Here is a 113226-nt window from a genome sequence, read left to right as displayed (position 1 = left end):
GCTCTCCTACGACGCGCCGGAGCAAGCCACGGTCCTCGCGATGATCGACGCGGTCCAAGGACGCTACGTGGGGCCGTTCCCGGTCATACCGCCGAACCCCGGCGTCGGCCTGGGGTCGGAGATGACGCTGTTGGCCGAAGTGTTCGTGTACTCCCTGCACGGCGATCTGGCCCGTGCGGAACGTTTCGCCGTGCAGGCATATCGGGAGAAGGCCGAGTGGGACACCATGCGAACCACCTGGGCCGTATCGCTGGCTGCACTGGCACGAGCAGGTGGCCGGCTGCTGGAGGCTCGGCGGTTGCTGCAAGAGGTGCGGCCCGTGCGGCCGTTCGTGCGGTTGTGCGAACTCGCGTACGTGGAGTCGATGCTGGGCAACGACGCGCGCTCGCTGCTCGCCGAAGCGGAAGAACTGAACCCACCAGGCCAACGGCCGTACCGGCACGGACTGTGGTTCGCCAGGATCTGGGCGGCTGGAGCGTCACCGTTCGAGGCGGCGGCCGACGCCCGTGCTCACGGTGAGTTCGCCGCCGAGGCGTTGTTGCTGCACGAGGCCGTGCGCCTCGGACACGCGGCTGAAGCCCTGGACCGGTTGCGGGAGCTGGCCTCGACGACGACCGGCCTGCTGGTCCCGGTGTTCGCGGCACACGCGGAAGCATCGGTGCGCAAGGACTCCGCCGCGTTGGTGCAGGTGGCCGCGCGGTTCGAGCAGGCCGGGTTCATGCTGCTGGCGGCGGAAGCGGCCGCGGAGTCCGGGAACCGCGCGCTGTTCGGGCGGTTGGCCGGGCTGTGCGAGGGAGCGCGGACACCGGCGCTGGCGGGGATGGCGGTGGCGCCGCTGACCCGGCGGGAGCGGGAGATCGCGGTCCTCGCGGCGCGGGGGCTGACGAACAAGGAGATCGCCGAGGCGCTGGTCATCTCCGTGCGGACAGTGGACAACCACCTGTCGAACGCCTACGCGAAGCTGGGGATCGCGGCCCGGGCCGAACTGGCGGAGGCGCTCGGGGGCTAACGCCGGGCGCCAGTCGATACGACAACGCGGTATGGACGCGATGAAGCAGATGGCTCGCCTCATTCGGATGCGCAACCGCGTCGACGCCGACCTGGCCGCGCTCATCGGGCGGCCCGCGACGGCTTGGCACATCGGCAGATGGATCGCGGCGCAGGTTTTCGGCGTGGAGCTGGAGAAAAGCGCGACCAAGGCCATCGGCGGCAGGCTTCCCGACGGCAGGACGGTCGGCGTCAGGTGGTACCTGAAGCAGGAAGGCGTCCTGGATCTGCGGGACGGAGGACCGGACCTCTACCTCGTGCTGGCGGGACCGAAAGCACCCGCGGCCAGTTCACGTGACACGGTGCGCCCCATGGTCATCGACGCCGTGTACCTGTTCGACGCGGCGGCCGTTGTGGCCGACCTCAAGTCACGTGGCCGCAAGGCCGTCACCGCGTCGAGTGTGCGCGCCGAGCTGTGGGACGCCGCGGAGATCTACCCGCGGCACAACCCCGCATTTCCGTTGACCGGCGAGCAGCGGGCACTGCTGGCGGAGCTCGGCAGCTAGTCGTCGACCTTGAGGCTGTGCCCGTCCCACGTGAAGCGCACCGTCGTCACCGCGTCGTCCCCGTCGGTGCCGGTCGTGAGCTGGTGGATCGCGATCCCGGTCAGCTCCTGGTAGTCGCACCACTCGTGGTCCGACGTGAGCACCAGGTCCAGGTCGAAGTCGACCAGCAGCTCCAGCAGCTGGCCGCGGTTGGTGGCGTCGACGCCCACGAAGACCTCGTCCAGCAGGATCAGGCGCGGGGCGGTCGGGGTGGCGTGGTAGTGGGCGGCGGCCGCGGCGAAGAGGGGGAGATGCAGCACGATGGCCTTCTCACCGCCGGACAACGCGCCGTGGATGCGTTTGGTCACCGGCACCCAGCCTTCTCCGCGGTCCACCTTCACCACGAACTGGTGCCACGTCGTGTAGTCGAGCACCTGGGCGAGTTGTTGTTCCCAGCCCATCGCGGTGTCGTGGGCCCGTGCCTCTTCAACGCGCTCGCGAAAGAACTGGTGCAGTAGTGAGCGTTCCGCGGCGTTGAGGTCCGAGCGAAGCAGCAGGTCGCGGGCCTCTCGGGTGCCCGGAGGTAGCTGGGGGTCCACCTGCCAGTCGAGCTGCACGCGGATGCCCGACGCGGTCCGGACGCGCTCCAGGTGCTGGTTCATGGTCTCGACGAGTTCGGAGGCGCCCTGGATGCGTTGGGCGATGTGCCTGCGGGTGTCGCCGGTGAGGGTTTGGTCGAAGAGGTCGCGTTCGCCGTCGGTGATGTGCGTGCGCATGCGGTCGCGTTCGGCCTGCAACGTGGTCAGCAGGGCGTGGGCGCCCATGCGTTCGCCGTCCAGGGTCGCGGTCAGCACCGTGACGTCGTCGTCGGGGTCCAGGGAGAGGTCGATGCGGCCGGCCAGCCGTTGCTGCGCCTCGTGCACCGCCGCGCCCAGGCGGGACTCGGCGTCGCGGATCAGCCTCGGGTCGACGAACCCCTCCGGCACGTCGCCTGCGTCGGACGGCAGGTGGCCGCCGGTGAGGTGGCGGTGGCGCGCCTCGGCCGCCTCGTGGGCGGTGGTGGCTTCCGCGGCGCGCGCGTTGTCCACCTTTCGCTTCTCCTCCAACGTGCCGAGCACGCGTGCCAGCGCGGTCTGCTTGTCCTGCAGCAGTTCGCGTTGCTCGGCCAGGGTGACCGCCTTGGCGCGCAACGAGATCAGCTGCTGGTCCAGGGCGTGGAACTCGGAGCCCGCGGACCGCTCGACGGTGTCGAGGGTGATGGCGAGGTCGGTGGCTTCCTGCTGACGGGCGGCGGCGGTCTCCTCCGCCTCGTCGGCGAGTGAGCTGCTCAGCGACGCGCGGCTCAGGGCGTCGTGCGACAGCGCTTCGGCGGCGAAGGCGTCGTGGCGGTCGTCCAGCCAACGGTGGCCCGCGGCGCGGAACGCCGCCACGGCGTCCAGATCGGGCAGGTCGGCGTCGACGGAGTGCCGGGCCACCGCGGCCTCGGCCTCCGCCACCCGGCGCGTGGCGGCCGCCACGGCGTCTTTCCTGGCCGCGCACCGGAGCTGGGCCTTCGTGCGCTGGTCCTCGGCGATCTCGACCGGGTCGGTCGACGGCTGCCGGGCCAGCTCGCCCGCCAGCGTCGCGCGGCGCACGGCGATCTGGGACAGCGCGGCGTCCACACCGGACAGGTCGGTGGCGAGCTGCTCGATCAGGCCGGTGAGCTCGGCGATGCGGCCCGCGCGGGCCCGTTTGCGCGCGCCCGCGCCGATGTAGGCGGGGAAGGACTTGGTCCAACGACCGTGGGCGTTGCCCAGGCGCCACGTGCCATCCGCGCCGATGGCGGTGGTGTGGCCGGCGGCCGTCTCGCCGAACGCGACGCCTTCCAGGAAGCGGTAGCAGCGCTCGTCGTCGGTGACCAGCACCTCCAGCAGCGTGCGGCCGGGTGCGGGGGCGGAGAGCAGCGGCTCGGCGAAGCGGTCCTGGTCGGACAGGCCGAACGAGTTGTCCGGCGTCACCCACGCGTCCAGCAGGCCCGACGCCTCCAGCGCCGCCTCGACCGAGGCGCACACGTCCGGTGGCGTGCCGGGCCGGAAGTCGACGAGACGCCACAGAGGGGCGCCCGCGGCTGAAGGGCGGTATCCCTCATCGCGCGTGTACGGCGCGGGCGGCGGGACGTCGACCTGATTGGCAAGCTTCTCGCGGATGGAGTTGTACTGCGAGAGCTGGCCGTTCAACGCCGTACGCGTCTCGTGCAGCCGCGCCTCGATGGCGCTGAACTCCTCGCGGGCGAGGGCAGCGGCTTCCGCGACCTCGGAGTGCTCGGACACGCGCAGCTCGGAGCAGCCGCGCATCCAGGTCTCGAAGTCCGCGCCGAACTTCGCAAACGCTTGCTCGAACAGGTACTGCGCCGCTATCTCGGCTTCCGTGGCGGCTTCGAGCTCGTCACGGGTTTCTTCCAGCCGTTGGCGCGCGGCGTCTCGTGCGTCGACAGCCCTCTCGTATGCCGCGACGGCACGCATGTGCGAACTGATCTCCGCGGAACGGGACTCCACTGCGTCCGTGAGCAGCTCACGGCCCGCACGCACGTCGGTGCCCGCGTCGATCTCCTCGAAGACCGACGGCATGCCCGCGAGCTCGGCGGCCGCACGGGCCTGCGCCGCCGAATTCCGCACGTCGTCGGCGCGCGCGGCCGCGTCGGCCTTGGCCTGCGCCGCCTGTTCCTCGTCCGCGACGGCACGCGCGCGCAGTTTCGCGGCGTGCGCGGCCGCCTCCGCAGCGCGGGCGTTCGCGGCGGAGAGCTGTTGCCGCAGCAGGTCGAGCTGCTTGCCCTCCTGGTAGGCGGGCAGGTCGGAGATGCCGGCGATCTCGGCGTCGACCGCGCTCGCCTCCCGCCCCAGCGCCGCGAGCTGCTCGAAAGCCTCGTCGGTCAGCGTGATCTGACGCTGGTAACGACGTTCGCTCATCCGTGCGGCCCGCGTCACGTCTTCGAGCTGCTCAGAAGAAGACGACAACGCATGAGCCGCCGCACCCAGCACGCGCTGCGCGTAAACGCGTTGCACGTCCGCGAGCCGTTCCGCGGCGGCGATCTCCTCGTCGAGCCGCCGCAGGTCCTCGCGCTGACGGTCCAGCCGCTCGAACCCCTCGGCGATCTCGGTGAGATCGGACTGGTCCAACGGCGGAAGCGCCTTGGACAGCAAGGACGACAGCACGCTCGGGTCGAGCCGTTCGGACAGCTTCGGCGTGCGCAGCTGCAGCAGAGCGGTGATCAACGAGTCGTACCGCTGCTCGCTCACGCCGGGGAACAACGTCGTCCGCACGGTGTGGCGGTAGTCGGCCGGTGTGGCGTGCACGACGCCGTGGTCACCGATCGCGGCGATGAGATCCGTCTTGGTCAACGGCCGCCCGGCCTCGTTCACCAGCGCCAGGTCACCGACCCGCAGCGACGTGGTGAAGTACGTGGCGATGACGTTGGACGTGTTCGTGGTGGCCTGCAACCGCGCACCGCACGTGAACCACTCGGAGCCGTGCTGGAACTCCAGCCAGACGTACCCGACGCGGGTGCTGCCCTGGTTGCCCTCGCCCATGAGGTTCCAGTGCATGGTGCGGTCCGCGCTGCCGAACGTCGACAGCCGGTGCGGGCGCAGGTTCGCGTCGAAGAGGTACGGCAGCAGCAGTTCGAGGGCCTTCGACTTGCCCGTGCCGTTCGGGCCCCTGAGCAGCAGTCTGCCCTGGTAGAACGAGAAGATCTCGTCGTAGTAGCGCCAGACGTTGATGATCCCGGCGCGGCTGGGTTGCCACCGCTCAGTCATGCAGCTCCTCCACCGCGTACCTGGCCGCCGCGGGCAGCCTGCGAACGGTGCCGTTCTCCGTGCGCGCGAGCCCGAACGCCTCCAGCAGCTCGAGCCCGTCCGCCGCGAGCCTGCCCGCCCCACCGTCGGATTGGTAGGCCTTGGCCCAGGTGCGGAACTTCGTGAGCAGCTCGCGTGCTTCCTCGACCAGGTCCTCGAACCGTGCGGGACCTTGTGCCAACCGGTCGAGCAACAACAACGCGGCGACCTTCGCGTTGCTGTCGTCGTCCGGGAACCTGGTGTCCGTGGCGATCGCGTCGGCGTCGACCACGAGATAGCCCTCGGCGCGTTCCTCCAGCGTGCACCCGGCGAGCCCGATGCCCGTCTGGACGATCTTGCGCCCGCTCGGGGACGTCAGGAACGCGAGCTGGCCCGCGGTCAGCTCGTCCCGGTACACCACGGGATCGTCGACCAGCCGGCGCATCACCGAGTGCCGTTGCCACAGGCTGCGGTGCGCGCTCTCGTAACGGGCCTCGCGCGTGAGGTCCTCGATGCTGTCCACAGTGGAAGGCGGGGCGGGCGCGGCGAGCAACCGCGTGATGAGCATCGGGTCGGCGCGGACGTGCGGATCGTCGTTCTCGACGGCGCCCTGTTCTTCCAGGAAGCCCAGCACGTCCGCCAACGCGGACCGGTCGCTGCGCCGGTCCAGGTCGAACGACGGGAGCCCGTCCGCCGCGGCGGCCTGCCGCACGCGCGTGGTCAGCGCTTCGGCCGTGGTCGTCGGAGTCGTCACCAGCTCCGCGCACACCAAGCACAGCAACATGTAGCGACGCCGGTCGAACAGGGGCCGCGTGCGATCAGGCCGTTGCGTCGTCTTGAACAGACGCGCGTATCCGGCGCGTGGTTCGACGAGCACACGCCAGCCGCAGTAGTAGTCGAACCACTTCACGATCGGTTCGCGGCGCCTTCTGATGAGATCGAACCCGTCATGGTCGTGCACGGCCGTGAGCAGCGGACGGGCGAGCAGCAACCGCACGCCGCGCGCCACCTCCTCGCTCTCCAGCCGGGCGAGCTGGTTCCCGGTCCTGCTCATCGGCTCTGCACGTCGATCACGTAGTCGGGCCCGCTCAACGTGCCCTTCTGGGTGGTGATCGTCGCCCAGCCGCGGGCGTTGCGCAGATTGATCTGCATCCTGCCGTCGGTCGTGCCGGCCGTGCGCGTGCCGGTGCTGTCCGGATCGCTGCCGAGCGCGCGGCCGACCAGGTCGATCAGCCGGTGGAACGTGTCGTGGTCGAGGTTCGTGAGCGTGGAGATCCGGATCGCGCCGTCGGTCTGGATCTGCGCCCAGGCGTGTTCGAGCTCCTTGCGCTCCTTCTCCGCCTGCTCGCGGCGGTTGCGGCGCACCTCTTCGACGTTGCGCACCTTGCCCGTGCTGCCGATGTGCTCCTGCTTGCCGGTCGCGCGCAGTTGCGGCGACACGGGCACCGGCGGCGTGTTGTGCCACGGCTCGCCGCTCGGGAGCAGCTCGCCGTCGGCGTGCGCGAGGTGGGCGTGCCGCGCGGACCACAGCCCGAACGCGGCGTTGAACAGCTCGTGCGCCTCGTCCTCGGTCTCGGTCCGCGCGAACCACCTGGCCAGCGCGCGGAAGTCGGCCGCGGTGTTCGTCGGCCGCCTGCGCTGCTCGCTGATGCGGTCGAGGACGCGCAGGAGCTGCACGATCGCCTTCCGCGCCACGTCCTGCAGCTCGTCGACCCGCGGAGGGGTGCCGAAGAACCAGGTCCTGAGGTCGTCCCAGGCCTCCGCCCGGTCGCCGAGCCAGTTCGCGTCCTGGTAGAGGTCGGCGCCGTTGCGCGCGCGTTCCCGCAGCCCGGCGGCGTCGATCTTGCCGATGGCGTCGCGGATCCGCTGCTTGCGCGCGTCGAGCTCGCTGACGAAGTCGCGCAGATAGGTGATCGTCGTGCGCTTGACGTCCTGGAACGTGGCCAGGTCGGCCCGCTCGTCGCGCAGCAGCCGTTGCAGGTCCGCGTTGAACCGGGTCGTGCCGGTGACGAGGGCGTCGAGGTGGCCTTCGAGCTCCATCAACGCGGTGAACGCGCGGCGGTCGTCGGCGGTGGCGAGCTCGTCGAGGCGGTCCGCGATCGCGTCGAGGACGGCGGTCTGCAGGGACCCGCTGCTCGTGAGGGTGTGCAGCGCGTGCCGGATGCCCGCGTGCGCCGCCTCGCCGAGCTTGGTGAGCCCGTACCGGTGCTGCGCCGCGTCGACCAGGCCCCATTGGCGGAGAGCGTGCACGGACTCGGTCAGCACGTCGTGGGTCACCTGCTCGGACCAGCCGACGTCCCGGAGCCGTTGCTGCACGTCATCGAGGGTGAGCGTGGTCTGGAGGCGTTCGTTGGCGACGCCGAACGCGCGCAGCACCGCGGTGTGCAGCTCCGCTTGATCGGTCGTGGTGAAGCGGAACAGGTCCGCCGGCACACGAGGGAACGTCGTCACCTGGCCCACCGTAGCGGGTCGCTGTAGAGCTTTCGGGTGACACGGCGGGCCCCTGATCTTCGCAACGGCGCCCCCGGTACTCGATGAGGTGAACCAGGAGGTGGCGTGGTTTGCGGACGAGGCAAGGCTGCTCCGTTCGGGCTAGCCTCCGCCCGTGCGGACGAGGCTGACCCCCATGCAGCAGGCGGTGGTGGATGCCGGGCGCCCGTTGCCGCAGCTCACCGATCCGCTCGAGGTCGAGCTCCAGGTCAGCGCGTTCGCCGGGCCGTTCGCCGGCAACGAGGAGCTGTGGGAGGTCGTGGTCGGGCACCTCAGGGAGGTGCCGAGCCGGCGCAGCGGGGCGTTGCTGACGGCGCTCGGGCACCTGTTGCCGGGGCGGCCGGGGCAGTGGGCCAGGGCCGCCGCCTGGGAGCAGCGCTCGCCGCGGTGGGACCTGGCCGGGCTGACGTTCGGGGAGTGCTGGATCGGGGACCGGTCGATCGACGCGGGATATTTGGCACTGCTGTGCGGTTATGCGTACGGCGATGATCGGCACGCCATGGTTTTCATGATCGACGAAATCAACGGCAGCCCCACCCGGCACGCGTTCCTGACGCGGCACGTCGACGAGGCGCTGGAGCGGCTCAAGGAGCAGGTGCGGCTCGAGTCGATCACGCCGGAGGCGGCGCACTGGCTGCTCAGCCGCAGCTACGACCGGTTCGAGCGGCGGCCGGGGCTCGGTTTCGGCACGGATGTGCACCACACCCGGTTGCTCGCCCGGCGGCGGATCAACCTCGCGATGAATTAGTGCGGTCTGTACGAATTGCACCGTGGTGATTCACCCGGCTGTGCGGGTCGTCTGTAGCTCGATCGTGAATCGACGATTACTGTCCGGGTTGTCGATCACAGGGCGAAGGGACGATCGTGACCGCTCCTCCCGGGCGTGATGATCAAGCTCTCAGCCGTGTCCCCGACCGGGCGCGGCACCGGTGGGTGTCGGTCGCGGTCCAGCGCTTCGGGCAGACGACCGCGCTGAGCCAGTTGCTGCTGGGCGCGACGCTCGGCTTCGGCATGCGGTTCTGGGACGCGTTCGCCGCGCTCACGATCGGGGCGGTGCTGCTCAACGTCATCGCGGTGGCGGTCGGCGTGATCGGGCAGCGGGAAGGGCTGCCCACCGCGATCCTCTCGCGGTGGACCGGGTTCGGGCACGCCGGGTCGGCGGTGCTCGGGCTGGTGATCGCGTTGTCCTGCACCGGGTGGTTCGGGGTGCAGACCGGCCTCGTGGGGGTGGCGCTGGCCGGTGCCACGGGTGTGCTGCCCGCGCCTGTGTGGTCGTTGGTCTTCGGGTTCGCCGTCACCGTCATCGCGGCGTGCGGCGTGCGGTGGATGGCGTGGACCGCGTATGTCACGGTGCCCGCGTTCTTCCTGCTGCTCCTGTGGCTCGTGCTGGCCGAAGTCAACGATGTCGGCGCCGCCGTCAGCGGTCCGGCGCCGGGGCCCGCGATCGGCCTGCCGACCGCGATCACGCTGGTCATCGGGAGCTTCATCGTCGGTGCGGCGATCGCGCCGGACCTGACCCGCTTCAACCGGTCAGGGTGGGACGTCGTCAAGCAGACGGTCTTCGGCGTCACGGCCGGCGAGTGGGTCGTCAGCCTCGCCGGGGTGGTCATCGCCCACGGGCTCGGCACCACCGACGTCATGGGCGTCATCGGTTCCTCCGGCGGCTGGATCGGGGCGCTGGTCGTGGTCACGGCCGTGCTGAAGATCAACGACTGGAACCTCTACTCGGCCTCGCTCGGGCTCGTGAACTTCTTCGACGCCGTGTTCGCGCTGCGGATCAGCCGGGCCCAGGTGACGGTCGTGGTCGGGCTCGCGGGCAGCTCCCTCGCCGCGGCGGGCATCGTGCACCAGTTCAGCCACTTCCTGGTGCTGCTGGGGGTGGTGTTCCCGCCCGTCGCCGGGATCATGATCGCCGAGTACCACCTCGTGCGCCGGTGGCACAACGAGATCATCTCCACCCGGCCGAACGTGCCGAGGTCGGCGCCGGCGTGGGTGCCCGTCACGGCGGTCGTCTGGCCGGCCTCGGCGGTCCTGGGCGAGTTGCTGCCGTTCGGGCAGTCCAGTGTGAACTCCCTCGTGCTGGCGTTCGCGCTGTACGCCTCGGCCGGGAGGCTGGACCTCTTCCAGAGGAGGACGCGAAAGGCGACCAGCCGCGAGATGAGCGGGGAAGCGACGGCCGCCTGAGCGCGTGGCAACGGCCGAGGACGGGGTCAGGTCCGCACGAACGCCGGCAGTACCGCGTCCACCTGGAAGCCCCCGTCGTCGGTCGGGCCCGCGGTGAGGGTGCCGCCGACCATCTCCACGCGGCCGCGCAGGCCGAGGAGACCGGAGCCGGAGGCTGGCAGCGCCGCGCCCAGGGTGGCCTGCGGCGCGGTGTTGCGGATCACCGCGCGGGCCCTGCTCGGTCCGCAGTGGATGGTGATCTCGGTGTGGGCGCCCGGCGCGTGCTTGTGCACGTTCGTCAGCGACTCCTGGACCACCCGGTACATCGTGCGCCGGACGGCGGGGGAGATGGTGTCCGCGTCGCCGTGCTCGACCAGGGTGATCTCCAGGCCGGTGGCGGCGGAGTCGGCGACCAGCCGAGAGAGGCGGTCGGGCAGCACGTCGGGGATGCGCGGGGTGCGGCCGGTGCGCAGCACGCCGACGAGGTCGCGCAGCTCGGCCAACGCCTGGCGGCCCGCCGATCGCAGCTCCTCCGCTGCCGTGCGCACCCCGTCGTCCTGGGCCGCCACCCGCAACGCGCCGGCGTGCAGCACCATGAGGTTCAGCCGGTGCGTCACGACGTCGTGCATCTCGGCGGCGAGCCTGGTGCGCTCGTCGGCGCGGGCCTGCTCGGCGAGCAGGTCGCGTTCCCGCTCGGCACGGTCGGCGAGCGCCCTGGCGAGCCCGCGCCGCGCCCCGAGGTACAGCCCGGCGAGTCCGGCGAACACGATCAGGACGGGACCGGTGAGGTTGTCGCCGAGGTCCGGCGCCGCCCACAGGCCCGCGCCGATCGACCACGTCACGGGGTGGGTGATCACGAGCCAGCGGTGCCTCGTGGCGTGCGCGGCGACGGAGCAGGCGGACACGACCGAGGCGCAGGTCGGGGTGAGCAGCGCGAGGAAAGCGATTACCAGGCTCGACGCCACGGGACGGGTGCGCCGCCACCACAGCGCCGCCGCCGAGAGCAGGAGGACCGCCAGGGAGAACGCGGCGGGCGCGGCGACGAGGCGGGGAGGGGCGGGCAGCGCGAACTCGCGCCAGACGCCCAGCGCCACCACGAGCAGTACCAGCGCCAGATCTCCGGCCCGTCTCACCTGGCTGACGATACTGCCGGGTTGTGCTCCGGATCACCTACCGGAGCAGGGGAATCACCCTACTTTCGCAGGTGGCGGCCTCCTGTCTTTCCGCCTGCCGGACGTTCCCGTCCGCTCGCCGCGTCACGGTCCTGTGTGGACCGCCTCGCCGTCGACGGCGAGCAGCGGCTCGCCGGGCGGGACGGAGACCTCCGCGGTGGGGGAGAAGAGGGGTGTCCGGTGTGGGGGACGGTGATCCGCCGACCGGTCGCGTGCCCACTGGGCTCACAGGTCGTACCCCGCCGCCGGTGCGGCACGGAGGTCCGCAGCCGGCAGGTCATAAAGTCGGCGGTGACCACGAGGTAGCCGGGCTCCGCCGGCGCAGGAGGATCCGTGCTGGCGCTGTCGGTGTTGTTGCTGGTCGCTGTGCTGGTCTGCGCGGTCGTGCGGCCGTGGGGCTGGCCGGAGGCGGTCGTGGCGGTGCCGGCCGCCGTCCTCGCCGTGCTGGCCGGCGCGCTGCCCGTCGACCACGCCGTGGACGAGGCGGTGCGGCTGGGGCCCGTGATCGGGTTCCTGGCCGCCATCCTCGCGCTCGCGCGGTTGTGCGACGACGAGGGGTTGTTCCAGGCGTGCGGCAACTGGATGGCGCGGGCGTCGGGCGGACAGCCGCGGCGGTTGCTGGGTGGCGTGTTCGTCACGGCGTCCGTGACGACGGCGGTGTTGAGCCTGGATGCGACGGTCGTGTTGCTGACACCGGTCGTGTTCGCCACGGCGGCACAACTGGGCGTACGGCCGAAGCCGCACGTCTACGCGTGCACGCATCTGTCGAACAGCGCGTCGTTGCTGCTGCCGGTGTCGAACCTGACGAACCTGCTGGCGTTCGCGTCCAGCGGGCTGAGCTTCACCCGGTTCGCGGCGCTGATGGCGCTGCCGTGGGTCGTGGCGATCGTCGCCGAGTACGTGGTGTTCCGACGGTTCTTCCGCGCGGACCTCGACGCGCCGTCCCACGCGCCCGCCGGGCGGTCCTCCGGTGCGCTGCCGGTGTTCGCGCTGACGGTGGTGGGGTTGACGCTGGCCGGGTTCGTGGTCGCGTCGGCCACCGGGATCGACCCGGCGTGGGCCGCCTTCGCGGGAGCCGCGGTCATGGCGGTCCGTGCGCTCGCACGGCGCCGGACGACCGTGCTCCAGGTCGTGCGGGCGGCCTCGCTGCCGTTCCTCGCGTTCGTGCTGGGGCTCGGGGTCGTGGTGCGGGCGGTCGTCGACAACGGCCTCGACGAGCTGCTCACCCACGTCGTGCCGAACGGCGGCACCCTGCTCGCGCTGCTGGGGGTCGCGGCCGTGGCGGCCGTGCTCGCGAACGTGATCAACAACCTGCCGGCGGTGCTCGTGCTGCTGCCGCTGGCCGCGCCGGTGGGGCCGGGCGTGGTGCTGGCGGTGCTGCTGGGCGTGAACCTCGGCCCGAACCTCACCTACGCCGGGTCGCTCGCGACGTTGCTGTGGCGGCGGATCGTGCACGACCACGACACCGAGGTGAACCTGCCGGAGTTCACCGGGCTCGGCCTGCTCGCCGTGCCCGCCACCCTGGTCGGCGCGGTCGTGGCCCTGTGGGCGTCCCTGCACGTGATCGGAGCATGACCTGACGGCAGCCCTCTGGTTCGAGCTTGCGAACACGCAAACTTGCGTGAGCGCAGTTTTAGCCCCTAGTCTCGGGTCAACCGAGAGATGGGGAGGAACCATGCGCGCCAAGGGCATCGCGTACGACACCGGCTTCGTCCGGAACGGCGAGATCTCGCTGGAGGAGTTCGACCTGGACGCGGTCCGGCGGGACCTGACCGTCATCCGCGACGACCTGCACTGCAACGCCGTCCACCTCGTGGGCGGCTCCGCGCGGCGGCTGGAGCAGGCCGCTCACCTCGCCGCCGGGCTGGGGCTCGAGGTCTGGTTCTCGCCGTACCCGCTGGAGCTGACGCCGGCGGAGGTCCTGGACCTGTTCGCCGAGTGTGCGCAAGGGGCGGAGCGGGTGCGGGAGACCGGCGCCGAGGTCGTGTTCGTGACGGGCGTCGAGCTCAGCATCATGAACTCCGGCTTCATCCCCGGCGACGACGTCATGGATCGGCTGAGCCGCGTTCTGCGCGAACCCGAACGGCTGGCCGAGGCCAGTGCCCGCCTCAACGAGTTCCTCGTGCGAGCCGTGGCCGTGGTGAAGGAGCACTTCGGGGGCAGGCTCACCTACGCCTGCATCCCGTTCGAACGGGTCGACTGGAGCCTGTTCGACATCATGTCGTTCGAGCTGATCAGGTCGGCCGAGGTGGCTGACGTGTACGCGGCGGCCATCCGCGACGTCGTGGCGCAGGGCAAGCCGGTCGCGATCACCGGCTTCGGCACGGCCGCCTGGCGCGGGTCGGGTGCCGTGGCGCCGCGCAGCATGGAGATCGTCGAGCACGACCCCGCGGGGCGGCCGGTCCGGGTGAGGGACGGCTACGTGCGCGACGAGGCCGAGCAGGCCACGTACCTGCGCGAGGTGCTGGAGGTCTTCGAGGCCGAAGGGGTGGACGGCGCGTTCGTGTACCTGTTCGCGCTCGGCAACTACCCGCACCGCCCGGACGACCCGAGCCGCGACCTCGACATGGCCGGTTTCGGCGTCGTGAAGGTCTACGACGACCTGACGTGGGAGCCCAAGGCCGCGTTCGCCGCGGTCGCCGAGGTCTACGCGAGGATCTAACTCGCTTGGCGTCCCCTGGGACCGCGGCCAGACTCGGGGAACCATGAGCAGCAGGCTGCGCGCGATAGCGCACGACACCGTCGCGATCTCCGAACGGGGCTCCTACTCCACCGCCGCGGGCGAGGTCTCCCTCGCCGACGCCGTCGCCCGCGCGGTGGCGGGAACCCGGCTGCACCTCCCGGACGAGGTGCTGGCGCTGCCGGAGGAGACCTCCGGACCGCGGATCGACGTCACCGCCGAGTCCACGCTGGAGGCGGCGCGCCGTCTCGGCGGTGACGTCGCCGCGCTGAACTTCGCGTCCGCCCGCAACCCCGGCGGCGGTTTCCTGAACGGCGCGCAGGCGCAGGAGGAGAGCATCGCCCGGGCATCGGCGCTCTACCCGTGCCTGCGCGCCGCCGGCGGCTTCTACGCCCACCACCGCGCGCACGAGGACCTCACCTACAGCGACCGCGTGATCCACTCACCCCGCGTCCCGGTGTTCCGCGACGACGGGGGAGAGCTGCTCCCGCGGCCGTACGAGGTCTCGTTCCTGACCGCCGCGGCGCCCAACCGCGCCGCCATCCTGCGCAACCAGCCCGAACGCGCCGAGGGCGTGCCCGTCGCGTTGCTGCGGCGTGCCATCCGCGTGCTGCACGTCGCCGCCGCGCACGGCCACCGCCGACTCGTGCTGGGCGCATGGGGCTGCGGGGTGTTCGGGAACGACCCGGCCGCGGTGGCGGAGGTCTTCCGGATCGCGCTGAGGGACAACCGCTACTTCGACCACGTCGTCTTCGCCGTGCTGGACCGGCAGAAGGGTGCGCCGACGCTGGCCGCGTTCTCCGGCGTCTTCCCCCGCAAGGCCTCTGACCTGCGCTGAGCCAAGATGGTGCCAAACTGAGCCAGATTGCCTTGCTGGTGGCGCCACTGTGTGCCATAGTGGTGCCATGGATCTGACCCCGTATGTGGCTTCGCTCGGTCGCGAACTGCTGACCGCCGTCGAGACCGGCGGTGAGGAAGCGAGCGCACTGGTCGAGCGGCTGACCGTGTCGATGGAGTCGGCGATCCGGCTGGCGCTGCTCGAGGCGCTGTCCGCCGCCGCCGACGAGATCACCGCGGACCTGGCGCCGGACTCGGTGCAGGTGCTGCTGCGGGGGCGTGACCCGAAGTTCGTCGTGACGCGGCGGCCGGTCGACCAGCCCGCCGCCGAGCCGGAGCCCGTCGCCACGCCGCCCGCCGAGGACGTGGTGGCCGGCTTCGAGGACGGCACGACGGTGCGCATCAACGTCCGCCTGCCCGAACAGCTCAAGGCGGCGATCGACGAGGCGGCCGCCAAGGAGGGCCGCTCGGTCAACGCGTGGCTCGTGCGCGCCGCCTCGGCCCAGCTCAGCCCGAAGCGCGAGGGCGGCCCTGAACCGCGCGCGACCGGCGTTCCCGCCTCGCAGCGTTTCGTCGGCTGGGTCCGCTAACCCACCGCCTCCCACCGCACGTCTCCCACCTGCGGAGACGGTTCTCCGACACCTTCCGAGGGGACAGCCATGCCAAAATTCGAGACCCCGCAACCGATTTCCGTACTGCTCGACATCTACTCGGGCTTCGTGCAGGTCATCGCGAGCGACCGCGCCGACACCGCGGTCGACGTGCGGCCGTCGGACCCGTCGGACTCCTCGGACGTCGAGGCGGCCCAGAAGACCCGCGTCGACTACGCCGACGGGGTGCTGACCATCCGCGGTCCGAAGCGGACGTTCGACTTCTCCAAGAGGACGAGGTCGGTCGACGTGGTCGTCGAGCTGCCGACCGGGTCCAAGGTGGACGCCGACGTCACCGCGGGCAGCACCCGCACCGCCGGTGTCCTGGGGGAGACCGAGATCGACATGTCGGCGGGGAACATCCGCGTCGACCGCACCGGCCCGCTGCGCGTGGACACCGGCGCCGGGCAGGTCCACGTCGGCGCCGTCACGGGCGACGCCGAGGTCAAGACCGGCAGCGGGCACGTCCGCGTCGGCTCGGTGACCGGCTCGCTGACCGTCAAGAACTCCAACGGCAACACCGAGATCGGCGCCGTCGAGGGTGAGCTGCGGGTCCGCGCGGCCAACGGCGACATCTCGGCCGAACGCGTCGGCGCGTTGCTGGAGGCCAGGAGCGCCATGGGTTCGATCCTCATCGGTGAGGTCGTGCGCGACACCGCCTCGATGAACACCGCGATGGGCAGCATCGAGGTCGGGATCGCCGAGGGCACCGCCGCGTGGCTCGACGTCAAGACCGGGTTCGGCCGCGTGCACAGCGCGCTCGAGGGCAGCGACGGCCCCGGCGGCTCCACCGAGACCGTCAAGGTCACCGCCCACACGTCCTTCGGCGACATCACCGTCCGCCGTGCCTGAGGGGAACTCCATGAACGCGATCGAGGTGACCGGTCTGCGCCGGTCCTACGGCGACCACGAGGTGCTCAAGGGCGTCGACCTGGCCGTCCCGCAGGGCACCGTCTTCTCGCTGCTCGGGGCGAACGGCGCCGGCAAGACCACCATGGTCAAGATCCTCTCCACGCTGATCCGCGCGGACGGCGGCACGGCGGTGGTCGCGGGTCACGACGTCGAGCGGGATCCCGACGCCGTCCGTGCCGACATCGGTGTCACCGGCCAGTTCTCGGCGGTCGACAACCTGATGACCGGCAGGGAGAACCTGAAGCTGATGGCCGACCTGCACCACCTCGGCCGCGAGGAGGGCAGGCGCAAGGTCGACGGCCTGCTGGGGCAGTTCGACCTCGTCGACGCGGCCGACAAACCGGCGTCGGCCTACTCCGGCGGCATGCGGCGCCGGCTCGACCTCGCGATGACCCTGGTCGGGTCGCCGCGGGTGATCTTCCTGGACGAGCCGACCACCGGCCTCGACCCACGCAGCCGCCGCGCGATGTGGCAGATCGTGCGGCAGCTCGTGGCGAGCGGCGTCACGATCTTCCTCACCACCCAGTACCTCGAGGAGGCCGACGAGCTCGCGGACCGGATCGCGGTGCTGGACCAGGGCAGGATCGTCGCCGAGGGGACCGCGGACGAGCTCAAGCGCCGCATCCCCGGCGGGCACGTCCTGCTGCAGTTCACCGATCCCCGGCACCTCGAAGCCGCCACCGGTGTGGTGCGCGGCGCCTCCCGCGACGGCGAGTCGCTCGCCCTGCGCGTGCCGAACGACGGCAGCGTCAGCGCGCTCAAGTCGCTGCTCGACCGGCTCGACGAGAACTCCGTCATCGTCGACTCGTTCAGCACGCACACCCCCGACCTCGACGACGTCTTCCTCGCCCTCACGGGCAACTCCGACAAGGTGGCCAGGCCATGAGCTACGTGTTGACCGACTCGGCGACGATGGTGCGCCGCAACCTGAAGCGGATGGCCCGCTACCCGTCGATGACGTTCCAGCTCCTGCTCATGCCGGTCATCTTCCTGCTGCTGTTCGTCTACGTCTTCGGCGGCACGCTCGGCGCGGGCATCGGCGGAGCGACCGGCGGGCGCGCGGAGTACCTCGACTACGTCACGCCGACGATCCTCCTGATGGCGATCACGGCCGCGGTGCAGGGGACGAGCATCTCGATCGCGATGGACATGACCGAGGGCATCGTCGACCGGTTCCGCACCATGAAGATCGCCCGCGTGTCCGTCCTCACCGGACACGTCGTCGGCAGCCTGGTCCAGACGGTCCTCGCCATGGCGTTCGTCTTCGGCGTGGCGGTGGCCATCGGGTTCCGGCCGCGGGCGGGCCTGCTGGAGTGGCTCGCGCTCGCCGGCCTGCTCGCGGGCATGGCGTTCGCGCTCATCTGGCTGTCCGCCGCGCTGGGCCTCGCGAGCAAGACCGTCGAGGGCTCCAGCAACGTCGGCCTGCCGCTGATCCTGCTCCCGTTCTTCGGCAACGGTTTCGTGCCGACCGACTCCATGCCGACGGTGCTGCGCTGGTTCGCCGAGTACCAGCCCTTCACCCCGTTCATCGACGCGCTGCGCGGCCTGCTCATGGGCACGCCGATCGGCAACAGCGGCTACGTCGCGCTGGGGTGGTGCGCCGTCATCGGGATCGGCGGCTACCTGTGGTCCAAGAAGCTGTTCAACCGCGAGTCCACTCGCTGAAGGAGACGATGATGGTGCAGCAAGGCCTTCCCACCGAACGCGACGTCAGCCCGTTCCACCCGCCCAGCCGGATCTCCGAGCTGCGCACGCGGCGCCCGGTCAGCCCGATGCTCTTCCCCGACGGCCACGAGGGCTGGCTCGTCACCGGCTACGACGCCGTCCGCGAGGTGCTCGCCGACACCAGGTTCAGCTCGCGGCAGGACCTCGGCGTCCTGCACGTGCCGTACCCGACGCCGGGCATGCCGGAGATGACCGAACCGTCGCCGCCGGAACCGGGGGTGTTCATCAGCATGGACCCGCCGGACCACACCCGGTTGCGCCGCAAGCTCACCGGCGCGTTCACCGTCAAGCGGATGAAGGCGCTCGAAGAGGGCATCGTCGAGATCACCGAACGGCAGCTCGACGAGCTGGCGAAGCTCACGCCGCCGGTCGACCTGGTGCGCGAGTTCGCGCTCCCGGTGCCGTCACTGGTGATCTGCGAGCTGCTCGGGGTGCCGTACGCGGACCGGGAGACGTTCCAGTCGAACTCCTCCAGGTTCATGGAGCGGGACATCACCCTCGAGGACAAGATCGCCGTCTACATGGCGCTGAGCACCTACCTGTCCGGCCTCGTCACGGGCAAGCGCGCCGAGCCCGCCGACGACCTGCTGTCCGACCTGGCCCGCGACGAGGACCTCAGCATCGGGGAACTGACCGGCATCGCGTTCCTCCTGCTGCTCGCGGGCCACGAGACGACCGCGAACATGCTGGCGCTGGGCACGTTCGCGCTGCTGGAGCACCCGGACCAGATGGCCGCGCTGCGGTCGGCGCCGGAGCTGATCCCGAACGCCGTCGAGGAGCTGCTGCGCTACCTCGCGGTGGCCGACGTCTTCTTCCGCTACGCGGCGGAGGACATCGAGTTCCACGGGGAGACCATCCGCGAGGGTTCGACCGTCGTCGTGTCGCTGCTGGCCGGTAACCACGACCCGGAGCGCTTCGAGGACGCCGGCACGTTGGACGTGCACCGCAAGGCGCGCGGCCACCTGTCGTTCGGTCACGGCATTCACCAGTGCCTCGGTCAGCAACTGGCCCGCATCGAGATGCGCGCCGGTTTCGAGGGGTTGCTGCGCCGCTTCCCGACGTTGCGGCTGGCCGTTCCCGCCGGTGAGGTCAAGCTCAAGACCGACATGAACATCTACGGAGTGCACGCCCTGCCGGTCATCTGGGGGTAGTTCAGACGGTGAACCCACCGTCGGCGTTGATGACCGCGCCGGTGACGTACGCACCGGCGTCCCCCGCCAGCGCCACCACCAGTTCGGCGATCTCCGCCGGCTCGCCGTAGCGTCCCAGCGCGGTCAGCCCGCGGATCGTGTCCGCCAGCGGCCCGTCCGCGGGGTTCATGTCCGTGTCGGTGGGACCGGGGTTGACGACGTTCGCGGTGATCCCCAGCGGCCCCAGGTCCCGCGCGAGGCCTTTCGTCATCCCGACCAGCGCCGTCTTGCTCGCGCAGTAGAGCGCGAAGCCCGGAAACGGCGCGTGCACCGCCACGTTGCTGCCGATGCTGATGATCCGGCCGCCGTCCCGCATGTGTTTCACGGCGGCTCGTGCCGCGAGGAACGGCGCTCGCACGTTGACCGCCATCGTGTGGTCGAACTCGTCCCGGCCGAGCTCCTCCAGCGGTCCCACCTGGAACACCGCCGCGTTGTTCACCAGCACGTCGAGCCGGCCGAACTCCGCGGCGGTCTCCTCCACGGCGGCGACGACGGCGTCCGGGTCGGAGCTGTCGGCCCGGATCGCTTTGACGCCTTGAGGTTCGGTGTTCTGGTACGTGACCGCGACATGTGCGCCGAGCGCGGTCAGCTTCGCGGCCACCGCGGCTCTGATGCCCCGGCTGCCGCCGGTCACCAGAGCCGCTCTTCCTCCGAGTGATCCCATGCCGTCAGCCTGGCCGAGTTCGCGGGCCAGGTCTGGCGGGAATCAGACCGCGGCTTTGCGCAGCGGCGCCGAGACCTCGTGCAGGTGCTCCAGCACGTAGCCGTACGAGCGGAACAACCCGCACTGCGCATAGGAAACACCGCGCCGGTGGCAGAACTCGCTCACGATCACCTGCGCGTGCCGCAGCGCGGGCCGGGGCATGCTGGGGAACAGGTGGTGCTCGATCTGGTAGTTCAGCCCGCCGAGCAGGAAGTCCACGAACCAGCCGCCGCGGATGTTGCGCGAGGTCAGCACCTGCTTGCGCAGGAAGTCGAGCGTGTGCCCGGCGCTCAGCACGGGCATCCCCTTGTGGTTGGGGGCGAAGGAACACCCCATGTAGAGCCCCCACAGGCCCTGGTGCACCAGGATGAACGCGATGGCGTAGACGGGGGAGAGCACCCAGAAGACCACGCCGAGGTACACCACGACGTTCGCGATCATGAGGAACCGCTCGCGCCCGGAGTGCCGGATCGAGTGCCAGTGCAGCGCGAAGCCTTCGAGCAGCAGCAGCGGGAAGAACAGCGCCGCCTGGTGCGAGGCGATCCACCGCAGCGGTCCGCGCTTCGCCTCACCCTGCCGCTGCGTGAACGCCAGCACCGAGATGTCGACGTCCGGGTCCTCGTCCTCGTGGTTCGGGTTGGCGTGGTGGCGGTTGTGCTTGCCGACCCACCAGTCGTGGCTGACCCCGATGAGTCCGCTGTGGACGTAGCCGGTGATCAGGTTCCACCGCTTCGAGGCGAAGATCTGCTTGTGCCCGGCGTCGTGGCCGATGAACGCGAGCTGCGTCGTCATCACCGCCAGCACGACGGCCACCACGAGCTGCCACCACGAGTCGCCGAGCAGCGCGAACGCCACCCATGCCGCCGCGTAGACGGCGAGGTTCGCGCCGATCCTGGCGGCGTAGTACCCGCGCCGCCGTTCCAGCAGGCCGGCCTGCTTGACCAGGGCGGAGAGCTGGGCGAAGTCAGTCGCCTGCCGGAGTGTCATTCGCGCAGTATGCCTGGATGCGGCGACAAGGCCGTGCACGCCCGATGAAGTCACCGAGAACCCCTCAGGTCACCCCGACTCCGGCAGACGCGCACGCCCGACGCACGGACCTGCTCACCGGCCGCCACCAGGCCTCCCCGCACGTCGAGGTGCTGGCCGGTTCTTCAGCCGGTCCGACCGCGTCGCGACCCGGACCGGACGTGGCGTCAGTCGCCGAGCAGGTCGATCTCGGTGTGCCGGGCCGCGAGCGTGTGCGCGAGTTCGGCGAGCTTGACGTTGAGGTCCTGCGACATGCGGCGCAGCAGGTCGAACGCCTCGTCGGCGCCGATGCCGCGCCGCTGCATCAGGATGCCCTTGGCCTGCCCGATGACGTCCCGGCTGTCGACCGCCCGGCGCATCTGGGCTTCCTGCAGCTCCGCGAGCCGCACCGCCTCGGTGTGGGCCAGTGCCAGCGAGGCGTGGGTGGCGAGGAGCAGCGCGCGGTCGCGGACCACGTCGTCGCCGAGCTTGCCCCGCTGCCGGGAGAAGATGTTGAGCGCCCCGGAGAGGCGGGGCGGAACGGCGTCGGGCACCAGCGAGGTGGACAGGACGGAGGCGAAGCCGAGCTTCGCCGCCGCCGGGCCGAACCGGGGCCACGCGGGTTCGCCGGCCAGATCACCGCTGTGCTTGTACGCCATGGCCTCCTGGGCGGCCTCCAGGCAGGGGCCGTGGCCGTAGCGGTTCTGCAACCGGTCGAGCTCGGCCCCGATCGGGTCGGTCTCGACCGGGGTGTGCAGGATGCCGTCCGCCGAGCGCAGTGTCACGCTGACCACGTCGGCGTCCGGTACCACGGCGAACGTCGCCCGGACCACGTGTTCCAGCGCCTCCGCCACCGTGTCGGCGTTCAGCAGCAGCGCGGTCAGCTGCGCGAACTGCCGGCCCAGCGGGCTTGAGTCGGTGTTGCCGGCCGGATGAGGAGCGTGCACCGGGCTGGCGGCGAACTCCGCCTTGTCCCGAGCCCAGTCGTCGTTCTGCATGGGGTACATCTTCCTCTCCGGTCGGCAGGGTCGGCTCAGTCCCAGCCCGCGTCGGGATCGGCACGGCCATCGGCGGCCGCGTCGACGACCGCGATCATCCGCGCAGCCTCGGCATCCTGCCCGCCGTGACCGTGGGAGGCGAGCAACCGGTCCCGTGCTTCCTGCTGACAGCAGTCATTCCACACCTGGAGGATTCCCACACCTTCGCTCAGGCCGGCACGCAGCCGCAACCGCTCCGTGATCCGCTGAGCCGCCGCCTCGCGCCAGGGGTCGGAGCCCCGGGCGATCGGCGTCCGCTCAGTCATCGGCTGGCAGGAGATCAGCTTCGGCGTTCCGCGCGGTCACGAGGCGCGCCAGGGCCGTGAGCTTGATGTTCAGGTCCTGCGAGGCACGGCGCAGCTCGTCGAATGCTTCGTCGGCGCCGATGCCCCGTCTGGCCATCAGGACGCCCTTGGCCTGCCCGATGACGTCGCGGCTCTCGAGGGCGCGGTGCAGCTGTGCGACGGTGAGATCGGCTCTCGTGACCGCCGTGGTGCCAGCCAGCGCGAGGGAGGCGTGCGTGGCCAGCAGCAGGGCGGGCTCGTGCGCGTCCGGCGCCAGTGCGCCGGGCCGTCGCGAGTAGACGTTCAACGCACCTGAATACCGCGGTGGCCGGGCATTGGGCGCCAAGGCGACCGAGAGCACCGAGTGGAAACCCAGACGGGCGGCTTCCGGACCGAACCGCGGCCAGGCGGTCTCGGTGGCCAGGTCGTCGCTGCGGATCTCGGCCGGGCCGGGGTTCCTGGAGGCCTCGACGCAGGGTCCCTCACCGGTCTCGTACTGGATGCGGTCCAGTTCGGCCGCGACCACGTTCGTCACCACGGGCGTGTGGAAGCAATCGTCGGCGGTGCGGAGCGTGATGGAGACGAGGTCGGCGCCGGGGATGACCCGGTGCGCCGCTGTCACGACCTGGTCGAGCACGTCGGCCACCGTCGGAGCGTTCAGCAACGCCCTCGTGAGCTCGGCGAACTGTCCGGCCAGCGGACCACCGCCGGAGAGCTCCCGCCCTCCGCGGAACGCCTCCCGGTCGGCCGTCCAGCCAGCCTTGTCAGTGGTCAAAGACGTTCCCCTTCCTCGCCGTCGTCGGCAGAGGTGAACGGTGCCGGGGTGACACTGCCGCGTCACGGCTCCCCGACGGTAACCGGAATGTGGACCCTGCGCTGGTGAAGGTCGTGGCCGCGATCATGCCGGTCACCGCGTGGAGTGGTCACTGCCTCAGTCGCAGGCCGCACCGCCTCTCCAAGCTACTCCCGTGTGGCAAGGACGACCCGTTCGTGCTCCGGTCACGTGCCGCCGGGAGGAGTGGATCAGTCGAGGAACAGGTCGAGGCGCAACCGGCGGTCGAGCACCGAGCGGGCGATGCCGAGCAACGGCTCACCGGAGCTGAACGCGCGTGCCCTCAGCCGCAGGAAGGCGTCGTCGACGCTGATGCGCAGCGCGGTGGCGAGCATGCCGGCCGCCACGTTGACGTCGTCGTAGTGGCCGGGCAGATCCGCCTGGGCCCACGAAGCGCCTTCCCCGGACGCGGCGTCGATCAGCAACGCGCCGGTGGCGAGGTCGGCGAGCACGGCGGCGTCGGCCAGCCGGTCGGCTGGCAGGGCGCCGGGCTCGCGCCGGTACAGGTCGAGCGTGCCGAGCCGGACCGCACCGGCCTGCAGCGGGAACGAGAACACCGCCGCGAGCCCGAGGCCGGTGGCGGTGTCCAGGAAACCGGGCCACCGCTGGCCGGCCCGGTCCAGTTCGGTGACGAACACCGGGCGTGCCGTGGTGAAGGCCTCGACGCCGGGACCGTCGCCGGCGGAGTACTGGAGCTCCTCGAGCCCGCGCGCCCACGACCCGCTGGCGGCGGCCAGCTCCTGGGCCCGTCCCGACGAGCGCAGGGAGATCGCCGCGCCGTCGACGCCGACGTCCTCCACCGCGACGACGCACACGACGCCCGCCCAGCCGGAGAAGTCACGTCCGCGCGCGCGAGCGGTGACGAGCCGCCAGAGCCGCTGGTAGCGCCGACCGTCCACCACCTCGCCCACCTCCGCGTCTCCGCCGGACGGCCCTCGCCGGGATCCACCCGGTGCCGGTCGCGCCCGGACGCCCCGCTGTCCGTGCCGGCGGGCGGTTCCCACGACGAACCCCGCCCGAAAAGCGGCGGTCCCAGGGAGAACCCTGTTTCCCCTTTCCCCACGGGTGATCAGGTGAAACCCGCCGGGCGGGACCGGATGAACTCGACGAGGCCCCGAACAGTTCTCGTTCGACGCGGCGAAGACGCGTCGGCCGCCTCGCCTCCCCGGGGTGGGTCTGCCCCCTTCTTCGGTCGTTTGGCCGCGTTCGGCAGACGTCCGCAACAGCTAAAGAAAACAATTCTTTTAGCAGCACGGAATGCGTCCGGGTGTTCGCCTGAGTATCCGCGCGAAACATTCTTGTAGCGTCTTGACCAGGCGGAGATCGTCCTCCACAGTTTGGTCATGCGACGCTGACGTATTCGCTGTTCGTTCAGAGGGCGCGCGATGGACCACTCGGCGCAAGCGGTCGTTCGAACGTTGCCCGTGCCGCGGTTTACCCCCCGACCTCGACGAAGAGGAGCACGCCCATGGCCGGATCAGGCCATTCCCTGCCCACCGCCGTCCGCCGCACCCGCAAACGCCGCATGGCCGGCATCACCGCCGCCGTCGCCGTGCTGCTCGGCGGTCTGGTGGCGGCGTTCACCGCGGCGCCCGTGTCGGCGGCGACCGTCGACACCAACGCCTGGTACGTGTTGGTCAACCGCAACAGCGGCAAAGCGCTGGACGTCTACAACCTCGCCACGAACGACGGCGCCCGCATCACCCAGTGGGCCCGCAACGACGGCAACCAGCAGCAGTGGCAGTTCGTCGACTCCGGCGGCGGCTACTACCGGCTGAAGTCACGGCTGTCGGGCAAGGTCCTCGACGTCCACAACTTCTCCACCGCCGACGGCGCCGCCATCGTCCAGTGGGCCGACAGCAACGGCACGAACCAGCAGTTCCGCCTCGCCGACTCCGACGGCGGCCACGTGCGCCTGGTCAACCGCAACAGCAACAAGGCCGTCGAGGTCCAGGGCGGCTCCACCGCCGACGGCGGCAACGTCGTCCAGTACAGCGACTGGGGCGGCACCAACCAGCAGTGGCAGCTCGTCCGCGTCGGCGGAGGGACGGGTCCCACCACCACGACGACCACTCCGCCCGGCTCGTGCTCGCTCCCGTCGACCTACCGCTGGTCGTCGACGGGCCCGCTGGCGCAGCCGAAGCAGGGCTGGGTCTCGCTCAAGGACTTCACCCACGTCATGCACAACGGCAAGCACCTGGTCTACGCGACGACGCACGACACGGGGACGACGTGGGGCTCGATGAACTTCGGCACCTTCACGAACTGGTCCGACATGGCGTCGGCGAGCCAGAACGGCATGAGCACCGGAGCCGTCGCGTCCACGCTGTTCTACTTCGCGCCGAAGAACATCTGGGTGCTCGCCTACCAGTGGGGCCCGACCGCTTTCAGCTACCGGACGTCGAACGACCCCACCAACGCGAACGGCTGGTCGTCGCCGCAGCCGCTCTTCACCGGAAGCATCCCCGGCTCCAGCACCGGCCCCATCGACCAGACGCTCATCGGTGACGGCACGAACATGTACCTGTTCTTCGCCGGTGACAACGGCAAGATCTACCGCGCCACGATGCCCATCGGGAACTTCCCCGGCAACTTCGGCTCGTCCTGGACGCAGATCATGAGCGACACGACGGCCAACCTGTTCGAGGGCGTCGAGGTCTACAAGGTCCAGGGCCAGAACCAGTACCTCATGATCGTCGAGGCGATGGGGGCCAACGGGCGCTACTTCCGCTCGTTCACGTCCAGCAGCCTGGGCGGTTCGTGGACCCCGCAGGCCGCCACGGAGAGCAACCCCTTCGCCGGCAAGGCCAACAGCGGCGCCACCTGGACCAACGACATCAGCCACGGTGACCTGATCCGCACCAACCCCGACCAGACCAAGACCATCGACCCGTGCAACCTCCAGTTCCTCTACCAGGGACGCAACCCCAACTCCGGCGGAGACTACGGCCTCCTGCCCTACCGGCCGGGCCTGCTGACGCTGCAGCGCTGACGCGGGGAAGACCGGTGTGACACCGGAGAAGCAGGTCGGGATTCGTCTCGACCTGCTTCTCCGCGTCCGCCGTCGGCGGGCGCGCCGATGAGTTTCCCGCGTCGCGCCGGTCTGTGCACCGGAGACCGGCTCACGGGAGGCTGACGCCATGCGCAAACTGATCTTCGGCATGAACGTGACCCTGGACGGCTACGTCGTCGGGCCCGGCGACGACATCACCTGGGGCAAGGCGAGCGACGAGCTGTTCCAGTGGTGGACCGACCTCGAACGGGAGATCACCCTGTCGCTGTACGGGCGCAGGCTGTGGGAGGCGATGAGCTCCCACTGGCCGACCGGCGACCAGCGGCCAGGCGCCACGCCGGCGCAGATCGAGTTCGCGCGCATCTGGCGGGACACGCCGAAGGTGGTGTTCTCCTCGACGATCGGCGAGGTCGCCTGGAACACCCGCCTGGTCACCGGCGACGCGGTCACCGAGATCACCCGCCTCCTGGCCGGGGACGGCGGCCCGGCGAAGATCGGCGGCGCGACGCTGGCCGCGGCGGCTGTGCGGGCCGGCCTGGTCGACGAGTACGTCCTGGTGACCCACCCGGTCCTGGTGGGCGGCGGCCTGCCGTTCTTCACCGCGGTGGACAACTGGGTGGACCTGAACCTGGTGGAGACGCGAACCTTCCCCGGCGGGGTGGTGCTGACCAGGTACGAGACGAGGCGCTGAGCCACCAGGGGACACGTGCAGACTTGGGGTGTTCTCCCGCGCAGGCCGACGTCACTCCCCGGGAAGGTTCCACGTTGATGGACAAGCTGGGTTTCTTCGAAGTCGTCGACGTCGTCGAGACGGATCGCACTGCCGGACTCGGGATTCAGGGAGCCAGTGGGTTCGTCCTCGGGATCGCGGAAGAGGACGACTACCTCGGCTACCTGATCGTCGTCGACGGTGAGACCTACAACGTGCAGCCACCGGACGTGCGGGGCACCGGCAGGCACGTTCCGCGGGAATCCTTCTACCGGGGCGCGGCGATCACGGTGGCGCCCGAGGAGTACTCGGACTCAGAGGGGTGAACGATTCTCACCGGCTCGCCGGCATCTCCCGCGGTGGCAGGTTCGCCTTCTCACCACTGCCGGCAGTAGAGGCCGAGGTCACCGGCGGAACGGGCCAGCCGGGCGACGTCCTCGACCACCGCCCGCTGTTCCGCGGCGGTCAGCTCGTGCTCGTTCTGCTCGATGAGCCGTTCCCCCCAATACGACGCCAGCCGGTGCAGTTCGTCCGGTCCAGCCGCCGCGAGCGCGGTGACCAGCTCGGCGGAGACGACGAACACGCCGACACCGTCGTTGAGGAACTCCGCCACGTAGTGCGGCCACTTCCCGCTGTCGCGTCGTTCCGCGCCGCGAAGAACCCGACCCGCGAAGAACGCCGTCCAGTCCACGACGGCGTCGTCCGGGTCGAAACCTGTGCAGTTCACGCCGGTGAGTGTTCGCCCTGGACGGGATGAGCGCGTTCCCGCGGCGGTCGCGTCGTCCGGCGCGAGGAAGAACGTGATTTCAGCGGCCACGCGGCATGGTGGCACGGGGGCTACGACCGTCAACACGCCTATGGCGTGCGACACAACGCCGCCCGCCAGAGCGGTGAAACGAAGAATGCGGATGAACGCCCGAAAACAGAGAAGCAGGCCGAGACGAATCTCGACCTGCTTCTCCGGAGTACGCCGCCAGGGACTCGAACCCCGGACCCGCTGATTAAGAGTCAGCTGCTCTAACCAACTGAGCTAGCGGCGCTTGTTCATGACGGAGCCTTGCTGTTTCCGACACGAAGAACGTTAGCACAGGGCATCGAACGGGTTTTCGGGAGGGGGTCACCTCCGTGCGGGGGCCGGTCAGCGCGCGAACCACGTCCTGGCGGCGAGGACCAGCGCCTCGACACCGGTGGTCAGGGTCGGCTCGATGTCCGGTGCGAACTCGGGGGAGTGGTTCATCGCCACCGGGCGACCGGGTTCGCGGGTGGCGAAGTCGACGCCGCCGAAGAACCAGAACACCGTCGGAACGCCCGCGGCCGTGCCGAACACGCCGACGTCCTCGCTGGCGCTGACCACCGCGCCGGGGATCAGGCGCTCCCCGCCGAAGTGCTCGGTGAACGCGGCCATCGTCTTCGCCGTCGCGTCCGGATCGGACACCAGGACCGGTGTGCCGCCGTGCCAGTCGAACTCCGGCTCGCGGGGCGCCCCGGACGCGGCTGCCTCGGCGCGGATAATCCGTTCGACGGCGGCGCGGACGACGTCGCGCATGTGCTCGTTGAACGTCCGGATGCTGATGCCGAGTTCGGCCGTGTCCGGGATGACGTTCTCCTTCGTGCCGGCGTGCAGCCGTCCGACGGTGACGACGGCACGTTCGCCGGGGGAGACCTCGCGCGAGACGATGCCTTGCAGCCGTACGACGGCATGGGCGGCCATCAGGACCGGGTCGATCGCGGTCTCCGGTGCTGAACCGTGGCCGCCGCGGCCGAACAGCGTCACCGTGACCGAGTTGGACGCGGCCATCACCGGCCCGCTGCCGTACGCGATCATCCCCGCGGGCAGCGGCCCGACGTGCTGGGCCAGCACGACCTCCGGTGTGCCGAACCGGTCGAAGAGCCCGTCCTCGACCATGGCCCGCGCACCGGAACCCAGTTCCTCGGCCGGCTGGAAGACCACGAGCAACGTCCCCGACCACTCCTCGCGGGTCTGCGCGAGGCGGGCGGCCGCGCCGGCCAGGCACGTGGCGTGCATGTCGTGCCCGCACGCGTGGGCCACCGGGACCTCGTCGCCGTCGGCGGTGGTCCCGCGGACGGTCGAGGCGTACGGCAGGCCGGTGTTCTCCTCGACCGGCAGGGCGTCGATGTCCGCCCTGAGCATCACGAGCGGTCCGTCGCCGTTGCGCAGCACGCCGACGACGCCGGTGCCGCCGACGCCTGTGGTGACTTCGAAGCCCGAGGGGCGCAGAGCGCCCGCCAGCAGCTCGGCGGTGCGGAACTCCTGAAAGGACAGTTCCGGGTGCTGATGCAGGTCGCGGTAGAGGTCGTGCAGGTCCGTCATGGCTCTCCCCAGGCGCCGTGTGTTCCGTTGCTCCCGAGCAAGGCGCCGACTGGATCATCTCACCTCGCCGGACGCATCACGTGATGCCGCGGGCGTCCCCGAGCGGGTGGCGGTGCGAGAGGCGTTGGTCGCGCACCGCCGAGTTCCGCTCCACGGGCGCCGTGTGGCTTTCGGGCGCTGACAGGACGCGTGTTTAACTGGCGCCATGCCCGCCACCGGTACCAGCGCCAAGAGCGACGAACGACGCAGGGTCGTCGCGGTCGCGGACCGGGCCGTCCTGCGCTTCCTCGTGCACGCGAACTGCGCCGCCGGCGAGCCGCTGGTGGGCCAGGCCGTGCGCCAGTGCTACGCCAAGCAGGCCGGGGGCGGGATCCGTTGACGTCGGCTGAGCAGCCGGACCTCGCTTGGCGCGCCGAAGTGCTGGCGATCGTCACCGGCGACGACGAGTACGAGGCAGCGGACGCGTTGCTCTCGCTGGTCTACTACGACCCCGACGGGGTGTGGCTGGAAGGCGTTCTCCTGGGCATCATCGGGGATCCTGGTGCCGCGAAGTTGCACTACCTCGCCGTCGTCTGCCTGGGGCACGTCGCTCGCCTGCACCGTGCCGTCGACGAGCAGGTCACCGTCCCCCTGCTGGAACGGCTGAGGGCGGATCCAAAATTGGGCGGCGTAGCCGAGACGGCCTTGATGGACATCGATGTGCACGTGCGGGGCGACAGGACGAGCAAGCGCGATCTGTGACGCCGGCACAGACCAGGCCGCGGAAACCCAGCGGCTGGAAAATCGGGGCTGAAAAACGGAGAAGCAGGCCGAGACGAATCTCAGCCTGCTTCTCCGGTGTACGCCGCCAGGGACTCGAACCCCGGACCCGCTGATTAAGAGTCAGCTGCTCTAACCAACTGAGCTAGCGGCGCTTGTTTGTGTGCCGGTCACTTGCCGTTCCGGCGTGAAGAACGTTAGCACACGCTCTCGGCGGGCTCCCAATCGGCTGGTCAGCGCCTGTTTGGCGGTGCACCGGCCGGATAACGATCCGGCCACTCGGGCAACTTTCGGTGGCCTCGTGCCGTCACCTGATCGGGGGACGGCACAGCCACTTTCGTGGAGGCAGTCTCGGGAGTCGGTGACGATCAGATCGGAAGTGCGTCGATGGGGATGTGGGGCAGGCGCGGTCGCGGGGTGGTCGCGGCGGGGGTCGCTGTGATTCTGCTCGCAGGCTGTTCTGGTGGTGGCGGTGCGAGCACGGCAGGCGGCGGGGGCCAGTCGTCCAGTGCCGCGCCTCCGCCCAAGCCGGTCACGCTGACGCTGGCGCTGAACAACGGCGCGGCCGACGTGTCGCCGGGGCTGCCGGTCATCGCCACGGCGGCCGACGGGAAGCTGACCGACGTCAAGCTCTTCAACTCCGACGGCAAGGCCGTCGAGGGGAAGATGAACCCCGAGTCGACGCAGTGGACCAACACCGAGCCGCTCGGGTACTCGAAGACGTACAAGCTCGTCGCCGCGGCCACCGGTGAGGACGGCCAGTCGCAGACCAAGGAGTCGACCTTCACCACGGTGAAGCCGCGCACGCTCACCTACGTGTCGACGAACCCGCAGAACGGCACCACGATCGGCGTCGGGCAGCCGCTCGCCTTCTACTTCGACGAGCCGGTGGCCGACAAGGTCGCGGCCGAGAAGATGCTGGAGATCACCACCGAGCCCAAGGTGGAGGGCGCCTTCTACTGGTTCAACAAGAAGGAGGTGCACTGGCGTCCGGAGAAGTTCTGGAAGCCGGGCACCAAGATCACGATGAACATCAAGGTCTACGGCAAGCACGTCGGTGACGGCATCTACGGCCAGGAGGACCGCGTCATCACCACCACGGTGGGCGACGAGGTCATCCACTACGCCGACGGCCAGACGCACCAGGTGACCACCAAGGTCAACGGGCAGGTCGTGCGGACCATGCCGACCTCGATGGGCAAGCCGGCCGACGCCACGCCCACCGGCACCTACGTGCTGATGGAGAAGCACTCCCACATGATCATGGACTCGACCACGTACGGGCTGGCGCTGGAGAACGGCGGCTACCGCACCCCGGTCGACTGGGCGTACCGCATGTCCAACAGCGGCATCTTCTTCCACAGCGCGCCGTGGTCCATCGGCGACCAGGGGCACCGCAACGTGAGCCACGGCTGCCTCAACCTCTCGCCGGAGAACGCCAAGTGGGTGTTCGACACCAGCAGGCAGGGCGACGTCGTCATCGTCACCAACTCCGGTGGCCCGCCGCTCGAGTCGTGGGACGGCTTCGGCGACTGGCAGGTCCCGTGGTCGACCTGGGTGCAGGGCAACCGCTAGCTCAGGACGCCGTCACCTGGCCGCCGTCGACGGTCAGGTGGCGGTTCACCCGCACCGCTTCTAGCATCCGCCGGTCGTGCGTCACCAGCAGCAACGTGCCGGCGTAGTGCTCGAGCGCCTGCTCGAGCTGCTCGATCGCGACCAGGTCGAGGTGGTTCGTCGGCTCGTCCAGCACCAGCAGGTTCACGCCGCGGCCCTGCAGCAGCGCGAGCGCCGCCCTCGTCCGCTCCCCCGGTGACAGCGACGCCGCCGGACGCAGCACGTGCGCCGCCTTCAGCCCGAACTTCGCCAGCAACGTCCGCACGTCGGCGGGCGTCATCTCCGGCACGGCCTCCTGGAACGCGTCCACCAGCGGCAGCTCGCCCAGGAACAGCCCGCGCGCCTGGTCCACCTCGCCGACCACGACGCCGGAGCCCAGGGTCGCGTAGCCGGAGGACAGCTCCACCCGGCCGAGCAACGCGGCCAGCAGCGTCGACTTGCCCGCGCCGTTCGCGCCGGTGATCGCGACCCGGTCCGCCCAGTCGACCTGCAGGTCCACCGGGCCCAGCGTGAACGAGCCGCGGGTGACGACCGCCGCCCGCAGGGACGCCACGACAGCGCCGGAGCGGGGCGCCGCGGCGATCTCCATCCGCAGCTCCCACTCCTTGCGGGGCTCCTCCACGACGTCCAGGCGTTCGATCATGCGGTCGGTCTGGCGGGCCTTCGAGGCCTGCTTCTCGGTGGCGTCGGCGCGGAACTTGCGGGCGTTCTTGTCGTTGTCGCCCGCCTTGCGCCGGGCGTTCTTCACACCCTTGTCCATCCACGCCCGCTGCATGCGCGCACGGGCCTCCAACGAGGCTTTCGTGTCGGCGAACTCGTCGTACTCCTCCCGGGCGTGCTGACGGGCCCGCGCCCGTTCCTCGAGGTACGACTCGTAGCCGCCGCCGTACAGGCGCACGGAGTTCTGGTGCAGGTCGAGCTCCAGCACGCTCGTCACCGTGCGGGCCAGGAACTCGCGGTCGTGCGAGACGAGCACGGTGCCGGTGCGCAGGCCGGTGACGAACTTCTCGAGCCGTTCCAGCCCGTCGAGGTCGAGGTCGTTGGTCGGCTCGTCGAGCAGGAGGACGTCGTAGCGGCTCAGCAGCAACGACGCCATGCCCGCGCGGGCCGCCTGGCCGCCGGACAGCGAGGTCATCAACGCGTCCAGGCCCACCGTCAGGCCGATGTCGTCCAGGACCTCCTGCGAGCGTTCCTCCAGGTCCGCGCCGCCCAGCGCGAGCCAGCGGTCCAGCGCGTCGGAGTAGCCCTCGTCGTTCCCGGCGGTCAGCGCCTCGGTGGCGGCGTCCAGCGCGGCCTGGGCCTGCGCGACACCCGTCCGGCGGGCCAGGAAGTCGCGGACGGTCTCGCCTTCGAGGCGTTCCGGCTCCTGGGACAGGTGCCCCACGTTCGCGCCGGGCGGGTTCAGCGTCACGCGGCCCTGCTCGGGCGGGATCAACCCGGCCAGCGTCCGCAGCAGCGTCGACTTGCCCGCGCCGTTCACGCCGACCAAGCCGATCACATCGCCGGGAGCGACCACGAGGTCCAGACCGGAGAAGAGGACGCGATCACCGTGACCGGCGGCGAGGTCCTTGGCGACGAGCGTGGTCATGGGTTGTGCTCCGCGTCTGGGGGTCCGGGGGTCTGGGGGGCTCGGCCCCCAGAAAACACAACGAAGCCGGGTTGTGTCCGCGCTTTCTGCGAACACAACCCGGCTTGTCCGGGTGAGTGACGGGACTTGAACCCGCGACACCTGGGATCACAACCCAGTGCTCTACCGGCTGAGCTACACCCACCATCACCGGTCCGTGACCGGCGGGGAAAGCATAGCAACGGCATCCACCGAGAAAGAAATCAGGGGGTCACTTGACGTCCTTGAGCAGCTCAGCGGCCACGGCCTGGGCCTGTTCGGACGTCGGCCCCGGCTGCGGCACGAACGCCGTCCGCCGGTAGTACGCGAGCTCCCGGATCGACTCGACGATGTCCGCGAGCGCGCGGTGCGCGAGGCCCTTGCCCGGCTGCGCGTAGTAGATGCGCGGGTACCAGCGCCGGCACAGCTCCTTGATCGACGACACGTCGACCATGCGGTAGTGCAGGTGGGCGTCCAGCGCCGGCATGTCGCGGGCGATGAAGCCGCGGTCGGTGGCGATGGAGTTGCCGGCCAGCGGCGCGGTCCGCGGGTCGGGGACCCACTCCTTGATGTAGGCCAGCACGGCGGCCTCGGCCTCTTCCAGCGACACGGCGGAGGCGCGCACCTCCTCGGTCAGGCCCGACTTGGCGTGCATCTCCATGACGACATCCGGCATCGAGGCGAGCACTTCGTCATCCGCGTGGATCACAACGTCCACGCCGTCGCCGAGCACGTTCAGCTCGGCGTCCGTGACCAGTGCCGCGATCTCGATCAGAGCGTCCTTGCCCAAGTCGAGTCCGGTCATCTCGCAGTCGATCCACACCAGACGATCCATCACCCCGGGAACATTACTGCGCGGAGCGTCAACTTCGAGTGGCGGCGTGCGGCAACCTGGTTACGCTCCCCGTGCATGACGGCTCACGCTGAGATCGCCGCCGGGTACGCGTCCGAGGGCGCGGCTGTCGAGCTCGGCACCGTGCTGGCCGGCGGGGCGGTGGACCCGGCCGCCCGCGTCCGCCTCCCGCTGGCCGTGGTCAACCGCCACGGACTCGTCGCGGGCGCAACGGGAACCGGGAAGACGAAGACGTTGCAGCTGCTCGCCGAACAGCTCTCGGACAACGGCGTGCCGGTGCTGATGGCGGACGTGAAGGGCGATCTGTCCGGTCTGTCGCGGCAGGGCGAGGAGAGCGACCGGACCAGGTCCAGGGCCGCGGACACCGGTGACGACTGGCAGCCGCGGTCGTACCCGGTGCAGTTCCTGTCGCTCGGCGCCGGCGGCGCCGGGGTGCCGGTGCGCGCCACGGTCACGAGCTTCGGACCGGTCCTGCTGTCGAAGGTGCTGGGGCTGAACGACACCCAGGAGTCCACGCTCGGCCTGGTCTTCCACTGGGCGGACTCGAAGGGGCTCCCGCTGCTCGACACGAAGGACCTGCGCGGCGTCGTCCAGCACCTCACGAGCGACGAGGGCAAGGCGGACCTCAAGGGCATCGGCGGCGTCTCGGCCGCCACGGCGGGTGTGATCCTGCGGGCCCTGGTCAACCTGGAGGCGCGGGGCGGCGACAGGTTCTTCGGCGAGCCGGAGCTGGACCCGGCCGACCTGATGCGCGACCGCGACGGCAAGGGTGTCATCAGCCTGCTCGAGCTGGCCGAGCTGCGGGGCGACCCGGCGTTGTTCTCCACGTTCCTGATGTGGTTGCTGGCCGAGCTGTTCGAGACGCTGCCCGAGGAGGGCGACGTCGAGAAGCCCAAGCTCGTCTTCTTCTTCGACGAGGCACATCTGTTGTTCTCGAACGCCTCGAAGGCGTTCCTCGGCCAGATCACCCAGACCGTGAAGCTCATCCGGTCCAAGGGAATCGGCGTGTTCTTCTGCACGCAGCTCCCGACGGACATCCCCGGCGACGTGCTGTCGCAGCTCGGCGCGCGCGTTCAGCACGCACTGCGAGCGTTCACACCGGACGACCAGAAAGCGTTGGCGCGCACGGTGAAGACGTATCCGACCACGCCGCACTACGACCTGGAGAAAGCGCTCACGTCGCTCGGCATCGGCGAGGCGGTCATCACGGTGCTGAACGAGAAGGGTGCTCCGACACCGGTCGCGTGGACCCGGCTGCGCGCGCCGCGGTCGTTGATGGACACGATCGGCGACGACGCGATCCGGCAGGCCGCCCAAGGCTCTGATCTCCACCGCAAGTACGCGGAGACCGTCGATCGGGAGTCGGCCTACGAGCAGTTGCTCCGGAAAGTCGTTCCGCCCCAAGAGGAACGAGCCCCGGAACCTCCTGCGCCGGAACGGGAGGAACCGGGGCTCGCCGAGAAGGTGCTCGGCAACAGCGCCGTCAAGTCGTTCCTGCGGTCAGCCGGCAGCGCCCTGGCGCGCGAGATCACGCGGGGCCTCTTCGGGACCTCGCGCAAGCGACGCTGAGAGCACGGCCGCGCCGATGCAGAGCCCGCCCGCGACGTACCAGGCGAGGTCGTAGCTGCCCAGGTGGTCGCGCGTGAGTCCGGCGGCGGACGCGGCCAGCGCGGCACCGAGCTGGTGCGCGGCGAACACCCAGCCGAACACGACGGGGCCGGACGTGCCGAAGTACTGGCGGCACAACGCCACGGTCGGCGGCACGGTCGCGACCCAGTCCAGGCCGTAGAAGATGATGAACACCAGCATCGACGGGTGTGCCGACTCGCTGAAGAGCTGGGGCAGCAGCATCAGCGAGAGACCGCGCAGGGCGTAGTAGGCCGCCAGCAGCAGCCGCGAGTCGACCTTGTCGGTCAGCCAGCCGGACACGATCGTGCCCACGATGTCGAACACGCCGACGAGCGCGAGCAGCCCGGCCGCGGTCGTCGTCGGCATGCCGTGGTCGTGCGCGGCGGGGATGAAGTGCGTGCCCACCAACCCGTTCGTCGACGCGCCGCAGATCGCGAAACCACCGGCCAGCAACCAGAACGGCCGGGTCCTCGCGGCCTGGAGCAGGCCGCCGATCGCCCGGCGCGCCGCGCCACCGGCCGGCGGCGGGGGAGTGTCCTCGCTCGCGCCGAGCGGCAGCAGGCCCACGTCGCGCGGGTACTCGCGCAGGAAGAACGCCGCGAGCGGCACGACGGCCAGCGCGGCGATGCAGATCACCAGGGACGCGGGCCGCCAGCCGTAGGACTCGGACAGCCACGCCACCGTCGGCAGGAACACGAGCTGACCGGCCGCGCCGCCCGCCGTCAGCACGCCCGTGACCAGGCCGCGGTGCCGCACGAACCACCGCCCGGTGATCGTCGCGACGAACGCCAGCGCCATCGAGCCGGTACCGAGACCGACGACGACACCCCACAGCAGCACGAGCTGCCAGGACGCGGTCATGAACACCGTCAGCCCGCTGCCGAGCGCGACCATGGTCAACGCGAAGGTCACGACGACCCGCACGCCGAACCTGTCCATCAGCGCGGCGGCGAACGGCGCGGTCAACCCGTACAGCAGCAGGTTGATCGAGATGGCGAGCGAGATCGTACCGGTCGTCCAGCCGAACTCCGCCCGCAACGGCTCGATCAAGGCACTCGGAGCCGCGCGGAACGACGCGGCGCCCACCAGGGCGATGAACGAGACACCTGCGACAACCCAGGCCCAATGCAATCTCACGGCGATCAGCCTCCGTGATCGCGCACCCGGCGACCAGTGGCCCGATGGCCAACATGTGAAAGAATCAGGCCATGCACCGGATCGCCGTCCTCGCGCTCGAACAGTCCGTCGCGTTCGACATCGGCACCGCCACGCACATGTTCGCCCGGCTCCCGGGCGCCTACGAGGTCGTCGTCTGCTCGCCCGGTCGCCGCCCGATCCCCACCACCGGCGGCTTCACCATCGCACCCGAGCACGGGCTGGAGGTGCTCGCGGACGCGGACACGGTGCTCGTGCCGGGCACCCACTACCCGCCGGCGCGGGAGGGCAGGCTCGAACCGGCCGTGCTGGAAGCCCTCACGACGACGAAGGCGCCGCGGATCATGTCGATCTGCACGGGCGCGTTCGTGCTCGCGGCGGCCGGGCTGCTCGACGGCAGGCCGGCGACCACGCACTGGAAGACCACGGACCAGTTCCGCGCGCTGTACCCGAAGGTGCGCCTCAACCCGGACGTGCTGTTCGTCGACGACGGCGACATCCTCACCTCGGCGGGCGTCGCCGCGGGCATCGACCTGTCCCTGCACGTCATCAGGTCCGACCACGGCAGCGAGGCGGCGAACTGGGTCGCCCGCTACTGCGTCGTCCCCGCCTGGCGGCAGGGCGGCCAGTCCCAGTTCGTCGACCGCCCGGTGCCGAGCTACCCGGACACCTCCACCGCGCTCGCCCGCGAGTGGGCCTCCGAACGCCTCCAGGAACCGCTCGACCTCGCCGCGATGGCCGCGCAGGTGCGGATGAGCGTGCGCACCTTCACCCGCCGGTTCCGCGCCGAAACGGGCATGTCCCCCGGCCAGTGGCTGACCCAGCAGCGCGTCGAGCGGGCCCGGCACCTGCTGGAGTCCACCGACCTGCCGGTCGACCAGGTCGCCCGGCACTCGGGGTTCGGGACGGGCGCGGCGCTGCGGCAGCAGCTGGCGGCGTCGATCGGGGTCTCGCCGAGCGCCTACCGCCAGGCGTTCCGCTCGGCCTGAGACCTCGGCGACTCCACAGTGGACTGACTCACTCGTCGACCAGGAACGGCCGCAACAGGTCCGGCACGGCCTCGTCGGCGAGCGCCAGCCCGTCGGACTCGCCGACGTCGGTCACGTGGTAGATGCCCGCACCCGCCGCGGTGGTCGCCCCGATCGTCATCAGACCGCTGCGGCGCTGGAAGAACGACCGCCGGATGCGCCAGCCGATGATCCCGGTGCGCTGCAACGCGACCGTGCTGCGCACCAGGGAGTTGTTGCGCGTCACCAGGTAGCGGTCGTCGAGGGCGTTGCCGAGCGAGCGGTAGTTGTCCCAGCCGGCCAGCGCCGCGAACGGGATGATCGCCGCCGGGATGGGCCACGCCCAGGAGGGTGCCCAGACCGCCAGGCCGACCGCGATCACCACCCACGGCACGACGTGGCGGAACATGCTGCGGCGCAGCGCGGCGAACGGGTGCTTGCGCAGCTCCAGCGTCGTCGGGTCGTCCTCGACCTCCAGCACGTCCCGCGCCACCTGGTGCGCCACGGACAGCGGCGCGGGCGGCAGCAGCAGGTTGCTCTCGCCCTTCGCGCCCAGACCCGTCGTCACCGCGACGGCTTTCGCGCCCTTGCCCGCGCGGACCAGCAGCGGTTCCTGGATGTCGACACCGCGCAGGCGCTGCTCCTCCACGGAGACGGACCGCGTGGTGAGCAGTCCCCGTTGCACCCGCAGGGTCCCGTCCGGCTCGCGGGTCAGCCGGTAGTTCCAGAACTGCACCAGGTACAGCGGCACCGACAGCACGAGCCCGGCCACGACCAGCCCGACGGCGAACACGCCGAGCAGGGTGAAGCTGGGGTTCTCGAACAGCCACTCCCACAGGTCCTGCACCGGGTGCAGGCCGAGGTCGTCGGCGTAGTTGGACAGCACGCCGAAGAGGGCGCCGATGGCGACCAGGCCCGAGAGGGACAGCGGCGCGAACTTCAGCCACTTCAGGTCGAGCCGCGAGATGACCTCGGACTCCGGCAGAGCCGGTTCCTCCGGCGCTTCGCCGGTGGGCTCCGCGCCCGCCGGCCGGGGTGCGACCTGCTTCTGCAGCAACAGCACCCGCAGCCGTTCGGCCTCCTCCTGCGTCACCGCGTCGAGCGTCAGGCCGTCGGTGCCGGGAACGTCCTGCTGCCCGGTGCCGATCCGCACCGCCGACAGCCCGAACACCCGGTGGCCCGGCTTCGAGGTGAGGTCGACCGTCCTGATGCGATCGCGCGGCACCGCGAGCTGCTTGCGGGTCAACAACCCCGTGTGCAGCTCGACCTGCTCGTCGGTGATGCGGTACCTGGTGGTGCGCCAGATGAGGTAGCTGACCACGAGGATCACCGCCACCGTCGCGCCGCTCGCGATGAGCCGCCACTTCTCGCCGTTGCCGGTGAACAGCAGGACGAGGATGGGCACCAGCATCGCGATGCCCTCGTTGAGCGGCCGCACGATCAGCATGCGCACGTGCAGGCGGTGCCACTGGGCGGGCGGCTCGGTGAACTCCGGTGCGGCGGGCAGGCCCGCGGGCACCTCGGCGGGGGTGCTCACGTGGCATCACCCGGCGTCGCCTGCGTGGTGCTGGTCAGCTCCTCCACGAGCCGCCGCGCCACCTCCTGGTCCAGACCCTCGATCTCCACCGGGCCCGCCGCCGACGCGGTCGTCACCGTGACCGTCGACAGGCCGAGCAACTGCTGGAACGGCCCGCGCTTCGTGTCGACGGTCTGGATCCGCGACACCGGCGCGACCCGCCACTCCTGGCTCAGCCAGCCGGAGAGCGTGTAGACGGCGTCGGGCGTGGTCTCCCAGCGGTGCACGCGGTAGCGCCAGCTCGGCTCGACCGCGGTGTGCACGAGCCCGATCACCAGCGTGGCGACCAGGAGCGCCAGCTCCCACGTCGGCGGCTCGTCCACCAGCAGGAACACGATCAGCTGCGGCACGAAGAGGACGAGCCAGAACACGGCGGCCTGCATCGTCCACAGCAGGACGGACTTCGGACTCACCTGGTGACGAGGAGCGCGCAGTTGCAGAGTCACCCCCCAAGGGTGCACCACTCGTGCCTGGTGGTGTGGCCAGGTGTGTCAATTGGCGCCCCGCCGGCGAGGTGGTCCCGCGTGCGAGGGAGGCAGGACCACCTCGTCGGCCCGGCGATCAGGGGGCCGCGCAGTACGGGGGCATGAAGCCCGCGTCGGGGTCGTCGGCGGAAGCCGCGCCCACCGGCATCGCCAGGGCGGCCACGGCGAGTACCGCGGCGGCGATGGTCCGGGCGATAGTGTTCAGCTTCATTGAGGTGCTCCGTTCGTTAGGTGGCGGCCGTGGATGAGAGCAGGAAGTCGTTGACGAGGTTCGGCGCCCGGCTGCGGGCCGTCCGGCTGCGACGCGGTCTGTCGCAAAAGGACCTCGCCTGCCCCGGGGTGTCCATGAGCTACGTCTCGCGGCTCGAGTCCGGCGAACGGGTGCCGTCGCCCGCGGTCGTGCGCAGGCTCGCCGAGGTGCTCGGCGTCGACGCCTCCGAGCTGGTCGTCGACGAGGACCGCACGGCGGTGCAGGACGAGGCGCTGGCGTGGTGCGAGGCGCTGTTCGCCTACCACGACGGCGACCTGGTCCTGGCCGTCGACCTGCTGGAGGCACTGGGAAAGCGGGCGGACGAGGAGATGTTCGGCTGGTGCGCGCGCTGGACGCGCCTCGCGGTGCTGGCGAGACAGCGCGACCACGAGGGACTGCTGCTGGCGGCGGCGAAGTTGCGCAAGTCGTGGTCTCCCGGTCCGGCGGTGGACGCCCTCGTGGAGATCCTGCGCGCATCCTCGTTGCGGCGCCTCGGCCGGACGGCCGAATCCGTGCGGGCCGCGAGCGAGGCCGTCGAGCTGGCCGGTGGTGACGGCGAACGGGTGCGCCGCGTCCACACCCGCGCGCTCATCGCGTTGTGCGCGGAACTGACCGCGGCCGGGAGGCTGGCCGACGCCGAACAGGTGGTGGACCAGCTCTCGGCGCGGCTGCCGGGGCTCGGACGCGACCGGCTCGCCATCTCGACGTGGTGGGCGCGCGCGAAGGTGGCGGACCGCCTGGGGGACCGCACCGAGGCCGGGCACTGCATCCGCGAGGCCGTGTCGATGCTCGACGACTTCGACGGCGATCCCGGGTACCGGTGCCGCGTCCGCCTGGCCGGCGCGTCGATCGCCTTGCGGACGCCCGGCGCGAACCTCCACGACGTCGTGTCGTTGCTGGACGCGGTGGAGACGACGGCCGCGGCGATGCGGCAGCAGGACGGGCTGCTCGCACACGCCCGCGCGCTGCGGGCGGAGCTCGCGTTGCGCGACGGTGAGGTCGGCCGGGCGCGGGAGCTCGCCCGGAGCGCGATCGCGACGGGACGGCTCGACGCGGAGCAGCAGCTCCGGTGCCACCTGCTGCTGGTGCGGGCGGCCGACGAGATCGACCAGGACGGCGACGCGGGCGCGCGCACGGCACTGGCCGCTCTGCTGGAGCACATCAACCCCGAGGGCGTTGATCCGCTCCTGTGGCGCGACGTGGCTCGCATCGCGTTGCGCAGGCACTGAGCGCGCAGACGCCGGCCACGGGCGGCGTTGCCCGATCATGGCCGCTCTCGCTCCTTAACTGGACACCTTGTCAACGGAGCATGACACAGAGGGGTCACCCGCCACATCACCCAATTTCCCGCCCGAAAGATGGGTAGAACACCCGCAAACCGGCAGTAGCCCGTCTGCGGCGAGCGGCCGAACGGGCGATGCGGACAACGCCTCGGGTGCCGGTTGTCAACTAGTTGACAGCGGGTGACTCGGGGGCGGTCAGGTTCATCCACCAGACGACGGCTCCGGCGCGGCCGTTGACCTCAAGGGTGGCGTAGATGCGCTGGAGGTGGTTCTGCACGGTCTTGGGGGACAGGCCGAGCGTCTCCGCGACCACCGCCGTGCCGGCGCCGGCGGCGACCAGTCGCAGCACCTCGATGCCGCGCTTGGTGAGCCCGGCCCGCAACGCGCACGCGATCCGGGTGTTCGTGTGTTCCGCGGTGGCGGTCTCGCGCAGCTCACCGCTCTGCGGCACGCGCACCACCGCGTTCTCGCGCTTGGGCTCGAAACGCCTGTGCGCCAACTGCTCCACGAGCCGCGCCGACAGGTCGTGCTCGCGCATCCGCAGCAGGTCGCGGCCTTCCTGCAGCTCCCACAACCGGTACTGCTCAAGCTGGATCCGCGCGTGCCGCAGCGCCCGTTCGAAGTCACCGGACCGCTCGTGCGCCTCGCTGAGCTGCTGGTGCGCGTGCACCGCGACCTCGCGCGCCAGGCAGCTCATCGCGAGCTCGGCGGCCTGGGTGAGCTGGGCGATCTGGTCCGGGTACCGGCCTCGCGCCCCGCTGAGCCGCGCCCGCGCCATCAGCGCCTCCGCCCGAGCCACCGGGCGGTTCCTTCCGGCAAGCAACTGGTCAGCGCGCTGCCAGCTACGCTGCGCGCGGTCAAGTTCACCCAGATCGATGCGCACGTGTGTCAGCAGCACGTTGACCATCGCCATCCGCACCGGGTCGCCGACCTGCTTCCACCGGTCGCGCACCTGCGCGCTCAACGCCTCCGCGCGCCGCAGCTTGCGCACGCAGGGCTCGCCGTCGAGGCTGCACCGGCTCTCCTCGGTGCGGATCATGCAGTGCTCGTGGTACTGCAGGCGCATCACCTTCGCCTGCTCGAACAGCACCGAGCCGATCAGCTCGTTGTCACCGGTCAGCTCGGCCAGGCCGAGCGCGCGGGACAGCGAGTGGAAGCTGCGCTCCCGCGAGTCGAGCCGCAGCTCCACCACGGCGCGGGAGAAGCTGCACCGCGCCTGGAGTCCGATGTGGCGGTTCGCCGCCGCGATCTCCTGCACCCGGTCGATCGTGTCGAGCGCGCTCGGCCACAGCCCGCGCTTGCCGAGCGCCACCGACTGCGTCAGCACGACCTGCGCGACACCCGCGACGTCGTCCAGCCACGTGAACGCGGCAACGGCCTTCTCGGCGAACTCCAGGGCTTCGCCCGGTCTGCCCTCGTCCAGCGCGATGCGCGCCTCGCGCAGGTTGTGCACGGCGTTGGACCGCGGGTCCGTCGTCCTGCCGGGAACCGTCATCGGTGCCTCGCCCCCTCACCAGGGGGCGAGCCTACTGCCGCTCGCGCAGCCGGTTCTTCACGACTTTCCCGGCGGCGTTGCGCGGCAGCTCGTCGACGAAGAAGACGTCGCGGGGGACGGAGAACCGCGCGAGGTTGGCCTTCACGTGCTCGCGCACGCGTTCCGCCGTCAGGGTTTCCGCGCCGACGACGTAGGCCGCGAGCCGCTGGCCGAACTCGTCGTCCGGCACGCCGAGCACCGCCACCTCCGTGACGCCGTCCAGTTCCGAGAGCAGGTCCTCGACCTCGCGCGGGTAGACGTTCTCGCCACCGGAGACGATCATCTCGTCGTCCCGGCCCGCCACGAACAGCAGGCCGTCCTTGAGGTAGCCGAGGTCGCCGGTCGACATCAGGCCGTCCAGCGACTCCTTGCTCGTGCCGTTGGTGTAGCCGTCGAAGAGCATCCCGTTGCCGACGAAGATCCGGCCGATCTCGCCGGGCGCCACCGGTTTCCCTTGTTCGTCCACAATGGCCAGACGGGTGCCGAGGGGTGGTTTCCCGGCGGTTCCCGGTTCGGCGAGCATCTCCTCCGGGGTCGCGATGCTCGCCCAGCTCACCTCCGTCGAGCCGTAGAGGTTGTAGAGCACCGGGCCGAACTCCTCGAGCGTGCGGCTCGCGACCTTCGGCGGCAGGGACGAGCCGCTGGAGGCGATGACCCGCAGCTTCGGGCGGTGCGGCACCTCCAGCATCCGTTGCAGCATCACGGGGACGACGAACATCGCCGTGCACCGCTCGGCGTCCCTGAGCGCCTGCTCGGGGTCGAACCTCCTGCGCAGCACCAGGGTGGCGCCGAGCACGAGGCCGAGCTGGAACGCGGCGAGGCCCCAGGCGTGGAACAGCGGGGAGGTGATCGCGATGACGTCGCCGTGCCTGAGCGGAATCCGCGACAGCAGCGCGGCGGCGGGGGCGAGGCTCGCGGGCTCCGGCCGCCGGGCGCCCTTCGGCGCGCCGGTCGTGCCGGAGGTGAGGATGATCAGCCGGCCGCGCGGCGGCCTGCGCGGGAGGGGAGTCGTGGGACCGTTGAGCACGAGCGACTCGAGCTCGTCGCTGAAGAAGGTCGGGACGTCGGGCAGGACGTCGGCGAACTCGCGGTCGGCGACGATCCGGTCGATCCGCTGGTCCCGCGCGACCGCCGCCAGCTGCCCGGCGCTCAGGCCGGTGTTGAGCAGGACGGCGTCGGCGCCGATCTTCGTGCAGGCGGTCATCGTCTCGATGAAGCCGCGGTGGTTGCGGCACAGCAGGCCGATGCGCTCCCCGGCGCGGAAGGCGTGCGCGAGCCGGCTGGTGCGCTCGTCGACCTCCGCGTACGTGAGCACGCCGTCGTCGTCGATGATCGCCGCGCGGTCCGGGTGCCTGGCCGCGCCGGTCCGGTAGCCCCACGCGAGCGTGATGTCCCACTGGAGGTACCCGAGCAGGGTCCCGGCGAGCCCGCGCGGGCCCAGCGGGCGGATCACTCCGGCTTTGACCAGGGTCAGCAGCACGCGGGTCACCATGCACCCCACTCTGCCACTAACCTACTTGCGAGTAGGTAACGCTGTGACGGCGGTCACGTCTCGGTGTCGGAGGCGCTCACGACGGCATCGCGCAGTGCGGCCCGCAGGCGGCCGACTTCCAGTGGGGTGAGAACAGCGGCTTCTCCCGGGGGCACGGTGATCACGATGTGCCCCTGGCTGACGAACACCGTCATGTCCCGTCGGCGCGAGGCGATGTCGCGGCAGCTCACCTGCCACTCGTCTTTGGCTCCCACGGGTTTCTTCCTCCAGCTCATCCGGCGCGCCGGCTCGGCGGTTCCGGCGCTCGCACCAATTAGACGCGATGAACCGAAGGTCATGACGACGAATTCGCGCCGTCTGCCGGGTAGTTGCGCCTGGTCGCGGTCAGTGTCGTGGGTCGCAAGGCAAAGTGTCACTCGATGGGGTGACGATGGCGCTGCTGCAACGCATTGTGATTGCCGCTGCCGGACTCGTCGGGGGAATTCGGTGCACGGGTCTACAGGCAGGAGCCGTGCACGGGCGTTTCGCTGTTGGCGAGGTCGATCAGCGCTTGGCGGATGACCGTCATCTCCTCGTGCGTGAAGCGCGCGCGGAAAGCGCGTTCGACCTCCGCGAGGGCGTCCCCGGCCTGCTTCTGCAACTCCCGGCCCCGGTCGGTGATCACCGGGGTGCGCACCCGGCGGTCGTTCGGGTCGGGGACGCGGGTGACCAGGCCGGCTCGCTCCAGCTTGTCGAGCTCGCTCGTGAGCGTCGTCTTGTCGAGGCCGAGCATGGCGCCGAGCTTGAGCTGGGTGCGCTGGGCCTCCTCGTTCGCGAGCGTCTGGAGGATCAGCTGACCGCGGACGGACACGCCGAACTTCGCGATCTCCTCGGCGAACGCGGCACCGACCCGCTGGGTCGCGCGGTGCAGCAGCCAGTTGAAGTCCCACTTCTCCGCGCAGGCGTGGTGCAGCTGCGGCTCCTCCTCCATGTGACCCATCCTACCTCCCAGGTCAGATGTTCTTGAGTGAGAACGTCTTGATTCGGAAGTTCTTCGATCGTATGTTCTTGGCATGACCAATCTGCTGCACATCGACTCGAGCATCCGCCGCGAAGGATCCGTGACCCGCGAGATCACCGGGTCGTTCGCCGACGTCTGGCGGTCCGCGAACCCGGAGGGCGGCTACACCTACCGGGACCTCAACGCGACGCCGGTCCCGCACGTGGACGGCACGGAGCACGGCGTCCAAGCCGAGCTGGTCGCCGAAGTCAGGGCGGCGGACGTGATCCTCATCGGCGCGCCGATGTACAACTTCTCGATCCCGTCGACGTTGAAGGCCTGGATCGACCAGGTCGCCACCAGGGAGTTCTTCCCGCGCGAGGACGGCACCTACGAGCTGGGCGGCAAGCGCGTCGTCGTCGTGACCGCGCGGGGCGGCTCGTACAAGCCGGGCACGCCGCGCGAGGGCTTCGACTTCCAGGAGCCGTACCTGCGGGCGGTGCTGTCGATGATCGGGCTCGACCGGAACCTCGAGTTCGTGCACGCCGAGCTGACGCTCGCCGACGTCAACCCGCAGCTGCACCAGTTCCGCGAGCTCGCGGTCGAGTCGCTCGCCGACGCGCACCGCGTGGTCAAGGAGCTCGCGTCCGCCTAACCTGGCGGCATGATCGACAAGGTCGCCTGGATCCACCTGGTGGACGGCCGGGTGCTCGGCACCAGGTCAGCCGGCAAGGACACCTACTACCTGCCCGGTGGCAAGCGCGAGCCGGGGGAGTCCGACGTCGAGACGCTCGTGCGCGAGATCCGCGAGGAGCTGTCGGTCGACATCGACGCGGCGTCGGCGGAGCACCTCGGCACGTTCGAGGCGCAGGCGCACGGCCGCTCGCCGGGGGTGACCGTGCGGATGACCTGCTACACCGCGTCGTTCGCGGGGGAACCGGTGGCGTCGGCGGAGATCGAGGAGCTGGCGTGGCTCACCACCGCTGACGCGGACCGGATCTCGCCCGTCGACCGCGTCATCTTCGCCCACCTCCACGAAGCGGGGCTGCTGCGCTGACGGGCGCTCACCGGTGACGCCGCGAACCCCCGGAGACGGCGGTGGGAGGCGGGCAGCGCTCTCCTCCCACTTCAACGTATAGCGCACCCCGGGTCTTGCGGCAAGCCCCCAGGTACGGTCCATCATTTCCCGGCCACTGGCTCTCACCTGGGGAAATGAGGAAGTCCATGATCGACGTCATCATCGCCGGCGGTGGTCCGACCGGCATGATGCTGGCCGGCGAGCTGCGGTTGCACGGCGTGCGGGTGGTCGTGCTGGAGCGGGACCCGGAACCGAACCAGGTGGTGCGGTCGCTCGGCCTGCACGCGCGCAGCCTGGAGGTCCTGGACCAGCGCGGCATCGTGGACCGGTTCCTGGCGCTGGGCACGAAGCACCCGCTCGCCGGCTTCTTCGCGGGCATCGACAGGCCGGCGCCGCAACGGCTCGACACCAAGTACCCGCACACCCTCGGCCTGCCGCAGCCGGTCACCGAGCGCCTGCTCACCGAGCGCGCCCTGGAGACCGGTGCGGAGGTCCGGCGCGGCAGCGCGGTGACGGGCCTCGCGCAGGACGACGAGGGCGTGACCGCCGAGCTGGCCGACGGCACCGCGGTGCGGGCGCGCTACCTGGTCGGCTGCGACGGCGGGCGCAGCACCGTGCGCAAGCTCGCCGGCATCGACTTCCCCGGCGAGCCGTCGCGGGTGGACACGCTGCTGGGGGAGATGGAGATCGGCGTGCCCCACGAGGAGGTCGTGCCGGTGATGACCGAGGTCCGCAAGACGCAGAAGCGGTTCGGTCTCGGCCCGATCGGCGGCGGCCGGTACCGGGTGGTCGTGCCCGCCTCCGACGTGGCGGAGGACCGCGCGGTCATGCCGACGCTCGACGACTTCCGGCGCGAGCTGCGCCGGGTCGCCGGCACGGACTTCGGGGTGCACTCGGCGCGCTGGCTGTCCCGCTTCGGCGACGCCACCCGGCAGGCCGAGCGCTACCGGTCCGGCCGCGTGCTCCTCGCGGGCGACGCGGCGCACGTCCACCCGCCGACCGGTGGCCAGGGGCTCAACCTCGGCCTGCAGGACGCCTTCAACCTGGGCTGGAAGCTCGCGGCCGCGGTGCGCGGCCGGGCACCGGAGGACCTCCTGGACACCTACCAGGCCGAACGGCATCCGGTGGCCGCGGAGGTGCTCGACAACACCAGGGCCCAGATCGAGCTGATGAAGGTCGAGCCGGGACCGCGGTCGGTGCGGCGGCTGCTCACGGAGCTGGTGCGGTTCGAGGAGGTCAACCGGTACCTGGTCGAGAAGATCATCGCGATCTCGATCCGGTACGACTTCGGCTCCTCCGACGACCTGGTGGGCCGCCGGATCGGGGACCTCGCGCTGCGGCGCGGCGGGCTCTACGACCGGATGCACGCCGGTCGCGGCGTCCTGCTCGACCAGACCGGCCGGCTGTCGCCCGGCGGCTTCTCCGACCGCGTCGACCACCTGGCCGAGGTGAGCGAGGAGCTGGACGCCCCGGCAGTGCTGCTGCGGCCGGACGGGCACGTGGCGTGGGCGGGGGAGGACCAGCGGAGTCTCGACGGCCAGCTCGCCCGCTGGTTCGGCGCTGCCTGAGGTCACCCGTTCGAGGGCCGGAGGTGCTTTGTCACACTGGGCGGTGTGTCCGAGCCGATGACCGCGGTGCTCCTGCGCGCCGCCGAGCTCACCGCCTCGGGGAAGCCGCGGCAGGCGATCGACCTGCTGCGGCCCCTCGTGGCCGCGAACCCTCGGCACGCCGGGGCGTGGTGCCGGCTCGCCGCCGCCCACCTCGACCTCGGTGAGGCGGACCAGGCGCTCGACGCCGCCAAGCGCGCGATGGTGCTCGACGGCGAGCCGGCCTGGCCGCAGCGGCTGGCCGCGCTCGCGCTGAACGACCTCGGCCGGCACCAGGAGGCGGTGGTCGCGGCGCGGGAGTCCGTGCGGCGCAAGCCCGGCGACTGGCGGTGCTACGTCGTGCTCGCCGAGGTGCTCGCCGGCTCGCCGGAGGGTGGCGTGGAGGCGTTCGACTCGGCCCTGCACGCCTCCCAGCTCGCGCCCACCGAGGCGCGGGCGTTCCAGGTGCTCGGCGACGCGGCGCTGCGCATGCGCGACTGGGGCACCGCCGAGCACGCCTACCGCACGGCGATCAAGCTCGACCCGTCCGACGCCGACTCCCGCGCGAACCTCGCGACGGTGCGGCGGCGCCGGTCCGCGAAGCCGCTCGCGCCGGTGCAGCTGGACAAGGCGCAGGTGTGGCGCGCGCTGCGGATGCTCTCGTTGCTGCTGGTCGGCGGTGGTCTGCTCGCCCTGATCGCCGGTATGCCGCGGCCGACGCCCTACCTGGCGTACTTCACCGGCGCGCTGGTGCTGTGCTGCGGTGTCGTGGCTTTGCGCCTGCGCCCGGTCAAGGTGCTGTTCGGCCTGCGCAAGCTCGCGGTGACGGTGTCGCTGCTCGCCGCGTCCGCGCTCGTCCTGGTGGGCTGGACGGTCGCGCTGCTGTTCGGGGCGACCACCATGCAGCCACTTGTGCTTTCCTGGTTGTGCGCTGTCGTGGGGGGAGCGCTCGTCTACGTCGGGGGAGGCAGGAAGCGGTGATGCGTCGCAACGCGGTCGCGCTCGCGTTCCTGCTGTTCCTGACGCAGCTGTTCGTCGTCGCCTCGCCCGCCTCGCCCGCTCCCGCCTCCGGTTCCGTCGTCCGGCACGGCCACGACGCCGCCAACCTGCCCGGCGCCGCGCCCAAGCCGCACAACCACCACGCGGCCCGGGTGCCGCAGGCGCAGTTGCCGATGGACGTGCCACCGGTCGCGAGGCCCGCGCTGCCCGTCCGCTTCGTCATCGCGTTCGCCCGGCGCGTGCACCGCGCGCCCGACACGGTCCGCTGGACCCCGCAGCGGGACCGCTCGCCGCCTTCCGGTCGCTGAACCCCGTTCCTCGGCAACCCTTCTCCCGGAAGGCTTCATCCACCCATGTCGCGCGACACCGCGCGACGGGGACTCCTCGTGCGCGCTCTGGCAGCGCTCGGCGTCCTCGTCGCCTCCGCATTCCTGTTGCTCACCACCGATCCCCGCCTGGGCCTCGACCTGCGCGGGGGAACCCAGATCGTCCTCGAGGCCCGGGGCGACTCCGACGCGGCCGACCGCTCGCTGGAAGTGCTCCGCCGCCGCGTCGACGCGCTCGGCGTCGCCGAGCCGGTGATCGCCCGCTCCGGCGAGAACCGCATCGTCGTCGAGCTGCCCGGCGTCCAGGACCCCGAAGAGGCCGTCAAGGTCCTCGGCCGCACCGCCCAGCTCGTCGTCCAGCGCAACGGCGAGACCGTCCTGACCGGCGAGGGCATCTCGGACGCGCAGTCCGTCCGCAACCCGCAGGGCGCGGGCTTCGTGGTCACCATCCAGTTCCAGGGCGACGCCCCCGGCAAGTGGCAGGAGGTCACCGGCAAGGCGGCCTGCGAGCCGTCCGGCACCCCCGGCCGCCAGATCGCGTTCGTGCTGGACGGCAAGCCCATCTCGGCACCCGAGGTCAGCCTCGACACGCCCTGCGGCGCGGGCCAGGCCGGCGGCGCCACGACGATCACCGGCCGGTTCTCCGCCGAGGAGGCGGAGGAGCTCGCCCTGGTCATCCGTTCCGGCGCGCTGCCCGTGCCCGTCGAGGTGGTCGAACAGCGCACCGTCGGCGCGACGCTCGGCGCAGAGGCCATCGAGGCCAGCGCGCGGGCCGCGATCATCGGCATCGCCCTGACCTCGGTGTTCCTCGTCTTCGCCTACCGGCTCGCCGGGTTGCTGGCCGTCGTCGCGCTCGCCGGGTACGCGGGGGTCGCCTACGCCGGGCTCCTGGCGGTCGGCGCGACGCTGACTCTGCCCGGCCTCGCCGGTTTCGTGCTGGCCATCGGCATGGCCGTCGACGCGAACGTGCTGATCTTCGAACGGGCCCGCGAGGAGTACGCGCGCAAACCCCACCTACGCCGGGCCGCGGAGGGAGGTTTCCGCGGCGCGCTCAGCGCGATCGCCGACTCGAACGTGACGACGCTCCTCGCCGCCGGGCTGCTGTTCTGGCTCGCCACGGGCCCGGTCAGGGGCTTCGGCGTCACGCTGACCATCGGTGTGCTGGCCTCGATGTTCAGCGCCTTGGTGCTGTCGCGCGTGCTGGTGGTCTGGGTGCTCGGCACGCGGTTCGTGGCGAAGCGCCCCCGGTTGAGCGGCCTGCACACGCTGGGCTGGGTGCGGCAGCGGTTGTCCGTCGTGCTGTACCGCCGTCCGTCGCTGTGGCTGCTCAGCGCCGGTGCGGTGGTGCTGGTCGCGGTCGCGGGGCTGGTCGTGCGGGGCCTGAACCTGGGTGTCGAGTTCACCGGCGGTCGCATGCTCGACTTCACCGCGGGCGGGTCCGTCGACGCCGGCCGCGTGCGCGCCGCTCTGGCCGGCGCGGGCTTCTCCGACGTGGTCGTGTCCTCGTCGGGCAACGAGGTCTCCCTGCGCACCGGCCCGATCGACGACGCTCAGTCGTCCCGGATCGGCCAGGTCGTCTCCTCGGCCGTCGACGGCGGCGCCCGCCAGGACGGCAACGAGCTGATCGGTCCGTCGCTGTCCTCGGAGCTGCGCCGCAACGCCGTGATCGGCCTGGCCATCGCGGTCGCGGCCCAGCTCGGCTACCTGGCCGTGCGCTTCGACTGGCGGCTCGGCGTCGCCACCGTCGCCGCGCTGCTCAGCGACGTCCTGGTGCTGGTCGGGGTGTTCGCGTGGCTGGGCAAGACGGCCGACGGCGTGTTCCTGGCGGCTTTGCTGACGGTCATCGGTTACTCGGTCAACGACTCCGTGGTGGTCTTCGACCGCTTGCGCTCGTTGCGCGGGTCCCGGTTGAAGGCCTCCTACCCGGACGTGGTGTCCGACGCGGTGGTGCAGACCGTGCCGCGCACCGTGAACACCGGCATCGGCGTGCTCTTCGTGCTGTCCGCGCTGCTGGTGCTCGGCGACGGGTCGCTGGCCGACTTCGCCACGGCGTTGCTGATCGGCCTGGTGGCCGGCACGGCGTCCACAGTGGTCACCGCCGCTCCCGTCGCACTGTGGCTGGAGTCGCGTTGGCCACGCCGAGCGGTTTCGGCCGAACGCACGGTGGCCGCACGCGCCTGATCCGTAGCAGAGTAGGCGCATGACGTCCTTCTCCGCGTACCAGAACGAGATCTACCTGCAGGGGCTCGGCGGCGTGGTGCCGCCGTTCACCACCGACCCGGACGCGCTGGAGCAGTCCGCGCGCGACAGGCTCGGGCCGGGGCCGTTCTGGTACGTGGCGGGAGGCGCGGGCTCCGGCGCCACCGTGCGGGCGAACCGGGAAGCGTTCGACCGCGTGCGGATCGTGCCGCGGATGCTGACGAACGCGACCGAGCGGCACCTCGGCGTCACCGTGCTGGGCACGCGGCTGCCGGCGCCGGTGGTGCTCGCACCCGTTGGCGTGCAGTCGATCCTGCACCCGGACGGCGAGCTGGCGACCGCGCGGGCGGCGGCCGAGCTCGGCGTGCCGATGGTGTTGTCCACGGCGTCCTCGCACACCATCGAGGAGGTCGCCGAGGCCTCCGGCGACGGGCCGCGCTGGTACCAGCTCTACTGGCCCAACGACCCGGAGGTGTGCGCGTCGCTGCTGGACCGGGCCCGCAAGGCCGGGTACACCGCGTTGGTCGTCACGCTCGACACGTGGACGCTGGCGTGGCGGCCGCACGACCTCGACCAGGCGTACCTGCCGTTCCTGCGCGGGGTCGGCACGGCGATCCCGTTCAGCGACCCGGCGTTCCGCGCCGGTCTGCAGAAGGCGCCGGAGGACGACCTGCCGATGGCCATCCTGCGGTGGGTGCAGATGTTCACCGGCACCGACAAGTCGTGGGACCAGCTCGCGTTCCTGCGCGAGCACTGGAACGGGCCGATCGTCCTCAAAGGAATCCAGCACGCGGACGACGCGCGCAAGGCCGTCGAGTTCGGAATGGACGGTGTCGTGGTGTCGAACCACGGCGGGCGCCAGGTCGACGGCGCGGTGGGGTCGCTGGAGGTGCTGCCGTCGATCGTCGAGGCGGTGGGGGAGCAGGTCGACGTGCTCTTCGACTCCGGCATCCGCACCGGCGCGGACGTCGTGAAGGCGCTGGCGCTGGGGGCCAAGGCGGTGATGGTCGGGCGGCCCTTCGCGTACGGGCTCGCCCACGGCGGGCAGGTCGGCGTGCAGCACGTGCTGCGCGGCCTGCTCGCGGACTTCGACCTGACGCTCGGGCTCTCGGGGCACCGCAGCCCCGCCGACCTCGGACCGGACGCGCTGCGGTTCGCCTGAGGACTCAGCGGGCGCCGGGCCGCGGCAGCGACCCGGCGCCGCCGCCGGTCACGGCATCGTCGCGGTCATGCGGGCGAGGGTGCCGAAGTCGGCCGGCTGCACCCGCAGCCAGCCCTCGCTCTTCGCCGCGAGGTACCGCCCGCTCGGCGTGTCGATGTAGGTGAGCGGGGCGATGCAGCGCTGCTTGCGGCCCAGGTGGTCGCGCTTGGCCGAGTAGACCTGGCCACCGCCGGTGCGCGGCTCGCCCATGATCTGCTTGAGCTGCGCGACGAGCTGGTCGTTCGGCGTGCTGGCCGGACGGCTCTGCTGCAGGAACGAGCCGGTGTCCTCCTGCACCTGCCGCTTGGGCTTCAGCGCGTCCTCCGGCAGCGTGATCGGGGTGCCCCTGCCCGCCGGCGCGGGCGGCAACGCGCCGACCAGTGCCTGCGGCGCCTCGTCCGGCCGGACCGGTTCAAGCACGAACTGCTTGTCCGGCGTGAGCACGATCCGCAACGCGTCCTGGCCGTTCGTCACGACCAGCACGCTCTGCTGCGGACCGTCCTTCAGGCTGAAGAACGCCCAGTACTCCACACCGGCCTCGACCACGAGCCGCAGCGCGCTGACCAGGTCCGGGTGGACCTGGTTGCCGCGCGCGAGCCCGTACTGCTCGAGCTGCGCCCACGCCGACCGCTGCAACCGCTCGAGCTCGCTCAGGTCGCCCGACTCGAGGAGGTCCTCGTCGAAGTCGACCTGCGTGAGCAGCGCACGGTGCAGCGACGGCAGACCGGCGGCCTGCCAGGCCTGGTAGAGCGCCGTGACCCCGATGGCCACCCTGCTCCGCAGCACGATTCCCCCTTAACCGCCGATGACGGGCGGAGCCACCATCGTCCCGTCGCCGAAGATGTCCTCGGTCTCCTGCAGGTAGGACGCGGCCTTGTGCTCCTTGTCCTCGTCACCCTCACCACGACCGGCACCGGCGCCCATGCCCGCCGCACCCAGGCCCGCCGCGCCGGCGCGACCGGCAGCACCCGCCGCACCGGCACCGCTCGGCCCGAAGCCGCCGGCGCCACCACGACCCTGCTCGCCACCGGCCACCCCGGCCGCGCCGCCGAAGCCGCTGCCCATGCCGCCGGGACCACCGAGCCCACCGGCCCCACGAGCCGCCGCGGCCCCACCGAGGCCACCGCCGCCACCGCCCATGCCGCCGCCACCGCGACCGCCGCCCGCTCCGCCACCACCGGGCCCACCGGTGCCACGGCCGCTACCGGGGCCGTTGGGCCCGCCGGGCCGGTTGCGCGGGTCGTTGGGGTCGAGCCGGCCGCGGTTGCGCGGGTCGTTCGGGTTGTTGGGATCCCACCGCCCGCCGGGCGGGATGCCGGTGTCGATGCCACCGGGCGGCCGGTTGCGCGGGTCGTTCGGGTTCGTGCCCGGCGGCTGGTTGCGCGGGTCGTTGGGGTCGAGCCACGACGGGTTGGTCGTGTCGCCACCACCGGTCGACGGCGGCTTCCACCCGGACGTGCCCGTCGTGCCGTCGTTGGTGCCGCTGCTGCTACTGCTGCTACTGCTGCTGGACGACCCGACGTCGGAGTTGTTCATCCGGTCGACGTGGTTGATCCGGTCCTTGCCGCTGCTCTGCTCTTCGAGGCTCGCGTCGGTGGCCGTGGGCGAGATGAACGTCGGCATGGTGTTCGTGCTCGCGGTGACGGCGTTGCCGTACTGCGTGAACGCCCGCATGTTCGCCTCGTTGACCTGCTGGTTCTTCTCGACCGCCTCGTCGTAGTCGGTCTCCCAGAACGCGAGGTCGTTGAGGAACGGCTTGTCCGGGACGGCCGGCGGCTTGGACATCGCGTTCTTGGCGTTGACGTAAGCCTGCCCGACGGTGTCCGACGTGGTCGCCGCGGTCGCCGCGGACTCCCCGGTCACCTCCGCCCAGGTGGCGAGTGGTGACGTCGCGCCACGCGCGGCATCACCGGCGGCGCCTTCCCAGGAAGCGCCCGAGTCGCTGACGGCCTTCTCGATCAGCCGTGAGACGTCCACGTGGCCGGCGGACAGATCACGCCACGCGTCCGCCGTCGGTGCGGTGCTCTGGCTCGGCCCCTTGCCCTTCTCGAACCACTTGTAGACCGTTTCGCCGCCCGCGAAGGGCAGCGCCGCGAAACCAGCGATGTTCGGCTCGTCCCCAGCCATTCCCGCTACCCCCTCAGGTTTTCGATGACCATCGCCGCGACCTTCTCGGACTCGGGACAGGCGGGCTTCGCCGGTCGCTCATCCGCGGCGATCGCGACGTACACGGTCACCGAGTCCGTCTTCGACACGCCGATGATGGTCGAGCAGTGCAGCGTGCCGTCCGAACCGTCGTTGGTGACGAGCCGGACGCCGTTCGACTGCTTGTCCTGGAAGATCGGATTGCTCTTGACGTTGGCGACCATCTCCTCCACGTCCTTGTCCTCGGTCACGGTGACCGAGTACGTGGAGTTCTTGATGACGTCCTGGCCCTTCCACTCGCATTCCGCGCCGAGGATGTTGGTGCCCGACTTCCCTGCTGCCACGGTTCCGAGGGTCGCCACCTGAGCAGCGGTGAGGATGTCGCACGGCTTGTCCGCGAACTTGGCGATGCTCAGACCGGAGGACGAGCCCGTGCTCGTGGGCGCGCTGCTCGTCTGTTCCCCACTGGTCGGAGCGCCCGTGCCGGCGTTTCCGCCGGTCTTCTCCGAGCATCCGGCGAGGACGCCGGCGGCGAGAACAGCGGTCAACAGGGCGGTCATGCGCTTCAAGGTCGTGTCAGCCCTTCAGTGCGGTCTGCGCCGCCTCGTCGGTGCCCCGGTACTCGGCCAGAGCCTTCTCGATGTTCTTGATCGTCTGCTCCAGCGCCTTCTGGGCGGCGTCGTTGGCCCAGATGTAGCCACCGGGCTGGTCACCTGCGACTTTGCGCATTGCGAGGGTGGCGTAGCCGCTGTAGGGGTCGGGACCGGGCGCTCCCGTCTGCTTCAACAGCTGACCCTGCTTCTGCAGCTCGGTCAGCTTTTCGACCGCGAGCTTCAGGCCGTCGATCATCTTCTGGGCCTGGTCGGGGTCGACGCTGAACTTGGTGGTCCCGCCTCCCGCGGCCGCGGCGGCCGCTCCGGCAGCAGCACCAGCCGCGGCTCCGGCAGCCTTGATCGGCACGAGTGCGTCGAACATCAGCATCTCAGCCAGCTCCCCTCAGAAGTCCACACCCCTGTTGGAGGATTTTTACACAGCCGCGGTTCCCCTCGAAGGCGAACGAACCGGCAGATCAGGTCACATGGCCGATTCGTTCAAGACCCGGCACGCCGACCGGCATAGGTTCGGGCCATGATCGAACGCGCGAGGAACTTCCTCTGGCTCAACGCCCGCACGCTGGAGCAACGCTGGTTCGAGCACGCCTTCGACGGCGGGAGTGCCCAGGCGGTGGTCCAGGCGGTGCTGGCCTACCGCAACGACGACGGCGGGTACGGCCACGCACTCGAGCCCGACCACCGCGGCCCCACCAGCCAGCCGCTGCACGCCCTGCGCGCGTTGCAGATGTTCGTCGAGGTCAACGCCCCCGAACCCGCCGAACCGGTGCTGGCCTGGCTGGAGAAGACCTGTCCCGACGGCAGCGTCCCGTTCGGGATGTCCACCTCCAAGGGGCACCCGATGGCGCCGTGGGTCACCGCCGACGACCGGGGCGGACTCCTCCTCACCGCTCAGATCGCCGCCGCCCTGCACGCCCTGAAGATCACGCACCCCTGGCTCGACCGGGCCACGGCGTACTGCTGGCAGCAGGTCGAGGCACTCGGCCGGACCCACCCGTACGAGCTGCGGGCCGCGGTGATGTTCCTGGACGAGGTGCCCGACCGCGCCCGCGCCGAGCCGGCCGCCGCGAAGCTCGGGCACCTGGAGCAGAGCACCGAGGGCTACGCGGAGGGTGAGGGCCTGCACCCGCACGAGTACGCGCGGACGCCCACCGGTCTCGCCCGCCGGTGGTTCACCGACGACGAGCTGAGCGAGGACCTCGACGAGCTCGAACGCGGCCAGCAGGAGGACGGCGGCTGGACCGTGGCCTTCCCCGCCTTCACGCCCATCGCCCGCTACGAGTGGCGCTCGATCGCCACGGTCGAGGCGTTGCTGGCCCTCCGCCGTCACGGCCGGATCAGCTGACCGAGCGGCACGCCCGCCATCGCCCGCACCTCGCGGGCCAGGTGCGCCTGGTCCGCGTAGCCCGCCTCGGCGGCGACGGCGGCGAACGGCAGCCCGCGCCACGCCAGGCGCAGCGCGGCGTCGAAGCGCAGCACCCGCTGCAGCACCTTGGGCGGATAGCCGAACGCGTCCAGGCACCGCCGCCGCAGCTGACGGGAGCTGAGCCCGATCTCCCACGCCGCCGAGGCCACGTCGGCAGATCGCAGCAACGACGCCGTCGCGGCCAGCGCCGGGTCGACGACCACCCGCGAGGCGCAGAACGCCACCATGTCCGAGAACGACGTCAGCCGGGCACCGGGCACCAGCTCCGGCAGCGGCACCCGCTGGTCCCGCACGGCGTGGGCCGGCACCCCGAACACCGACGGGAAGGCGCCGGGCGGCAACCGGACCCCGTACAACGTGCCCGGCGCGACCCTGGCGAGCTGCGCCCGCGTGTCCGGACCGGCCACGAACAGCGCGCCGGTCGCGGGAGTCCACATCAGATCGGTGCAGCCGTCCGGCACGACGCGCTGCACGGTCTCCGACGCAGCGGTGCGCGTCCAGAGACAGGCCAGACCCGCGGGAGCGGGACGTTCGGCGTACACGGGCCCATCAAAGCAAATGGCGCCGCGTTCCGGAGAACGCGGCGCCAGATGGACGATACTGGGATTGAACCAGTGACCCCTACCGTGTCAAGGTAGTGCTCTCCCGCTGAGCTAATCGTCCGTGCCAACGGACGAGATTCTAGCGGACCGGCACACCGGCACGTCGAGCTGGGGTCAGGTCCCGAACTTCACCCAGTTCACGCTCACGTAAGGCGACGGCTGCCCGCTGGTGAACGTCATGTACACGTCGTGGGTGCCGGAGATGTTCGAGATGTTCGCGGGGATGGTCCGCCACGCGTCCCAGCCCCCGGTGTTGCCCACCGCGATCGAGCCCACCGGTGCCGCCGTGCGGGAACCGATGCGGACCTCGACCAGGCCGCTCACGCCACCGCCGGCACCGGAGGCGACGCGCGCGTAGAACTGCCGGGCCGGGCCGGAACCGAAGTTCACGCCGGAGAACTTGAGGTAGCCGCCGTTCGCGATCTGGTGGACGCCGGAGCCGCCCTCGGCCGGAGCGACGGAGCCGCCGGAGCGCTCGGAGGCGTTCTCGGCCTGCAGCTCGCTGTACGCGGAACCCCCGCCGCCGGGGTTCGACGTCGTCGTGGTGGTCGGGGGAGTGGTGGAACCGCCACCAGCCGTGTAGACGGCCACGTAGTCCACGACCATGGAATGCCCGGACTGAGTGGCCGCGACAGGGGTCGGCTGGTTGTTGTTCAGCGCGTTCGGGAACGCGCCACCCATCGCCAGGTTCAGCAGGATGAAGTACCCGGCGTGCGAGGTCATGCGGTCCCACACACCCGCGCCGAGCTGAGCCTGCGTGACGGTGTGGTAGTGCTGGCCGTCGACGAACCACTTGAAGCTCTTCTCGGCGTCGTCCCACTCGAAGCGGTACGTGTGGAACGCCGACTGGCAGGAGGCGCCGGGGCACACGCGCGAGTTGCCGATGCCGGTGAACTCGTTGCAGGCACCGCCGGGAGCGACGTCGCAGTGCAGCACGCCCCACACGGAGTTGATGCCGTTGACGTTCTCCATCACGTCGAACTCGCCGATGCCGGGCCAGTTCCAGTAGTTGCCGCGGAACGGCGAGCCCAGCGCCCAGAACGCGGGCCAGTAGCCCAGCGCGGCCTGGCCGGTGACGTTCGGCATCTGGATGCGGCCCTCGATGGCGAGCTTGCCGCCGGGCGCCGGCTTGAAGTTCGAGCGCTGCGTCTCGATGCGCGACGACGTCCAGTTGCCCGCGCCGTCCTTCAACGCGGTGATGCGCAGGTTGCCGGAGCCGTCGAGTTTGATGTTGTTGGTGCTGTTCGTGTAGTTCTGGATCTCGCCGGTGCCCCAGTTGGCGGGGCCGCCTGGGTAGCCGTGGCCGAGGTCGAAGATCCAGTTGGAGCTCGACGGCAGCGATCCGTTCGGGCCGTTGAAGTCGTCACCCCACACCTGCGTCCATCCCGCGGCAGGGGGTGGGATCGAAGCGTTGGCGGACATGGCGGCGATCGCCAGGGGTACCGCGGCAATAAGAGCTGTCGTGGCCGCGAGGATGCGGCGGCGTTGCCTCATGCGCGAGTGACCTCCTTGTCACGGGTGCAGTCCATTTATGAGAGCGCTCTCACGGTGCAAGAACAAGCGCCCGTTCGGACGAACGCCGGAGCGTGTGCGAGGACCTGAACGGTCTCGTTTGGACACAGTTCGGCTTCGGGCGGAACACCTCGCCGCCCGCGGTAGGACCAGTCGTCCGGGTGGACCTACTTCGCGTCCGCGTAGCACTCCACGGGCACCGCGTTCATCGGGAACCGCACCGGCGTCTCGCCGAACAGCAACCGGGTCGCCTCGCGCCCGGCGGAGGCGATGGCCTCGATCACGGCGTCGGCGTCCGCGCGGGGGCAGTGCACGAGCACTTCGTCGTGCTGGAAGAACACCAGGTGCGCGTTCACCGGCAACCGGGTGCGCAGCACGCCCAGCAGCGCCGCCGTCCAGTCCGCCGCACTGCCCTGCACCACGAAGTTGCGGGTGAAGCGGCCCCAGTTGCGCGCCGCCCGCCGCGACGAGCTCGACACCTCGCCCGCGTCGTCCGCGCCGCCGGTCAGTTCCTGCCACGCCTGGGAGGGGGCGGGTGAGGTGCGGCCGAGCCGGGTGCGCACCATCCGGCCCTGTTCGCCTGCCTGCGCCGCCGCCTCCACGTAGCCGACGGCGACGGGGAACCTCTTGCGCAGCACGGCGAGCAGCGGGCCGGCCTCGCCCGCCGTGCCGCCGTACATCGCCGACAGCATCGCGATCTTGGCGCGCGGGCGCTCGCCCTTGAACGAGTCCTCCGCCAGCGCCGCGTACAGGTCGTCGTCGCCACAGACCTCCATCAGCCGTGCGTCCTCCGACAGCGCGGCCAGGATGCGCGGTTCGAGCTGTGAGGCGTCGGCCGCGACGAGGCACCAGCCCTCGTCCGCCACCACGGCTCTGCGCAGCAGCCGGGGGATCTGCAGCGCCGCACCGCCGCGCGACGCCCACCGACCGGACACCACACCACCGACGACGTAGTCGGGGCGGAACCGTCCGTCGGAAACCCACGTGTCGAGCCACGACCAGCCGTGCGCCACCCACAGCCGTGCGCGTTCCTTGTAGTCCAGCAACGGTGCCACGGCGGGGTGGTCGACCTTCTTCAGCACCCACCGCCGCGCGGACGGCACGTCGATGCCCGCGCGGGCGAACGCCCGCACGATGCCGGCCGGCGCGTCCGGGTTGAGCTCGCGGCCGCCGAGCGCCTCCTGGACCTGGTCCGCCAAGTCCTGCAACAACTTCGGCCGCGCGCCGGGCGCGGGACGAGGCCCGAGCACCTCCTCGAGGATCCGCAGGTGCACGTCCTCCCGCCACGGCAGGCCGTGGTGCGTCATCTCCGCGGCCGCCAGCGCCGACGCCGACTCCGCCGCGATCAACAGGCCCAGCGCCGGGTTCCGCTGCTGGGCGCGGTAGACCAGGGACAGGGCGGCCAGCTCGTCCGTGCCGCCCGGCAGCACCACCGGCTCCGGGTCGAAGAGCGTCAGCTCGTCGTCCTTCTTGCGCGGCCCGGCGTCGGCCGGCGCGGGCAGCCCCAGCTCGCGGGCCAGCGCCGCCGGCAGCTCGCGCGGCTCCCGGTGCCTGCCCTCGGCGCCGAGCAGCAACGCCTCGGTCAGGTGCACGTCCCAGCACCGGTCGACCCGCACGCCGGAGGCCAGCAGCGCCGGGTAGACCTCCGCGGTGTCCGCCCACACCCACCGCGGCCGGTGGGCGCGCTCCAGCGCCGCGACGGCGGGAGCCAGGGGCGAGGCCGTCATCGCGGGACCCGCCGGTGTCCCGTCGTCGTGCAGCTCCTGCCACCGGCCCGCGCCGTCCGCTTCCGGGACGAGGGCGACCAGCACGCCCCTGATTGTGCCGGTCGGGTCTGACACTTTCAGTCCAGGCTGAAAGCCCGGGCCGACGCAGGGCGGTGGGAGGATCTCCAAGCTGCACAGCAAAGGAGTGAAGGAAAAACGGAAAAGCCCACGATGGTGTGGTCTTCCTGTCGCTGGGCTGACGGTCGGCCGAGTATGAAGCCGTGGACCGAGCACCCAGCGTCGCCGTGCTGCTGGATCCCACCCACCAGGTGGTCCCCTTTCACGGCAGGGAATCCGAACTGCGACTGCTCACGCATTGGCGCGACGGTCCCGCGCCGCAGGCGTCCCTGCTGGTGCACGCCCCGGCGGGCGCGGGCAAGACCAGGTTGCTCCGGCACTTCCGGCAGGAGCACTGGGACGACGAGGCCCACGGCAGGCTGGTGCTGGTCGACGACGCCGACCGCCTCGACTGGGAGACCGTCTTCGGGCTGCTGCAGGACACGCTGCGCGACGGACCGGCGCGCACGCGGGTGCTGCTCGCGGCGAGGACGACGGGCTGGTGGTGGTCCTCCACCCGCCAGCGCGTCGCGGACTTCGACCACGAGGTCACCGACCTCGCGCTGGCCCCGACGCTCGCCGACCGCGCCGAGTCGTTCGCCCTGGCCTGCCGGCACTTCGCCGAGCGGCTCGCCGTCGCCGCGCCGGACGAGCCACCGCCGAACATCGCGCAGGAGACCGTCCTGGACCTGCACCTCGCCGCGCTGACCGCGGTGCGCGGCCACCCGTGCGACGTGAACCGCACGCAGCTCGTCCGCCGGCTCCTCCAGGACGGCGACGGGCCGGAGCAGGGCCGTCTCGCCGAGGACCACCTCGCGGTGGCCACCCCGGACACGCCGGACCCCGACCTGCTCGCCCGTGCCGCGGTGAGGTGGCCGCACCTGCGCCCGCGGCTCGACGAGCTCATCGCCGCCGACCCGGAGGTCGTGCCCGGTATGGCCCGCGACAGCCTCCGCACCGCCGCGGAGATCGGGTCGTTCGCCACTCTCGACCACATCGCCCGGCACGTCCTGCGCGACGAGCGCTTCGCCGTCGACGCCATCCCGTCGATGCTCACCCGGCGGCTGGTCGAACGCGCCGAGAGCACCCTCGACCGCGCCGAGATGTACGGCGTGCTCAGCGCCCGCACGATGGTGTGCGGTCTGCGCGAGGAGTCCGTCGAGGCCTCCCGGCAGGAGGTCGGGTGCTACCGCGAGCTCGTCCGGCAGGACCCGGAGAACCGCCCGCTGCTCGCGGACGCGCTGGGGGACCTGGGCCTGAGGCTGATCAACGCGCACCGGCGCGAGGAGGCGCTGACCGTCTCGGAGGAGGCGATCGCCCTCTGGCACGAGATCGCGCTCGACGACCCGGAGACCACCCCGCAGCTCGCCTCCGCCCTGGAGCAGATCAGCTACCGCTACCAGTCACTGGGCCGCCACGAGGCGGCGATGACCGCCATCAGCCGCGCCACCCTGCTCTACCAGGAGCTCGCGAAGGACCACCCCGCGCTGTTCCGCGCCGACTTCGCCCGCGTCGCCGCCGCGCTGGCCCGCCGGTTCCTCGCCGAGGGGCAGAAGCAGCACGCCGCCGACTCGATGCAGCTCTCCGTCGCGAACTGGCGGGTGCTCGCGCTCGAGGACCCGCGCTTCGAACCGGAGTTCGCCCGCAACCTCGTCGCGGCCGCCACCCTGCTCCTCGACCTGGGCAGGGCGGAGGCCGCGAGCGAGACGGTCAGGGAAGCGATCGACCTCCTGCGCCGGCTCGCCGTCGTGAACCCCGAGACGTTCCGCGCCGAGCTCGCCGACGCGCTGACGCGGCACAGCCGGGCGCTGCGCGAGCTGGCAGGGGGCCTGGACGCCGAGCTGACCGCGCGGGAGGCCGTGCTGGTGTGGCGCGAGACGGGGAACCGCAAGGGGCTGGGCACCGCGCTGCTCACCCTGGCCGAGATCGCCGACGACCTCGACGCGGCCCAGGAAGCCGTCGAGGTGTACCGGGAACTGGTCGCCGAGGACCTCGTCTGGAACCAGGCGGACCTCGCGATGGCGCTCGCGGCCCTGGTCGAGCAGCAGCTCCTGCACGCCCGCGACGACCGGGCGCTCGCCACCGCCGACGAGTGCCTCGACCTCTGCCACCGCCTGCCGACCCAGCTCGTCGACTTCTCCGGCGCGAAACTGGCGCCGGTCCTGCAGTCCACGGCCCGTGCACTGTCCGAATCGGACCACCACGTCCGGGCGCTGCGGATGTCCGAGCTCGCGGTCGACGTGTGGCGCGCGCTGATGGCGAAGACGCCGCCGGCGGCGTACCCCGCGGCCCTCCAGCAGCACGCGTGCCGGCTGCGTGGCGCCGAGCGCAAGGACGAGGCGAGGAACACCGCGCACGCCGCGGTGGTGCTGTGGCACCTGACGGGGCTGGACCTGGACCGGCAGCCCGGCTACGCCGACGCGCTGACGATCTACGGCCGGCTGTGCGCGGAGTCGGGGCACGAGCCCGCCAAGGCGCTCCAGCTCGCCCACCGCGCGGTGCGGATCGCACGCGAGGTGGGCGACGACGCCAAGCTGGAGTTCGCCCTGGAGGCGGTCGAGGAAGCGGAACGAGCGCTCAGCTGGTCGTGAGCAGCGACCGCGCGAAGAACGCCACGTTGGCCGGACGCTCCGCCAGACGACGCATGAAGTAGCCGTACCACTCGTCGCCGTACGGGACGTAGACGCGCATGCGGTTGCCCTGGGCCGCGATGCGCTTCTGCTCCTCGGGCCGGATGCCGTACAGCATCTGGAACTCGTAGGTGTCCTTCGAGCGCGCGGACGCAAGGTCGGCGGCGATCGCGATCAGGCGCGGGTCGTGCGAGGCGACCATCGGGTAGCCCTGACCCTCCATGAGGATCTTCAGGCAGCGCACGTACGACAGGTCGACGTCGTGCTTGTCCTGGTACGCAACGGAAGCGGGCTCCTGGTAGGCGCCCTTGCACAGCCGCACGCGCGAACCGGAGTGCGCCAGATCGCGGCAGTCCTGCTCGGTGCGGCGGAGGTAGGCCTGCAGGACCGCGCCCACCCACGGGAAGTCCACCCGCAGCTCGCGCAGGATGCTCAGCGTGGAGTCCGTGGTGGTGTGGTCCTCCATGTCCAGCGTCACGGTCGTGCCGACCACGGCGGCCGCCGCGCAGATCCGCCGGGCGTTCTCCAGCGCGATCTTCTCGCCGTCCACCGGCAGCGACTGGCCGACCGCGGACAGCTTGACCGACACCTCGGCGCCCCGCGTCAGCCCGTGCGACTCCAGTTGCGCCAGCAGCGTCAGGTACGCCTCGACGGTGGCATCGGCCTGCGACTGCTCGACGGTGTCCTCACCGAGGTGGTCGAGCGTCACGAGGCGTCCGTCGCCGAGCACCTCGGCGGTCGCGCGGATCGCGGAGGAGACGTCGGCGCCGGCGACGAACCGCTCGACGACGGGCCGGGTCAGCGGCGTCGACTCGACGAGCTTGCGGGCGCCCGCGCTGCGGGACGCCAGGAGGAGGCTGGAGCGCAACATGGTTCACGTCCTCGGGGTGTGGTCGTGACCGGTTCCCGCCGCGGGTGGCGGCGGGAACCAGTCACGGGTGGGCCGGATCTAGCCCTGGTGCGGGTGGAGGTGGGAGGTGGGCGCCGCGAACGTCTCCTTGATGGAGCGCGGGCTGACCCAGCGGAGCAGGTTGTGGACCGACCCCGCCTTGTCGTTCGTGCCGGACGCGCGGCCGCCGCCGAACGGCTGCTGGCCCACGACGGCACCGGTCGGCTTGTCGTTGACGTAGAAGTTGCCGGCGGCGAACCGCAGCTCCTCCTGCGCGTGCGCCACGGCGGTGCGGTCACGGGCGATGATCGAGCCGGTCAGGCCGTAGGGCGCCGCGCTCTCCATCTGCTTGAGCACGGTGGGGTAGTCCGCGTCCTCGAAGACGTGGACGGCGAGCACCGGGCCGAAGAACTCGGTGGTGAACACGGAGTTCGTCGGGTCGGTGCCGAGCAGCACGGTCGGCCGGACGAAGAAGCCGTCCGAGTCGTCCGCGGTGCCACCGGCGGCGATCTCCAGCGACGAGTCGGCGCGCGCGGCCTGCAGCACCCCCGACAGCTTGTCGAACGAGCGGCGGTCGATCACCGCGCCGCCGAAGTTCGAGAAGTCGGTGACGTCGCCGTAGGTCAGCGCCTCGACCTCGGCCAGGAACTGGTCCTTGATCTTGTGCCACACCGACCGCGGCACGTAGGCGCGCGACGCGGCGGAGCACTTCTGGCCCTGGTACTCGAAAGCACCGCGGATCATGGCGACGCGCAGCACGTCGGGGTCGGCCGACGGGTGGGCGAGGATGAAGTCCTTGCCGCCGGTCTCGCCGACGATGCGCGGGTACGAGCGGTAGTTCGCGATGTTCGCGCCGACCTGCGCCCACAGCTTCTGGAACGTCGCGGTGGAGCCGGTGAAGTGGATGCCGGCGAGGTCGGGGGAGCTCAGCGCCACCTCGGACACGGCGAGGCCGTCACCGGGCAGCAGGTTGATGACGCCGGGCGGCATGCCCGCCTCTTCCAGCAGCCGCATGGTGAGGTGCGCGGCGAACGACTGGGTCGGCGACGGCTTCCACAGCACCACGTTGCCCATCAGCGCGGGCGCGGTCGGGAGGTTGCCGGCGATGGCGGTGAAGTTGAACGGCGTGATCGCGTAGACGAAGCCCTCGAGCGGGCGGTGGTCCGTGCGGTTCCACACGCCGGGGGACGAGATCGGCTGCTCGGCCAGCAGGGTGCGGGCGAAGTGCACGTTGAAGCGCCAGAAGTCGATCAGCTCGCACGCGGAGTCGATCTCGGCCTGGATCGCGGTCTTCGACTGGCCGAGCATCGTGGCGGCGTTGAGGGTCTGCCGCCACGGGCCCGCGAGCAGCTCGGCGGCGCGGAGCAGGATCGCCGCGCGGTCGTCGAACGACATCGCGCGCCACGCCGGGGCGGCCTCGCGGGCGGCCCGCAGCGCGTCGGTCGTGTCCTGCTGGGTCGCGCCGGCCAGCGTGCCGAGGACCGAGCGGTGGTTGTGCGGCTGGACGACGTCGAACCGCTCGCCGCCACCCATGCGCTGCTCGCCGCCGATGGTCATCGTCAGCTCGAGCGGCTCCTTCTGCAGCTCGGCCAGCTTGGCCTGCAGCTCGGCGCGCTCCGGGGTGCCGGGGGCGTACTGCAGGACCGGCTCGTTGACCGGGGCGGGAACCTGGGTGACCGCGTCCACTCGCAACTCCTCTTCGAATCAGCGTCGGTGCACACACCGTAGGTCCGCGCGACCGCGCACCAGTTGTGCAACCGGCCAACATTCACCAGGTCAGATGTACGATCGTCCAACACCGAAGTGCACGCGGGGCCCTTTCGTGCCCCTGGAGGAAACGCGGGGCCCCCGCGTTCCCAAGAGTGGGGGTGCGATGAGTCTGCGGCACGTGTTGGTCGCGTTGGGCGATCCGCTGGTGGAACTTCAGGTCGCGCCCCACGGCCTGGAGGTCGAGGTGCGCGACGTCGTGATCATGGATCCGGACGACCCGCCGGACGTCGCCCAGGGCGACCTCGCCCTGGTCATCGGCGCCCGCGGCAGGGCGGCGCTGCCGCTGATCAGGGCCGCCGGGCGGGTGAAGGCCGCGGCCGTCGCGGTCAAGGAGAGCTCGCCGGCGCTCGAGCAGGCCGCAACGGACGCGGGCGTGGCGTTGCTCGAGGTGCGGCCCGAGGTCCGCTGGGGTCACCTGGAGTCGCTCGCCAAGAGCGTCCTCACGACCACGACGGACGACGGCGAGGTCCTCGGCGACCTGTTCACCCTCGCGCAAACGATTGCCACGCTGACCGGCGGCATCGTGAGCATCGAGGACACCGCGAGCCGCGTCCTCGCCTACTCCCGCTCGTCCGACGAGGTCGACGAGCTGCGCCGGCTCTCCATCCTCGGCCGCCAGGGCCCGGAGCCGTACCTGAAGATGCTGCGCGAGTGGGGCGTCTACAACCTCCTGCGCTCCTCGGAGGAGGTCGTGCGGATCGACGAACGCCCCGAGCTCGGCATCCGCCGCCGCATCGCCGTCGGCATCCACGCGGGCGCGCAGCCGCTCGGCACGATCTGGGTGCAGGAGGGCGACCAGCCGTTGAGCGAGCAGGCGGAACGCGCTCTGCTCGGCGCCGCCCGCGTCACCGCCCCGCACCTGATCCAGCAGCGCAACCAACCCACGTCGAGGTTCCGCGAGAACCTCCTCGCGGCACTGCTCACCGGCCGCATGGACGCCGCCACCGTCGCCGGCCAGATCGGCGCCGACCCGCGGAAACCCGCCGCCGTCGTGGTGTTCGCGCTCAGGGGCGGGGAGGGCGACCGCAGCGAGCACGAGCTGCGCCGCGCCGAGATGACCGGCCTCATCTCCGTGCACGCGGCGGCGTACCGGCGCAGCGCGCTCGTGAGCGAGTCCGGCGGCCGCACCTACGTCCTGCTCCCGGACCTCGCCCCGAACGCCCAGCTGCTGAGCCTGACGAGGGAGATCGTCACCACGGCGCGGCGGCACCTGCACACCTCGGTCCAGGCCGCGGTCGGCTCCACCGTGTCCACTCTGGACGACGCGCAGATCTCCCGGCAGGAGGCTGAACGCGTGCTGGACGCGATGGCCCGCGACCTCGACGCCGAGGTGGCGACGCTCGCCGACGTCCGCCCACAGGTCCTGGTGAGCGAGATCCTCGCGCTGCTGCGGGAGCACCCGCGCATCCGCGACCCCCGGATCGACGCCCTCGACCCGGAGCTCGCGAAGTCGGTGCTGGCCCACCTCGACGCGCTGGGCGACGTGCGGGCCGCCGCGGAACGGCTGCACGTCCACCCGAACACGTTGCGGTACCGGCTCAAGCGGGCCAGGGAGAGCGGCGGTCTCGACCTCGACGACCCGCTCGTCCGGCTGATCGCCCAGCTTCAGCTCAGGATGCGGTAGAGCAGCGCCCGTTCCGCGATCGTCCACGTCGTCGTGGTGAGCAGGTACAGCCCGGCCGCCAGCGGCAGGTAGGCCGCCACCAGGATCGTCCCGTACGGCAGCACCTTGATCAGCCCGGTCATGAACCCCGGCGCGGGTGTCGCCGTCATCCGCGACTGCTGCCAGCGCACGGTCAGGTAGGCGACCAAGGCCAGCAACCCGAACAGCACGAAGAACACCCACGCGAAGCCGTTCGTGAAGTGCGTGCCGAGCGAGACGCCGAACAACGTGCCGTCCAGCAACGGGTTCGGCGTTGTGACGACCTGGTACATGACCATGAAGAACGGGACGGTCGCGAGCATCGGCAGCATGCCGGCGAACATCGACACGCCGTTGGTCCGGTAGACCTTCTGCGACTCCTCGGAGAACCGCACCAGGTCCTTGCCGTACTTCTGCTGCAGCTTCTGGATCTCGGGGGCGAGCTTGGCCTTGGCCTTCTCACCGCGCACGGCCGCGCGGTAGAAGGGGTGCAGCGCGAGCCGCACGACGATGGTGAATCCGACGATGGCGAGCGCGGGCATGCCGAAGCTCGCCAGGGCAGCGCCCAGGTCAGCGAACAAGGGAGGTTTCTCCGTCTTGAGTCGAGGGATGTGCGGGACGTGTCAGAACGTCCGGCATCCCGGTGCTCGGGGACGGGGCCTGCCTGCGGCGTCGGGATTGCGCAGCCGCAGTTGTGCTGTCCGCTGGGCTCGTTCGCGGATCGCGAGCGACCGCGCCGGTGCCACCGAGAGCGGCACCAGCGCGACGACCACGATCAACGCCACGGCGAGCGCGGTCACAGCCGCGACGACCTCGGCCGGGGACGACACCAGCGTGAAGGCGTAGAGGGCGGGCAGGAAGACCGCGAGCACCAGCATCGCCCGCTGCTCGGTCTCCGGCCGCCACATGCCGACGACGTTACTCGAACTCGGGTCGTTCAGTGCTCAGAATGTCGCCCGCGTGGTCGTACAGCGTGATGAGCGTCGCGTCCGCCCAGCCCGGCCACCACGCGACCACCCACCCGTTGGCGATGGTGGCTGTCACCCGCCTGCCGTCCGCCGTGTCGACGCGGATCTTCCCGACCTGCGGACCGACCATGCCGCTCATCATGCGATTGGCCTCCGTGCCGTCGCTCGACCTTTGGCCGTCCACGCCGGTGAAGCGGAACGGTGCCGAGCCGAGCGGCTCCACCCCACTCCTGTCGACGCTGCCGGTCACGCGTTGGCCGTTCGGTGTGGCCAGGCAGAGCAGCCGGCTCTGCGGGCCGGCGAACAGCACGAGCGTCAGGTCGCCGCGCTGGTCCACGACCTTCGCCTCCGCGGGGGCGAAGGGCATCTCGGACCGGGTTCCCATCTCCTCGACCTGCTCGCGGCATCTCTCGACCCTGGTTTCGGTGTCCGGGCCGGGCGCCCGCGGTTCGGCGGTCCACGACGCGTAGGCGGACTGCGTGGGTGTCCACAGCACCGCGCCGACGACGGCGGCCGCGGCCAGCGCGGTCGCGGGCACGGCGAAGCGCCACCACCGGCGGGACGGTTTCGTGCTGATCTCTTTCAGCAGCGCGTGCTTGCGGACCTGCACCCGCATCGGGTCGAGCGGCGGGATGCCGGGCTTGACGGTCACAGTGCCTCCTCCACCAGGGCGCCACGCACGGTGCGTTGCGCACGAGCGAGCCGGGACTTCACCGTGCCGACCGGGATGCCGAGCACCGCGGCGATCTGCGCCTGGGTCAGGTCCGACCACGCGGACATCTCCAGCACCTCCCGATCTCCGGCGGGCAGCTTCGCCAGCTCCGCGATGACCGCCCTGGTCCTGGTCTCCGCGTCCACCCGCCGGGCCACGTCGTCGGCGTGGTCGTCGTCGGCGTGGTGCGGCGGGACCTTGCCCAGTGCGGTCTTGTAGCGCGTGCGGGCGCGGTGGTGGTTGCGGGTGACGCCGAGCGCGACGGTGTACAGCCACGGCAGCAACGACCCCTCAACCGTCACTGACGCGCGTTTGCGCCACGTCTCCATGAACACCACGGACACCAGGTCCTCGGCCACCGCCCACGTGCCGGTGCGGCGCAGGCAGTAGGCGAACACGGCTTGGGCGTGGCGTTCGAACAGCCGCCCGAACGCCTCGCTCCCGCCGGCCCGGACCTGCCCCCAGAGCTCTTCGTCGGTCACGGACCCTCCTCTCTGCCCGTTCATGTCCGCGGGGGCAGCGGAGGTTCACGACTCGACCAGACCTGGCCGTTCCGGGTGGTCGTAGCGGACGAAGAGGTCGGCGACCGGTTCGTAGTCGTCGAACGCGGGCAGCGTCCACTCCTCGGTGGTCTTGCGCCGCAGAGCGCCGGGGGAGAGCCAGAGGTGCACGGTCAGCTCGGCCGGCAGCCACCGGTCCAGCATGAGCGTGCCGTCGACGACCACGACGCCGTTCTCCGGCACGTCCACGTACTCGGCGCGGCTGGCCCGGTCGGTGACCGCGTTCCACAACGAGGGCAGCACCCTGCCGTCCACCGCGGGGTCGAGGACCTCGCGCTGCAAGCCGCCGAAGTCGAACCAGTCGTGCCGGTAGGAGTGGGAATCGGTGCGGCCGTGCTCCAGCCGCACCGACGCCGGCCGCAGGAAGTCCTCAATGGACACGCGGCGCACCGCGCGGCCCAGGGCGCGCAACGGTTCCACCACGGCGTCCGCGAGCCTGCCGGGTTCGGCGGCGGGAGCGCCGTCGACCAGCACGCGCACCCGGCCGTGCATCGCGCCGACGCGCGAGACGATCTCGGCGACGAGCGTGTCGAACGTCAGCGGGCGGACCTTCACCGCCACACCGCCGGGGGTTGCCAGTCCGCCCAGGCCGTGTCCCACCAGATCTCGCCGGAGGCCAGCATCTTCTCGATCTCGACGGCCTCCGCCCTGATCGCCTCGGCCTCCCGCGCCGAGTACTTGCCCGACGCGACCTGCTCCTCGAACTCGTCGAGGTCGCGCTGCTCCCACGTGCCGTCCGGCGCCAGCGTGTAGTCCAGGGCGTGGTCGAGCGTCTCGAACCCGTCCTCGACGCGGCGGTAGGGCGCCTGCAGGTTCAGGTAGTAGTTGCCGAACTGCCGGTCGTCGCCCTTCCAGAACAGGTCGACGGAGTAGGCGTCCCGCGGCCGGTGCAGCATGAGCTTGCCGTGCCCGCGCCAGAACCCGCGCGCCGGCTTGTCCCACGGGTGCGGGTGGTGGTGGTCGGGGTAGGTGAGCCGGGTGCCCGGTTCGACGAACACGGCGAGCAGGCCCGGCTCGTCGACGACCACCCTGGTCGGCATCTCCGACCAGACCTTGCCGTGCAGCACCTCACGCCGCACCACGACCTCACCCGGCGTGAACAACCTCATGCGCCGAACTTACGTGATCACGCTCCGCCGCGTCCGCGGCCAGCACCTTCCGCTTGAGCGGCGGCACGGCGTTGGTCACGCGCAGGAACGTCCGCGAGAACGCCGTGACGATCCGGCCGATCACGGGCTTGTGCACCAGGCCCGTGCCGTCCATCATCTCGCGCGACGCCTCCACGGCCCGGAACCCGTACTCGATCATCTCCTGCTCGTACTCGGTGATCGCCCGCACCACGTCCTTGCCCCGGTCCGCCTCGACGAGCTTGCGGCACAACAGCTCCGCGTCCCGCAACGCCGTGTTCGCGCCGATGCCCCTGCCGGGCGTCATGAGGTGCACCGAGTCGCCGATCAGCGTGACGGTGCTCGGCTGCCACGGCCGCAGCCGCTCGGACGTGCGGACCTTGATCCGGAACACGGTCTCCGGCGTGGCCAGCGCGACGAGCCTGCGCAGGTCCGGATGGAACTTCGGGGTCAGGTTCAGCACGACCTGCTTGAGTTCCGCCTGGCTCATGCCCGACATGTCCGGGAACTTGTCGTGCGAGGCCGCGAATCCCCACATGATGTAGTCGTCCTCGACCCCCGTGCCGTCGAAGCGCATCACGTGGATGATCACGAACTCGCCGTGCGGGCCGTACAGCAGCGTGACGGCGCCGTCGGCCAGCGGGGGCAGCAGCCTCAGGTTCTCCTCGGTCAGCGGCAGCTTGCCCGCGATCGACGTGATGCCGGTGTCGACCACCTTGGCGTGCGGCAGGTACTGCTCGCGCACCTTGGACCGCGCGCCGTCCGCGCCCACCAGCACGTCGCCGGTCTCGGACGTGCCGTCGGCGAAGAACGCGGTGACCGTGCCATCGTCGTTGCGGGCGAAGTGCGTGAACGACTTGTCGAACCGGACGACGTCGTCGAGGCCGCGCAGCAACGCCGTGCGCATCGCGATCCGGCTGACCGACTTCTCGCTGCGGCTGTCGTCGAGACCCTCCGGCAGGTCGCCGACCAGCAGTTCGCGGTACTTCTCGGTCCGCATGTTGATCCGCACCGGTGGCCGCGCCGTGGTGCGGACGAACTCGGCGAACACGTCCGCGGGTAAGCAGCTGTGCAGCGCTTTGCTGCCATCGGGGCTGATGCCGACCCGGTAGCCGATCAGCATGCTGCGCGGCGTGCGGTCGCGCTCGAACAACGCCACGTCCACGCCGGCCTTCTTCAGCCCGTGCGCCAGGCACAGGCCACCGGTCCCCGCTCCGATGATGAGTACGCGCATGACATTCTCCCTGCTAAGTCTCTTAGCAAGGAAGATATTCAGTTGCTGAGAGTCTTGTCAATCTTCCTGGCTGAGCCTCCGCAGCCGCGCCAGGGCGATGGCCCGCCGGACGTCGTCCACCGGCAGCAGCCGGACGAGCTGCTCCAGCGCCTCGGTGTCGTGCTCCCCGGAGTCGGTCTGGGTGAACGTCCACAGCGCGTTGGCGTCCCCACGCGACAGGACGGCCTTGCGCACGCCGGTCGCGAGGTCCTCCCGTTCGGCCAGGACGAAGGGAGCCTCGGAGCGGCGCAGCAGGGAGCCGCGGTACCGGGAGGCGGCCAGCGGCACGTCGCCGTCCTCGATCGCGGCGCGCGCCGCGAGGAAGTCCGCCTCGACGTCCGCGGTGAGCCGGTAGGGCCTGGTCGCCAGCACGTCGGTGCCGAGCTGGGCGCGCAGCCGGTGCAGCTCGGCGCGCACGGTCGTGGGGTTGCCCCGTTCCCCGTAGAGCCGCAGCGCGAGCTGGTCGGCGGACAGCCTGCCGTGCAACGTCAGCGCGCACAGCAGTTCGGCGTGCCGCAACGAGATCGGCACCTCGCGCCCGTCCAGCACGACCTTGGGCTCCGGCAGCAGGAACGACAGCGACAGCACGCTCCGCCGGACGTGGCGTTGCCGCGGCACGCGCAGCAGGTAGCCCTGGGCGAGCGGTTCCAGCACCGCCTCGCGGCCGTCCGGCAGCCGCACGCGGTCGCAGGAGACGTCCACCCGCGACGGCAGCAGACCGTACGGCTCGACCGCGACCACCCGGCCGGTCGCGCTGAGCAGCGCGCCGGGCTCGCCGCGCAACGCGATGAGGTGCCGCATGTTGCGCGCGCGGAGCTCCTCGTCCCGGGCGTGCATCCTGGCGAGCATCTCCGCCTCGGCGAGCCGGGCCGAGGCGGACACCAGGGCCATCATCGAGGGGTGGACGGTCTCGATCGGACCGCTGAGGTCGACCACGCCGATGGTCGTGCCGCTGTCCGGGTCGCGGATCGGGCTCGCCGCGCACGTCCAGTGGTGGTAGGTCCGCACCAGGTGCTCCGCGGAGTGCACCGTGACGGCCGAGTTCACCGCCAGCGCGGTGCCCATGCCGTTCGTCCCGGCCGCGTCCTCCGACCAGAGCGTGCCCTCGGCCAGGCCGACCTCCTCGGCGTGCGCGCGGGTGTCCCTGGAGCCCTCGCACCACAGGATGTGGCCCTGCGCGTCCGTGACGATCATGATGTGCTTGGCCTCTTCCGCGAAGCCGAGCAGGGTCTCGCGCAGCACCGGCAGCGTCGAGTGCAACGGGTGGCGTTCGCGCAGCTCGGGAAGCTCGTCGGCGGCGAACACGGTCGGCGCGGTGTGCAGGTCCGGATCCACGTTGGCCGCGAGTGACCGTCGCCACGACGCGGAAATCACCGAGCGTGGCGAAACCACCGTGCGAGTACCACTCAACACGGCATCTCTGACGCGACTCAGCAACAGCGCGTGTTGTTCGGGGTCGTGGGCCACTGAATCCATCCACGGCTTGCAACGAGCATGCAACGTTCGGCTGCCTACTTTCTCATTTTCCCCAGCCCAGTCGTCCAGCGGGCCGTAGAACAGCGGGAGTCGAGAATGACGCAGTACGCGGCACCGGGGCAGCCCGGCAGCGCGGTCGCGTACCGGCCGAGGTACGACCACTTCATCGGCGGCGACCACGTGGCGCCCGTGTCCGGTGAGTACGTCGAGAACGTCACGCCGGTCACCGGCGAGGTGTTCACCGAGGTCGCCCGCGGCACCGACGCCGACCGCGCACGTGCCCTGCACGCGGCCAGCGGTGCCGCACGGGCGTGGGGGACCACCACGGCACAAGAGCGCGCCACGGTCCTGGTCGAGGTCGCGGACCGGGTGGAGGAGCACGCCACCGAGCTCGCGGTCGCCGAGACCTGGGACAACGGCAAGCCCGTGCGCGAGGCCCTGGTCGTCGACGTGCCGATGCTGATCGAGCAGTTCCGCCAGTTCGCGGCGGTGATCCGCGCCGAGGTGGGCCAGGTCGAGCAGCTCGGCGACGACACCTGCGACTACCGCTCGTTCCAGCCGCTCGGCGTGGTCCACGAACGCCTGTCGTGGACGTCCCCGCTGGTGAACGCGGGCCGCGTGCTCGCTCCCGCGCTCGCCGCCGGCAACGCCGTCGTGCTGGAACCCGCCCTGCAGACGCCGGCCTCCATCCACGTGCTGATGGACGTGATCGCCGATCTGCTGCCACCCGGTGTGGTGAACGTGGTCACCGGATCCGCCGACCACCCGGTCGTGTCCGGTCGATGCCCGAACATCTTCTTCTCCGACGTCACCGCCCAGCGCGACAGCTTCCTGGACAAGGCGCTGGAGGGCTTCGCGATGTTCGCGGCCAACCAGGGCGAGATCTCCACGGCCCCGTCGCGCGCGCTGATCCAGACGGCCGTCTACGAGCAGTTGCTGCACCTCGCGACGGTGCGCACGCAAGAGCTCCGGCTGGGCGACCCGCTCGACACCGACACGATGGTCGGCGCTGTCGTCTCCCTCGCGCAACGCGATCGAGTGCTCGCCTACATCGAGCGCGGCAAGGCCGAGGGCGCGCGGCTGGTGACCGGTGGCGAGGCCTCCGGCCACTACGTCCAGCCCACGATCTTCGAAGGCGACCACCGTTCGTCGGTGTTCGCGGGCGACGTGCTCGGCCCGGTCGTGTCGGTGACGAGGTTCGACGACCGCGACGACGCGGTGAAGATCGCGAACGAGGCCACCGCCCAGCTCGGCGCCGGCATCTGGTGCCGCGACATCGCGCTCGCGCACACCCTGGGCCACGAGCTGCGCGCCGAGCGGGTGTGGGTCAACAACTACCACGCGTACTCGGCGAACACCGCCGTGCTCGCCGAGTACCGTCGCGTGAAGCACCTGCTGGTCAGCTACTCCCACCGCGGGCGGGGTCACTTCTGACCTGCCAGGGCACCTGCGGGCTCCGGTGGAAGCGGACGCCCCGGACCTCCCAGCGCGGGCCCTGCGCGCCCAGCGCCCGCTTGAACCGGTCCCAGTCGTGGGCGGACTCCGGCGCCCAGCCGAGCTCCGCCGCCACGGCGAGGCGCGGGAACGCCAGGTGCTCGACCTCGGCGGAGGTGCGGACGGTCTCCGTCCACAGCGGAGCCTCGACGCCCCGGACGTCCGCCTCGGTCACGCCCGCCAGGTGGGTGCCGGGGTTCCAGTCGTAGGCGTCCCGCACCTCGACGTGCCCGGCCCAGTCGAGGCCGAGCTCGGTGTTCTCGTCGTACTTCATGTCGAGGTAGACGCGGTTGGCCGGGGACATCAGCACCTCGCTGCCCCGCCGGGCCGCCGCCGCCACGGTCGCGTCGGACGTCGTGGTGTTCCAGAACTGCGGGATCGCCGCGGAGTCCTCGGTGGTCTTGATGAACTCGTGCCAGCCGATGACCCTCTTGCCGTGCTTCGCCACGATCGGCAGCACCCGGCTCATGAACGTCTCGTAGTCCGCGTCGGACGTCGACAGCGCCTCGTCGCCGCCGATGTGGAGGTACGGGCCCGGCGTGAGCGCGGCGACCTCCCGGATCACGTCCTCGACGAACTCGTAGGTGACGTCCTCGTCGATGCACAGGGAGGAGAAGCCGACCTCCGTGCCGGTGTAGAGCGGGCGTTTCTGGCCGTCGCGGTTCAGCTCGGCGTAGCTCGCCCGGGCGGCGTTGGTGTGGCCCGGCATGTCGAGCTCGGGGATGAGGGTGATGCCGCGGGTCTGCGCGTAGGTGACCAGGTCGGTGTACTCGTCCTGGGTGTAGAAGAGGTCGCCCGTGCGGCCACCGACCTCGGTGCTGCCGCCGATCCTCGTGAGGTCCGGCCAGCTCTTGATCTCCAGGCGCCAGCCCTGGTCGTCGGTCAGGTGGAGGTGGAAGTAGTTGATCTTGAACGCGGCGATCTGGTCGAGGTAGCGCTTGACCTGGTCCGTGGTGAAGAAGTGCCGGGCGACGTCGAGCATCGCGCCGCGGTGGCGGTAGCGCGGGTGGTCGAGGATGCCGGCGCCCGGGATGGTCCAGGAGACCTCCTGCTCCGTCCTGGCTTCCGCTTCCGGCGGGAGGAGCTGGCGCAGGGTGGCCACCGCGTTGAAGTGGCCTGCTGTGGTGGCTGCTCGGATCGTCACCTCGGAGTCGGTGATGTCCAGGTGGTAGCCCTCCTGGCCGGTTTTCCGGGCTGGGTCCGGGTGGAGGGTTATGGCTGCCGGGCCCGGCGGTGGCTCTGTGGTGATCGGGAGGCGGTAGCCGGTTGAGGGGCGGAGGACCTCTGCCAGCAGTTCAGCGGGGATGCGGGCTGATTCGGTGGTGATGTGGATTTCGGTTTCTGGGGTGAGGGTGAAGGTCGTGCCGGGTTTTGGGTGTAGTTGTGCTGGGTGGGGGACTAGTTCGTGCAGGCGGGTGGCTGGGTCTTGAGGTGTGGTCACCTGGTGCTCCTGTGCGGTCCTTGGAGCTTTTAGGTATAGACCAATTTGGTTCGTTGGCGCTGGGTTGCGTTGGACGGCTTGCTGTTGCGTGCGTGTCCGGGGGTGTGGCGTGGTCCCGGCACGAGTCGCACCAGAGGCAGCCACACCTGGGGAGGAGGGTCAAGTCGACGAAAAGCGTGTCCACCTGGCCCTTCCTCCCCGGGCGCGGCAAAAGCTCCGGCACGACTCGTGACGGGACCACGCCACCCGCCTCGTGTGGGAAAGACGGCTCGCCTTCGGCCTCGCCGCTTGCCTTCGGCTTCGCGGGGGTTGTGGGGTGGGGTGGGCTCGACGGAGGAGCCCGGGTTAGAGGTGTTCCTTGCCCAGCTTGTGCCACAGGGCCGGGAGTTCTGCCTCCGTCTTGTGCGCCAGCTCCACCTCTTTGCCGTACAGCACGCCGAAGGTGAAGCCGTTCTCGTCGCCCCTGCCCAGTTCGAACAGGACCGGGCGGGCCACCACCGAGTCCTGGTGCTCGCCCAGGAGGGTTTGGACGTCCTTGGCTCGCTGGCGCAAGGCCGTGGCGTGTTTGCCCAGGGCCGGTTCGGCCACTTCGGACGAGTAGCGCAGGCGCTTGGCCGCCTTGCGGGCCTCGTGCAGGGGCTCGTCGCTGTCGCCGGTGGCCAGGGCGGTCTGCACTCGCTCGTCCAGGCGGCGGCGGGCCTTCTCCACCAGGCGCGGGAGGACGTCCTTCGCCTTGCCGGAGGCCTGTTTCGTGAACGGGGGGTTGGTCAGCAGGGCGTCGATGTCGTTCAGGAGGGTGAAGTAGCGCTTGCTGTCCAGCGCCGCCACGGAGTCGTTGTGCGCCTTGGCTTCCAGCGGGGCGAAGTACCGCGTCATCCGGGCTGCCACGTCGCCCAGGACCAGTTCCGGGGGGAGGGCGTGCAGGGCGTCTTCGAAGCGCATGCGGAGGACTTCGAGGTCGCGGGACGTGCCGAGGACGGAGGCCAGCCACTTCAGCTCGTCGGTCAGGGAGCGGGTGGCCTCGCGGTCGACGATCTTGCCGAAGGCCTGGAGGGCCGAGCGCATGCGGCGGGTGGCCACGCGCATCTGGTGGATGGCGTCGTCCTCGTTGCGGCGGACTCGGGGGTCCTGGTTCTGCAGGGCCGCTCGCTGTTCGTGGAGGTAGGCGAGGACCACTTCGCCCGCGGTCGACTTCTTGCTCACGGCGGGGACGGCGTCTCGCTTGACGCCGATCACCTGGGAGAGCTTCGACGACGACTTCGACGGGTGGATGCCCGCCTCGCCGAGGTGGTGCTCGACGGTGTCGAGGAGCTTGCGGTCGCCGCGCTCGCCCAGTTCCACCTCGATCTCGCGCCAGGAGGAGGTCGTGGTCGAGGAGCCCATGGTCTGGGCGGTGACCACGTCGTCGACCACCTCGGCGAGCATGTCGCCGTCGCCGTTGGAGAGCTGCCAGCGGCGGCGGTTGGTCCTGATCTCGGCCACCGGGGCGAGGTCCTGGCCCCGGGTGTGGGCGCGGACCAGCGAGGAGAGGTCCTCGGGCGGGGTCTTCACGGCTCGGCCCAGCGGCACGCGGACCTCCTGGCGGGAGTCCTCGCCCGCGGGGAGCTTGAGGTGCCAGCCCTCGTCCTCGCCGCCCACCCGGCGGCGCAGCGTCACGCCGGCGCGGGCCAGCCGGTAGTCGCCGGTGTCGAAGTACGTCGCTTCGAGGTCGAACTCTTCCGGGCCGGTCGCCACGCCGGTGATCTCCGTGAGGTCCGGCAGACTCGCGTCCGATGGTGCCTCGTACTTGCGTTCGGTCTCAGTAACAGAGGTCGCCATTTACTAGTAATACCTCGTTTCTCCGCAGTTCACCCACTGTGACGGTGCGTGAAGGTGGTTGCCTCGGCCGGGCGGAACCCGTCCTCGAACGCGTGTACCGGCCGGGTACCCGCTTTGCCGGGGTCCCAGCGTCCGGTTCGCTGGTCGGGTGCCCACGGAGAAGGAACGGCTCGACGTGGTCGAGCCGCAGGTCGCCACCCTGATCAGTCACGTCGGTCAGCTCTCGGCGGAGCTCGAACGCGTCACCGCGCGGTTGACGGTGCTGCAACGGCGGCTGTCCGGGGCGGGCGACGGTCCGCTCGCCGACCTCGACGCGGTCACCGGGGACATCGCGCCGCTGGTCGAGGCGTTGCGCCGGGCGTGGGACGCGGAGCAGGAGGTCCTCGCCGATCCCGCGCGGGTCGAGCTGAGGCAGCAGGTGCTCGAGTACGACGGGCTCAAGGCCCGCCGCGACGAAGCCCGGTCCAGGTTGGACGGTGGGCGGGTGCCCCGGTTCGAGCGGGACGCGCTCTCGCACGAGGTCCGCCAGGTGGAGTGGCTGATCCACGCGAACGAGGCCAGTGCGAAGCGGGCGGCCGAGCGGCTCGCGGCCGACGAGGACGCCGCGGGGGAGCAGTGGCGCACCGAGGCCGTGCTCGCCGGCGACAAGGCTCGCGGCGAGATCAAGGACGCGGCCGCGCGGCGGATCTCCGCGGCGCTCGCGCAGTACGCGCGCATGCCCGTGTGGTTCCGGGTCGGGCTGGGGGAGATCCCCACGCCGGACCCGTCGTTCTGGCTCGAGTCGGCCATCGCCGTGCTCGCCTACCGGCTGGAGTACGGCGTCACGGACGCGGTCTCGCCCCTCGGCGCGCCGCCGTCGGCGTCGTCGGGCTGCCAGAACTGGGTCCGCCGCACGAACGTCCACGCCGACATCACCGACCGGCTCACGACGCTGGCCGCCACGTTCCACCTGCAGTAGCCTTGCTGCAACCGTGCGGTTGCAGGAGGTGGTGATGGACCGGATCGAGCGCGAGGTGCTGGGCACCGCGTCGCGGGAGCGGGTCCGGGCCGCGCCGGCCTCGGCCGGGCACGGCACGGGGCGTGCGATCATCGAGGAGGCCGAGCCCGGGTTCACGCGGCTCGGCCTGCCGCCCGGCGAGCAGGAGCGCCACGCGTCCGGCGACGCCGCCGGCCGGGCCTGCGAACCGGACGAGCTGCGGGAGTACCTGGAGAAGTGAGCCGAGCCAGTACTGATGTCGTCGGCGACGTGCTGGCCGCGCTCGCGGACCCGATGCGCCGGCGGGTGCTCGACCTCGTCGCGGCCAGGGGACCGGTGTCGGCGTCGGCGCTCGCGACCGAGCTGCCGGTGAGCCGGCAGGCGATCGTGAAGCACCTGGCCGTGCTCGAGAAGGCCGGGCTGGTGGCGTCCGAACGGGCCGGCCGGGAGAACAACTTCTCCGTGCGGTCCGGCGCGCTCGACGCCACCGCCACCTGGATGGCGTCCCTCGCCTCGCAGTGGGACCGGCGGCTGGCGGCGATCAAGAAGATCGCCGAGGGGTAGCGCCGGGCCGGGTCAGCGCCGCGGCACGAGGGTGCCGCCGACCATGGTGGCCAGCACGGGGATCTCCGCGATCGCGTCGCTCGTGCGCGGGTCGTCGCCGAGCACCACGAGATCTGCGAGCTTGCCGGGAGTGAGGCTGCCCAGCACGTGCTCCTTGCGGCACGCGTAGGCGCTGCCGAGCGTGTACGCGCGGATCGCCTCCTCGACGCTGATCGCCTCGTCCGGCCCGACCGCCCGGCCGCCGGAGGACCGGCGCCGCACCATGAACTCGATGGCGCGCAACGGTGCTCCGTCCGCGACCGGCCGGTCCGAGCTGCCCGCGACGGTGATGCCGTGGTCGAGGAACGACCGCCCGCGGTACATCCAGGGCGCCCGGTGCGGGCCCATGATCTCGCTGTAGTCGTCGCCGTTGGCGAAGAGGAACGTCGGCTGGACGACCGGGACCAGGCCGAGCGCGGCGATCCGGTCGAGCTGGTCCGGCCGGACGAGTCCGCAGTGCTCGATCCGGTGCCGGGCATCGGATCGCGGCCGTTGCCGGTGCGCCTCCGCCACCGCGTCCAGGGTGAAGTCGATCGCCCGGTCGCCGATGGCGTGGATCGCGAGCTGCCAGCCGGCGCGGTGCCCGTCGACGATCGCCGCCCGCATGAACTCCTCGGTGTCCGCCAGCTGACCCGTGTTGGCGGTCCCGGCGTACGGCTCGGACAACGCGGCCGTGCGCGCGATCATGCCGCCGTCGGTCCACAGCTTCATGGCTCCCAACGACAGCATGTCGTCGCCGAACCCGGTGTGCAGGCCGAGGTCGATCGCCCGCGGGATGCCGTCGCCCGGTTCGGCGTCGACGGGGTGCAGCACGTGCGCGGACACCATGAGCTGCACGCGGATCGGGAGCCGGGCGCGCTGGTACGCGGCGGCTTCCAGCGGGCTGCTCGCGATGAGGCCGGCGCCGATGCCCGCCTCCGCGCACATCGTCACGCCCTCGGCCAGCGCCTGCCGCGCGCTCTCGTGCAGGTCGGTGATGATCTCGTCGATCGGGTGCGGCAGCCGCAACGACCGGGCGGCGAGCTGCTCGTTCTCGGTGAGCCAGCCGTCGCTGGTGATGCCGGGGAGCTGCCTGAGCACCGCGGAGTTCACCACGCAGGCGTGGCCGGAGAGGTCCGCGAGGTAGAGGGGCCGGTCCCCGGTGACCGGGTCGAGGTCGGCGGCGGTGAGCGGCCGGTCCAAGATCCGCCGGTCGTAGCCGGAGGCCTCGATCCAGCCCTCGCCGGGGGCGCCCGCGAGGCGGTCGAGCACCTCGGCGACGGTGGTCAGCCCGGTCACGTCGACGGTCCGCCGCTGCCGGCCGGCCCAGGCGAGGTGGGTGTGGGCGTCGATGAAACCGGGCAGCACCACGGCGTTGCCCAGGTCGGTGGTCTCGGCGGCGGGCAGGTCCGCGACCTGCTCGTCCAGCCCGGCGATGCGGCCCTGCCAGATGCCGATCGTGTGCGCGGCGGGGCGTGCCGGGTCCATCGTGATGGCCCGGCAGCCCGTCAGCTTCAGGTCGAGTTTCACGCGGTCGCGAGGACCGGCACGGGAGTGTTGGTCAGCACGGAAGCCAGGATCTCACCCGAGCGCACCGCGACGTTGGACAACAGCGACGACGTGATGCCGTGCGAGTGCTCGGTGCCGCCCTGGAGGTAGATGCCGCCGCGCAGCGACGTCTGGAGGCGGTAGTCGCGGCCCACGACCAGCCGGCCCGCGTCGTCACGCGCACAGGCCGCGTCGAGCGAACCGAGGGCCGGCGCGGCCTCGTCGTAGCCGGTCGCGAGCAGCACGAGGTCGGCGTCGAGGAACTCCTGCTCACCCGTGACGAGCGACTGGACCACCGCGCGGGCACCGCCGGAGGACTCCTCGACCGCGACGAGCCTGGTCAGGTTCATCATCCTCAGCCGCTCGGCGCCCAGCACCTTCTCCCGGTACGCGGTGCGGTAGAGCTGCGCGATGAGGTCGACGTCGACCACCGAGTAGTTGGTGTTGCGGTGGTACGCCATCAGTTGCTGCTTCACGGCGTCCGGCGCGTCGTAGTAGTGGTCGACGGCCTCGGGGTCGAAGATCCGGTTCGCGAACGAGCTGTCGTCGGCGGGGCTGTAGCCGTAGCGGGAGAAGACCGAGCACACCTCGGCGCCGGGGAACTCGCGGTGCAGGTACGCCACGGCCTCCGCGGCGCTCTGGCCCGCGCCCACGACGACGCACCGCTTGGGGTTCTCCAGCTCGCCGACGCGGTGCAGGAACTGGCTGTTGTGCCAGACGCGGTCCGACAGCGCGATGCCCTCGGGCACGGCCGGGCGCAGTCCGGTGGCGAAGACGAGGTTGCGGGCGTGGTACACGTCACCAGTGGCCGTTGTCACCTCGAAGAGGTCGTCCTGGATCGCTTCCACGCCAACGGCTTCGGTGTTGTAGACGACCAGGTCGTCCACCTGCGCCGCCGCCCACTCGAAGTAGTCGTGGAACTCGGCGCGCAGCGGGAACAGGTTCTTGTGGTTGACGAAGTCGACGAGCCGGCCGCGGTCCTTGAGGTAGCACAGGAACGAGAAGCCGCTGGCCGGGTTCCTCATGGTCACCAGGTCCTTGAGGAACGAGACCTGCATGGTGGCGTCGTCGAGCAACATGCCCCGATGCCAGCCGAACGTCTGCTGACGTTCCAGGAACACCGCGGTGACGGGGGTTTCGGCCCGCTCGTTGTGCTCGGTCAGAGCGATGGCGAGCGCCAGGTTCGAGGGACCGAACCCGATGCCGACGATGTCGTAGATCGGATGCATGAGCACTTAACTTAGGGAAGCCTAAGCTTCCTTGGCAAGCCATCAGTTAGGTTAGCCTGACCGTATCGCACCGGAGTGAAGGAGGACACCCCCGATGAGGGTCGTCATGTTCGGGTTCCAGACCTGGGGTCACCGGACCCTGCAGGCACTTTTGGCGTCCGAGCACGAGGTCGTCCTGGTGGTGACGCACCCCCGGGGTGAGGGCGCGTACGAGAAGATCTGGAGCGATTCGGTCGAGGACCTGGCACGGGAGAACGGCGTCGAGGTCGTCATCCGCGAACGCCCGGAGGACCAGGAGCTCCTCGACAAGCTCAAAGCCGTCGATCCGGACGTCATCGTCGCCTGCAACTGGCGCACCTGGATCCCGCCGCAGGTCTTCACGCTGCCCAAGCACGGCACGTTGAACGTGCACGACTCGCTCCTGCCGAAGTACGCGGGTTTCTCGCCGTTGATCTGGGCGCTCATCAACGACGAGAAGGAAGTCGGCGTGACGGCGCACATGATGGACGACACGCTCGACGCGGGCGACATCGTGCTGCAGCGCTCGGTCCCGGTCGGCCCGCGCGACACGACCGCCGTCCTGTTCGAGAAGACCCTGGAGCTCTTCGGCCCGATCACCGTCGACGGCCTGGCCGAGATCGCCTCGGGCCGCACCGACTTCGTGAAGCAGGACCGCTCGCAGGCCTCCTTCTTCCACAAGCGCGCCGAGGAGGACCTGCGCATCGACTTCACCTGGACCGCCGAGGAGCTGGACCGCCTGGTGCGCGCGCAGTGCGCGCCGTACCCGAGCGCGTTCTGCTTCCACCGCGGCCAGCGCCTGGAGATCATCGAGGCGGACGTCTCCGAGGCCGTGTACGGCGGCACCCCCGGCCGGATCTTCTACCGCGAGGGGGACGGCGTGGCGGTCGTCGCCGGTGCCGAGGCCCGGCGCGGACGCAGCAAGGCGTTGCTGGTCAAGAAGGTCCGCACCGCCGACGGCACCGAGCTCGAGGCGCACGAGTACTTCAAGACCATGGGCGGGTACCTGACCTCGCGCCCGTGACCGGAAGGCCGGTCACGGGCCGGGTGATCGGCTCGTGACCGGCATGGTCGATCATTGGCGCATGAATCGCGCCGCGGTGACCTCCCTGGTCGTCTTCGTGCTGCTGGTGGCACTGGGCTGGTACCTGGCGGAACTCCAGTCCTCGCAGGACAACCCGCCGTCGACGCCCGTGCCGTCCGGTGCCGCGCCGACCGGCTCGGCCGATCTCGCCGCGCTGCCGATCGCGCCCGAGGGCAAGATGGCGGGCTACAGCCGCGACCGGTTCCCGCACTGGTCCTCGCAGGGGAACTCCTGCGACACCAGGGAGGTCGTGCTGCAGCGCCAGGGCGCCGACGTCCGGTCGGACCAGGAGTGCAAGGCGGTCTCCGGCACCTGGAACAGCGTCTACGACAACGTGGTGGTCAAGGACGCGGGTGACGTCGACATCGACCACATGGTGCCGCTGGCCGAGGCTTGGCGGTCCGGCGCGGACAAGTGGACCGACGACCAGCGCAAGGCGTTCGCCAACGACCTCAGCGGCGTCCAGCTGCTCGCCGTGACCGCGAAGTCCAACCGCGCCAAGGGTGATCAGGACCCGGCGAAGTGGAAGCCGCCGGCCCAGGCCTACTGGTGCACCTACGCCCGGTACTGGATCTCGGTGAAGATCACCTACCGGCTGACCGCGGACCAGGCCGAGCACGACGCGCTGGGCGCGATGCTCAAGGCCTGCTAGGAACACCGAGGTGCTCGTCCTCGTCCGGTGCCGGACGACACGGCCCGACCCCCAGACGGGCCGCGTCGTCCCGTGCCCTACACAGCGCGCACGGACTCGAACAGGCCCGACAACTTCCAGTGCGTCACGTACCCCATGGCCTCGGCCGCGATCAGCACGTCCAGCTTTCCGAGGTTCGTCCGCGCCGGCATCTGGTAGGCCTTGCCACGCCGCACGTCGAGCACCATCGGCGTGGCGCCCGGCAACGTGTCGGAGATGGTGTGCTGCAGGATGCGCAGCCCGACGTTCGCCGCCTCCCTGGTCAGCGGCACCTCCTTGGCGTGCACGAGGACCGCGTAGGTGGATCCGTCCTTCTTGCGCAGCCCCAGGTGCGGGCGGACCTTCAGCGTCAGCTCGCCCGCGCGGTAGGTGGCGGGTTCCACGGGCACCCCGGTCGCCTTGACCGACGCGAGCCAGGGCAGGAAGCCGGCGGCGATCTCCTCGAACGCCCGCGGCTGGCCCGTGCGGTTGGCGTTCATGATGGCCTTCTTGAGCTCGGTCTCCGGTTCGGTCGAGTTGACCGCTCGTCGCATGGCGTCGCGGATCGGGTTGTAGAACCCGCACACCTTGGGATCGGAGGTCAGGTACATCCCCCGCTGTTCCGACACGATGTTGATGCGTCCACGCTGGCCGCTCATGACGTACTCGGTGAACGACAGTGCGGTGACGCTGACGTTGTTGTCCGGCAACGCTTTCTCCCCTCGTACCGCTCTCTTCACCTGACGTTAGCCGAGGGGTCTGACAAAAACGGCGCTACGCCGAACGGCGCAGTGATTACTCAGCGTCAAGCTGTCACTCGATCGAGTGGCACCCAGAGTTGCGACGTGGGCCTCAATCTGTAAGCGGACGGTGACGAACCGGCGGCCGATCACGAGGTCGACCGTTCGTCTGCCGTTCGCCGACGCCCACCCAACGCTCACCGCACGACAAGCGGGAGTAACACTCCGTAGAAGATCAACTCAGCAGAATGACGTCCGGCAGGAGGAAGCACGGCGAGGGAGCGCGATGGCTGTCCAGGCGGAGCGTTCACCCGGTAGAGCGGGTGACGTGGAGGTCCCGCAGCCGCGGCGGTGGGGCGGGTGGCCGGTCCACCCCGGCCGCTGGCCGCACGCGGCTCAGGTGACGGTCATCCTCGTGCTGATCGCCCTGCTGCTGTGGGCCATCGCCGTCACGCTGGGGCCGGACCAGGCGTTCATCGTCGGCTCCGCGGGCGTCGCGGCCAAGCTCATCTGCATGTACCTCGACACCCGCGTCCGGAACTAACGCCCGTAGCGCTCCGCCGCCCGCGCCTTGGCCTTCGCCGCCTCGACCTCGCGGTCCTTCGGTGGCGCGGTGGTCACCAGCGCGTCGAGCAGTTCCTGCGTCGCCGCCGCGACCGCCGCCACGGCCCGGTCGAACGCCGCCTGGTTCGCCGCCGACGGTTTCGCGGCCCCGCTCACCTTCCGCACGTACTGCAGCGCGGCGGCTTGGACCTCGTCGGACGTCGCGGGCGGTGCGAAGTTGTGGAGCACCCGGATGTTTCGGCACATGCCCCCACTATGGCCTGTTCGGCGGCGCCGCGCGGGTGTGCAGGCGTTCTCCCTGCTTGCCGAACAGGCTGATGATCTCGGCCGGCCGGCCGTCCGCGCTGCCCAGGGCGTGCGGCTGGCGGCAGTCGAACTCCGCCACCTCGCCCGCGCGCAGCACGACCTCCTTGTCGCCGAGCCGCAGCCGGATCCGCCCGCTCAGCACGTAGAACCACTCGTAGCCCTCGTGCACCTGCGGCTCGTGCAGGTCCGTCGCCGTGATGACCATCTTCCACGCCTGCAGCGGACCGATCGACCTGGTCAGCGGGATGCCGATCCGGCCGTGGGTGAGCTCGCGCGGTTTCATCGTGACGCGCGGGTCGCCCACCTCGGGCGCGCCCACCAGGTCGTCGAGCGTCACCTGGTAGGTCCGCGACAAGGGCAGCAGCAGCTCGAGCGTCGGCTTGCGCTGGTCGGTCTCCAGTCGCGACAGCGTCGACTTCGAGATGCCGGTCAGCTCGGACAAGGTCGCCAGCGTCAAGTCGTGCTCGGCGCGCAGCGCGGCGAGCCGTTGCCCCACGGTTGTTGCCATAACAGCAACATACTTTGCCAAAATCGGGCTGTCGAACGCAGAGTCGTGGCATGAACTACGAAGTGGTGATCATCGGTGGTGGAGCGGCCGGGCTGAGCGCGGCGCTGATGCTGACCAGGGCGCGCCGAAGCGTGCTCGTGGTCGACAGCGCGGAGCCGCGCAACAAGCCGGCCGCGCACATGCACAACTACCTCTCCCGCGACGGGTTCTCGCCGCTGGAACTGCTCAAGCACGGTCGCGCCGAGGTCGAGGGCTACGGCGGCGAGATCGTGCACGACGTGGTCCGGGACGTGACGAGGACCGGCGACGGCTTCGAGGTCCGGCTGAGCGACCGCGCCGTCACGGCGGAGCGCCTGCTGTTCGCGACAGGCCTGGTCGACGAGCTGCCGGAGCTGCTGCGCGACCGCTGGGGCCGGGACGTCTTCGGCTGCCCGTACTGCCACGGCTACGAGGTCCGCGACCAGAAGATCGCCGTGTTCGGCGAAGAGACGAAGGTCGCGCTCCTGCGGCAGTGGTCGGCCGACGTCACCCACGTCCCGTCGGTGGACGGCATCGAGGTCCAGGACGACCGGCTGGTCGCGGTGATCTCCGGCGCCGAGCGCATCCCGGCCGACGCGCTCGTGTACTCGGCGCCGGTGAAGCCGCGCGACGAGTTCCTGCTCGCGTTGGGTGCCGAGACCGAGGAAACCCCGGCCGGCAGGTTCGTGCGCACGGACGCGAAGGGCCGCACGAGCGTGCCCGGCGTCTACGCGGCGGGCAACGTCACGGACCCGGCGGCCATCGTGATCGTCGCCGCCGCGCAGGGCGCCCAAGCGGCCGGGATGATCAACGTGGACCTGCTGGGCCTGGCCGGCTGAGCGGGCGGGCGGTGGCCGGTCAGGTCCGCTCGGCCGGTGCCGGCTCGCCGGAGTCGGCCGGCAGGCCGATCCGGAACACCGAGCCCCGGCCGAGCGCGCTGGTCACCGACACCGTGCCGCCGTGCGCCTCCACCAGGTGCCGGGTGATGGCGAGCCCGAGCCCGCTACCGCCCGTGCGGCGGCTGCGGGACTTGTCCGCGCGCCAGAACCTGTCGAACACGTGCGGCAGGTCCTCCGGCGCGATGCCGGTGCCGGTGTCGCGCACCTCCAGCACGGCGGTGTCCCGCTCCTGGAAGAGGCGCACGACGACCTCGCCGTCCGGCGGGGTGTAGCGGACGGCGTTCGCGACGAGGTTGCCGAGGGCCTGGCGCAGCCGCACCGGATCCGCGGTGACGTGCACCGGCGTGGTCTCCGCGCGCAGCAGCACCTCGCGGTTCCGCTGCGCGTTGACGACCTGGTCGACCACGTCGTCGAGCGCGATCGGCTCCGGGTGCAGCCGCAACGTGCCCGCGTCGGCCTGCGCGAGGTCGTGCAGGTCGTCCACGAGCCGTTGCAGCAGCAGGGACTCCTCCAGCAGCAGGCCGATCAGGTGCGGGTCCGGCTCCGCCAGGCCGTCCTGCGTCGCCTCCAGCCAGCCGGTGATGGTGCCCAGCGGGGTGCGCAGCTCGTGCGCGACGTCGCTGACCATGGCCTGCCGCTGCCGTTCGGTCTCGGCGAGCTTCTCGGACATCGCGTTGAACGACCGCGCCAGCTCGCCGATCTCGCCGGCGCCGCCGTCCACGCGCGCCGTCCGGTCGCCCTCCGCGGTGCGTTTCGTGGCGGCGGTGAGCGCTCGGATCGGACGCACGAGCTGGGTCGCGGTCAGCCACGACGCGAACCCGGCGAGCGCGAGGATCCCCAGTGCCACCAGTGTGATCCGGGTGGCGCCGGTGGTCGACAGGTCGATCGGCACCGGCTCCCCGCCGGTCGGTGAGGTGAGGAACAGCTGCGCGGGCTCCGCGACGAACGGCCGCAACTGCTCGCGGCGCGCGCTGTCCATGCACGCCACCGCTTCCGGCGAGCCGTCGCGGATGATCGTGACCTCCCAGTCGATCCTCATCGGGCCCAGCGCCCTGTCGAAGGGCCGCGTGTCCGCTCCTCGGCGCTCGAGGCACTCGGTGAACAGCCGCTGCAACTGCCCGTACGCCGCCTTCTCCGTCGCGGTGATCGTGTACAGCCGGTCGCCGACCTGGCACTCCTCCCAGATCGAGAACTCACCGGGCCTGAGGTCGGCGAGCCGCGGCCTGCCGTTCGGCGCCTCGACGAGCTCGATCATGCCGTTGCACTCGCGGAGCTGCTCGGCGTAGGCGTGCAGCGTGCGGTACTCCTCGTCGGTGAGCTTGAAGGGGCCGACGGCCCTGGGGTCGATCTTCCCGTTGACGTTCAACGGGTCGATCACCGCCCGCGGGGTGACGGGCAGCTCCGGCGCGTTCTCGTCGCCGGTGTCGGCCAGCTTCCTGCCGTCGCGGTCGGTCAGCGCGATGCGGCGGCCGAACCGCTGCGCGATTCCGTCCACTTCGGACTTCGCGTCCGCCCAGCTCCGGTGCGTGGCGGCGTACTCCAGCAGCTCGTCGACGAGCTGCGCGTCCGTTTCGAGCGCCTCGCCCTGCTCCTGCCGGATCGTGCCGGTCGTCGCCTGGCTGGCGAGCCACGCCGTGACGGCGATCGAGCAGGCCGCGATCACCAGTGAGAACAGGAAGAACCGGACCAGCAGGCTGTTCATGTGAGCTTGTACCCGATGCCGTAGACGGTGAGCAGCCGTTCCGGCCGGCGCGGATCCCGCTCGATCTTGCGGCGCAGCTTCATCATGTGCACGTCGACCGTGCGCGCGGTGATGAACCCGTCCTCCAGCAGTTGCTCGCGCGTGAACACCCGGTGCGGCTGCGCGGCCATCTTCGCCAGCAGGCGGAACTCCGCGGGGGTGAGGCTGACCGGTTCGTCGCGGACGCGCACCTCGTGCCGGATCGGGTCCACGACGAGGTCGCCGACCTTGAGCACCGCGGCGCCGGTCTCGCGCGCGCGTCCGGTGCGCCGCAGGATCGTCCGCACCCGCGCGACCATCTGCCGCGGCCGGAACGGTTTGGTGATGTAGTCGTCCGCGCCCAGGTCGAACCCGAGCAGCACGTCGTCCTCAGTGGACCGCGCGGTGAGCAGCACGATCGGCACGTCCGACTCGGCCCTGACCGCGCGCATCACGTCGATGCCGTCCACCAGCGGCATCATCACGTCCAGCACGAGCAGGTCCGGGTCGCGGCGCCGCGTCTCGTCGATCGCCGCCCGTCCGTCGTGGACGACCACCACGGAGTGCCCGTCGTGCTCCAGGTACCGGCGCACGAGCTCCGCCTGGTGGACGTTGTCCTCGGCGACGAGGATGTGGGCGCACACGAACGCAGTATGCAGGCCTTCACGACAGTCAAGCGGGATGTAAACAGGTTCTTCATCAGTTGCGGCGAGCCTCGTCGCCATGAGGGTGCATGTGGTCCTGGGGGCCGTCGGACTGACGGCGCTGCTGCTGACGGCGACCCAGCCGGCGGGCGAGACGTCTCCGGTGCCGCCGCCGTCCTCGTCGTCCGCCGCGCCGGTCCCGGCGTCGTCCTCCCCGCCGTCCTCCTCTCCGGCGCCGCCCCCTCCGCCTTCGCCGCCGCGGGTGTACGCGTCCAGCTCGGACCTGCCCGACGGCCCGGACTTCCCGGTCGCGGGCGCAGGCACGTTCCACGTCGTACCGGGTTCGGGGCCGGTCGTGGGCACGGGACCGTTGCGCACCTACGCCGTCGAGGTGGAAGACGGCATCACGGTCGACGAGCAGGCCTTCGCGTCGTTCGTGGACGCCACGCTCGCCGACCCGCGCGGCTGGACGGCCCGCGGCGCCCGCTCGGTCCAGCGCGTCTCCGGCCCGGCCTCGGTGCGCATCAGGCTGGCTTCGCAGCAGACCGCCCGCGCCGTCTGCGGTTTCGAGATCCCGGTGGACGTCTCGTGCCGCGACGGCGGTTTCGTGGTGCTGAACGGCGCTCGCTGGTTCCGCGGAGCCGTCGCCTTCCTGCCGGACCTGACCTCCTACCGGCACTACCTGGTCAACCACGAGGTCGGTCACGCGTTCGGCCAGGGCCACCAGCCGTGTGCGGTGGCGGGTGGCCCGGCGCCGGTGATGATGCAGCAGACGTTCAGCGTGTCCAACGACGAGATCGTCCGGATCACCGGCGGCGTGCCCCAGGGCGCCGTCATCCCGCGGGACGGGAAGGTGTGCACGCCGAACGGGTGGCCGTACCCGTGACCTTCCTGGCCATGACCACGGTCGTCGTCTCGCCCTCGACCGCGAAGACCGGTTCCACCCGCTCGAACACGGCCCTCAGCTCGGTGACGACATCAGCCCCGCTGAACCCCGCGATCATCCGGTAGGCCGTGCGCAGGAATCTCGTCGTGCGGGTGTTCTTGGCGAGCCGCACGTCGAACACGAACAACCGGCCGCCGGGCCTGAGCGCGTCCGCGGCGTTCGCGATGGCCGCCGCCACGTCCGGCATCGCGCTGAACGCCCCAAGCGCCACGGCCGCGTCGAACTGCCCGGCCCCGTGGTCGGCGGTGCACGCGTCGGCCCGGCGCACTTCGACGTGCGGCTGCTTCACCCGTTTCCTCGCGACCGCGACCATGCGCGGGCTGAGGTCCACGGCGACCACGCGTCCCCGCGGTCCGACGGCTTCCGCGAGCGCCGGGAGCAGCGCTCCGGTGCCGCAGCCGATGTCCAGCACCGCCTCGCCCGGTCTCAGGTCGAGCTGCTCGAGCGCGAGCCGGGTGAGCGACCCGGAGAACCGGTCGAGCAGGCGGTAGTAGGTGAGTGCGGCGAAGTCCCAGAACTGCACGACGTCCCCCTCCGGCGTTTTGCAATGCGAACGCATCGTAAAACAGGGTGGAGCTAGGATGCAATGCGATTGCATTGGAGACGGGGATGCCGAAGCAGGTCGACCACGACGAGCGCAGGCGCGAGATCGGCGCCGCCGTGTGCCGGCTGATCGCGCAGCGGGGCCTGGACGCGGTGAGCCTGCGGCACGTGGCCGCCGAGGCGGGGGTGTCCATGGGGCGCGTCCAGCACTACTTCGCGACCAAGGACGACCTGCTCATGTTCGCGTTCGAGCTGATCAGCGACCGCGTCGCGGCGCGTCTCGGCGCGATCTCCGCGGACGACCCGGCGGCGTGCCTGCGGGCGGTCCTGCTGGAGCTGCTGCCGTTGAGCGCCGCGGCCCGTGCGGAGGCTCCGGTGCTCGCGGCGTTCCTGGCTCAGGCGGTGGTGGAACCGCGCCTGGGCGAGCCGTTGCGCCGGGGCAGCGGCGAGATGGCCGCGTGGCTCGCGGGGATGATCAGCGCGGTGCGTCCCGGTGGTGACCCGGAGCGGGACGCGTCGGCGCTGCTGGCGTTCGTCGACGGGCTGATGCTGCAGGTGCTGATCGGCCAGGTCTCCGCCGAGGCGGCCGAGGAGCTGGTGGACCACCAGCTCGGCCGCGTGCTCACCCGTGGCTGACGTCGATCTCCTCCGTCACGCGGTCGCGGCGCACCGGCTGCGGCACTCGCTCGGGCTGAACCCGTGCACGCGCTTGAACGCGGCGCTGAAGCCGAAGGCGTCCGCGTAGCCGACCCGCCGCGCCACCGCGGCCACCGTCGCCGACGACTCGGTCAGCAGGTCCGCCGCCACGGCCATGCGCCACTCCGTCAGGTACGTCAGCGGCGGCGAGCCGACCAGCTTCGCGAACCGGCCGGCGAGCGTCGTCCGCGCCACCCCGGCCTCGGCGGCGAGCGACGCGAGCGTCCAGGGCTCCGCCGGCCGTTCGTGCATCGCCCGCAGCACCGGCCCGACCACCTCGTCGGAGAGCGCGGCCAGCCACCCCGTGCCGTGCTCGCGGTCGAACCACTCCCGCAGCGCGCAGACCATGATCCAGTCGAGCAGCCGGTCCGCCACCACGCCGGTCTCGCCGGTTCCGAGCGTCCCGTAGAACTCCGCGCACCCGTCGGTTCCCGGCGCCACCAGCGCGTCCGGCAGGACCGCCGCCAGCCGGCGGGCCACCGGCCCCATGACCTCGTAGGTCCCGCTGACCGCGGTGGCGTTCCCCCGCACGGGCACGGAACCCCGCACCACCAGGACGTCCCCGGGGCCTGCGGTCTTGCCCAGGACCTCGATCTCGCCGGACACCACGGCGTACAGGGTGAGCCCGGGCTGCGCCCGCGTCCCGGACACCTCGACCCGGCGCACCCCGGCGCCATCCGCGCGCACCCCGCGCAACAGTTCGTCGAACGGCTCCATACCCACCAAGATACGGCCGGGACGATCGGACAGCAGCGGCGAACGCTCGCCCATGTCCCCGGCCGCCCGAACGCGGTGCAGTGGAAGCCATGACACAAGAGATCCTCGTCCTGGGCGCCACCGGGAAAACGGGCCGCCGAGTCGTCCGCGCCCTCGAGAAGTCCGGCGCCGGGGTCCGCGCCGCGTCCCGCTCCAGCGCCGTGCGCTTCGACTGGTCCGACGAGTCGACCTGGGGGCCCGCCCTGTCCGGCGTGAGCGCCGCGTACGTCATCGCCCCCTACGACCCCGCCGCAGCGGCCCCGTTCGTCGACCAGGCGCGGGCGGCGGGCGTGCGCCACCTGGTGCTGCTCTCCGGCCGGGGACTCGACGAGATACCGGGCACCGTGTTCGCGGGGATGCACGCGGCCGAGGAGGCCGTGAGGGCGTCCGACGTGCCCTGGACGATCCTGCGCGCCAACAACTTCGCCCAGAACTTCTCCGAGGAGCTGTGGCAGCCCGGGATCCGCGCGGGCCGCCTCGCGCTGCCCGTCGACGACACCCCCGAGCCGTTCGTCGACGTCCACGACATCGCCGACGTGGCGGCCCTCGTCCTCACCGGCGGAGGCCACCACGGCCGGACCTACGAGCTCACCGGCCCCGCCACCATCACGTTCGACACGGCGGTGCGGAAGATCTCCTCGGCACTGGGCCGCACCGTGGAACTGGTCCGGCTGACCCCGGACGAGTACCGCGAAAGCCTGTTGTCCCAAGGCGTCTCCGAAGAAGAAGCCGCCGAGCTGAACGGCATGTACGACGCCATGCGCAAGGGCCTGCTGGCCCCCACGACCGACGACGTGAGCCGCCTGCTGGGCCGCCCGGCCACCGACTTCGACACCTACGTCGCCGGAGCCCTCGACGCCTGGCGCTAACGCCGCGGCAGCAGCAGGTGCACGGCGAACCCGCAGGCCGTCGCCATCACCGCCTGGTAGACGACCGAGAGCTGGTACCGCGACGCCACGAGGAACGCCGCGTCCAGCCCGGTCGTCCACCAGCCGGCCAGCTCACCCAGCCCCACCACGTGCCACCCGAAGAACCCGGCGCACCACCCGGCGACCACCCAGGCGCCGCGCCCACCCCGCCGCGCGAACAGGAACGTCGACATCGCGGCCACCGCGTTGAAGGCGAGCGCCACCCCGGTGAGCGTCGCGTCGGCACTCCGCACGAGCACGGCCAGCGTCTGCACGACCAGCACGACGGCCACGAGGATGATGCCCAACCGAGTCTTGTCCACGCGGCACCCTAGCCCGGCCGGTTCGCGCTTCCAGAGGTGTCGCCGCCTCGGCGCGCTGGCCCAGACTGGAACGATGACGCGCGGCTCCGCGGTACCCGCGGACTACGACACGGATCCGGGGCGGTTCGAGGCCAACGCGCTCTCGACCTCCCTGTTCTCCCGCGACGGCGACATCCACGCCGGTGTCGCCGCGCGCATCGCCGCACGGGGCTGCTCGCTGGCGCTCGACGTCGGCGGCGGGACGGGCGTCCTGGCCCGGTTGCTGCTCGACCGGAGCGTGCCGGCCGTCGTGGTGGACCGTGCGCACCACGTGGCCCGTGCGCCGGGGCCGGCGGTGCGCGCGGACGCGCTCAGCCTTCCGTTCCGCGCCAACGCCTTCGACGCCGCGGCGGCGTTGTGGGTGCTGCACCACGTGACCGACCCGGCGGCGGCGCTGACCGAGATCTCCAGGGTGCTGCGGCCCGGCGGCGTCCTCGTGGTCTCGACGTCGAGCCGGTGGAACGACCCCGAGCTCGCGTGGGCGTTGCCGCGGTGGGGCGAGCCGACGAGCTTCGACGCGGAGGACGCGCCGGGCCTGCTCGACCCGCTGTTCGAGGTCGACGAGCTGACGGTCTGGAACGCGCCGCCGATGACGTTGCCCAACCGCGCCGCCGTGGCGTTGTTCCTGCGCGGAAGGCATGTGCCGGAACGGAAAGCGGTCGACCTGGCCGAGCACACCCAGGTGCCGCTGGTGCTGACGAAGCGGGGCCTGGTGGTGTGGGCGCGCAAACGTCACGGCAGGTCGCGCAGCCGCCCGTAGACCTCGGCCGCACGAGGCGCGCCCAGCTCGCTGAAGATGGTCAAGGCGTCGGTCCAGCACGTCCGGGCCGCGTCGGTCCTGCCCTCGGCGTGCCAGACCCGGCCGAGGTCGTCCAAAGTGGCCGCTTCGCCGTACCTGTCCCCGATCTCCCGGCGGATCACGAGCGACTGCCGCAGGAAGTGGATCGACTCGCCGCTGCCGGAGAGCCGCTGGCAGACGAGCCCGAGCCCGGCGAGCGTCTCCGCTTCCCCGTAGCGGTAGCCGATCGCGTGCCGGATGGCCAGGGCCCGGTCGAGGTGGTCGTGCGCCTCCCGGAACCGGCCGAGCTCGTGGTCGGTGAGACCGAGGAAGTGCAGGGTCTGCGCCTCTCCCCACTCGTCACCGAGCTGCCGGAACACCGCCAGCGCCTCGGTGAAGCACCGGATGGCCTCGGTGAACTGCGCCTGGTCGTGGTGCGCGGTGCCCAGGCTGATCAACGCCTGCCCCTCGCCCCAGGTGTCGCCGATCTCGCGCCGGATCGCGAGCGCGGATCCCAGGTACGCCAACGCCTCCTCGAAACGGCGCAGGTCGCGGTGCGCGATCCCGAGCCCGGCGAGCAGGGAGGCCTCGCTGAACCGGTCGGCGCAGCGCTGCGCCGCGGTGAGCCCCGCCTGGTAGGTCGCGATCCAGTCGGCCCACGGCTTGCGCAGCGTGAAGAACGCCCACAGCGCCAACGGAAGCCGGCACGCCACCTCGGGCAGGTCCGCCGCCAGTGCCGCGTGCACCGCGGACACCAGGTTCATGCGCTCGGCCTCGCACCACTCCAGCGCTTCACCGTGCGTGCGGAACGTCAGAACACCGGCCGTGCTCACCGACGGCTGAAGCGGAATGCGCCTGCGCATAGGCGTGAGCACGTGGTCAGCGGAGTCGGCACACGCGAGGTACCAGTTGAGCAAGCTCTTCACAGCCCTCTCGCGCTGCTGCTGCGACTCCTCCTCGTCCGTGCGCTCCTTCGCGTAGACGCGCAACAGGTCGTGGAACCGGTAGCGGTCGTGGCCGATCTCCATGAGGAGGTAGCTGTGCGTGAGAGCGCCGAGCTGACGCCGGATGTCCACGACGGAGTGGCCCGTCAGCGTGGCGGTCGCGGTCGCGCTGAACGTCGGCCCCGGATGCAGCCCGAGCATCCGGAACACCCGCGCCGTCTCCGGTGCCAGCGCCCGGTACGACCACGAGAAGACGGCGCGGATGGCGGACATCTCGTCACCGTCCGCCTCGAGCACGTCGAGCCGGTCCGCCTCGGAGGCGAGCTGCCCCAGCAGGTCACCCAGCCGCAGGTACGGGTGCGCCGCGACCCGTTCGCCGGCGATGCGCAACGCGAGCGGCAGGTGCCCGCACCGGTCCGCCAGCTCGTCGATCGCCCCGGGCTCCCCACTGGTGCGATCGGCCCCGATCACCTCGCGCAGCAAGGCCGTCGAGTCGGCGGGCGGCAACATGTCGAGGGTGATGCGATAAGCGCTGTTGCGCGCCACCAGACCGGGCAGGCTGCTGCGGCTGGTCACGATCAGCAGGCACTCCGGGGTGCTGGGCACCAGCGCCCTGACGTCGTCCGGGTGCGTGACGTTGTCGAGCAGGATCAGCACCCGCCGGTCGTCCAGCATCGACCGGAACAGCGCCGACTTCGCCTCCACGCTGCGCGGGACCTTCTTGCCGGGCACGTCGAGCGCCAGCAGGAACGCCGACAAGGCGTCATCGGCGGTGAAGGGCGTCCCAGGTGAGTAGCCGTGCAGGTCGAAGTAGAGGTCCCCATCCGGAAAACGACTCCGCACGCGCTGAGCCCAATGCACGGCCAACGCCGTCTTCCCGACCCCGGGCGAGCCGGTGACGATGCCGATCGTCGCCGAGCGGCCGCCGGTTCGCCGTTCGGCCAGGCCGTCGAGCTTGGCGAGCTCGGCTTCGCGGCCGATGAAGCTGGGAATCGTGCCCGGCAGCTGGCGCGGCGTCAGCGGCGACGACGACCCCCGGCCGCGGTACAGGTGCACACCGCCCTGCACCTCGCCGACCTGCACAACGTTCTCCGCGCCTCCGGCGGCCTCGTTGTGCGTGCCTCTGTCGGACGGGTCCATGTGGACATCGTCGGTCACCGCACCGGACGTGATCGACCGCCAAGCGGGTCGATCGGCGCGAGTGGCTCCGGCAGGGACCACCTCGACGCGGAACTTCGGCCACGGTCAGGTCCGGCCGCCGCGTTCACGCCGGGGAGACGGTCAGCCCTGCTCGTCCGCTCGTGTCGTGGTGTCCCGGCCGGTCAGCGCACTCCACCGCTTCACTGCTGCGACAGGATCGTCTGCTGCGGCCACCATCCGACACAGTGGTGTCGCCGCGGCGCGGAGTCCTCTGTCCTCGGATTCGATCAGCAGGCCGTATCGAACATGACCTGTCACCGGGCAACTACCGAGTCATACCTGTCCCGCACGCGAGTCTCCACAACATCGCCACCGGGAGATTTGGACCGATTGAGTGAACCCACTGCACAAGCACGTGGGCCGACCTCCGAAGAGATCGGCCCACGTGCTCGCCACCTGCGGTGTAGCGCCCCTGGCAGGATTCGAACCTGCGACCTCGGGATTAGAAGTCCCTCGCTCTCTCCACTGAGCTACAGAGGCTGGAGGGGGTGCGAAGGTGACCACAGCACGTGGCCACCGGTGCCCCCCACCGGACACATCGTCCGGAGTCGATCGACCGTTTCCGCCCTACGGCCAAATGGGTGATAAAAACGGTCTAAACGTGATGGGGATCACGTCCGGGGGGCCGTCGAGGCTCTCTCCACGAGGGAAACGTCGAGTCTCGTCGGCCGGGGCGGTCTGCCGCCGGCCAGGAGTTCCAGCGCCAGTTCGCCGGCGCGGCGGCCCTTGTCGGCCAGGGGTTGACGGACCGTAGTCAGCGGCGGGTCGCTGTAGGCCGCCTCGGGGACATCGTCGAAGCCGACGACGGAAACATCCCGGGGGACGGTCAGGTTCAGGTCGCGCGCCGCTCGCAGGGCGCCGAAGGCAAGCTGGTCCGACGCGCACAGCACAGCGCTCGGGCGTGGCGTGCGGGTCAGCAACCACCGCGCGCCGAGACGTCCGAGCTCGCGATCACTGCCGCGCGCCTCCCACACCGGGACATTGTCCGGTCGGACCCCGGCTTTTTCCAAAGTGTCGAGGTAGCCGCCCAGCCGATCGCGGCTCACGCGGAACGGCACGTCCGAACGGCGCTGCGCGGACACCGGGCCGGATGCTCCGTCCGGGTGTAGCGTGAACGTCAGCACGCCGAAGCGGGAATGTCCCAGTTCCAGCAGGTGCGCCGCGGCGAGGGAGGCGCCGACGTGGTCCTGCACCTCGACCCGCGCCGAGCCCGGCAGCACCGGCTGGTCGATCACCACGAGCGGCAGTCCTCGCGCGGCCACCGCGTCCAGGGCGGGCGCCGAGTCCGGTAGCGAGTAGGCGACCATCACGTCTGCCTGCGTGCGCGTCACGATCGACGGGCGCGGGCCGCCGCTCGCGTCGCCCGGCATCAGGACCAGGCTGTGGTCGTGGCCGTCGACGGTCGAGGCGAGGCCGTCGAGCACGATCGACAGCGCCGGGTCCGAGAACGCGCCGGACAGCCCCTGCGGCAGCATGAAGCCCACGGCCGCGGACGTGCGGGTGGCCAGGGAGCGGGCGACCGGGTCGGGGCCCGCGTAGCCGAGTGAGCGGGCCGTTTCGAGGATGCGTTCGCGCAGCGCGGACGAGAGCTGGTCGGGGCGGTTGTACGCGTTCGACACCGTTGCCCGGGAGACCCCCACCGCGGCGGCGACGGTGTCCAGCGTCGGCCTGCGTCGGCGGTCGGAGTCCACGGTCAGCATCGTAGGCGAGGGATCGCACCCAATTCGCTGGCGCGGCTGAAGCGCTTCAGTCATGCTGGGGCGCATGTCTGCGCGCCTGGCCACGTTCCTCGTCTTCCTCTTGAACGGCGCTGTCTTCGGCACCTGGGCCGCACGCGTGCCCGCGCTGGCTGAGCAGATCGGCGCGGAGGTGGGCAGCCTCGGCCTGGCGTTGCTCGGGGCGAGCGTCGGTCTGGCCGCCACGGCGCCGCTGGCGGCACGGGTCTGCGCGGTCTACGGATCGCGTGGAGTGCTGATAGCGAGTGCCCTCCTCAGTCCGGCGCTTCTGCCCGTGCTCGCGTTGTCGCAGTCGCCGTTGCAGTTCGGTCTGACGCTGGTCGCGCTGGGCGGGAGCATTGCCGCGATGGACGTGTCGATGAACATCGCCGCGGTCGTCGTCGTCCGTGATCTGCAACGGGCGTTGATGCCGCAGTTCCACGCCGGGTTCAGCTTCGGCGGTCTCATCGGGTCGTTGGGCAGCGCCGCCGCAGCTCAGGCGCATTGGGCGCCCATGCGGCACTTCCTCGTGGCGGCGTTGGTCTGCATCGTCGTGACGGTGCTGATCGCGAAGAAGATCCCCGGAGGAGTAGGGGAGCGGCACAGGGAAGAAGTCACCGAACGCCGCAGCGTGCTCAAGAGCCCGGTTCTCTGGCTGTTGGCGAGTGTCGCGCTGTGCAGCGCCATTGCAGAAGGGGCGGCGGCAGACTGGTCAGCGTTGTTCATAGTGCGTGAACGGGGAATGGGCGACGCGGCAGGTGCATACGCCTACGCAGGGTTCTCCATCTCGATGGCTCTCGCGCGGTGGTTCGGCGAACCGATTCAACGCACGCTCGGCCCGCACCGCCTCCTCGCCACGGGTGGCGCTCTGGCCGCGGCGGGCCTGGCGCTCGCCGTCGCGGTGCCGTTCCCGGCGGCCGGGTACCTCGGTTTCGGGCTGGCCGGCCTGGGGCTCGCGTTCTCGTTCCCCGTGGTCATGGACCTCGCCGGCGAAACCGGCAAGCGCGCGGACGGCAGCGGTGGCGAACGCGAGCTGGGACTTGTGACGACGATCGCCTACACGGGGTTCCTCGCGGGTCCACCGATCGTGGGAGGACTCGCGCACGTCAGTTCACTGGTCGTGTCGCTCGGGTTCGTGGCGCTGGTCACCGCGCTGATCATCCCGGCGGCGTGGCTGGCCAGGAGGGCCGCTAGGCAGCGGGCATCCGTTTGAGCGCTTCCTGGCCGATGGGTTCCAGCGCCTCACGGGCCTTGGTCTCCGTGACGCCGCCGCCCATGCCGATGGCGACCATCAGCGACTCGGTGCGCGTCACGGCGATGGTGGCCGTGCACACCATGTCCTTCTCCTGCTGACCGCAGCTGAGCCACGTGGCGTGCTTGGCGGTCTGGACTTCGCGGCCCTTCTGCTGGACGTTCCTCGACTCGTCGAACGACCGGTAGGGGACCGCCACCAGCACGAACGCGTTCTCCTTGAGCGTGAAGAGGCACGAGTTCGGCACTTCGCCGCGTGGTGCGGGCATGAACTGCAGCGTGCCGATCGGCTTCAGGTCCTTCTCCGTCACGAGCTTGCACGGGTCGATGCCGTCGGTCTTGCGCGGCGTCGCGATCGCCAGCGGCGGCAACGGAGCCGCGAGCGGCTCGCCCTGGACGCGGTACGAGCAACCGGTCACCGCGAGAAGAGCGAGAAGGAGGAGGAGAGAACGGCTCACACGGCGCACAGTAGAGGGTCGTAGGCTCCTGGACGTGGCAATCGAACGCTCCACCAGAACGGGTTTGGTGCCCCTCGTCGTCGTCGGCTTCGCGGTGGCGGCCCTCGCGGCCGTCGCGCTGAGCGCGCTGTCGGGCAACCCTCCCGCAGGGCTGCTCGTCGTGCGCGTGCTCACCGAGACAGGCGCGGTGGTGACCATCGGCTCGTTGCTGCTGGCGGCGTTCCTCGTGCCACCGCAGAAGTCGGGCACTCTCGCAGCGGACGGTTACGCCGCCATGCGCACCGCGGGCTGGTTCGCGCTCGTGTGGCTGGTCGGCGCCCTGCTGTCTGTGCCGTTCACCACAGCGGCCGCGATCGACCGGCCGGTGAGCTCGTTCACGTTCAGCCAGATGATCGCGACGGCGATGTTGCTGGAGCAGTCGAAGGCGTGGCTGCTGACGGCGATCATCGTGGCGTTGCTCGCGCTGGCCTGCCGTCTGGTGCTGACGTGGGGATGGACGACGGTCCTGCTGTTCGGGTCGATCTTCGCGCTGGTGCCGGTCGCGGTCACCGGCCACTCGTCGTCCGGCGGCTCGCACGACATGGCGACGAACAGCCTGTTGTTCCACCTCGTCGCCGCGGTGCTGTGGGTGGGCGGTCTGATCGCGTTGCTCGCGCACGGCAGGCGTGGCGGCGCACACCTGCCCCTCGCCGCGACGCGGTTCTCGAAGCTCGCGCTGGTCTGCTGGATCGTCATGGCCGTCTCGGGTGTGGTGAACGCGCTCGTGCGCGTCACTCCCGCCGACCTCGTCACGTCCACCTACGGCTGGCTGACGCTCGGCAAGCTGGCCTGTCTGCTGCTGCTCGGCGTGTTCGGCTACTTCCAGCGCGAACGCGGCGTGAAAGGGGTGGTGGACGGGAAGCCGCACGCGCTGCTCAAGCTCGCGGGCCTCGAGGTCCTGCTGATGATGTTCACGATCGGCCTGGCCGTGGCGCTGGCCCGCACGCCTCCGCCCGGCGGCGGTGCCGAGCTGCCCAGCCGGGTGGAGATCGCCATCGGCTACGACCTCGCCGGGCCGCCGACGCTGGCGCGCATCCTGTTCGACTGGCGCTTCGACCTGATCTTCGGAACGGCGGCGCTGGCCCTCGCGCTGCTGTACGTGCTGGGCGTGCGCAGGCTCGTCAAGCGCGGCGACAAGTGGCCGGTCGGGCGCACGGTCGTGTGGCTGTGCGGGTGTTTCTCGCTGCTCTTCGCGACGTCGTCGGGCATGGGCCGGTACTCGCCGGCGATGTTCAGCGTGCACATGGAGGCGCACATGGTGCTGTCCATGTTGACGCCGATCCTGCTCGTCCTCGGTGGACCGGTCACGCTGGCTTTGCGCGCGTTGCCGGTCAGCAAAGAGGTGCCGGGGCCGCGTGAGTGGGTGCTGGCTTTCGTGCACTCACCGGTCGCGCGTCTGCTGACGAACCCCTTTGTGGCGCTGGCGTTGTTCGTCGGGTCCTTCTACGCGTTGTACTTCTCGGGACTGTTCGAGGCCGCGCTGCCGTACCACTGGGCGCACCTGGCGATGAACGCCCACTTCATCCTCGCCGGATACGTCTTCTACTGGCCCGTGATCGGCGTTGACCCGTCACCGAACAAGCTGCCGCCGCTCGGCCGGTTGGGGCTCTTGTTCGCGTCGATCCCGTTCCACGCGTTCTTCGGTGTCGTGCTGATGAGTTCCATGAACGTCATCGGCGAGCAGTTCTACCGCGGCCTCTCGTTGCCGTGGGTGCAGAACCTGCTGGAGGACCAGCGGCTCGGCGGCGGCATCGCGTGGGCGGCGGGGGAGATCCCGCTGCTGGTGGTCATGGTGGCCCTGCTCGCGCAGTGGGCGCGGCAGGACACCCGTGAGGCGAAGCGGTTGGACCGCAAGGCCGACGCCGATGGCGACGCCGACCTCGAGGCCTACAACGCGATGCTGCGGAAGATCTCCGAAAAGGGCTGACGCCGCGAGGACTCGGTCCTACACCGACAGCGGCCGGCGGAAGCCGCGGACCGCGAAGAACGCGCCGATCGCCGCTATCACGCCGCTCGTGACCAGCGCGCCGAGCACGCCGGTGACCGGGTGGGCGAGCGCCAGGCTGCGGGCGGCGTCGACCGCGTAGGTCAGCGGGTTGACCTTCGCGATCGCCTGCAGCCAGCCGGGCAGGCCGGTGATCGGCACGAACGCGCTGGACGCGAACATCAGCGGGAACATCGCCAGGAAGCCGACGGTCTGCATCAGCTCCGCCTTGCGCACCCATGCGGCGATCGCGATGAACACCCAGCTCAGCGCCCAGCCCACGATCAGCGCGAGGCCCAGCGCGGCGAGCGTGCCGAGCATGCCGCCGTCCGGCCGGAACCCGAACACGAGCAGACCGAACGCGATCATCAGCACGAGCTGGAACCCGGTGCGGACAGCGTCGGACAGGTTGCGGGCCAACAGAACGGTGCTCGGCCTGATGGGCAGCGAACGGAACCGCGCGAGCACACCGTTCGACATGTCCTGCACGAGCCCGATACCGGACGCGAGAGAGGACTGCATCGCGGTGTTCACGAGGATCGCGGGCAACAGGAAGTTGATGTAGCTCATACCCGGCGGGAAGTTCGCCGTGGACGTGATGCTGCCGAAGATCTGGCTGAACAGCGTCAGCATGATCAACGGCTGCAGGATGCTGAAGAAGACGAGTGCGGGCGTGCGCAGGAGCGCGCGCAGAGAACGGCCGGTCAGCACGAGGACTTGAGTCGCGTAGCTGCTGCCGTGCCAGGTCAAGGTCGCCATGATTCCCCCTAGTTCGCGGCGAGAGTGAGGTAGACGTCGTCCAGCGTGGGCTCTTTGAGGCCGATCTCGTGGGCCTCCAAGCCGTTGTCGTCCAACGCGCGCACGACGGTCGCAAGGTCACGTGACGCGCCGACGGGCGTGGTGAGCGTGAGGCCTTCCGCGACGGGGTGCAGCCCGACCGCGGTGATCGCCTTCAGCGCGGTGTCCACATCGGACGCGGAGTCGAGCGTCACGGTGACCGTGCGCTGGCCGACCTGCGCCTTGAGCTCGGCGCTCGTGCCGGACGCGACGACCTTCCCGTGGGACAGCACGGTGATCGAGTCGGCGAGCCGGTCGGCCTCGTCGAGGTACTGCGTCGTGAGCAGCACGGTCGTGCCGTCGGCGACGAGCTTCTCGACGATCTCCCACATCGCGAGGCGGCTGGCCGGGTCGAGACCGGTGGTGGGCTCGTCCAGGAACAGCACCTCGGGGTTGCCGACCAGCGAGGCCGCCAGGTCGAGGCGGCGCCGCATGCCGCCGGAGTAGGTCTTGGCGTTGCGCTTGGCGGCGTCGGTGAGGTCGAACTGCTCCAGCAGGTCGTCCGCGCGCTGGTGGGCCTGCTTGCCGCCGGCGCCGAGCAGGCGGGCGATCAGCACGAGGTTGTCGTGACCGCTGAGCTGCTCGTCGACGGCGGCGAACTGGCCGGTGAGGCCGATGCGGCTGCGGACGTCGTGGCCCTGCTTGACGACGTCGAACCCGGCGACCCGCGCGCTGCCGCCGGTCAGCGGCAGCATCGTGGTGAGGATGTTGACCAGCGTGGTCTTGCCGGCGCCGTTGTGGCCGAGGAGGCCGAGGACGGAGCCCTTCTTGGCGGTGACGCTCACGCCGTCGAGCGCGAGCACGTCGCCGAACTTCTTGCTCACGTCCGTGGCCTCGATCATGAGCTCAGACATGTGTTCCCCCCTGGTGTGAGTGCCCCGTGCAGGAAGAGCTCCACGAGCTGGACCGGTTCGGCGGTCGTCTCGCCGAAGCCCTCGCCCTGCAGGCGGTTGGTGAAGACGAAGCCGAGCAGCAGGCGGGCGGCGTGCTCCGGCGTCGTGCGCATCCCGGCATCCCCGAAGAGCCCCGCGACGGCGCTGGAGATCCGTTGCATGCCTTCCGGCGGGCCCTTGTGCTTCTCGTTGTCGTCGTGGTCCGGGCGCCACCCGGACTCGCGCAGTGCGCCCATGACGCCCCACATGCGGTCGAGGTAGCCGAGCACGGACTCGACCGCCACGACCAAGCGGTCCTGCAACGGCAGGTCCTCCGGGATCGCGTTGATGGCGGCGACTTCGTCGTCAGAGAGCAGTGCGCGCTGGATGACCGCTTTGAGCAACTCGGCCTTGTCCTTGAAGACGCGGAACACCGTGCCTTCGGCGATCCCCGCCGCCGTGGCGATCTGGCTGGTGGTGACGTTCGCGCCGGCCTTCACGACGAGCGGCAGCGTGGCTTGGACGATCGCCTCGCGGCGGTCCTCCGGGCTCATCGCGGGGGCGCGGCGGCGGCGTGGTTCCTCTGACACGTCCGCCACTGTATGAGTGAGTACTCACTCATGTCAATGAGTGGGCGCTCACTCACTCGCTCGCTCCAGCGCCGCACTACCACCAGGGTCCGACAATTCCGTGGTTGGAGCCGCTCCAAGATCCCGACCTGTCCACAACCCGCCAGTTATCCACAGATCTCCGTCCGCCCGGCCCGCGCCACCCGCTCCCGGAGCAACCTGGACCGGCAACCCCGCAACCCTGGAGGCGAACCGATGTCCTGGAATTCCACGGTGGTCACCGTCGTTGGTCATGTGGCGAGCGAGATCTCGTGCAGGTACGGCGAGGACGGCAAGACGAACGCGTTCTTCCACGTCAACTCCACCGAGCGCCGGTACAACACGGCGATCGGGGACTGGGAGGACGGCGAGTCGATCTGGCTGGGCGTGTCGTGCTGGCGCAAGCTCGCCGACAGCGTGAAGACCACGCTCTCCAAGGGAGATCCCGTGATCGTCCAGGGCAGGCTGCGCATGCGCCACTACGAGAAGGACGACGTGAAGCGGACGGCCTTCAACCTGGACGCGCACCACATCGGCCTCGATTTGAGCCGGGTGCAGTCACTCGGGTCCGCTCCGGTCGTTGAACCGCGCGGCGGCGAAGATCTCGTGACGGAACCCGTGCCGTTCTGAGCTTGCGCCGTTCGGGCGCAACCGCGCACGGGAACCGGGGAATACACCTTTCTGCGGCGCCGTCGCCGGAGAAGATGTGAGCACTGCGAACCAAGAGGGAGGGAAGCTCGTAGGTCGGGCCACCGAGGACCGATCGCCGACGGTCGTTCACGTTCGAACGGAACGAGCAGGTCACCGAGTCGCGTGACGCTCGATCCGGGGGTGAACACCCGCTTGTCGGCGACCGAGGTCAGGAGCCTCTGGGCACCGCTCTACGATCGCCGCCATGGCCGAGTTCATCTACACCATGAAAAAGGTGCGCAAGGCGCACGGTGACAAGGTCATCCTCGATGACGTCACGATCATGTTCTACCCCGGCGCGAAGATCGGTGTGGTCGGTCCCAACGGCGCCGGCAAGTCGAGCGTGCTCAAGATCATGGCGGGGTTGGACACGCCCAACAACGGCGAGGCCTACCTGGCCCCCGGTTACACCGTGGGCATCCTGCAGCAGGAGCCGCCGCTCAACGAGGAGAAGACCGTCCTCGGCAACGTCCAGGAGGGCCTGGGCGAGATCAAGGTGAAGCTGGACCGCTTCAACGAGATCGCCGAGCTGATGGCGACCGACTACTCCGACGAGCTGATGGAGGAGATGGGCAAGCTCCAGGAGGAGCTCGACCACGCCGACGCGTGGGACCTCGACTCCCAGCTGGAGCAGGCGATGGACGCCCTGCGCTGCCCGCCGCCGGACGCCGACGTCACCAAGCTCTCCGGTGGTGAGCGCCGCCGCGTGGCGCTGTGCAAGCTGCTGCTGAGCAAGCCCGACCTCCTGCTGCTCGACGAGCCCACCAACCACCTGGACGCGGAGAGCGTCCTGTGGCTCGAGCAGCACCTCGCGCAGTACGCCGGCGCCGTCCTCGCCGTCACCCACGACCGGTACTTCCTGGACAACCTCGCCGAGTGGATCCTCGAGATCGACCGCGGCCGGACCCACCCCTACGAGGGCAACTACTCGACCTACCTGGAGAAGAAGGCCGAGCGCCTCGCGGTCCAGGGCAAGAAGGACCAGAAGCTCCAGAAGCGCCTCAAGGACGAGCTCGACTGGGTGCGCTCCGGCGCCAAGGCCCGCCAGGCCAAGTCCAAGGCGCGTCTCGACCGCTACGAGGAGATGGCGGCCGAGGCGGAGAAGACCCGCAAGCTCGACTTCGAGGAGATCCAGATCCCGCCGGGCCCGCGTCTGGGCAACGTCGTGGTCGAGGTCGAGAAGCTGAAGAAGGGCTTCGGCGACCGGGTCCTGATCGACAACCTGTCGTTCACGTTGCCGCGCAACGGCATCGTCGGCGTCATCGGCCCGAACGGCGTCGGCAAGACGACGCTGTTCAAGACCATCGTCGGTCTCGAGGAGCCGGACGCCGGCAGCGTGAAGGTCGGCGAGACGGTCCTGCTGTCCTACGTCGACCAGAACCGGGGCGGCATCGACCCGAAGAAGAACGTGTGGGAGGTCGTGTCCGGCGGACTCGACTACATCCACGTCGGCAACGTCGAGATGCCGTCGCGCGCGTACGTCAGCGCGTTCGGCTTCAAGGGCCCGGACCAGCAGAAGCCCGCGGGCGTGCTGTCCGGTGGTGAGCGCAACCGCCTGAACCTCGCGCTCACGCTCAAGCTCGGCGGCAACCTGATCCTGCTGGACGAGCCGACGAACGACCTGGACGTCGAGACCCTGGGCTCGCTGGAGAACGCTCTCGAGCAGTTCCCCGGCTGCGCCGTGGTGATCTCGCACGACCGGTGGTTCCTCGACCGCGTCGCCACGCACATCCTCGCGTGGGAGGGCACGGACGAGAACCCGTCCCAGTGGTACTGGTTCGAGGGCAACTTCGAGGGCTACGAGAAGAACAAGCTCGAGCGCCTGGGCGCCGACGCCGCGAGGCCGCACCGTGTCACCTACCGCAAGCTGACACGAGACTGAGAGGGCAACGGCGACGTCGTGGCGGCGAGGGGCGAGACGCAGGCGAACGTCGAGGTGAGCACGCTGGTCGTGCCCGCCTGGCGGCTGCGTTGGCGGGCACCGGAGCTCGCTCTGGTGCTGGGCGAGCGCGCACTCGCCCTCGCCTCCGCTCGTCACGACGAGTCCGACCGCCTGCGGGCGGAGTCGCTGGTGGTCTTCGCGGGCAACCGCGTCGGCCGGGGTGTCCACGTCGCCGAGCGGGCGATCGACGCGTTGAAAGCGGCCGAGGCCGCCGGTGAACACGAGACCGCGTGGCTGCTGCGGGTGGAGCTCGCCGCGTGCGCGCGGTCCGTGGGCGCCCCGCTGACGGGCTTCGCCGCCGTGACGCCCGTGCTCGAGGCTCCCGACGTGCCAGCGGAACTGCGGGCCTCGGCGCTGGTACAGGCCAGCGAATGCCTCGTCACGGTCGGCCGCGGCGACGAACCCACGCGGGCGCTCGCGGAGGCGGACCAGCTCTACGTCGCCGACACGACGCTCGACGACGACACCCGCCTGTTGCTGCGCGGCCTGATCCGTGCCGTGCAGGCCGCGCAGCACCGGCGGTGGGGCGACATCGCCGCCGCCATCGGTGCCGCACGTGAAGGCCTCGACCTGCTGAGCAGGTTCGCCGACCCGTCGGCCGACAGCGGCCAAGGCCTCGGCCGGCTGACGCTGGAGCTGGTGCTCGCGTTGATGGACGCGAACCGCCTGCTCGACGCGAGCGAGGCAGGCGCCCCGGTGCTCGACCGCCCGGTGCGGGCGCCGTCGGCGTCCACGACGGGCTGGCTCCGCCTCGCCCTGGCGACGCGCGTGCACCTGCCGGCGGGCAGGGTCGGGCTCGCCCGCGAAATGCTGCGCGAGGCCGCGGCGAGCGCCGAACGCCACCAGCTCGACACCTTGCTCGCGGAAAGCCTGCTCGCGCTGGCCCACGTGCACGAGGTGTCCGGCGAGCTGGCCGACGCGCTCACGGACCTGCGTTCGGCCCACGCGGCCGAACGCCGCCGAGCCCGCGCCGTCTACGCGGTGCGCGCCCGGCTCGCCGCGGAGTTCGCGGGCATCCACCGCCAGCCCGCCGACCTGCACCGGCAACTGGCGGAGCTGCTCCGACCGGTCGAGGGCATGCCCGTCGCCGCCGACGGCGTGCTGTCCGCGGCACTGAAGCAACAACTGCGCCAATGGCGGCCCGTCCAGGTGCGCAAGGGCGAGGGCGTGAAAGCCAACCGCGTCCGCCGCGCCGCCGAAGACATGACAGTGGACGGTTTGTCCGCCGCACGACAACACGCCGCCGACCGGTGGCGCATGGTCCAGCCGTTCGGCGAACCCGAAGACAAGATCCCGGAGCCCGTGGAACCGCCACCCGCACCCTCGTCCTCCTCCGACCGCACCGTCCCCGCCTCCGGCCTGATCGCCTCCGCGGGCGCCATGGTCAGCGGCCGCCGCCGCGCGGCCCGAGAGGCCGCGGGCGAGTTCGACGACCGGCCGACCACCATCGCGGAGATCCCTCCCATCCCCGCGGACGAGCCCGCCACCGCGCAGCCAGAACCGGCTGCGCGGCAGCAACCACCCGCCCGGCCGGAAATATCCGCCCAGCCACAGCCGCCCGCGCAGCCGGAACTACCCGCCCAGCCGAAGCCGCCCGCCCAGCCGGAGCCGGCCAGGCGGCCGGACCTGCCCGCGCAGCCGGGGCCGCCACCGCAGTCGGGACTGACGCCGGAGCAGGAGCGCAAGCGCAAGGTCGAGCAACAGCTCATGGAGCTGCAACGCGAGGCCCGCCGCCAGATCGAGGCGGAGCGCCAAGCCAGGGCCGACCAGCGTGCCCAGGCCGAACGCGAAGCCCGGGAGGCGGAGGAGACCACCCGCCAGGAGGCTGCGCGCCAGGAAGCCGCCCGCCAGGAGGCGGCACGTCAGGAGGCGGCCCGCAAGGAAGCGGCTCGCGCGGAGGCAGCCCGCAAGGAAGCGGCCCGCCGGGAGGCTGCCCGCCTGGAAGCGGTCCGGCGCGACGTGGCCCGCCAGGAGGCGGCCCACCAGGAGGTCGCTCGCCAAGCCGCCGAGCGCGAGGAGGCAGCCCGCGAAGCAGCCGTCCGCGAGGAAGCGGCGCGAGCGGACGCCGCCGCCCGCGGGGAAGCCCCGGCCGCCCAGCCGGAGAGCGTGCTGGACATGCTCAAGGCCCAGGGCCTGCGGGCAGGTGGCCGCCGCCGGGCCCGCGACGCCGAGGCAGAGCCCGCGACGCCGTCGTGGAGGGTGGAACCCCCGGCCCACCACCGCCAGGACGATCCCGGCACCGGTCCGCAGTCCGCGCGGAGCTACTCCGCCGATGCCGCGGCGTCGGACACCGCGGGCGCGGAACCGCAGGGCCACTCCGCTTCTCCGCGCCAGGACTCCTCCGGCGCGGAGCCGCAGTCGTCGCAGAGCTACTTCGGCGCCTCGGCGGCGCAAGCCGCTCCGGATGCGCGGTCCCGGTCCTCGCAGGGCTTCTCCTCGGATGACCGGTCCGCCTCCCCGGACCACCCGAACTACTTCGCCGACCCGGACATGCCCGACAGGTCCGCCCGCTCAGGTCTGGCGGCGGCGTTCTCCCGGCCCCCGGCGGTCCCCGGCTTCGGGCCCCACCCGGACGAGCCGGGCCACCCGCTGCACACCCCGGCGGCCGGCTTCCCCACCGCAGCCGATCCGGACGAGCGCAAGCTCCCCGACCTCGACTTCAGCTCGCTCGACTTCACCCCCTCGAAGTCGCAGCCGTCGTCCTCCATCCCCACGCCGGAACCCGTGACCCTCCCGGAGCCGGAACCGAGTCCCGCCCCGGAGCCGTTGCCCCCGGTCCCGGATCCCGTCCCGACGGTACCCATCCCGGACGAGATCCCGCGAACTCCGGAACCGGACCTGCTGTCGAGCACCTTCCTGTCCTCCGCGGACGTGGAGGACGACGCATCGGACGTGCCCACGGTGCCGGTTCGCGCACCCCGCGTCCCGGACGAGCGGCCCTCCGCCCGGACCACCGGCGAACCGCCGGCCTTCGGCAGCCAGTCCGGGTTCGGCGCCCAGTCGAGCTTCGGGACCCAGTCCTTCGGCGACCAGTCCTTCGGCAACCAGTCGTTCGGCAGCCAGGGTTCCGGCGCACAGGGCTTCGGGACCCAGTCCTTCGGTGCCCAGTCGAGCTTCGGCAGCCAGTCCGGTGTCGAGGCACAACCCGGGCGGGCCATCCCGTCCGACCCGGAAACGGCGGCCGGTGGTGCCACGCACGCCGACCCCGCCGCACAGGCGGGCTCGGCCGAGCCCGACCACACCGCGTCCGCAGGCCTCGCGGCAACCGGCGGCGAACCGGCCCGCACCGAGGCGGACGGCGAGACCGGTGGGCGGACGGGGCGTCCGAGCAGCCGCCGCAGGCCGAGCGACCTGAGCCTCGCGGACCTGCTCGCCGAGGCGCTCGTCGCCTACGAGACGGGGCGCCGCTCCGACGAGGAACACGTCGAAGCCACGGACCTCGCTGCGCCGGAGTGGACGTCCGCGGAACCGGCGGACGCGACCGGCTCGGCGCAGTCCGAGTCGCCCCAGCCCGGCGACTCGCCCTTCCGGCGCGGGGAACCGTTCGGCTCGCCGTTCGGGAGTGGTCCGGCGGTGACCGAGCCCGCGGCGGAAGCTCGGTCCGGCCAGGACTCGTCGTTCGGGACCGGTCCGGCCGCGGACAGCGGCACCGGCGCGGACTCCGGGTTCGGTGCCGCGGCGGCGCAGCCCGCACCGGAGGCGCAGCCCGGCTCGGATTCCCCGTGGGGGACCGGCTCGGCGGCAGAGCAGAGGTCGAGCGCCTGGCTCGGCGCGGACTCCTACTTCGCCACCGGCCAGTTCGGTGGCCAGGCGGGCGCACCGACGCCGTACGTCCTCTCGGAACAGCCGTTCGTCTCGCAGCAGCCCTCGGTGGCACCCGTCCCGCCACCACCGTCCGCGAGCCGAGGTCCGTTACACCAGGAGCAGGCGCCCGAGTCCGAAGAGGAGAAGACCGGCCCGATCGTCCCCGTGGGCACGGCGCCGGACAGCGAGACCACCGGTCCGATTCGTCCCGTTTCGACGGACGGTCCTCCCGGCTGGACGCTGCCGGGGACGTGATGGTGGCCAGCACCACACCGCGAACTTCCGCGGGCAGTCCGGTCGTGCGTTGACCGGGTGCGTGATTCACCCGGTCCGGTGTGAAAGCCGGGCCCATGATCGGTTGTGTGCGCGGAGGATCGGCCGGGTCCGAGGTCTGCCCGCCTTGCCGGAGCAGGCCCGTGGCCTGGTGCGTCCGAGCGCGAAATCCGTTGTCGCCACTGATGAAGTGACTCGATTCAGCCTCGATTCAGTGGTCCGTCAGTGCCCCTCCCGTTGCCGGTGACGGCCGCCACCCCATCTAGGGTGGAGGCGGACCCGGCACACAGAGGTGCCGGATAGCGTGGAGTCGCCTGAAGATGACCTCGACTGGAGCCCCGACCCGAACCGACGACGTCCCCGCGGTACCTACCGCGGGCGGCGGGAGTCGACCGGCCAGTCCTGAACAGGTCCGTGACGAGCTGATCGAACGGGCCGCCGCCAATGCCCCCGAACTCGCTGATCTGATCCGCCTCTTCTACCGGCACGTGCCCGCCGAGGAAGTCAACGACGACGACCCGGTGGACTTGGTCGGAGCGGTGCGGTCGAACTACCAGCTCGCCGAGAGCCGCATCCCCGGACGCGCCGCGGTGCGCATCCTGAACCCGACCCGCGGCAAGGACGGGTGGCAGTGTCCTGTCACCGTGGTCCAGGTCGTGACCGACGACATGCCGTACCTCGTCGACTCGGTCGCGTCCGAGCTCACGCGCGGTGGTGTGCAGGTGCAGCGCGTCGTGCACCCCATCGTCGTCGTGCGCCGTGACCCGGTGACGGGCGAGCGCACCGAGGTGCTGCCGGCCGCCGACCCGGCCGACCCGCCGGCGGACGCGCTGGCCGAGTCGTGGATGAACATCGAGGTCGACCACATCACCGACCCCGATCGTGCCCGCGAGCTCGAGACCCGGCTGCTGGCGGTGCTGAACGACGTCCGCGAGGTCGTCGAGGACACCGACCGCATGGTCACCACGGCGCTGCAGCTCGCCGAGGAGCTGGCGAAGGAGGCGTCCGAGGCCACCATTGACGGCGCGAAGCTGCTCCGCTGGCTCGCGGACGGGCACTTCACGTTCATGGGCTACCGGCAGTACGAGCTGGTGCACGAAGACGGCGAACCGGCGTTGCGGGCGGTGCTCGCGAGCGGTCTCGGCGTGCTGAGGCAGGACAGCCTCGCGGCGCGCAGCCTCACCGCCGGCCCGGACAACGGCGCGCAGGCGCTCAGCACCGAGCTGCTGGTGCTGACGCAGGCGAGCGCGCAGAGCAGCGTGCACCGCAGCGTCTACCCGTACTACGTCGGCGTGAAGACGTTCGACGCCGAGGGCAACGTCTCCGGCGAGCACCGGTTCCTGGGCATCTTCAGCACCACGGCGCTGCACGAGGACGTGCTCGACATCCCGGTGATCGAGCGCCGCGTGCGCGAGGTGATCCACCGCGCGGGCTTCCCGCTGCAGTCCTACTCGGGCCAGCGGATGCTCGAGGTGATCCAGAACTACCCGCGCACCGAGCTGTTCTCGG

At 71.0% G+C, this 113226-nt stretch carries 105 protein-coding genes, 5 tRNA genes and 1 pseudogene (1 of these 111 only partly in view); 49 read left to right on the top strand and 62 right to left on the bottom strand.

Annotated elements, in window-relative coordinates; all coding sequences use genetic code 11:
* A protein-coding gene (locus BMW88_RS44185) for a helix-turn-helix transcriptional regulator (protein WP_089959763.1) crosses the window boundary here: on the top strand, window positions 1-1009 show its final stretch. The gene continues 1256 nt to the left of window position 1, outside the view; the window shows 1009 of its 2265 coding nt (coding positions 1257-2265); the start codon falls outside the window, past its left edge; its stop codon occupies window positions 1007-1009.
* A 49-nt stretch (window positions 1010-1058) separates the two neighbouring features.
* Window positions 1059-1553 carry a hypothetical protein gene (locus BMW88_RS35590; protein WP_218148328.1) on the top strand — a complete coding sequence of 165 codons (495 nt, stop codon included), beginning with the start codon at window positions 1059-1061 and terminating at the stop codon, window positions 1551-1553.
* On the opposite strand, the gene BMW88_RS35585 is transcribed toward BMW88_RS35590, so the two are convergent.
* Genes BMW88_RS35585 through BMW88_RS35575 form a run of 3 tightly spaced genes read right to left on the bottom strand, consistent with a single transcriptional unit; the run spans window position 1550 to window position 7792 of the window.
* Window positions 1550-5323 (bottom strand): TIGR02680 family protein, encoded by a 3774-nt coding sequence (locus BMW88_RS35585; RefSeq protein WP_089959758.1) that lies wholly within the window; start codon window positions 5321-5323, stop codon window positions 1550-1552. The genes BMW88_RS35590 and BMW88_RS35585 overlap by 4 nt on opposite strands.
* Window positions 5316-6395, bottom strand: a complete 1080-nt coding sequence (locus tag BMW88_RS35580; RefSeq protein ID WP_089959757.1) for a TIGR02678 family protein — start codon at window positions 6393-6395, stop codon at window positions 5316-5318. Before BMW88_RS35580 ends, BMW88_RS35585 begins: the two co-directional genes overlap by 8 nt.
* A complete protein-coding gene (locus BMW88_RS35575) occupies window positions 6392-7792 on the bottom strand; it encodes a TIGR02677 family protein (RefSeq protein WP_245778280.1) in 1401 nt (466 codons plus the stop codon). Before BMW88_RS35575 ends, BMW88_RS35580 begins: the two co-directional genes overlap by 4 nt.
* Before the next feature lie 154 nt (window positions 7793-7946).
* Between BMW88_RS35575 and BMW88_RS35570 the strand changes: the two genes are divergently transcribed.
* Window positions 7947-8579 carry a hypothetical protein gene (locus tag BMW88_RS35570; RefSeq protein WP_143116416.1) on the top strand — a complete coding sequence of 211 codons (633 nt, stop codon included), beginning with the start codon at window positions 7947-7949 and terminating at the stop codon, window positions 8577-8579.
* Between the two features lie 116 nt (window positions 8580-8695).
* Entirely contained in the window at window positions 8696-10015 is a 1320-nt protein-coding gene (locus tag BMW88_RS35565) for a purine-cytosine permease family protein (protein WP_089959748.1), read from the top strand.
* 26 nt (window positions 10016-10041) lie between these two features.
* On the opposite strand, the gene BMW88_RS35560 is transcribed toward BMW88_RS35565, so the two are convergent.
* On the bottom strand, window positions 10042-11127 hold the full coding sequence (locus BMW88_RS35560) for a sensor histidine kinase (protein ID WP_245778279.1): 1086 nt from the start codon (window positions 11125-11127) through the stop codon (window positions 10042-10044).
* A gap of 372 nt (window positions 11128-11499) precedes the next feature.
* Between BMW88_RS35560 and BMW88_RS35555 the strand changes: the two genes are divergently transcribed.
* The 8 genes from BMW88_RS35555 to BMW88_RS35520 all read left to right on the top strand — a co-directional run bounded on the left by BMW88_RS35555 (window position 11500) and on the right by BMW88_RS35520 (window position 19121).
* Entirely contained in the window at window positions 11500-12741 is a 1242-nt protein-coding gene (locus tag BMW88_RS35555) for an SLC13 family permease (protein ID WP_089959741.1), read from the top strand.
* Window positions 12742-12841: 100 nt separating this feature from the next.
* Window positions 12842-13828: a glycoside hydrolase family 113 protein gene (locus BMW88_RS35550; RefSeq protein ID WP_089959739.1), complete on the top strand. Its 987-nt coding sequence runs from the start codon at window positions 12842-12844 to the stop codon at window positions 13826-13828.
* A gap of 43 nt (window positions 13829-13871) precedes the next feature.
* Window positions 13872-14684, top strand: a complete 813-nt coding sequence (locus BMW88_RS35545; protein WP_089959736.1) for a TIGR02452 family protein — start codon at window positions 13872-13874, stop codon at window positions 14682-14684.
* Window positions 14685-14751: 67 nt separating this feature from the next.
* Window positions 14752-15273, top strand: a complete 522-nt coding sequence (locus BMW88_RS35540) for a YlcI/YnfO family protein (RefSeq protein ID WP_089959733.1) — start codon at window positions 14752-14754, stop codon at window positions 15271-15273.
* Between the two features lie 69 nt (window positions 15274-15342).
* Window positions 15343-16185 carry a DUF4097 family beta strand repeat-containing protein gene (locus tag BMW88_RS35535; RefSeq protein ID WP_089959730.1) on the top strand — a complete coding sequence of 281 codons (843 nt, stop codon included), beginning with the start codon at window positions 15343-15345 and terminating at the stop codon, window positions 16183-16185.
* A 10-nt stretch (window positions 16186-16195) separates the two neighbouring features.
* A complete protein-coding gene (locus BMW88_RS35530; protein ID WP_089959726.1) occupies window positions 16196-17131 on the top strand; it encodes an ATP-binding cassette domain-containing protein in 936 nt (311 codons plus the stop codon).
* Window positions 17128-17910: an ABC transporter permease gene (locus tag BMW88_RS35525; RefSeq protein WP_089959724.1), complete on the top strand. Its 783-nt coding sequence runs from the start codon at window positions 17128-17130 to the stop codon at window positions 17908-17910. The genes BMW88_RS35530 and BMW88_RS35525 overlap by 4 nt, the downstream gene beginning before the upstream one ends.
* 8 nt (window positions 17911-17918) lie before the next feature.
* Window positions 17919-19121 carry a cytochrome P450 gene (locus BMW88_RS35520; RefSeq protein WP_218148327.1) on the top strand — a complete coding sequence of 401 codons (1203 nt, stop codon included), beginning with the start codon at window positions 17919-17921 and terminating at the stop codon, window positions 19119-19121.
* 1 nt (window position 19122) lies between these two features.
* Here BMW88_RS35520 and BMW88_RS35515 read toward each other — a convergent pair whose 3' ends face one another.
* The 6 genes from BMW88_RS35515 to BMW88_RS35490 all read right to left on the bottom strand — a co-directional run bounded on the left by BMW88_RS35515 (window position 19123) and on the right by BMW88_RS35490 (window position 23923).
* On the bottom strand, window positions 19123-19824 hold the full coding sequence (locus BMW88_RS35515; protein ID WP_089959721.1) for an SDR family oxidoreductase: 702 nt from the start codon (window positions 19822-19824) through the stop codon (window positions 19123-19125).
* Window positions 19825-19866: 42 nt separating this feature from the next.
* On the bottom strand, window positions 19867-20850 hold the full coding sequence (locus tag BMW88_RS35510) for a fatty acid desaturase family protein (RefSeq protein ID WP_089959719.1): 984 nt from the start codon (window positions 20848-20850) through the stop codon (window positions 19867-19869).
* Window positions 20851-21056: 206 nt separating this feature from the next.
* Complete coding sequence (locus BMW88_RS35505) at window positions 21057-21866, bottom strand: ANTAR domain-containing response regulator (RefSeq protein ID WP_089959717.1); 810 nt, start codon at window positions 21864-21866, stop codon at window positions 21057-21059.
* A 35-nt stretch (window positions 21867-21901) separates the two neighbouring features.
* Complete coding sequence (locus BMW88_RS35500) at window positions 21902-22171, bottom strand: hypothetical protein (RefSeq protein ID WP_089959715.1); 270 nt, start codon at window positions 22169-22171, stop codon at window positions 21902-21904.
* Complete coding sequence (locus tag BMW88_RS35495; protein WP_089959712.1) at window positions 22164-22964, bottom strand: GAF and ANTAR domain-containing protein; 801 nt, start codon at window positions 22962-22964, stop codon at window positions 22164-22166. Before BMW88_RS35495 ends, BMW88_RS35500 begins: the two co-directional genes overlap by 8 nt.
* A gap of 248 nt (window positions 22965-23212) precedes the next feature.
* On the bottom strand, window positions 23213-23923 hold the full coding sequence (locus BMW88_RS35490) for a GAF and ANTAR domain-containing protein (protein WP_089959825.1): 711 nt from the start codon (window positions 23921-23923) through the stop codon (window positions 23213-23215).
* A gap of 623 nt (window positions 23924-24546) precedes the next feature.
* On the opposite strand from BMW88_RS35490, the gene BMW88_RS35485 reads away from it, so the two are divergent.
* The 3 genes from BMW88_RS35485 (at window position 24547) to BMW88_RS35475 (ending at window position 27069) form a co-directional block, all read left to right on the top strand.
* Complete coding sequence (locus BMW88_RS35485) at window positions 24547-26013, top strand: non-reducing end alpha-L-arabinofuranosidase family hydrolase (RefSeq protein WP_089959822.1); 1467 nt, start codon at window positions 24547-24549, stop codon at window positions 26011-26013.
* A 148-nt stretch (window positions 26014-26161) separates the two neighbouring features.
* A complete protein-coding gene (locus BMW88_RS35480) occupies window positions 26162-26725 on the top strand; it encodes a dihydrofolate reductase family protein (RefSeq protein ID WP_089959710.1) in 564 nt (187 codons plus the stop codon).
* 77 nt (window positions 26726-26802) lie between these two features.
* Entirely contained in the window at window positions 26803-27069 is a 267-nt protein-coding gene (locus BMW88_RS35475; protein ID WP_089959707.1) for a hypothetical protein, read from the top strand.
* A 50-nt stretch (window positions 27070-27119) separates the two neighbouring features.
* Here BMW88_RS35475 and BMW88_RS35470 read toward each other — a convergent pair whose 3' ends face one another.
* From BMW88_RS35470 to BMW88_RS35460, 3 genes are all read right to left on the bottom strand, one after another.
* Window positions 27120-27470 carry a hypothetical protein gene (locus BMW88_RS35470; RefSeq protein ID WP_089959704.1) on the bottom strand — a complete coding sequence of 117 codons (351 nt, stop codon included), beginning with the start codon at window positions 27468-27470 and terminating at the stop codon, window positions 27120-27122.
* Between the two features lie 239 nt (window positions 27471-27709).
* A tRNA-Lys gene (locus BMW88_RS35465) sits at window positions 27710-27783 on the bottom strand.
* Window positions 27784-27881: 98 nt separating this feature from the next.
* Window positions 27882-29075, bottom strand: coding sequence for an amidohydrolase (locus BMW88_RS35460; protein ID WP_089959701.1), 1194 nt, complete (start codon window positions 29073-29075; stop codon window positions 27882-27884).
* 205 nt (window positions 29076-29280) lie between these two features.
* Between BMW88_RS35460 and BMW88_RS42990 the strand changes: the two genes are divergently transcribed.
* Window positions 29281-29454 (top strand): hypothetical protein, encoded by a 174-nt coding sequence (locus BMW88_RS42990; protein WP_218148326.1) that lies wholly within the window; start codon window positions 29281-29283, stop codon window positions 29452-29454.
* A complete protein-coding gene (locus BMW88_RS35450) occupies window positions 29451-29816 on the top strand; it encodes a hypothetical protein (RefSeq protein ID WP_089959700.1) in 366 nt (121 codons plus the stop codon). Before BMW88_RS42990 ends, BMW88_RS35450 begins: the two co-directional genes overlap by 4 nt.
* A 99-nt stretch (window positions 29817-29915) precedes the next feature.
* On the opposite strand, the gene BMW88_RS35445 is transcribed toward BMW88_RS35450, so the two are convergent.
* Window positions 29916-29989, bottom strand: a tRNA-Lys gene (locus BMW88_RS35445).
* A gap of 283 nt (window positions 29990-30272) precedes the next feature.
* On the opposite strand from BMW88_RS35445, the gene BMW88_RS35440 reads away from it, so the two are divergent.
* Complete coding sequence (locus tag BMW88_RS35440; RefSeq protein ID WP_342715322.1) at window positions 30273-31409, top strand: L,D-transpeptidase; 1137 nt, start codon at window positions 30273-30275, stop codon at window positions 31407-31409.
* Between the two features lies 1 nt (window position 31410).
* Here BMW88_RS35440 and BMW88_RS35435 read toward each other — a convergent pair whose 3' ends face one another.
* The 3 genes from BMW88_RS35435 to orn form a co-directional block, all read right to left on the bottom strand.
* A complete protein-coding gene (locus BMW88_RS35435; protein ID WP_089959695.1) occupies window positions 31411-33036 on the bottom strand; it encodes an ABC-F family ATP-binding cassette domain-containing protein in 1626 nt (541 codons plus the stop codon).
* A 111-nt stretch (window positions 33037-33147) separates the two neighbouring features.
* Window positions 33148-33220, bottom strand: a tRNA-His gene (locus tag BMW88_RS35430).
* 66 nt (window positions 33221-33286) lie between these two features.
* A complete protein-coding gene (gene orn / locus BMW88_RS35425) occupies window positions 33287-33892 on the bottom strand; it encodes an oligoribonuclease (protein ID WP_089959692.1) in 606 nt (201 codons plus the stop codon).
* Between the two features lie 72 nt (window positions 33893-33964).
* On the opposite strand from orn, the gene BMW88_RS35420 reads away from it, so the two are divergent.
* On the top strand, window positions 33965-35476 hold the full coding sequence (locus tag BMW88_RS35420; protein ID WP_089959688.1) for a helicase HerA-like domain-containing protein: 1512 nt from the start codon (window positions 33965-33967) through the stop codon (window positions 35474-35476).
* Here the strand turns inward: BMW88_RS35420 and BMW88_RS35415 are convergent.
* Window positions 35408-36682, bottom strand: coding sequence for an MFS transporter (locus BMW88_RS35415; RefSeq protein WP_089959686.1), 1275 nt, complete (start codon window positions 36680-36682; stop codon window positions 35408-35410). The two genes, BMW88_RS35420 and BMW88_RS35415, sit on opposite strands and share 69 nt — an antisense overlap.
* A gap of 62 nt (window positions 36683-36744) precedes the next feature.
* Between BMW88_RS35415 and BMW88_RS35410 the strand changes: the two genes are divergently transcribed.
* Window positions 36745-37680 carry a GlxA family transcriptional regulator gene (locus tag BMW88_RS35410; RefSeq protein WP_089959682.1) on the top strand — a complete coding sequence of 312 codons (936 nt, stop codon included), beginning with the start codon at window positions 36745-36747 and terminating at the stop codon, window positions 37678-37680.
* Between the two features lie 28 nt (window positions 37681-37708).
* Here BMW88_RS35410 and BMW88_RS35405 read toward each other — a convergent pair whose 3' ends face one another.
* The 3 genes from BMW88_RS35405 to BMW88_RS44180 all read right to left on the bottom strand — a co-directional run bounded on the left by BMW88_RS35405 (window position 37709) and on the right by BMW88_RS44180 (window position 39970).
* A complete protein-coding gene (locus tag BMW88_RS35405) occupies window positions 37709-39235 on the bottom strand; it encodes a PH domain-containing protein (protein ID WP_245778278.1) in 1527 nt (508 codons plus the stop codon).
* Entirely contained in the window at window positions 39232-39714 is a 483-nt protein-coding gene (locus tag BMW88_RS35400; RefSeq protein ID WP_245778281.1) for a PH domain-containing protein, read from the bottom strand. The genes BMW88_RS35405 and BMW88_RS35400 overlap by 4 nt, the downstream gene beginning before the upstream one ends.
* A gap of 121 nt (window positions 39715-39835) precedes the next feature.
* Window positions 39836-39970, bottom strand: a complete 135-nt coding sequence (locus BMW88_RS44180; protein WP_281249495.1) for a hypothetical protein — start codon at window positions 39968-39970, stop codon at window positions 39836-39838.
* Window positions 39971-39999: 29 nt separating this feature from the next.
* On the opposite strand from BMW88_RS44180, the gene BMW88_RS35395 reads away from it, so the two are divergent.
* The gene (locus tag BMW88_RS35395) at window positions 40000-41238 is read left to right on the top strand and encodes a helix-turn-helix transcriptional regulator (protein ID WP_177221575.1); all 1239 of its coding nucleotides are present in this window, start codon (window positions 40000-40002) and stop codon (window positions 41236-41238) included.
* A gap of 220 nt (window positions 41239-41458) precedes the next feature.
* Here BMW88_RS35395 and BMW88_RS43735 read toward each other — a convergent pair whose 3' ends face one another.
* The 4 genes from BMW88_RS43735 to BMW88_RS35375 form a co-directional block, all read right to left on the bottom strand.
* Complete coding sequence (locus BMW88_RS43735) at window positions 41459-42787, bottom strand: LuxR C-terminal-related transcriptional regulator (RefSeq protein WP_089959676.1); 1329 nt, start codon at window positions 42785-42787, stop codon at window positions 41459-41461.
* A gap of 31 nt (window positions 42788-42818) precedes the next feature.
* Window positions 42819-44318, bottom strand: coding sequence for an AMP-binding protein (locus tag BMW88_RS35385; protein ID WP_177221574.1), 1500 nt, complete (start codon window positions 44316-44318; stop codon window positions 42819-42821).
* Between the two features lie 53 nt (window positions 44319-44371).
* Window positions 44372-44572: a hypothetical protein gene (locus tag BMW88_RS35380; protein ID WP_342715321.1), complete on the bottom strand. Its 201-nt coding sequence runs from the start codon at window positions 44570-44572 to the stop codon at window positions 44372-44374.
* Between the two features lie 242 nt (window positions 44573-44814).
* Window positions 44815-45288, bottom strand: coding sequence for a MarR family winged helix-turn-helix transcriptional regulator (locus BMW88_RS35375; protein WP_089959670.1), 474 nt, complete (start codon window positions 45286-45288; stop codon window positions 44815-44817).
* An 82-nt stretch (window positions 45289-45370) separates the two neighbouring features.
* Between BMW88_RS35375 and BMW88_RS35370 the strand changes: the two genes are divergently transcribed.
* The 7 genes from BMW88_RS35370 to BMW88_RS35340 all read left to right on the top strand — a co-directional run bounded on the left by BMW88_RS35370 (window position 45371) and on the right by BMW88_RS35340 (window position 52647).
* Complete coding sequence (locus tag BMW88_RS35370) at window positions 45371-45952, top strand: FMN-dependent NADH-azoreductase (protein WP_089959666.1); 582 nt, start codon at window positions 45371-45373, stop codon at window positions 45950-45952.
* Between the two features lie 9 nt (window positions 45953-45961).
* Window positions 45962-46354 carry an NUDIX hydrolase gene (locus tag BMW88_RS35365; RefSeq protein WP_089959662.1) on the top strand — a complete coding sequence of 131 codons (393 nt, stop codon included), beginning with the start codon at window positions 45962-45964 and terminating at the stop codon, window positions 46352-46354.
* A gap of 167 nt (window positions 46355-46521) precedes the next feature.
* Complete coding sequence (gene rox / locus BMW88_RS35360) at window positions 46522-47943, top strand: rifampin monooxygenase (RefSeq protein ID WP_089959660.1); 1422 nt, start codon at window positions 46522-46524, stop codon at window positions 47941-47943.
* Window positions 47944-47988: 45 nt separating this feature from the next.
* Complete coding sequence (locus BMW88_RS35355) at window positions 47989-48942, top strand: tetratricopeptide repeat protein (protein WP_089959656.1); 954 nt, start codon at window positions 47989-47991, stop codon at window positions 48940-48942.
* Window positions 48942-49268: a hypothetical protein gene (locus BMW88_RS35350; protein WP_089959654.1), complete on the top strand. Its 327-nt coding sequence runs from the start codon at window positions 48942-48944 to the stop codon at window positions 49266-49268. The genes BMW88_RS35355 and BMW88_RS35350 overlap by 1 nt, the downstream gene beginning before the upstream one ends.
* Before the next feature lie 78 nt (window positions 49269-49346).
* Window positions 49347-51467, top strand: a complete 2121-nt coding sequence (gene secD, locus BMW88_RS35345) for a protein translocase subunit SecD (RefSeq protein WP_342715320.1) — start codon at window positions 49347-49349, stop codon at window positions 51465-51467.
* A gap of 19 nt (window positions 51468-51486) precedes the next feature.
* On the top strand, window positions 51487-52647 hold the full coding sequence (locus BMW88_RS35340) for a lactate 2-monooxygenase (protein WP_089959650.1): 1161 nt from the start codon (window positions 51487-51489) through the stop codon (window positions 52645-52647).
* 48 nt (window positions 52648-52695) lie between these two features.
* On the opposite strand, the gene BMW88_RS35335 is transcribed toward BMW88_RS35340, so the two are convergent.
* The 4 genes from BMW88_RS35335 to BMW88_RS35320 are packed head-to-tail and all read right to left on the bottom strand — an operon-like array spanning window position 52696 to window position 55812.
* Entirely contained in the window at window positions 52696-53472 is a 777-nt protein-coding gene (locus tag BMW88_RS35335; protein WP_177221573.1) for an ESX secretion-associated protein EspG, read from the bottom strand.
* Window positions 53473-53481: 9 nt separating this feature from the next.
* Window positions 53482-54813: a PPE domain-containing protein gene (locus tag BMW88_RS35330; RefSeq protein WP_089959644.1), complete on the bottom strand. Its 1332-nt coding sequence runs from the start codon at window positions 54811-54813 to the stop codon at window positions 53482-53484.
* A 5-nt stretch (window positions 54814-54818) separates the two neighbouring features.
* Window positions 54819-55391, bottom strand: coding sequence for a DUF3558 domain-containing protein (locus BMW88_RS35325; RefSeq protein ID WP_089959642.1), 573 nt, complete (start codon window positions 55389-55391; stop codon window positions 54819-54821).
* A gap of 16 nt (window positions 55392-55407) precedes the next feature.
* Window positions 55408-55812 carry a hypothetical protein gene (locus tag BMW88_RS35320; protein ID WP_089959638.1) on the bottom strand — a complete coding sequence of 135 codons (405 nt, stop codon included), beginning with the start codon at window positions 55810-55812 and terminating at the stop codon, window positions 55408-55410.
* Between the two features lie 147 nt (window positions 55813-55959).
* Between BMW88_RS35320 and BMW88_RS35315 the strand changes: the two genes are divergently transcribed.
* A complete protein-coding gene (locus tag BMW88_RS35315; protein WP_089959635.1) occupies window positions 55960-56787 on the top strand; it encodes a hypothetical protein in 828 nt (275 codons plus the stop codon).
* On the opposite strand, the gene BMW88_RS35310 is transcribed toward BMW88_RS35315, so the two are convergent.
* The 4 genes from BMW88_RS35310 to BMW88_RS35295 all read right to left on the bottom strand — a co-directional run bounded on the left by BMW88_RS35310 (window position 56769) and on the right by BMW88_RS35295 (window position 60793).
* Window positions 56769-57410, bottom strand: a complete 642-nt coding sequence (locus BMW88_RS35310) for a helix-turn-helix domain-containing protein (protein ID WP_245778277.1) — start codon at window positions 57408-57410, stop codon at window positions 56769-56771. The two genes, BMW88_RS35315 and BMW88_RS35310, sit on opposite strands and share 19 nt — an antisense overlap.
* A gap of 49 nt (window positions 57411-57459) precedes the next feature.
* Window positions 57460-57531 (bottom strand) — tRNA-Val (locus BMW88_RS35305).
* A gap of 53 nt (window positions 57532-57584) precedes the next feature.
* Window positions 57585-58964 (bottom strand): carbohydrate-binding protein, encoded by a 1380-nt coding sequence (locus BMW88_RS35300; RefSeq protein ID WP_089959633.1) that lies wholly within the window; start codon window positions 58962-58964, stop codon window positions 57585-57587.
* Window positions 58965-59149: 185 nt separating this feature from the next.
* Window positions 59150-60793, bottom strand: a complete 1644-nt coding sequence (locus BMW88_RS35295; RefSeq protein WP_089959630.1) for a bifunctional 3'-5' exonuclease/DNA polymerase — start codon at window positions 60791-60793, stop codon at window positions 59150-59152.
* Between the two features lie 176 nt (window positions 60794-60969).
* On the opposite strand from BMW88_RS35295, the gene BMW88_RS35290 reads away from it, so the two are divergent.
* The gene (locus BMW88_RS35290) at window positions 60970-63396 is read left to right on the top strand and encodes a tetratricopeptide repeat protein (protein ID WP_089959626.1); all 2427 of its coding nucleotides are present in this window, start codon (window positions 60970-60972) and stop codon (window positions 63394-63396) included.
* On the opposite strand, the gene BMW88_RS35285 is transcribed toward BMW88_RS35290, so the two are convergent.
* Together BMW88_RS35285 and pruA are read right to left on the bottom strand one after the other, a co-directional pair.
* Window positions 63383-64306 carry a proline dehydrogenase family protein gene (locus BMW88_RS35285; RefSeq protein ID WP_089959622.1) on the bottom strand — a complete coding sequence of 308 codons (924 nt, stop codon included), beginning with the start codon at window positions 64304-64306 and terminating at the stop codon, window positions 63383-63385. The two genes, BMW88_RS35290 and BMW88_RS35285, sit on opposite strands and share 14 nt — an antisense overlap.
* Before the next feature lie 78 nt (window positions 64307-64384).
* Window positions 64385-66010, bottom strand: coding sequence for an L-glutamate gamma-semialdehyde dehydrogenase (pruA, locus tag BMW88_RS35280; protein ID WP_089959618.1), 1626 nt, complete (start codon window positions 66008-66010; stop codon window positions 64385-64387).
* Between the two features lie 187 nt (window positions 66011-66197).
* Between pruA and BMW88_RS35275 the strand changes: the two genes are divergently transcribed.
* Window positions 66198-67718, top strand: coding sequence for a PucR family transcriptional regulator (locus BMW88_RS35275; protein WP_089959617.1), 1521 nt, complete (start codon window positions 66198-66200; stop codon window positions 67716-67718).
* Here BMW88_RS35275 and BMW88_RS35270 read toward each other — a convergent pair.
* From BMW88_RS35270 to BMW88_RS35235, 8 genes are read right to left on the bottom strand one after another with little or no spacing between them, the layout of a single operon-like run.
* Window positions 67700-68317, bottom strand: coding sequence for a YidC/Oxa1 family membrane protein insertase (locus BMW88_RS35270; protein WP_089959613.1), 618 nt, complete (start codon window positions 68315-68317; stop codon window positions 67700-67702). The genes BMW88_RS35275 and BMW88_RS35270 overlap by 19 nt on opposite strands.
* A gap of 42 nt (window positions 68318-68359) precedes the next feature.
* Window positions 68360-68644, bottom strand: coding sequence for a DUF6412 domain-containing protein (locus tag BMW88_RS35265; protein WP_245778276.1), 285 nt, complete (start codon window positions 68642-68644; stop codon window positions 68360-68362).
* 10 nt (window positions 68645-68654) lie between these two features.
* On the bottom strand, window positions 68655-69356 hold the full coding sequence (locus BMW88_RS35260) for a hypothetical protein (protein ID WP_089959610.1): 702 nt from the start codon (window positions 69354-69356) through the stop codon (window positions 68655-68657).
* Window positions 69353-69898 carry an RNA polymerase sigma factor gene (locus BMW88_RS35255; RefSeq protein ID WP_177221572.1) on the bottom strand — a complete coding sequence of 182 codons (546 nt, stop codon included), beginning with the start codon at window positions 69896-69898 and terminating at the stop codon, window positions 69353-69355. The genes BMW88_RS35260 and BMW88_RS35255 overlap by 4 nt, the downstream gene beginning before the upstream one ends.
* 45 nt (window positions 69899-69943) lie before the next feature.
* Window positions 69944-70531 (bottom strand): nucleoside/nucleotide kinase family protein, encoded by a 588-nt coding sequence (locus BMW88_RS35250; protein ID WP_089959808.1) that lies wholly within the window; start codon window positions 70529-70531, stop codon window positions 69944-69946.
* Window positions 70528-71085: a ribonuclease FAU-1 family protein gene (locus BMW88_RS35245; RefSeq protein ID WP_089959606.1), complete on the bottom strand. Its 558-nt coding sequence runs from the start codon at window positions 71083-71085 to the stop codon at window positions 70528-70530. The genes BMW88_RS35250 and BMW88_RS35245 overlap by 4 nt, the downstream gene beginning before the upstream one ends.
* The gene (locus tag BMW88_RS35240) at window positions 71063-72337 is read right to left on the bottom strand and encodes an FAD-dependent oxidoreductase (protein ID WP_089959602.1); all 1275 of its coding nucleotides are present in this window, start codon (window positions 72335-72337) and stop codon (window positions 71063-71065) included. The genes BMW88_RS35245 and BMW88_RS35240 overlap by 23 nt, the downstream gene beginning before the upstream one ends.
* A gap of 57 nt (window positions 72338-72394) precedes the next feature.
* Window positions 72395-73750: a GAF domain-containing protein gene (locus tag BMW88_RS35235; RefSeq protein ID WP_245778275.1), complete on the bottom strand. Its 1356-nt coding sequence runs from the start codon at window positions 73748-73750 to the stop codon at window positions 72395-72397.
* 198 nt (window positions 73751-73948) lie between these two features.
* Between BMW88_RS35235 and BMW88_RS35230 the strand changes: the two genes are divergently transcribed.
* Window positions 73949-75286, top strand: a complete 1338-nt coding sequence (locus BMW88_RS35230; protein ID WP_089959597.1) for an aldehyde dehydrogenase family protein — start codon at window positions 73949-73951, stop codon at window positions 75284-75286.
* Here BMW88_RS35230 and BMW88_RS35225 read toward each other — a convergent pair.
* Together BMW88_RS35225 and BMW88_RS35220 are read right to left on the bottom strand one after the other, a co-directional pair.
* Window positions 75252-76787, bottom strand: coding sequence for a beta-N-acetylhexosaminidase (locus BMW88_RS35225; protein WP_245778274.1), 1536 nt, complete (start codon window positions 76785-76787; stop codon window positions 75252-75254). The genes BMW88_RS35230 and BMW88_RS35225 overlap by 35 nt on opposite strands.
* Window positions 76788-77132: 345 nt before the next feature.
* Window positions 77133-78605, bottom strand: coding sequence for a CYTH and CHAD domain-containing protein (locus tag BMW88_RS35220; protein WP_089959593.1), 1473 nt, complete (start codon window positions 78603-78605; stop codon window positions 77133-77135).
* A 148-nt stretch (window positions 78606-78753) separates the two neighbouring features.
* Between BMW88_RS35220 and BMW88_RS35215 the strand changes: the two genes are divergently transcribed.
* From BMW88_RS35215 to BMW88_RS35205, 3 genes are read left to right on the top strand one after another with little or no spacing between them, the layout of a single operon-like run.
* A complete protein-coding gene (locus BMW88_RS35215; RefSeq protein ID WP_089959588.1) occupies window positions 78754-79563 on the top strand; it encodes a hypothetical protein in 810 nt (269 codons plus the stop codon).
* A 13-nt stretch (window positions 79564-79576) separates the two neighbouring features.
* Window positions 79577-79822 carry a hypothetical protein gene (locus BMW88_RS35210; protein WP_089959586.1) on the top strand — a complete coding sequence of 82 codons (246 nt, stop codon included), beginning with the start codon at window positions 79577-79579 and terminating at the stop codon, window positions 79820-79822.
* On the top strand, window positions 79819-80145 hold the full coding sequence (locus BMW88_RS35205; RefSeq protein WP_245778273.1) for an ArsR/SmtB family transcription factor: 327 nt from the start codon (window positions 79819-79821) through the stop codon (window positions 80143-80145). The genes BMW88_RS35210 and BMW88_RS35205 overlap by 4 nt, the downstream gene beginning before the upstream one ends.
* Before the next feature lie 12 nt (window positions 80146-80157).
* On the opposite strand, the gene BMW88_RS35200 is transcribed toward BMW88_RS35205, so the two are convergent.
* Window positions 80158-81693: an amidohydrolase gene (locus BMW88_RS35200; protein WP_218148325.1), complete on the bottom strand. Its 1536-nt coding sequence runs from the start codon at window positions 81691-81693 to the stop codon at window positions 80158-80160.
* Complete coding sequence (locus BMW88_RS35195) at window positions 81690-82940, bottom strand: lysine N(6)-hydroxylase/L-ornithine N(5)-oxygenase family protein (RefSeq protein ID WP_089959583.1); 1251 nt, start codon at window positions 82938-82940, stop codon at window positions 81690-81692. The genes BMW88_RS35200 and BMW88_RS35195 overlap by 4 nt, the downstream gene beginning before the upstream one ends.
* A 94-nt stretch (window positions 82941-83034) precedes the next feature.
* Between BMW88_RS35195 and BMW88_RS35190 the strand changes: the two genes are divergently transcribed.
* Both BMW88_RS35190 and BMW88_RS35185 read left to right on the top strand, forming a co-directional pair.
* Window positions 83035-83982 carry a methionyl-tRNA formyltransferase gene (locus tag BMW88_RS35190; RefSeq protein WP_089959580.1) on the top strand — a complete coding sequence of 316 codons (948 nt, stop codon included), beginning with the start codon at window positions 83035-83037 and terminating at the stop codon, window positions 83980-83982.
* A 61-nt stretch (window positions 83983-84043) separates the two neighbouring features.
* A complete protein-coding gene (locus BMW88_RS35185; protein ID WP_089959579.1) occupies window positions 84044-84694 on the top strand; it encodes an HNH endonuclease family protein in 651 nt (216 codons plus the stop codon).
* Window positions 84695-84771: 77 nt separating this feature from the next.
* Here BMW88_RS35185 and BMW88_RS35180 read toward each other — a convergent pair whose 3' ends face one another.
* Window positions 84772-85422, bottom strand: coding sequence for a hypothetical protein (locus BMW88_RS35180; protein ID WP_245778272.1), 651 nt, complete (start codon window positions 85420-85422; stop codon window positions 84772-84774).
* A gap of 358 nt (window positions 85423-85780) precedes the next feature.
* Between BMW88_RS35180 and BMW88_RS35175 the strand changes: the two genes are divergently transcribed.
* A complete protein-coding gene (locus BMW88_RS35175; protein WP_089959575.1) occupies window positions 85781-85996 on the top strand; it encodes a hypothetical protein in 216 nt (71 codons plus the stop codon).
* Here BMW88_RS35175 and BMW88_RS35170 read toward each other — a convergent pair.
* Window positions 85993-86262, bottom strand: a complete 270-nt coding sequence (locus tag BMW88_RS35170) for a DUF2277 domain-containing protein (RefSeq protein WP_089959572.1) — start codon at window positions 86260-86262, stop codon at window positions 85993-85995. The genes BMW88_RS35175 and BMW88_RS35170 overlap by 4 nt on opposite strands.
* A gap of 7 nt (window positions 86263-86269) precedes the next feature.
* The gene (locus tag BMW88_RS35165; protein ID WP_089959569.1) at window positions 86270-86830 is read right to left on the bottom strand and encodes a helix-turn-helix domain-containing protein; all 561 of its coding nucleotides are present in this window, start codon (window positions 86828-86830) and stop codon (window positions 86270-86272) included.
* A 50-nt stretch (window positions 86831-86880) separates the two neighbouring features.
* On the opposite strand from BMW88_RS35165, the gene BMW88_RS35160 reads away from it, so the two are divergent.
* Complete coding sequence (locus tag BMW88_RS35160; protein ID WP_089959565.1) at window positions 86881-87687, top strand: NAD(P)/FAD-dependent oxidoreductase; 807 nt, start codon at window positions 86881-86883, stop codon at window positions 87685-87687.
* Between the two features lie 19 nt (window positions 87688-87706).
* Here BMW88_RS35160 and BMW88_RS35155 read toward each other — a convergent pair whose 3' ends face one another.
* Entirely contained in the window at window positions 87707-89449 is a 1743-nt protein-coding gene (locus BMW88_RS35155; RefSeq protein WP_089959563.1) for a sensor histidine kinase, read from the bottom strand.
* Window positions 89446-90111: a response regulator transcription factor gene (locus tag BMW88_RS35150; protein WP_089959561.1), complete on the bottom strand. Its 666-nt coding sequence runs from the start codon at window positions 90109-90111 to the stop codon at window positions 89446-89448. The genes BMW88_RS35155 and BMW88_RS35150 overlap by 4 nt, the downstream gene beginning before the upstream one ends.
* 79 nt (window positions 90112-90190) lie before the next feature.
* Between BMW88_RS35150 and BMW88_RS35145 the strand changes: the two genes are divergently transcribed.
* The gene (locus BMW88_RS35145; protein ID WP_089959560.1) at window positions 90191-90997 is read left to right on the top strand and encodes a DUF3152 domain-containing protein; all 807 of its coding nucleotides are present in this window, start codon (window positions 90191-90193) and stop codon (window positions 90995-90997) included.
* Here the strand turns inward: BMW88_RS35145 and BMW88_RS35140 are convergent.
* A complete protein-coding gene (locus tag BMW88_RS35140; protein ID WP_177221571.1) occupies window positions 90945-91616 on the bottom strand; it encodes a class I SAM-dependent methyltransferase in 672 nt (223 codons plus the stop codon). The two genes, BMW88_RS35145 and BMW88_RS35140, sit on opposite strands and share 53 nt — an antisense overlap.
* Before the next feature lie 50 nt (window positions 91617-91666).
* On the opposite strand from BMW88_RS35140, the gene BMW88_RS35135 reads away from it, so the two are divergent.
* Window positions 91667-92236, top strand: a complete 570-nt coding sequence (locus tag BMW88_RS35135; protein WP_089959556.1) for a TetR/AcrR family transcriptional regulator — start codon at window positions 91667-91669, stop codon at window positions 92234-92236.
* A 15-nt stretch (window positions 92237-92251) separates the two neighbouring features.
* Here BMW88_RS35135 and BMW88_RS35130 read toward each other — a convergent pair whose 3' ends face one another.
* Window positions 92252-93013 carry an AraC family transcriptional regulator gene (locus BMW88_RS35130; RefSeq protein ID WP_089959555.1) on the bottom strand — a complete coding sequence of 254 codons (762 nt, stop codon included), beginning with the start codon at window positions 93011-93013 and terminating at the stop codon, window positions 92252-92254.
* 89 nt (window positions 93014-93102) lie between these two features.
* Here BMW88_RS35130 and BMW88_RS35125 point away from each other — a divergent pair, with 89 nt between their 5' ends.
* Window positions 93103-93921: an NmrA family NAD(P)-binding protein gene (locus BMW88_RS35125; protein WP_089959551.1), complete on the top strand. Its 819-nt coding sequence runs from the start codon at window positions 93103-93105 to the stop codon at window positions 93919-93921.
* Here the strand turns inward: BMW88_RS35125 and BMW88_RS35120 are convergent.
* Window positions 93918-94283 (bottom strand): hypothetical protein, encoded by a 366-nt coding sequence (locus BMW88_RS35120; RefSeq protein ID WP_143116415.1) that lies wholly within the window; start codon window positions 94281-94283, stop codon window positions 93918-93920. The genes BMW88_RS35125 and BMW88_RS35120 overlap by 4 nt on opposite strands.
* Window positions 94284-94356: 73 nt before the next feature.
* On the opposite strand from BMW88_RS35120, the gene BMW88_RS35115 reads away from it, so the two are divergent.
* On the top strand, window positions 94357-95082 hold the full coding sequence (locus BMW88_RS35115) for a class I SAM-dependent methyltransferase (protein ID WP_177221570.1): 726 nt from the start codon (window positions 94357-94359) through the stop codon (window positions 95080-95082).
* Here the strand turns inward: BMW88_RS35115 and BMW88_RS35110 are convergent.
* From BMW88_RS35110 to BMW88_RS35100, 3 genes are all read right to left on the bottom strand, one after another.
* Window positions 95055-97184, bottom strand: coding sequence for an ATP-binding protein (locus tag BMW88_RS35110; protein ID WP_089959540.1), 2130 nt, complete (start codon window positions 97182-97184; stop codon window positions 95055-95057). The two genes, BMW88_RS35115 and BMW88_RS35110, sit on opposite strands and share 28 nt — an antisense overlap.
* Window positions 97185-97651: 467 nt before the next feature.
* Window positions 97652-97724 (bottom strand) — tRNA-Arg (locus BMW88_RS35105).
* Window positions 97725-97855: 131 nt separating this feature from the next.
* On the bottom strand, window positions 97856-98944 hold the full coding sequence (locus tag BMW88_RS35100; RefSeq protein ID WP_425434721.1) for a LacI family DNA-binding transcriptional regulator: 1089 nt from the start codon (window positions 98942-98944) through the stop codon (window positions 97856-97858).
* Window positions 98945-99008: 64 nt separating this feature from the next.
* On the opposite strand from BMW88_RS35100, the gene BMW88_RS35095 reads away from it, so the two are divergent.
* Window positions 99009-100172: an MFS transporter gene (locus tag BMW88_RS35095; RefSeq protein ID WP_089959794.1), complete on the top strand. Its 1164-nt coding sequence runs from the start codon at window positions 99009-99011 to the stop codon at window positions 100170-100172.
* On the opposite strand, the gene BMW88_RS43730 is transcribed toward BMW88_RS35095, so the two are convergent.
* Window positions 100150-100668 (bottom strand): hypothetical protein, encoded by a 519-nt coding sequence (locus BMW88_RS43730; protein ID WP_245778271.1) that lies wholly within the window; start codon window positions 100666-100668, stop codon window positions 100150-100152. The two genes, BMW88_RS35095 and BMW88_RS43730, sit on opposite strands and share 23 nt — an antisense overlap.
* A 34-nt stretch (window positions 100669-100702) precedes the next feature.
* On the opposite strand from BMW88_RS43730, the gene BMW88_RS35085 reads away from it, so the two are divergent.
* Window positions 100703-102634, top strand: a complete 1932-nt coding sequence (locus tag BMW88_RS35085) for a bifunctional copper resistance protein CopD/cytochrome c oxidase assembly protein (protein WP_245778270.1) — start codon at window positions 100703-100705, stop codon at window positions 102632-102634.
* 18 nt (window positions 102635-102652) lie between these two features.
* Here BMW88_RS35085 and BMW88_RS35080 read toward each other — a convergent pair whose 3' ends face one another.
* Genes BMW88_RS35080 through BMW88_RS35070 form a run of 3 tightly spaced genes read right to left on the bottom strand, consistent with a single transcriptional unit; the run spans window position 102653 to window position 104990 of the window.
* Window positions 102653-103450 carry an ABC transporter permease gene (locus BMW88_RS35080; RefSeq protein WP_089959532.1) on the bottom strand — a complete coding sequence of 266 codons (798 nt, stop codon included), beginning with the start codon at window positions 103448-103450 and terminating at the stop codon, window positions 102653-102655.
* Window positions 103451-103458: 8 nt separating this feature from the next.
* Window positions 103459-104382 (bottom strand): ATP-binding cassette domain-containing protein, encoded by a 924-nt coding sequence (locus BMW88_RS35075; RefSeq protein WP_089959792.1) that lies wholly within the window; start codon window positions 104380-104382, stop codon window positions 103459-103461.
* Window positions 104367-104990 carry a TetR/AcrR family transcriptional regulator gene (locus tag BMW88_RS35070; protein ID WP_089959790.1) on the bottom strand — a complete coding sequence of 208 codons (624 nt, stop codon included), beginning with the start codon at window positions 104988-104990 and terminating at the stop codon, window positions 104367-104369. The genes BMW88_RS35075 and BMW88_RS35070 overlap by 16 nt, the downstream gene beginning before the upstream one ends.
* 252 nt (window positions 104991-105242) lie before the next feature.
* On the opposite strand from BMW88_RS35070, the gene ssb reads away from it, so the two are divergent.
* From ssb to BMW88_RS35050, 4 genes and pseudogenes are all read left to right on the top strand, one after another.
* Window positions 105243-105638 carry a single-stranded DNA-binding protein gene (ssb, locus tag BMW88_RS42450; RefSeq protein ID WP_177221569.1) on the top strand — a complete coding sequence of 132 codons (396 nt, stop codon included), beginning with the start codon at window positions 105243-105245 and terminating at the stop codon, window positions 105636-105638.
* A gap of 265 nt (window positions 105639-105903) precedes the next feature.
* Window positions 105904-107580, top strand: a complete 1677-nt coding sequence (gene ettA, locus BMW88_RS35060; RefSeq protein ID WP_089959525.1) for an energy-dependent translational throttle protein EttA — start codon at window positions 105904-105906, stop codon at window positions 107578-107580.
* Between the two features lie 18 nt (window positions 107581-107598).
* Entirely contained in the window at window positions 107599-111699 is a 4101-nt protein-coding gene (locus tag BMW88_RS42445) for a hypothetical protein (protein WP_089959522.1), read from the top strand.
* 338 nt (window positions 111700-112037) lie between these two features.
* Window positions 112038-113226 (top strand): annotated as a pseudogene (locus tag BMW88_RS35050) (NAD-glutamate dehydrogenase domain-containing protein); the annotation flags it as partial.

Origin of the sequence: Lentzea xinjiangensis (assembly GCF_900110955.1) — a bacterium.
In the GTDB taxonomy this organism is placed as follows: domain Bacteria; phylum Actinomycetota; class Actinomycetes; order Mycobacteriales; family Pseudonocardiaceae; genus Lentzea; species Lentzea xinjiangensis.
The sequence above is the reverse complement of the archived record's forward strand: the minus strand, read 5'-3'. Positions and strand labels throughout refer to the sequence as shown.

What these genes read in the sequence shown, in the direction of transcription:
- BMW88_RS35590 (WP_218148328.1), top strand. Translation starts at nt 1,059, where the DNA reads ATGGCTCGCCTCATTCGGATGCGCAACCGCGTCGACGCCGACCTGGCC.
- BMW88_RS35585 (WP_089959758.1), bottom strand. Translation starts at nt 5,323, where the DNA reads ATGACTGAGCGGTGGCAACCCAGCCGCGCCGGGATCATCAACGTCTGG.
- BMW88_RS35580 (WP_089959757.1), bottom strand. Translation starts at nt 6,395, where the DNA reads ATGAGCAGGACCGGGAACCAGCTCGCCCGGCTGGAGAGCGAGGAGGTG.
- BMW88_RS35550 (WP_089959739.1), top strand. Translation starts at nt 12,842, where the DNA reads ATGCGCGCCAAGGGCATCGCGTACGACACCGGCTTCGTCCGGAACGGC.
- BMW88_RS35545 (WP_089959736.1), top strand. Translation starts at nt 13,872, where the DNA reads ATGAGCAGCAGGCTGCGCGCGATAGCGCACGACACCGTCGCGATCTCC.
- BMW88_RS35540 (WP_089959733.1), top strand. Translation starts at nt 14,752, where the DNA reads ATGGATCTGACCCCGTATGTGGCTTCGCTCGGTCGCGAACTGCTGACC.
- BMW88_RS35535 (WP_089959730.1), top strand. Translation starts at nt 15,343, where the DNA reads ATGCCAAAATTCGAGACCCCGCAACCGATTTCCGTACTGCTCGACATC.
- BMW88_RS35530 (WP_089959726.1), top strand. Translation starts at nt 16,196, where the DNA reads ATGAACGCGATCGAGGTGACCGGTCTGCGCCGGTCCTACGGCGACCAC.
- BMW88_RS35525 (WP_089959724.1), top strand. Translation starts at nt 17,128, where the DNA reads ATGAGCTACGTGTTGACCGACTCGGCGACGATGGTGCGCCGCAACCTG.
- BMW88_RS35520 (WP_218148327.1), top strand. Translation starts at nt 17,919, where the DNA reads ATGATGGTGCAGCAAGGCCTTCCCACCGAACGCGACGTCAGCCCGTTC.
- BMW88_RS35515 (WP_089959721.1), bottom strand. Translation starts at nt 19,824, where the DNA reads ATGGGATCACTCGGAGGAAGAGCGGCTCTGGTGACCGGCGGCAGCCGG.
- BMW88_RS35510 (WP_089959719.1), bottom strand. Translation starts at nt 20,850, where the DNA reads ATGACACTCCGGCAGGCGACTGACTTCGCCCAGCTCTCCGCCCTGGTC.
- BMW88_RS35505 (WP_089959717.1), bottom strand. Translation starts at nt 21,866, where the DNA reads ATGCAGAACGACGACTGGGCTCGGGACAAGGCGGAGTTCGCCGCCAGC.
- BMW88_RS35500 (WP_089959715.1), bottom strand. Translation starts at nt 22,171, where the DNA reads ATGACTGAGCGGACGCCGATCGCCCGGGGCTCCGACCCCTGGCGCGAG.
- BMW88_RS35485 (WP_089959822.1), top strand. Translation starts at nt 24,547, where the DNA reads ATGGCCGGCATCACCGCCGCCGTCGCCGTGCTGCTCGGCGGTCTGGTG.
- BMW88_RS35480 (WP_089959710.1), top strand. Translation starts at nt 26,162, where the DNA reads ATGCGCAAACTGATCTTCGGCATGAACGTGACCCTGGACGGCTACGTC.
- BMW88_RS35475 (WP_089959707.1), top strand. Translation starts at nt 26,803, where the DNA reads ATGGACAAGCTGGGTTTCTTCGAAGTCGTCGACGTCGTCGAGACGGAT.
- BMW88_RS35460 (WP_089959701.1), bottom strand. Translation starts at nt 29,075, where the DNA reads ATGACGGACCTGCACGACCTCTACCGCGACCTGCATCAGCACCCGGAA.
- BMW88_RS42990 (WP_218148326.1), top strand. Translation starts at nt 29,281, where the DNA reads ATGCCCGCCACCGGTACCAGCGCCAAGAGCGACGAACGACGCAGGGTC.
- BMW88_RS35435 (WP_089959695.1), bottom strand. Translation starts at nt 33,036, where the DNA reads ATGACCACGCTCGTCGCCAAGGACCTCGCCGCCGGTCACGGTGATCGC.
- BMW88_RS35420 (WP_089959688.1), top strand. Translation starts at nt 33,965, where the DNA reads ATGACGGCTCACGCTGAGATCGCCGCCGGGTACGCGTCCGAGGGCGCG.
- BMW88_RS35410 (WP_089959682.1), top strand. Translation starts at nt 36,745, where the DNA reads ATGCACCGGATCGCCGTCCTCGCGCTCGAACAGTCCGTCGCGTTCGAC.
- BMW88_RS44180 (WP_281249495.1), bottom strand. Translation starts at nt 39,970, where the DNA reads ATGAAGCTGAACACTATCGCCCGGACCATCGCCGCCGCGGTACTCGCC.
- BMW88_RS43735 (WP_089959676.1), bottom strand. Translation starts at nt 42,787, where the DNA reads ATGACGGTTCCCGGCAGGACGACGGACCCGCGGTCCAACGCCGTGCAC.
- BMW88_RS35385 (WP_177221574.1), bottom strand. Translation starts at nt 44,318, where the DNA reads ATGGTGACCCGCGTGCTGCTGACCCTGGTCAAAGCCGGAGTGATCCGC.
- BMW88_RS35375 (WP_089959670.1), bottom strand. Translation starts at nt 45,288, where the DNA reads ATGGAGGAGGAGCCGCAGCTGCACCACGCCTGCGCGGAGAAGTGGGAC.
- BMW88_RS35370 (WP_089959666.1), top strand. Translation starts at nt 45,371, where the DNA reads ATGACCAATCTGCTGCACATCGACTCGAGCATCCGCCGCGAAGGATCC.
- BMW88_RS35365 (WP_089959662.1), top strand. Translation starts at nt 45,962, where the DNA reads ATGATCGACAAGGTCGCCTGGATCCACCTGGTGGACGGCCGGGTGCTC.
- rox (WP_089959660.1), top strand. Translation starts at nt 46,522, where the DNA reads ATGATCGACGTCATCATCGCCGGCGGTGGTCCGACCGGCATGATGCTG.
- BMW88_RS35350 (WP_089959654.1), top strand. Translation starts at nt 48,942, where the DNA reads ATGCGTCGCAACGCGGTCGCGCTCGCGTTCCTGCTGTTCCTGACGCAG.
- BMW88_RS35340 (WP_089959650.1), top strand. Translation starts at nt 51,487, where the DNA reads ATGACGTCCTTCTCCGCGTACCAGAACGAGATCTACCTGCAGGGGCTC.
- BMW88_RS35330 (WP_089959644.1), bottom strand. Translation starts at nt 54,813, where the DNA reads ATGGCTGGGGACGAGCCGAACATCGCTGGTTTCGCGGCGCTGCCCTTC.
- BMW88_RS35325 (WP_089959642.1), bottom strand. Translation starts at nt 55,391, where the DNA reads ATGACCGCCCTGTTGACCGCTGTTCTCGCCGCCGGCGTCCTCGCCGGA.
- BMW88_RS35320 (WP_089959638.1), bottom strand. Translation starts at nt 55,812, where the DNA reads ATGCTGATGTTCGACGCACTCGTGCCGATCAAGGCTGCCGGAGCCGCG.
- BMW88_RS35315 (WP_089959635.1), top strand. Translation starts at nt 55,960, where the DNA reads ATGATCGAACGCGCGAGGAACTTCCTCTGGCTCAACGCCCGCACGCTG.
- BMW88_RS35300 (WP_089959633.1), bottom strand. Translation starts at nt 58,964, where the DNA reads ATGAGGCAACGCCGCCGCATCCTCGCGGCCACGACAGCTCTTATTGCC.
- BMW88_RS35285 (WP_089959622.1), bottom strand. Translation starts at nt 64,306, where the DNA reads ATGTTGCGCTCCAGCCTCCTCCTGGCGTCCCGCAGCGCGGGCGCCCGC.
- BMW88_RS35275 (WP_089959617.1), top strand. Translation starts at nt 66,198, where the DNA reads ATGAGTCTGCGGCACGTGTTGGTCGCGTTGGGCGATCCGCTGGTGGAA.
- BMW88_RS35265 (WP_245778276.1), bottom strand. Translation starts at nt 68,644, where the DNA reads ATGTGGCGGCCGGAGACCGAGCAGCGGGCGATGCTGGTGCTCGCGGTC.
- BMW88_RS35245 (WP_089959606.1), bottom strand. Translation starts at nt 71,085, where the DNA reads ATGAGGTTGTTCACGCCGGGTGAGGTCGTGGTGCGGCGTGAGGTGCTG.
- BMW88_RS35240 (WP_089959602.1), bottom strand. Translation starts at nt 72,337, where the DNA reads ATGCGCGTACTCATCATCGGAGCGGGGACCGGTGGCCTGTGCCTGGCG.
- BMW88_RS35230 (WP_089959597.1), top strand. Translation starts at nt 73,949, where the DNA reads ATGACGCAGTACGCGGCACCGGGGCAGCCCGGCAGCGCGGTCGCGTAC.
- BMW88_RS35220 (WP_089959593.1), bottom strand. Translation starts at nt 78,605, where the DNA reads ATGGCGACCTCTGTTACTGAGACCGAACGCAAGTACGAGGCACCATCG.
- BMW88_RS35195 (WP_089959583.1), bottom strand. Translation starts at nt 82,940, where the DNA reads ATGCATCCGATCTACGACATCGTCGGCATCGGGTTCGGTCCCTCGAAC.
- BMW88_RS35190 (WP_089959580.1), top strand. Translation starts at nt 83,035, where the DNA reads ATGAGGGTCGTCATGTTCGGGTTCCAGACCTGGGGTCACCGGACCCTG.
- BMW88_RS35185 (WP_089959579.1), top strand. Translation starts at nt 84,044, where the DNA reads ATGAATCGCGCCGCGGTGACCTCCCTGGTCGTCTTCGTGCTGCTGGTG.
- BMW88_RS35170 (WP_089959572.1), bottom strand. Translation starts at nt 86,262, where the DNA reads ATGTGCCGAAACATCCGGGTGCTCCACAACTTCGCACCGCCCGCGACG.
- BMW88_RS35165 (WP_089959569.1), bottom strand. Translation starts at nt 86,830, where the DNA reads ATGGCAACAACCGTGGGGCAACGGCTCGCCGCGCTGCGCGCCGAGCAC.
- BMW88_RS35160 (WP_089959565.1), top strand. Translation starts at nt 86,881, where the DNA reads ATGAACTACGAAGTGGTGATCATCGGTGGTGGAGCGGCCGGGCTGAGC.
- BMW88_RS35155 (WP_089959563.1), bottom strand. Translation starts at nt 89,449, where the DNA reads ATGAACAGCCTGCTGGTCCGGTTCTTCCTGTTCTCACTGGTGATCGCG.
- BMW88_RS35145 (WP_089959560.1), top strand. Translation starts at nt 90,191, where the DNA reads ATGAGGGTGCATGTGGTCCTGGGGGCCGTCGGACTGACGGCGCTGCTG.
- BMW88_RS35140 (WP_177221571.1), bottom strand. Translation starts at nt 91,616, where the DNA reads ATGCGTTCGCATTGCAAAACGCCGGAGGGGGACGTCGTGCAGTTCTGG.
- BMW88_RS35135 (WP_089959556.1), top strand. Translation starts at nt 91,667, where the DNA reads ATGCCGAAGCAGGTCGACCACGACGAGCGCAGGCGCGAGATCGGCGCC.
- BMW88_RS35130 (WP_089959555.1), bottom strand. Translation starts at nt 93,013, where the DNA reads ATGGAGCCGTTCGACGAACTGTTGCGCGGGGTGCGCGCGGATGGCGCC.
- BMW88_RS35125 (WP_089959551.1), top strand. Translation starts at nt 93,103, where the DNA reads ATGACACAAGAGATCCTCGTCCTGGGCGCCACCGGGAAAACGGGCCGC.
- BMW88_RS35115 (WP_177221570.1), top strand. Translation starts at nt 94,357, where the DNA reads ATGACGCGCGGCTCCGCGGTACCCGCGGACTACGACACGGATCCGGGG.
- BMW88_RS35110 (WP_089959540.1), bottom strand. Translation starts at nt 97,184, where the DNA reads ATGGACCCGTCCGACAGAGGCACGCACAACGAGGCCGCCGGAGGCGCG.
- BMW88_RS35100 (WP_425434721.1), bottom strand. Translation starts at nt 98,944, where the DNA reads ATGCTGACCGTGGACTCCGACCGCCGACGCAGGCCGACGCTGGACACC.
- BMW88_RS35095 (WP_089959794.1), top strand. Translation starts at nt 99,009, where the DNA reads ATGTCTGCGCGCCTGGCCACGTTCCTCGTCTTCCTCTTGAACGGCGCT.
- BMW88_RS35080 (WP_089959532.1), bottom strand. Translation starts at nt 103,450, where the DNA reads ATGGCGACCTTGACCTGGCACGGCAGCAGCTACGCGACTCAAGTCCTC.
- BMW88_RS35075 (WP_089959792.1), bottom strand. Translation starts at nt 104,382, where the DNA reads ATGTCTGAGCTCATGATCGAGGCCACGGACGTGAGCAAGAAGTTCGGC.
- ettA (WP_089959525.1), top strand. Translation starts at nt 105,904, where the DNA reads ATGGCCGAGTTCATCTACACCATGAAAAAGGTGCGCAAGGCGCACGGT.